98 protein-coding genes are annotated in these 115343 nt (G+C 67.6%); 40 read left to right on the forward strand and 58 right to left on the reverse strand.

The window, feature by feature from the left end; translation table 11 throughout:
• The 3 genes from NA11_RS18640 to NA11_RS18650 all read right to left on the reverse strand — a co-directional run.
• The coding region (locus tag NA11_RS18640) for a serine/threonine-protein kinase (protein WP_245745951.1) at positions 1-805 on the reverse strand (805 nt) is incomplete at its 3' end.
• A 119-nt stretch (positions 806-924) separates the two neighbouring features.
• The gene (locus tag NA11_RS18645) at positions 925-1620 is read right to left on the reverse strand and encodes a response regulator (protein ID WP_174567697.1); all 696 of its coding nucleotides are present in this window, start codon (positions 1618-1620) and stop codon (positions 925-927) included.
• Positions 1621-1723: 103 nt separating this feature from the next.
• Complete coding sequence (locus NA11_RS18650) at positions 1724-3064, reverse strand: sensor histidine kinase (RefSeq protein ID WP_069163212.1); 1341 nt, start codon at positions 3062-3064, stop codon at positions 1724-1726.
• A gap of 157 nt (positions 3065-3221) precedes the next feature.
• Here NA11_RS18650 and NA11_RS18655 point away from each other — a divergent pair, with 157 nt between their 5' ends.
• The 3 genes from NA11_RS18655 to NA11_RS18665 are packed head-to-tail and all read left to right on the forward strand — an operon-like array spanning position 3222 to position 6793.
• Positions 3222-3542, forward strand: coding sequence for a hypothetical protein (locus tag NA11_RS18655; RefSeq protein ID WP_069163213.1), 321 nt, complete (start codon positions 3222-3224; stop codon positions 3540-3542).
• A 54-nt stretch (positions 3543-3596) separates the two neighbouring features.
• Positions 3597-4304: an ABC transporter ATP-binding protein gene (locus NA11_RS18660; protein WP_069163214.1), complete on the forward strand. Its 708-nt coding sequence runs from the start codon at positions 3597-3599 to the stop codon at positions 4302-4304.
• Complete coding sequence (locus tag NA11_RS18665; protein WP_069163215.1) at positions 4301-6793, forward strand: ABC transporter permease; 2493 nt, start codon at positions 4301-4303, stop codon at positions 6791-6793. The genes NA11_RS18660 and NA11_RS18665 overlap by 4 nt, the downstream gene beginning before the upstream one ends.
• A gap of 10 nt (positions 6794-6803) precedes the next feature.
• Here the strand turns inward: NA11_RS18665 and NA11_RS18670 are convergent, their stop codons facing one another.
• Entirely contained in the window at positions 6804-8699 is a 1896-nt protein-coding gene (locus NA11_RS18670) for a serine/threonine-protein kinase (protein ID WP_069163216.1), read from the reverse strand.
• 416 nt (positions 8700-9115) lie between these two features.
• Here NA11_RS18670 and NA11_RS18675 point away from each other — a divergent pair, with 416 nt between their 5' ends.
• Positions 9116-10048: a serine hydrolase gene (locus NA11_RS18675; protein ID WP_245745953.1), complete on the forward strand. Its 933-nt coding sequence runs from the start codon at positions 9116-9118 to the stop codon at positions 10046-10048.
• Positions 10049-10060: 12 nt separating this feature from the next.
• On the opposite strand, the gene NA11_RS18680 is transcribed toward NA11_RS18675, so the two are convergent.
• Together NA11_RS18680 and NA11_RS18685 are read right to left on the reverse strand one after the other, a co-directional pair.
• Complete coding sequence (locus NA11_RS18680) at positions 10061-10726, reverse strand: response regulator (RefSeq protein WP_069163217.1); 666 nt, start codon at positions 10724-10726, stop codon at positions 10061-10063.
• A gap of 111 nt (positions 10727-10837) precedes the next feature.
• Positions 10838-12022 (reverse strand): sensor histidine kinase, encoded by a 1185-nt coding sequence (locus NA11_RS18685; protein ID WP_069163218.1) that lies wholly within the window; start codon positions 12020-12022, stop codon positions 10838-10840.
• A 167-nt stretch (positions 12023-12189) separates the two neighbouring features.
• On the opposite strand from NA11_RS18685, the gene NA11_RS18690 reads away from it, so the two are divergent.
• Genes NA11_RS18690 through NA11_RS18700 form a run of 3 tightly spaced genes read left to right on the forward strand, consistent with a single transcriptional unit; the run spans position 12190 to position 14931 of the window.
• A complete protein-coding gene (locus NA11_RS18690; protein WP_174567698.1) occupies positions 12190-12987 on the forward strand; it encodes a hypothetical protein in 798 nt (265 codons plus the stop codon).
• Positions 12984-14459: an alpha/beta-hydrolase family protein gene (locus NA11_RS18695; RefSeq protein ID WP_245745955.1), complete on the forward strand. Its 1476-nt coding sequence runs from the start codon at positions 12984-12986 to the stop codon at positions 14457-14459. The genes NA11_RS18690 and NA11_RS18695 overlap by 4 nt, the downstream gene beginning before the upstream one ends.
• A gap of 34 nt (positions 14460-14493) precedes the next feature.
• A complete protein-coding gene (locus tag NA11_RS18700) occupies positions 14494-14931 on the forward strand; it encodes an SRPBCC domain-containing protein (RefSeq protein ID WP_069163219.1) in 438 nt (145 codons plus the stop codon).
• On the opposite strand, the gene NA11_RS18705 is transcribed toward NA11_RS18700, so the two are convergent.
• On the reverse strand, positions 14904-15524 hold the full coding sequence (locus NA11_RS18705) for a TetR/AcrR family transcriptional regulator (protein ID WP_069163220.1): 621 nt from the start codon (positions 15522-15524) through the stop codon (positions 14904-14906). The two genes, NA11_RS18700 and NA11_RS18705, sit on opposite strands and share 28 nt — an antisense overlap.
• Positions 15525-15635: 111 nt before the next feature.
• Here NA11_RS18705 and NA11_RS18710 point away from each other — a divergent pair, with 111 nt between their 5' ends.
• A complete protein-coding gene (locus NA11_RS18710; protein WP_069163221.1) occupies positions 15636-16481 on the forward strand; it encodes an SDR family NAD(P)-dependent oxidoreductase in 846 nt (281 codons plus the stop codon).
• A gap of 86 nt (positions 16482-16567) precedes the next feature.
• On the opposite strand, the gene gatA is transcribed toward NA11_RS18710, so the two are convergent.
• Positions 16568-18040 (reverse strand): Asp-tRNA(Asn)/Glu-tRNA(Gln) amidotransferase subunit GatA, encoded by a 1473-nt coding sequence (gene gatA / locus NA11_RS18715; protein ID WP_069163222.1) that lies wholly within the window; start codon positions 18038-18040, stop codon positions 16568-16570.
• Complete coding sequence (gatC, locus tag NA11_RS18720) at positions 18037-18336, reverse strand: Asp-tRNA(Asn)/Glu-tRNA(Gln) amidotransferase subunit GatC (RefSeq protein WP_069163223.1); 300 nt, start codon at positions 18334-18336, stop codon at positions 18037-18039. The genes gatA and gatC overlap by 4 nt, the downstream gene beginning before the upstream one ends.
• A gap of 379 nt (positions 18337-18715) precedes the next feature.
• Between gatC and NA11_RS18725 the strand changes: the two genes are divergently transcribed.
• Positions 18716-19366 (forward strand): ACT domain-containing protein, encoded by a 651-nt coding sequence (locus tag NA11_RS18725; protein ID WP_069163224.1) that lies wholly within the window; start codon positions 18716-18718, stop codon positions 19364-19366.
• 71 nt (positions 19367-19437) lie between these two features.
• Here the strand turns inward: NA11_RS18725 and NA11_RS18730 are convergent, their stop codons facing one another.
• From NA11_RS18730 to NA11_RS18740, 3 genes are read right to left on the reverse strand one after another with little or no spacing between them, the layout of a single operon-like run.
• Complete coding sequence (locus NA11_RS18730; protein WP_084654754.1) at positions 19438-19956, reverse strand: GNAT family N-acetyltransferase; 519 nt, start codon at positions 19954-19956, stop codon at positions 19438-19440.
• A gap of 59 nt (positions 19957-20015) precedes the next feature.
• A complete protein-coding gene (locus NA11_RS18735) occupies positions 20016-20360 on the reverse strand; it encodes a hypothetical protein (RefSeq protein WP_069163226.1) in 345 nt (114 codons plus the stop codon).
• A 39-nt stretch (positions 20361-20399) separates the two neighbouring features.
• A complete protein-coding gene (locus tag NA11_RS18740; protein ID WP_245745957.1) occupies positions 20400-21626 on the reverse strand; it encodes an AAA family ATPase in 1227 nt (408 codons plus the stop codon).
• Between the two features lie 266 nt (positions 21627-21892).
• Between NA11_RS18740 and NA11_RS18745 the strand changes: the two genes are divergently transcribed.
• Complete coding sequence (locus NA11_RS18745) at positions 21893-22240, forward strand: hypothetical protein (protein WP_141717690.1); 348 nt, start codon at positions 21893-21895, stop codon at positions 22238-22240.
• Positions 22241-22255: 15 nt separating this feature from the next.
• Here the strand turns inward: NA11_RS18745 and NA11_RS18750 are convergent, their stop codons facing one another.
• From NA11_RS18750 to NA11_RS18780, 8 genes are all read right to left on the reverse strand, one after another.
• Complete coding sequence (locus NA11_RS18750; protein WP_069163229.1) at positions 22256-23290, reverse strand: S-adenosylmethionine:tRNA ribosyltransferase-isomerase; 1035 nt, start codon at positions 23288-23290, stop codon at positions 22256-22258.
• Positions 23287-23982 (reverse strand): SDR family NAD(P)-dependent oxidoreductase, encoded by a 696-nt coding sequence (locus NA11_RS18755; RefSeq protein WP_069163230.1) that lies wholly within the window; start codon positions 23980-23982, stop codon positions 23287-23289. The genes NA11_RS18750 and NA11_RS18755 overlap by 4 nt, the downstream gene beginning before the upstream one ends.
• Before the next feature lie 99 nt (positions 23983-24081).
• On the reverse strand, positions 24082-26187 hold the full coding sequence (gene ligA, locus NA11_RS18760; RefSeq protein WP_069163231.1) for an NAD-dependent DNA ligase LigA: 2106 nt from the start codon (positions 26185-26187) through the stop codon (positions 24082-24084).
• Positions 26188-26313: 126 nt separating this feature from the next.
• Positions 26314-27402 (reverse strand): methionine synthase, encoded by a 1089-nt coding sequence (locus NA11_RS18765; protein ID WP_084654756.1) that lies wholly within the window; start codon positions 27400-27402, stop codon positions 26314-26316.
• A gap of 183 nt (positions 27403-27585) precedes the next feature.
• A complete protein-coding gene (mnmA, locus tag NA11_RS18770) occupies positions 27586-28707 on the reverse strand; it encodes a tRNA 2-thiouridine(34) synthase MnmA (protein WP_069163232.1) in 1122 nt (373 codons plus the stop codon).
• The gene (locus NA11_RS18775) at positions 28707-29936 is read right to left on the reverse strand and encodes a cysteine desulfurase family protein (protein ID WP_069163233.1); all 1230 of its coding nucleotides are present in this window, start codon (positions 29934-29936) and stop codon (positions 28707-28709) included. Before NA11_RS18775 ends, mnmA begins: the two co-directional genes overlap by 1 nt.
• Positions 29937-30050: 114 nt before the next feature.
• Complete coding sequence (locus NA11_RS45690) at positions 30051-30191, reverse strand: hypothetical protein (RefSeq protein WP_167837671.1); 141 nt, start codon at positions 30189-30191, stop codon at positions 30051-30053.
• A 154-nt stretch (positions 30192-30345) separates the two neighbouring features.
• On the reverse strand, positions 30346-30624 hold the full coding sequence (locus NA11_RS18780; RefSeq protein WP_069163234.1) for a hypothetical protein: 279 nt from the start codon (positions 30622-30624) through the stop codon (positions 30346-30348).
• Between the two features lie 6 nt (positions 30625-30630).
• Here NA11_RS18780 and NA11_RS18785 point away from each other — a divergent pair, with 6 nt between their 5' ends.
• Complete coding sequence (locus NA11_RS18785; RefSeq protein WP_069163235.1) at positions 30631-31056, forward strand: hypothetical protein; 426 nt, start codon at positions 30631-30633, stop codon at positions 31054-31056.
• A 148-nt stretch (positions 31057-31204) separates the two neighbouring features.
• On the opposite strand, the gene NA11_RS18790 is transcribed toward NA11_RS18785, so the two are convergent.
• Positions 31205-31753, reverse strand: a complete 549-nt coding sequence (locus tag NA11_RS18790) for a hypothetical protein (protein ID WP_141717691.1) — start codon at positions 31751-31753, stop codon at positions 31205-31207.
• 544 nt (positions 31754-32297) lie between these two features.
• On the opposite strand from NA11_RS18790, the gene NA11_RS43970 reads away from it, so the two are divergent.
• Positions 32298-32876 carry a Pycsar system effector family protein gene (locus NA11_RS43970; protein ID WP_245745966.1) on the forward strand — a complete coding sequence of 193 codons (579 nt, stop codon included), beginning with the start codon at positions 32298-32300 and terminating at the stop codon, positions 32874-32876.
• Positions 32877-33146: 270 nt separating this feature from the next.
• Here NA11_RS43970 and NA11_RS18805 read toward each other — a convergent pair whose 3' ends face one another.
• The gene (locus NA11_RS18805) at positions 33147-33902 is read right to left on the reverse strand and encodes an ATP-grasp domain-containing protein (protein ID WP_069163239.1); all 756 of its coding nucleotides are present in this window, start codon (positions 33900-33902) and stop codon (positions 33147-33149) included.
• Positions 33903-34261: 359 nt separating this feature from the next.
• On the opposite strand from NA11_RS18805, the gene NA11_RS18810 reads away from it, so the two are divergent.
• Positions 34262-34456: a hypothetical protein gene (locus NA11_RS18810; RefSeq protein WP_069163240.1), complete on the forward strand. Its 195-nt coding sequence runs from the start codon at positions 34262-34264 to the stop codon at positions 34454-34456.
• A 143-nt stretch (positions 34457-34599) separates the two neighbouring features.
• On the opposite strand, the gene NA11_RS18815 is transcribed toward NA11_RS18810, so the two are convergent.
• Entirely contained in the window at positions 34600-36450 is a 1851-nt protein-coding gene (locus tag NA11_RS18815) for a glycoside hydrolase family 15 protein (protein ID WP_069163241.1), read from the reverse strand.
• Positions 36447-37814, reverse strand: a complete 1368-nt coding sequence (locus tag NA11_RS18820; protein ID WP_069163242.1) for a hypothetical protein — start codon at positions 37812-37814, stop codon at positions 36447-36449. The genes NA11_RS18815 and NA11_RS18820 overlap by 4 nt, the downstream gene beginning before the upstream one ends.
• A 125-nt stretch (positions 37815-37939) precedes the next feature.
• Between NA11_RS18820 and NA11_RS18825 the strand changes: the two genes are divergently transcribed.
• On the forward strand, positions 37940-38509 hold the full coding sequence (locus NA11_RS18825; RefSeq protein WP_069163307.1) for a potassium channel family protein: 570 nt from the start codon (positions 37940-37942) through the stop codon (positions 38507-38509).
• Between the two features lie 20 nt (positions 38510-38529).
• On the opposite strand, the gene NA11_RS18830 is transcribed toward NA11_RS18825, so the two are convergent.
• From NA11_RS18830 to NA11_RS18840, 3 genes are read right to left on the reverse strand one after another with little or no spacing between them, the layout of a single operon-like run.
• On the reverse strand, positions 38530-40170 hold the full coding sequence (locus NA11_RS18830; protein WP_069163243.1) for an MFS transporter: 1641 nt from the start codon (positions 40168-40170) through the stop codon (positions 38530-38532).
• Between the two features lie 13 nt (positions 40171-40183).
• A complete protein-coding gene (locus NA11_RS18835; protein WP_069163244.1) occupies positions 40184-40558 on the reverse strand; it encodes an SHOCT domain-containing protein in 375 nt (124 codons plus the stop codon).
• Positions 40559-40608: 50 nt separating this feature from the next.
• Positions 40609-42366 (reverse strand): alkyl/aryl-sulfatase, encoded by a 1758-nt coding sequence (locus NA11_RS18840; protein ID WP_069163308.1) that lies wholly within the window; start codon positions 42364-42366, stop codon positions 40609-40611.
• 210 nt (positions 42367-42576) lie between these two features.
• Between NA11_RS18840 and NA11_RS18845 the strand changes: the two genes are divergently transcribed.
• Positions 42577-42987 carry a DUF7144 family membrane protein gene (locus NA11_RS18845; protein ID WP_069163245.1) on the forward strand — a complete coding sequence of 137 codons (411 nt, stop codon included), beginning with the start codon at positions 42577-42579 and terminating at the stop codon, positions 42985-42987.
• Between the two features lie 22 nt (positions 42988-43009).
• Here the strand turns inward: NA11_RS18845 and NA11_RS18850 are convergent, their stop codons facing one another.
• Both NA11_RS18850 and NA11_RS18855 read right to left on the reverse strand, forming a co-directional pair.
• Positions 43010-45490: a winged helix-turn-helix domain-containing protein gene (locus NA11_RS18850; RefSeq protein WP_069163246.1), complete on the reverse strand. Its 2481-nt coding sequence runs from the start codon at positions 45488-45490 to the stop codon at positions 43010-43012.
• Between the two features lie 162 nt (positions 45491-45652).
• Positions 45653-46012, reverse strand: coding sequence for a hypothetical protein (locus tag NA11_RS18855; protein WP_141717693.1), 360 nt, complete (start codon positions 46010-46012; stop codon positions 45653-45655).
• Positions 46013-46263: 251 nt separating this feature from the next.
• On the opposite strand from NA11_RS18855, the gene NA11_RS47195 reads away from it, so the two are divergent.
• The gene (locus NA11_RS47195; protein ID WP_167837672.1) at positions 46264-46599 is read left to right on the forward strand and encodes a WhiB family transcriptional regulator; all 336 of its coding nucleotides are present in this window, start codon (positions 46264-46266) and stop codon (positions 46597-46599) included.
• 151 nt (positions 46600-46750) lie between these two features.
• On the forward strand, positions 46751-50134 hold the full coding sequence (locus NA11_RS18860; protein ID WP_069163248.1) for an ATP-binding protein: 3384 nt from the start codon (positions 46751-46753) through the stop codon (positions 50132-50134).
• A 31-nt stretch (positions 50135-50165) separates the two neighbouring features.
• On the opposite strand, the gene NA11_RS18865 is transcribed toward NA11_RS18860, so the two are convergent.
• On the reverse strand, positions 50166-50834 hold the full coding sequence (locus tag NA11_RS18865; protein ID WP_167837673.1) for a TetR/AcrR family transcriptional regulator: 669 nt from the start codon (positions 50832-50834) through the stop codon (positions 50166-50168).
• Between the two features lie 46 nt (positions 50835-50880).
• Here NA11_RS18865 and NA11_RS18870 point away from each other — a divergent pair, with 46 nt between their 5' ends.
• Positions 50881-52005: an acyl-CoA dehydrogenase family protein gene (locus tag NA11_RS18870; RefSeq protein ID WP_167837674.1), complete on the forward strand. Its 1125-nt coding sequence runs from the start codon at positions 50881-50883 to the stop codon at positions 52003-52005.
• A 7-nt stretch (positions 52006-52012) separates the two neighbouring features.
• Here NA11_RS18870 and NA11_RS18875 read toward each other — a convergent pair whose 3' ends face one another.
• The 5 genes from NA11_RS18875 to NA11_RS18895 all read right to left on the reverse strand — a co-directional run bounded on the left by NA11_RS18875 (position 52013) and on the right by NA11_RS18895 (position 58053).
• Positions 52013-53986 carry a cutinase family protein gene (locus NA11_RS18875; RefSeq protein WP_084654761.1) on the reverse strand — a complete coding sequence of 658 codons (1974 nt, stop codon included), beginning with the start codon at positions 53984-53986 and terminating at the stop codon, positions 52013-52015.
• Between the two features lie 450 nt (positions 53987-54436).
• On the reverse strand, positions 54437-54688 hold the full coding sequence (locus tag NA11_RS18880; protein WP_069163251.1) for a hypothetical protein: 252 nt from the start codon (positions 54686-54688) through the stop codon (positions 54437-54439).
• Positions 54651-55682 (reverse strand): lysophospholipid acyltransferase family protein, encoded by a 1032-nt coding sequence (locus NA11_RS18885; protein ID WP_069163252.1) that lies wholly within the window; start codon positions 55680-55682, stop codon positions 54651-54653. Before NA11_RS18885 ends, NA11_RS18880 begins: the two co-directional genes overlap by 38 nt.
• Positions 55683-55688: 6 nt before the next feature.
• Positions 55689-56516 carry a GNAT family N-acetyltransferase gene (locus NA11_RS18890; RefSeq protein ID WP_069163253.1) on the reverse strand — a complete coding sequence of 276 codons (828 nt, stop codon included), beginning with the start codon at positions 56514-56516 and terminating at the stop codon, positions 55689-55691.
• 244 nt (positions 56517-56760) lie between these two features.
• Positions 56761-58053 carry an NAD(P)/FAD-dependent oxidoreductase gene (locus tag NA11_RS18895; protein ID WP_069163254.1) on the reverse strand — a complete coding sequence of 431 codons (1293 nt, stop codon included), beginning with the start codon at positions 58051-58053 and terminating at the stop codon, positions 56761-56763.
• A 111-nt stretch (positions 58054-58164) separates the two neighbouring features.
• Between NA11_RS18895 and NA11_RS18900 the strand changes: the two genes are divergently transcribed.
• A complete protein-coding gene (locus NA11_RS18900) occupies positions 58165-59022 on the forward strand; it encodes a LysR family transcriptional regulator (RefSeq protein WP_069163255.1) in 858 nt (285 codons plus the stop codon).
• Between the two features lie 78 nt (positions 59023-59100).
• On the opposite strand, the gene NA11_RS18905 is transcribed toward NA11_RS18900, so the two are convergent.
• The 5 genes from NA11_RS18905 to NA11_RS18925 form a co-directional block, all read right to left on the reverse strand.
• The gene (locus tag NA11_RS18905) at positions 59101-59853 is read right to left on the reverse strand and encodes an ABC transporter permease (RefSeq protein WP_069163256.1); all 753 of its coding nucleotides are present in this window, start codon (positions 59851-59853) and stop codon (positions 59101-59103) included.
• Positions 59850-60866: an ABC transporter ATP-binding protein gene (locus NA11_RS18910; RefSeq protein WP_084654762.1), complete on the reverse strand. Its 1017-nt coding sequence runs from the start codon at positions 60864-60866 to the stop codon at positions 59850-59852. Before NA11_RS18910 ends, NA11_RS18905 begins: the two co-directional genes overlap by 4 nt.
• 67 nt (positions 60867-60933) lie before the next feature.
• Positions 60934-61554 carry a PadR family transcriptional regulator gene (locus NA11_RS18915; protein ID WP_084654763.1) on the reverse strand — a complete coding sequence of 207 codons (621 nt, stop codon included), beginning with the start codon at positions 61552-61554 and terminating at the stop codon, positions 60934-60936.
• 117 nt (positions 61555-61671) lie between these two features.
• Positions 61672-62628 carry an electron transfer flavoprotein subunit alpha/FixB family protein gene (locus NA11_RS18920; RefSeq protein WP_069163258.1) on the reverse strand — a complete coding sequence of 319 codons (957 nt, stop codon included), beginning with the start codon at positions 62626-62628 and terminating at the stop codon, positions 61672-61674.
• 36 nt (positions 62629-62664) lie between these two features.
• Entirely contained in the window at positions 62665-63450 is a 786-nt protein-coding gene (locus tag NA11_RS18925; RefSeq protein WP_069163259.1) for an electron transfer flavoprotein subunit beta/FixA family protein, read from the reverse strand.
• A 221-nt stretch (positions 63451-63671) separates the two neighbouring features.
• Here NA11_RS18925 and NA11_RS18930 point away from each other — a divergent pair, with 221 nt between their 5' ends.
• Genes NA11_RS18930 through NA11_RS18940 form a run of 3 tightly spaced genes read left to right on the forward strand, consistent with a single transcriptional unit; the run spans position 63672 to position 67347 of the window.
• The gene (locus NA11_RS18930) at positions 63672-64493 is read left to right on the forward strand and encodes a class I SAM-dependent methyltransferase (protein ID WP_439957083.1); all 822 of its coding nucleotides are present in this window, start codon (positions 63672-63674) and stop codon (positions 64491-64493) included.
• Positions 64490-66097: a 1,4-alpha-glucan branching protein domain-containing protein gene (locus tag NA11_RS18935; protein ID WP_069163260.1), complete on the forward strand. Its 1608-nt coding sequence runs from the start codon at positions 64490-64492 to the stop codon at positions 66095-66097. Before NA11_RS18930 ends, NA11_RS18935 begins: the two co-directional genes overlap by 4 nt.
• Positions 66094-67347 (forward strand): glycosyltransferase family 4 protein, encoded by a 1254-nt coding sequence (locus NA11_RS18940; RefSeq protein ID WP_069163261.1) that lies wholly within the window; start codon positions 66094-66096, stop codon positions 67345-67347. Before NA11_RS18935 ends, NA11_RS18940 begins: the two co-directional genes overlap by 4 nt.
• A 21-nt stretch (positions 67348-67368) precedes the next feature.
• Here the strand turns inward: NA11_RS18940 and NA11_RS18945 are convergent, their stop codons facing one another.
• Positions 67369-67914 (reverse strand): DUF1697 domain-containing protein, encoded by a 546-nt coding sequence (locus NA11_RS18945; protein ID WP_069163262.1) that lies wholly within the window; start codon positions 67912-67914, stop codon positions 67369-67371.
• A complete protein-coding gene (locus NA11_RS18950) occupies positions 67911-68660 on the reverse strand; it encodes an acyltransferase (RefSeq protein WP_069163263.1) in 750 nt (249 codons plus the stop codon). The genes NA11_RS18945 and NA11_RS18950 overlap by 4 nt, the downstream gene beginning before the upstream one ends.
• Before the next feature lie 285 nt (positions 68661-68945).
• Between NA11_RS18950 and NA11_RS18955 the strand changes: the two genes are divergently transcribed.
• Positions 68946-70298, forward strand: a complete 1353-nt coding sequence (locus tag NA11_RS18955; protein WP_245745962.1) for an outer membrane protein assembly factor BamB family protein — start codon at positions 68946-68948, stop codon at positions 70296-70298.
• Positions 70299-70313: 15 nt separating this feature from the next.
• Here NA11_RS18955 and NA11_RS18960 read toward each other — a convergent pair whose 3' ends face one another.
• The 10 genes from NA11_RS18960 to ctaD form a co-directional block, all read right to left on the reverse strand.
• The gene (locus NA11_RS18960) at positions 70314-71483 is read right to left on the reverse strand and encodes a class I SAM-dependent methyltransferase (RefSeq protein ID WP_069163264.1); all 1170 of its coding nucleotides are present in this window, start codon (positions 71481-71483) and stop codon (positions 70314-70316) included.
• On the reverse strand, positions 71483-72460 hold the full coding sequence (locus tag NA11_RS18965) for a class I SAM-dependent methyltransferase (RefSeq protein WP_069163265.1): 978 nt from the start codon (positions 72458-72460) through the stop codon (positions 71483-71485). The genes NA11_RS18960 and NA11_RS18965 overlap by 1 nt, the downstream gene beginning before the upstream one ends.
• Before the next feature lie 170 nt (positions 72461-72630).
• Positions 72631-73422 (reverse strand): enoyl-CoA hydratase-related protein, encoded by a 792-nt coding sequence (locus NA11_RS18970; protein ID WP_069163266.1) that lies wholly within the window; start codon positions 73420-73422, stop codon positions 72631-72633.
• 34 nt (positions 73423-73456) lie between these two features.
• A complete protein-coding gene (locus tag NA11_RS18975; protein WP_141717698.1) occupies positions 73457-74227 on the reverse strand; it encodes an NUDIX hydrolase in 771 nt (256 codons plus the stop codon).
• Between the two features lie 158 nt (positions 74228-74385).
• On the reverse strand, positions 74386-75219 hold the full coding sequence (locus NA11_RS18980; RefSeq protein ID WP_069163268.1) for an ABC transporter ATP-binding protein: 834 nt from the start codon (positions 75217-75219) through the stop codon (positions 74386-74388).
• Positions 75220-75281: 62 nt separating this feature from the next.
• A complete protein-coding gene (locus tag NA11_RS44870) occupies positions 75282-75455 on the reverse strand; it encodes a transmembrane 9 family protein (protein WP_141717694.1) in 174 nt (57 codons plus the stop codon).
• Between the two features lie 131 nt (positions 75456-75586).
• Positions 75587-76414 (reverse strand): aminoacyl-tRNA hydrolase, encoded by an 828-nt coding sequence (locus NA11_RS18985; RefSeq protein ID WP_069163269.1) that lies wholly within the window; start codon positions 76412-76414, stop codon positions 75587-75589.
• Positions 76414-76860 (reverse strand): protease inhibitor I42 family protein, encoded by a 447-nt coding sequence (locus tag NA11_RS18990; RefSeq protein ID WP_069163270.1) that lies wholly within the window; start codon positions 76858-76860, stop codon positions 76414-76416. The genes NA11_RS18985 and NA11_RS18990 overlap by 1 nt, the downstream gene beginning before the upstream one ends.
• Positions 76861-76942: 82 nt before the next feature.
• Positions 76943-78160 (reverse strand): phosphoserine phosphatase SerB, encoded by a 1218-nt coding sequence (gene serB / locus NA11_RS18995; RefSeq protein ID WP_069163271.1) that lies wholly within the window; start codon positions 78158-78160, stop codon positions 76943-76945.
• Positions 78161-78297: 137 nt separating this feature from the next.
• The gene (ctaD, locus tag NA11_RS19000) at positions 78298-80043 is read right to left on the reverse strand and encodes an aa3-type cytochrome oxidase subunit I (protein WP_069163272.1); all 1746 of its coding nucleotides are present in this window, start codon (positions 80041-80043) and stop codon (positions 78298-78300) included.
• A 301-nt stretch (positions 80044-80344) separates the two neighbouring features.
• Between ctaD and NA11_RS19005 the strand changes: the two genes are divergently transcribed.
• The 6 genes from NA11_RS19005 (at position 80345) to NA11_RS19030 (ending at position 98182) form a co-directional block, all read left to right on the forward strand.
• Entirely contained in the window at positions 80345-81439 is a 1095-nt protein-coding gene (locus NA11_RS19005) for an ABC transporter substrate-binding protein (RefSeq protein ID WP_069163273.1), read from the forward strand.
• Between the two features lie 164 nt (positions 81440-81603).
• On the forward strand, positions 81604-82062 hold the full coding sequence (locus tag NA11_RS19010) for an AMP-binding protein (RefSeq protein WP_069163274.1): 459 nt from the start codon (positions 81604-81606) through the stop codon (positions 82060-82062).
• Between the two features lie 202 nt (positions 82063-82264).
• A complete protein-coding gene (locus NA11_RS19015) occupies positions 82265-95554 on the forward strand; it encodes a non-ribosomal peptide synthetase (RefSeq protein ID WP_069163275.1) in 13290 nt (4429 codons plus the stop codon).
• A complete protein-coding gene (locus tag NA11_RS19020) occupies positions 95551-96549 on the forward strand; it encodes an ATP-binding cassette domain-containing protein (RefSeq protein WP_069163276.1) in 999 nt (332 codons plus the stop codon). The genes NA11_RS19015 and NA11_RS19020 overlap by 4 nt, the downstream gene beginning before the upstream one ends.
• A complete protein-coding gene (locus NA11_RS19025) occupies positions 96546-97364 on the forward strand; it encodes an ABC-2 transporter permease (protein ID WP_069163277.1) in 819 nt (272 codons plus the stop codon). The genes NA11_RS19020 and NA11_RS19025 overlap by 4 nt, the downstream gene beginning before the upstream one ends.
• Positions 97361-98182 carry an ABC transporter permease gene (locus tag NA11_RS19030; protein ID WP_369691139.1) on the forward strand — a complete coding sequence of 274 codons (822 nt, stop codon included), beginning with the start codon at positions 97361-97363 and terminating at the stop codon, positions 98180-98182. Before NA11_RS19025 ends, NA11_RS19030 begins: the two co-directional genes overlap by 4 nt.
• An 89-nt stretch (positions 98183-98271) precedes the next feature.
• Here the strand turns inward: NA11_RS19030 and NA11_RS19035 are convergent, their stop codons facing one another.
• Complete coding sequence (locus NA11_RS19035) at positions 98272-98670, reverse strand: DUF7144 family membrane protein (protein WP_069163279.1); 399 nt, start codon at positions 98668-98670, stop codon at positions 98272-98274.
• A gap of 407 nt (positions 98671-99077) precedes the next feature.
• On the opposite strand from NA11_RS19035, the gene nrdF reads away from it, so the two are divergent.
• Together nrdF and NA11_RS19045 are read left to right on the forward strand one after the other, a co-directional pair.
• Entirely contained in the window at positions 99078-100040 is a 963-nt protein-coding gene (gene nrdF, locus NA11_RS19040) for a class 1b ribonucleoside-diphosphate reductase subunit beta (RefSeq protein ID WP_069163280.1), read from the forward strand.
• Positions 100041-100176: 136 nt separating this feature from the next.
• Positions 100177-100791 (forward strand): GNAT family N-acetyltransferase, encoded by a 615-nt coding sequence (locus NA11_RS19045; RefSeq protein WP_174567699.1) that lies wholly within the window; start codon positions 100177-100179, stop codon positions 100789-100791.
• Positions 100792-100980: 189 nt separating this feature from the next.
• Here NA11_RS19045 and NA11_RS19050 read toward each other — a convergent pair whose 3' ends face one another.
• The gene (locus NA11_RS19050; protein WP_069163282.1) at positions 100981-101223 is read right to left on the reverse strand and encodes a hypothetical protein; all 243 of its coding nucleotides are present in this window, start codon (positions 101221-101223) and stop codon (positions 100981-100983) included.
• A 417-nt stretch (positions 101224-101640) separates the two neighbouring features.
• Between NA11_RS19050 and NA11_RS19060 the strand changes: the two genes are divergently transcribed.
• Both NA11_RS19060 and NA11_RS19065 read left to right on the forward strand, forming a co-directional pair.
• Positions 101641-102441 carry a helix-turn-helix domain-containing protein gene (locus NA11_RS19060; RefSeq protein WP_245745964.1) on the forward strand — a complete coding sequence of 267 codons (801 nt, stop codon included), beginning with the start codon at positions 101641-101643 and terminating at the stop codon, positions 102439-102441.
• The gene (locus NA11_RS19065; protein ID WP_069163285.1) at positions 102438-102620 is read left to right on the forward strand and encodes a DUF397 domain-containing protein; all 183 of its coding nucleotides are present in this window, start codon (positions 102438-102440) and stop codon (positions 102618-102620) included. Before NA11_RS19060 ends, NA11_RS19065 begins: the two co-directional genes overlap by 4 nt.
• Before the next feature lie 123 nt (positions 102621-102743).
• On the opposite strand, the gene NA11_RS19070 is transcribed toward NA11_RS19065, so the two are convergent.
• The 4 genes from NA11_RS19070 to NA11_RS19085 form a co-directional block, all read right to left on the reverse strand.
• A complete protein-coding gene (locus tag NA11_RS19070) occupies positions 102744-103364 on the reverse strand; it encodes a hypothetical protein (protein WP_069163286.1) in 621 nt (206 codons plus the stop codon).
• Between the two features lie 79 nt (positions 103365-103443).
• A complete protein-coding gene (gene mraY / locus NA11_RS19075) occupies positions 103444-104520 on the reverse strand; it encodes a phospho-N-acetylmuramoyl-pentapeptide-transferase (RefSeq protein WP_069163287.1) in 1077 nt (358 codons plus the stop codon).
• 397 nt (positions 104521-104917) lie between these two features.
• Positions 104918-106282: a magnesium transporter gene (mgtE, locus tag NA11_RS19080; RefSeq protein WP_069163288.1), complete on the reverse strand. Its 1365-nt coding sequence runs from the start codon at positions 106280-106282 to the stop codon at positions 104918-104920.
• Between the two features lie 284 nt (positions 106283-106566).
• On the reverse strand, positions 106567-107157 hold the full coding sequence (locus tag NA11_RS19085) for a DJ-1/PfpI family protein (RefSeq protein WP_069163289.1): 591 nt from the start codon (positions 107155-107157) through the stop codon (positions 106567-106569).
• 332 nt (positions 107158-107489) lie between these two features.
• Between NA11_RS19085 and NA11_RS19090 the strand changes: the two genes are divergently transcribed.
• From NA11_RS19090 to NA11_RS19120, 7 genes are all read left to right on the forward strand, one after another.
• Positions 107490-108893 carry a glycosyltransferase gene (locus tag NA11_RS19090; RefSeq protein ID WP_069163290.1) on the forward strand — a complete coding sequence of 468 codons (1404 nt, stop codon included), beginning with the start codon at positions 107490-107492 and terminating at the stop codon, positions 108891-108893.
• A 132-nt stretch (positions 108894-109025) separates the two neighbouring features.
• Positions 109026-109760: an IclR family transcriptional regulator gene (locus NA11_RS19095; RefSeq protein WP_069163291.1), complete on the forward strand. Its 735-nt coding sequence runs from the start codon at positions 109026-109028 to the stop codon at positions 109758-109760.
• A gap of 312 nt (positions 109761-110072) precedes the next feature.
• Positions 110073-111155 (forward strand): ABC transporter substrate-binding protein, encoded by a 1083-nt coding sequence (locus NA11_RS19100; protein WP_141717695.1) that lies wholly within the window; start codon positions 110073-110075, stop codon positions 111153-111155.
• Entirely contained in the window at positions 111152-112009 is an 858-nt protein-coding gene (locus NA11_RS19105; RefSeq protein ID WP_069163293.1) for an ABC transporter ATP-binding protein, read from the forward strand. The genes NA11_RS19100 and NA11_RS19105 overlap by 4 nt, the downstream gene beginning before the upstream one ends.
• Positions 112002-112862 (forward strand): ABC transporter permease, encoded by an 861-nt coding sequence (locus tag NA11_RS19110; RefSeq protein ID WP_084654764.1) that lies wholly within the window; start codon positions 112002-112004, stop codon positions 112860-112862. The genes NA11_RS19105 and NA11_RS19110 overlap by 8 nt, the downstream gene beginning before the upstream one ends.
• Before the next feature lie 25 nt (positions 112863-112887).
• Positions 112888-114228, forward strand: a complete 1341-nt coding sequence (locus NA11_RS19115; protein ID WP_069163294.1) for an LLM class flavin-dependent oxidoreductase — start codon at positions 112888-112890, stop codon at positions 114226-114228.
• Positions 114229-114369: 141 nt separating this feature from the next.
• A complete protein-coding gene (locus NA11_RS19120; RefSeq protein ID WP_069163295.1) occupies positions 114370-115317 on the forward strand; it encodes a TauD/TfdA dioxygenase family protein in 948 nt (315 codons plus the stop codon).
• The last annotated feature ends 26 nt before the right edge of the window (positions 115318-115343 follow it).

Raw genomic sequence — 115343 nt, forward strand, 5'->3', positions numbered from 1 at the left:
CCTGCGGCGCGGGCACACCGGGGATGGGCGCACCCGTCAACGCGGCGCGCGCGGCCCCTACCATTGCCGACGCGGTCGGCCAGCGATCCGCCGGATTCTTGGCCATGCCCCGCGCGATCACCGTGTCGAGCCCCGCCGGAATTCCCGCGTCCTGCATGCTCGGCCGCGGCGGCGGATCGGATAAGTGCGACCGGATCAGCACGTTCATGCTGGCCGCCGGGAAAGGCGACGCGCCCGTCAGGCACTCGTGGAGGACGCAGGCGAGCGAATAGATGTCCGCGCGCCCGGTAACGTCGCTGACGTCGAAGCGCTCCGGGGCCATGTAGATGTAGGAGCCGACGGCCGTGCCGACCATCGTGACGGCGCTGTCGCCCTCGGTGTGCGCGAGGCCGAAGTCGACGAGGTAGGCGAAGTCCGCGGCAGTCACCAAGATGTTGGCGGGCTTGATGTCACGATGCACCAGACCGCCCGCGTGTGCGGCGTCGAGCGCGCCCGCGATCTGCTCGATGATGCCCACCGCGCGGATCGGGCTCAGCGGCCCCTCCTTGCGCAGCAGGGTGCGCAGATCTACGCCGGGCACCCGCAGCATGTCGATGAACAGCACACCGTCGATGACACCCCAGTCGTGAATCGGGATGATGTGCGGCTCGGCGATCCGAGCGGCCGCTTGCGATTCGCGCCGGAACCGGACCTGGTAGACGGGATCGCCCGCGAGTTCCTGGTGCAGCAGCTTGAGCGCGACTACCCGGCCCTTGGCCGTGTCATAGGCCTCGTAGACCTCGCCCATGCCCCCCTTGCCCAGCATCGACCGCAATTCGTACGGCCCGAACCGTGTGCCGGTTCGCGGCCCAGGTGTCTCCACCCCGTCAATCCTCCACATCCCGGGCCAGGAGTGCACGCATAGATCTCGCGACCGCCTGCCCGTCAAAGAGTGGATTCTCCGGGTGTCACCACCCCGTGGTCAAACGCAAAGACGATCGCCGCGGCCCGATCCCGCAGCTCGAGCTTGCCGAATATGTGTCCGACATGGCTTTTCACGGTCACTTCCGAGATGCCGAGTTCGCGGGCGATTTCCGCGTTCACCCGGCCGCGCCCGATCAGTTCGAGCACCTCGTACTCGCGCGCGGTGAGGTCGGAAAGCCGGGCATTCGGACGTACCGGACTCGGGCGTACCGTCCGGTATGCGGTCAGCACCCGCTCGGTGACGGACGGGTCGAGCCAGGCACCGCCGGTCGCGACCATCCGCACCGCGCGAATGAGGTCCTCGGCGGGCGAGTCCTTCAGGATGAAACCGGCCGCGCCCGCCCGCAGCGCGCCGGAGAGCAGCTGATCGTCGTCGAAGGTGGTCAGCACCAGAACTGGCGGCGCACCGTCGCGGGCGCGCAGCAGGCGGGTGGCGTCGATGCCGCCGACCCGTTTCATGCGCAGGTCCATCAGCACCACGTCCGGGCGTTCCTCGGCGACCGCGGCGAGCACCTCGTCGCCGTCGGCGCATTCGGTGACGACGAAACCGTCACGCCGCCGCAGGATCCGGCGCAGGCCACCGCGGACGAGCTCCTGGTCGTCGACCACCAGCACGGTCACCGGGTCCTCGGCGCCCGCGGGCGATGCCGCTGTCACCCGATCTCCCGCGTCCCGCAGGTGCTCATCGGCGTGCTGCGCCTGATGCGCAGCTGTCTGCGCCCGGTGCGCGCATGTCTCAGCGCCGCGCGAGTGTGTCCCATCACGCCTCCTGTGCCTTGCGAGGTTCCGTCAAGCCGTGCAGCAGCCCTGGCAATATCGCGCACGAGATGCCGCCGCGGGTGGGGGCGAGCGGAATGGCGGCCCGGACCGACCAGCCGTCGTCATCCCTGCCCGCGTTCATCCGGCCGCCGAGCAGTTCGGCGCGCTGCCGCATTCCGGAGACGCCCATTCCGCTGCCCGGGTGGACCGGTAGACCGGCCGGCGCGCTGTTGTGCACCGTCAATGTCACCTCGGTGCCGTCGACGTCCACGTGGACGGACGCGGACCCGCCCGGCGCGTGCTTGACGACATTGGCGAGGGACTCCTGGCCGATTCGATACAGCGCGAGGCCGAGCGCGGGCGATATCGCGCGGAGATCGCCGGTGCTCAGGTAGCGCACCTCCAGGCCTGCGCGCGCGAAATCACCTACCAGGCCCTGAATATCCTCTACGCCCGGTTCCGGGACCAGCTTGGACGGACGCGCGTCGAGCAGCCCGACGGTGCGCCGGATATCGGCCATCGCCTGGCGGCCGAGCTGTTCGGCGTCGGTCAGCGATTCCACCGCGTCCTCGACATCGCGATCGGTCTGCAGCGCATGCCGTGCCGCGGTGAGATGCAACAGGGTGATGCTCAACGAGTGCGCGATCACGTCGTGCACCTCACGGGCGATCCGGCGGCGCTCCTCGTCGGCGGCTTGCGCGGCACGGATGTCCTGGTAGCCGCGCTCCTGGTAGAGGAAGCGGCGCTGGTATTGCAGCATCACCCCGGCCATCCACCCGAACGCGACGCCGACCAGGTAGGTCGGCAAGCCTTGGGACAGATGGTCGTTCATGTCGAAGACCACCAGTTCGATCATCATCGCGGCGGTGATCGGCACGCTGATCCGCTTGCGTGCGATGGCCGCCACCTCACCCGCCGCGGCAACAAGCACGAAGGGCGCGAGGTCGGGCGAGACGGGCTGGGCCAGGAACAACGCCTCCGCGGTCATCGCGAAGAGGCCGAGTGTCAGCGGCCGCGGCATCACGCCGAGGAACGCGTACATCGGGCCGAATGCGGTGGTCAACAGCACGGCGAGGATCGGGAGTGCGGTCGGAAAGTAGCTGTGCCGCTGGATCGCCGCCGAGACGGCGACGACGAACAGCGCCAGATCGACCGCGATGATGACCGACGGCGGATAGTCGAAGGGCAGTTCCTCGACGCGGCGCTGGAACGAGGTCACCGGCTGCCGCGCGAATTCGATGACGCGCTGCTTGGACCGGCCGAGCGACGCACCGGCCCGCCGGAACGCACCGACCACCGGCCGCTGCTCGCCTGCCGGGGTGGAGACGCCGATCACACCCATGCGGTAAGGCTAACCGCCTGGTACCGGCCCATGCATCGTTCCGGAAGCGGGCGGCTTCTCCTACCGTGGTCGGAGACAGATTCGGGTCCACGGCACGAAGACAGAAAGACCGTCTCGTCCGTAGCGTGAGGCACATCGTCAACGGAAGGCGAGGCTCATGTCCTGGAAAGATCAGCACGCCCGCACCGACATCGTGCATCTGGTGCTTGCCCGCGCCGCGGCCGACCCGGCCGATCCACGGCTGTTCGACGGCATTCCCGACCTGACCCGACTGTTCGGCGACGCCGATGGGCTGTTGCTCGCACTGCGCTATCGATGGAACATCCATCTCGATGCCAAGCTGGATCAGGCACTGTCCCAAGGACAGTCGGCGATCGAGGCCTACCTCGAGCTCGCCGCCGAACAACCGGTGCTGCGCGCCGTGCTCGATGCCCAGTATCGTCGCCGCCACCACGTGTCGGAAGTCATGGCGCGCTGACGGGCGACTAAGGATCAACAGCTGGTGATCGACGGAACAGACCGGGGGACAACGATGCCGAAGCACGCGATGCTCGAATTATCCGAAGTGACCAAGGAGTACCGGGTCGGCGGGCAGACGGTGCGCGCGCTCGACGGGATCAGCCTGCGCATCGAGCAGGGCGAATTCACCTCGATCATCGGGCCGTCCGGGTCGGGCAAGAGCACGTTGTTGCATCTGCTCGGCGCGCTGGACACGCCGAACAGCGGTTCGATCCGCTTCCAGGGCAACGAGATCGGCACCCTGGACGAGGACAGCCAATCCGAGTTCCGGCGCAAGCGGGTCGGTTTCATCTTCCAGTTCTTCAACCTGCTGCCGACTCTGTCCGCCTGGGAGAACGTCGCGATCCCGAAGTTGCTGGACGGCACCGGAATGCGCAAGGCCAAGCCGCGCGCGCTGGAACTGCTCGACCAGGTCGGGCTCAGCGACCGCGCGAACCACCGCCCCGCCGAGTTGTCCGGCGGCCAGATGCAGCGGGTCGCGGTGGCACGGGCGCTGATCATGGACCCGGCGCTGATCCTGGCCGACGAACCGACCGGCAACCTGGATTCCAAGACCGGCGCTTCGATTCTGGCCCTGCTCGGCGAGATCGCCGGCGCAGGCAATTCCGTGGTGATGGTGACCCACGACATGGGCGCGGTGGCCTACTGCGACCGGGTGATCACGTTGCGCGACGGGCGGATCGGCTCGAACGACAGCGTCGAGCGTTCGGTCAGCGCATGATCGCAACCGCATGGGATCGGTTGCGGCTGTTCAATATCGGCGATCTGCTCGTGCATCGCGCGCGCACCATGATGTCCCTGGTGGTGATGGGGGTTTCGGCGGGCCTGCTTGTCGCGGTGATGAGCATCTCCGGCTCGGTCACCGGATCGGTGGAGCGGCTCACCCAGAGTCTCGGCGGCCGGGCCGCGCTCGAGGTCACCGGCATCACCGACGCCGGGTTCGATCAGCAACTGCTGCAACGGGTTGCGACCACACCCGGTGTCGACAAGGCGGTGCCCATGTTGCGCGCCCAGCTCGGCACCGGCGACCGCAGGGCGCTGCTGATCGGCGCCGACACCAACATCGCGGCATTGGGCAGCGAGCTGGCCGGGCCGATGGCCGCACAGACGGGCAAGCTGCTCACGGTGCCCAACGGTGTGCTGGTCGGCGCCGCGATGGGCTACCGGGAGGGCGAGCAGTTCCGCCTCGGCTCCGGAACCGTCACCGTCGCAGCCGTTATCGACGGCACGTCGTCCGAGCGTCTCAACGGCGGCCACATCATCGCCGCACCCATCGGACTCGCGCAGCGGGTCACCGAACGGGTCGGGCGGCTCGACTCCATTCAGGTCGTTCCCGCACAGGGCACCTCGGTCGAGGACCTGCGCGCCGAACTGACCTCGGTCGTCGAAGGCCGTGCGGTCGTTGCCGATCCGACCCTGCGCACCGCGCAGGCAGGCGGTGCGATTCAGCTGGTGCGGTACTCCACGCTGATGGCTTCGGCTGCCGCACTGATCGTTTCGGCGTTCCTCATCTACAACGCGATGAGCATGGCGATCGCACAACGCAGGCCGATGCTGTCGTTGCTGCGGGCGATCGGCGGCAAGCGCGGTCCGATGGTGCGTGACCTGCTCGCCGAGGCCGCGCTGCTCGGCCTGTTCGGCGGCGCGGTCGGCGCCGTGATCGGCATCTTCATGGGCCGCATCGCCATCGGTCAGCTGCCCGTCGCGGTGATGTCCTCGGTCGAGGCACGCACCGAATACCTGGTGCCCTGGTACGCGATTCCGTTCGCCGTCGCCGCCTGTGTGTTCGCCAGCGTGTTCGCGGCCGGACTGGCCGCGCGCCAGGTGTATCGGGTGGAACCTATCGAGGCGCTGGCTCCGGTCGGCGTCGGCCGCACGGACCGGACCAGCCCGCTGATGCGGTGGGGTGCGGTGGTGCTCGGCCTCGGCCTCGGCGTGGTGGCGATCGTGGCCGCCGAGCTGGATCTCGGCCGGTATTCGCTGGGCGGCATCTCGTTGGCGATCCTCGCGTCGGTCGTGCTCTGCTACGCCGCGATCGGCCCGATCGTCCGGTGCACGGCGGCGATCGCCCGCGTCTTCGGCGCGCCGGGCGCGCTCGGCGCAACCACCCTCGAGCGCGCGCCGCGCCGGGTGTGGGCGACGGCGATGACGGTGATGATCGGCGTGGCCGCCACGGTCTCCATGAGCGGCGCCTCGACCAATATGGTCGATTCCGCCGCCACAACCTTCAAAGACCTTGCCAAGAACGACGTGTACATCACCCCGGCCTCGCTGGCGGAGTTCCCGACCGGCCCGCTGCTGCCCGCCGGACTCACCGAGAAGGTCGCCGCGATCCCCGGCGTCGCGTCGACGAGTGAGGCGCAGATGGCCTTCGCCACCCTCGGCGGCGGACGGGTGATGTTGCAGGGCTTCCCGCCCAACGCACGCGAGACCAGGATGGGCATGCTCGACGATGCCGCCGTCGCGCGGTTGTCCGCCGGTCAGGGCGTGGCGGTCTCGCGGGACGTGGCGCGCTCGCTCGGCGTCGACGTCGGCGCCACGCTGACCCTGCCGACCCCGACCGGCACGCACTCGGTGACCGTAGTGCAGGTGGTTCCGTACTTCTCGGCGATCGCAGGCGTGGTCATGATGGACCTCGACCTGTTGCGGCAGTGGTACGAGCGGCCCGGCGAGACGGTCCTCACCGCCAACTTCGCGCCAGGCGCGGATCGCACGGCCGTGCTGGCGGCGATCCGGCAGGTGGTGCCCGCGGAGCTGCACGTGGACACCGGGCCGAACACCGTGGTCGCGGCCGCGTCCAGCATTCGGCAAGGCTCGGCGATGAGCAACTCCATCCTCTGGATCGTGGTGCTGGTGGCCACGGTGGCGCTGTTGAACACGTTGATGCTGTCGGTGCTCGAGCGGCGCAGAGAGCTCGGCGTGCTGCGGGCCATGGGCACCAACCGCAAGTTCCTGATGCGCTCGGTGCTCGCCGAGGCGGCGGGCATCGGATTGGTCGGCGCCGCACTGGGTCTCGTGGTCGGCATCGGGGTGCAGTACCTGGCGACCGCCGCCATCGCGCACGCGCTCACCATCGACGTCCTCTACCGGCCGAGCCCGATGCTGCTGGTGTACGGCACCGCGGCGCTCGGGCTCGCGCTGCTCGGCTCGATCCCGCCTGCGCTGCGCGCGGCACGGCTGCCGATCGTGGAGGCGCTGGCCGTCGACTGAATCGCGGTGGCTACAACGGTAAGTCGGTGAACCAGGCCTTGAACTTGGCCATGGTCAGGCCGAACCCGGAGTCGGGCATGCTGTCGGTGAGCGTGACGCTGGCGTAGAGCAGGTAGTTCGCCCGCGCCGGGTCGGACTCGAAGCTCACAACGACGAACCCGTCCGGCAGGCCGCCGCCGTCCTTCTTCCAGCGGTAAGTGGTGTAGGACTTGCCGCCGTTGCTCTCGGTCGCCTTGGTGTTCGACGGCAGGTCGAGCAGCGCCGCCTTGGCGTCCTCCGGCGTCTTGAAGGCGACCGCGAGGTAGTCGGGCTGGTCGATCGGCACGCCCCAGCAGTTCCAGGCGGTCTCCCACTTGGGGAAGGCGGGCGCGTCGTCGTCGCTGGACGGCTTGCCGCCGGTCTTGGAAGTGTCGAGGAAGCAGGTCTTTCCCTCGTAGCCTGGCCCGCTGCCGATGCCGTACTTGGTGTCGACACCCTGCGGTACCAGCTTGGGGAACGACTTGGCGAGGGCGTTCGGGTCGGTGGGTGTGCCTGCCGCGGTGGACTTTCCGGTGCTCGACGGCGACGACGGCGAATCCGAGTCGCCCGCGAACGCGAGCACGACCCCGGTGACGACGAGCGCGATCACCGCGACCAGTGAGATCACCACGATGAGCGCGGTATTCGAGCGACGCGGCGGACCTGGCGGCCGCTGATAGCCGGGGCCTTGATTCGGTCCGTACCCGATCGGCGGCGGACCGGACGGCGAGAACGCTTGCCCAGCACCGGAGTTCGGTGGATACGTGACGCCGCTCTGGCCGACCGAGGCGAACTGCTGACCGCTGCTCGAGTCGACCGGCGCGCCGTATCCGGTCGGCGGGAACTGCTGCCCGGCACCGAAACTCGGCCCGTACTGCAACCCGCTTGCGCTCGGCCCGTACTGCGGCGCACCGGTACTCGGCCCCGCCGTGTTGGTCGGCCCCGAGGTGGCGAGCGGCGCCCCATACGCGAGCGGCGATCCGGGGTACCCGCCGGACCCCTGCTGCGCCTGCATCGTCGGGGCGGGCTGCGGGGTGTACTGGGGCATCGCGTGCGTCGGAGCCGTGAGCGCTTGCCGTGCGGCAGCGGCGAATTCGGCGCAGGACGGGAACCGGTGCTCCGGGCGCTTCGCCATGGCCACCGCGATGACCGCGTCCATCGCCGCGGGCAGACCTTGCCGCAGCGCCGCCGCCGAGGGAGGTGCCAGCTGCAGGTGGCCGCGGATGATCTCGGCAGGAGCAGGCGCGTCGAACGGGGCGACCCCGGTCAGCAGCCAATACAGCGCGCACGCCAGCGAATACTGGTCGGAGCGGTGGTCGAGGTGCGCGCCGGTCATCTGCTCCGGCGAGGCGTAGGCAAGGGTGGCAGTGAACATCCCGGTCTGGGTCAGATGCGTGGAATCCTCACGCAGCCTGGCGATGCCGAAGTCGGTGAGAAAGACCCGCTCGCGGTGGCCGCCGCGGGCCAGCATGATGTTGGCGGGCTTCACGTCCCGGTGCAGCACGCCCATGCCGTGCGCGTAATCCAGTGCCTCGGCGACACCCTCGATGATCTGCACCGCCCGCTCCGGCGGCAGATTGTGCGGGTTCACCGTTGCCGCGTCGACGCCGTCGACGTACTGCATGGAGATCCACAGCTGGTCGTCCTCGGTGCCGCGGTCGTACACGGCGACGATGTTCGGGTGATCGAGTTGCGCGGCGAGATCGGCCTCCCGCTCGAACCGCGCCCGAACCTCTTTGTCGGTGAACAGCTCACGATTGAGCAGCTTCAGCGCGGTTTGCCGAGGCAGCCTTGGATGTCGGGCCAGATACACCGATCCCATGCCGCCCTGCCCGAGCAGCCTTTCGATGGTGAACCCGGCGAACACCTCACCGCTGGTCAGCAACACGCCCCCTTCAGGTAACGCCGCGGCGTCCGGAGGTCACGTCCGAGCGCGTCATACAGATCCTGGAGCATAGCGAACGCGGCTGGAGGCAGGGTCCGTCCGTCTCCCCACTCGCGCCGAGTGCTGACCAAACACTGCCAGAAGCGGCCCGCCGAAGCACGTCGAGCCGGAGAATTCGCCCGGCGGCGGCACCATGAAACGATGGCCATCCGACGCGATCGCACGGCCGCTCAGGCGGGTACGCAGAGCGGTATGGCCTCCTGGCCACGCAGTTTCGAATTCTTCATGACTATCGGCGAAACTATGCGGAAGGCATCATCGTCGGGTGAACGGCTCTACGATGCCGTCATGATGGTGTTACGCCCGGTTACCGATCGGGTGGATCCGATGAGCTAATTTTGCACCGCCGAGGCACAGCGATGACACGCACTGGTGGTGGGGAGGACGCGGTGGTGATGTCCACGGGAACACGGTTCGCGCGCCGCTCGGCGTTGCGCGGCACCGCCCTGCTCGCGTTGCTCGTATCGACCTCGTGCGCACTGCTTCCCGGCAATAGGAACACCGACGACCGGCCCGCCGTCATCGTCGACACCGCCGGATCGTTCCGGCCGGGCCTTTCGGTCTCGATCCCGGATTCGCTCGCCGCGGATTTCACTCAGCTGCAACCGAATCTGGGCGGCCAGGTCGGCATGGCGATCATGCCGGTCGGCGGTGGCCGGATGACCATTTTCGGCGACTGGACCAGCGGCATCGCCTGGTCGACCATCAAGGTGCCGCTTGCTATCGCCGCGCTGCGGCACGATCAGGACGAGCGCATCGCCGAGGAGGCCGAGGCCGCGATCACCGTGTCCGACAACGATGCGGCCGAAGCACTCTGGCAGTCCCTCGGCGACGGGCTGGAGGCGGCGAAGGCGGTACAGGACGTGCTGGACGAGGCGGGCGACTCCACCACCGGCGTGGCAGGCCCACGAACCAGGTTGGACTACACCGCCTTCGGGCAGACCGAATGGACGCTGGCCAATCAGGTGCGCTTCGCGTCCCGGTTGCCGTGCCTGCCACACACTTTCCAGGTGCCCGCGCTGATGTCGGAGATCACCCCCGACCAGGCCTGGGGGCTCGGCGCTTTGGACGGCGCGGCGTTCAAGGGCGGCTGGGGGCCCGACGACGACACCGGCGCCTACACGGTCCGCCAGTTCGGCATCGTGCCGACCACCTCCGGCTTGGTCGCCGTCGCCCTTGCCGCACAGGCGGATTCGGGGACCTACGAGGACTCGACCACCATCATGGACCGGATCGCCGTGCTGCTCGGCAGGCACCTGTCCGAACTGCGCGGCGGCAGCTGCCCGGACTGACCGGCGCACCCGTCAGCCAGGCGTGACCAGACCGGACTCGTAGGCAAGGACGACCGCCTGCGCGCGGTCGCGCAGGTTCAGCTTCGAAAACACCTTGGACACATGGGTTTTCACGGTCTGCTCGGCGACGAACAGTGACTCCGCGATCTCGGTGTTGGACATGCCCTTCGCGATCAGCTCCAGCACCTCCCGCTCGCGCGGCGTGAGCGAGGCCAGCGCGGGCGTCGGCTTGGCGCGGGCGGCGGAGCGGCGCTTGGTGACATCGGCGATGAGCCGCCGGGTGACCGTCGGGGCGAGCAGCGCCTGGCCGTCGGCGACCACCCGGACCGCGCGAACGAGTTCCTCGGCGGGCGCGTCCTTGAGCAGGAACCCGCTCGCGCCGAGGCTCAGCGCCTCGTAGACGTAGTCGTCGATGTCGAAGGTGGTGAGCATCAGCACCCGCACCGGCGGGTCGAATCCGGCGGCCAGGATGGCGCGCGCCGCGTCGAGCCCGTTCATCTCCGGCATGCGCACGTCCATCAGGACCACATCCGGGCGCAACCGCTTGGCCTCGGCCACCGCGATCTTCCCGTCCGGAGCATCCCCCACCACGCTGATGTCGGGCTGGGCGGCGAGCAGGGCACCGAAACCCTGGCGCACCATCGCCTGGTCGTCGGCGATCAACACGGTTATTGCCACCGCTCTACCTTAGGCGGACCTGACACGCACCGGCGAGACGGCTCAGCTATGGGCTCGACCGAGCAGACGCGGGTCTGCGGGGCAGGTGCACGCCGGGCGACGGATAGATGTTCAGAGCACGGCGGTGTCGAGCGTGGCGCCCTGGCTCAGCGGCAGCTTGGCGTGCACCTCGAAGCCGCCGTCGGCGCTCGGGCCTGCGGTGAGTTCGCCGCCGACCGCGAGGGCGCGGGCCTGCATGCCCGCGATGCCGTGGCCGCCGTTGCCGACCGGGCGCGCGACAGTCGTCGACGGGCCGTTGCGCACGACGAGCTCGAGCACCGGCCCGACCCGCAGGTGCACCTGGATGGGCGCCTCCGGTGCGTGCCGCGAGGCATTGGACAGCGACTCCTGCGCGATCCGGTAGAGCGCGAGCCCCGGCGCGTCAGGGACGGTTTCGGGCGCGCCGTCGATCGTCCATGCGATGCGCACGCCTGCGCGCAGCGCGGCCTCGAACAGGCCCGGCACATCGGCGGCCTTGGGTTGCGGTGCGGTGTCGGGGGTTTGGCCGTCGCTGCGCAGCACGCCGAGCATGCCGCGGATCTCGTTCAGCGCCTCGCGGGCGGTGGCGCCGATCGACTCGAATTCGGCACGGGCCGCCGGGGTTACGCCCTCGACCCGATAGGGCGCGGTCTGCGCCTGCACCACCACCAGCGACATGTGATGCGCCACCACATCGTGCAGGTCGCGGGCGATGCGGGCCTTCTCCTCCAGGATCGCCCTTCGGGCCCGCTCGACCTCGTTCTCCTCTTCCTGCTTCACCAACTGCTGGCGGGAGAGCACCAACCAGCGCACGAGCAGGCCGAACAGCACCACCGCGCCGAGCGCGATCGGCCACGCCCACACCGTGCTGCTGTTCGACATCGTCGTGCCGAGCAGCAGCGAGGTCGCGACCCATGCCACGCCGATGATCGGCACGGTCGCCCGCACCGCCACCGCGAACAGCAGCACGAACAGGCTCAGGATGTGCACGACCTGGATCGGCAGATCGTTGTTGGGCTGATGCTGAATCGCCAGCGAGATGAGCATGCCGGAGCCTGCCGAGATGGCCCAGCCGAGCGCGGGGTTGACCCGGATGAGCAGCACCGGCAATGCGGCGAGCGCCGCGATGAACGGCTGCACCGCCCCCGGCACCGCGTGGGTGAGGTGCAGCGTCGGCCACGCCACCGCGAAGAAGATGAGGGCGACGAGCACGGTCAACACGTCGAACCACATTCGCCCCGTCAACCGCTTCATCCGGGCACGGCTCTGCTGCTTCATAGCTACGACCCTAGAAACCTCAGCTCACGGCCACGTCATACCCTCGGGTGATTTCGCACCCCGTACCTCGGTGCGAGACGTCTGCCCTGCTCCCCCACGGGCACGGGCGCGGAAACCGGTCTCCGGCGTGAGGTCAGCGAGCGGGCCGTCTTCCTAGCGTCTAGAACATGAGGACACCGACCACCGCAGGACCCGCGCCGACGCGGTCCGCGCAGGCCGCAGGCACCACCCGATTCCCTTCCGCCACTACCTCTTCGGCTCCCCGGCGCGCCGCGGCACTGGCCGCCGCGGCACTGACCACGCTGGCGGCCACCGCCTTCCTCGCCCCGGCGCCGCGTGCCGCGGCGGCGATCAGCGAGCCGGTCGAGAGTGCCTCGGCGCGGGTCGCGGTCGCCGAGCTGACCTCGGGTGGCCCCGGTTCGCTCGCCGCCATCCCTGACGACTTCAGCACCCGGTTCGGCTACCGGCCGAGCACGATCGGCGGGCTTGTGGCTAACCCGGACGGTGACTGCTCGTCCCCGGTGACACTGCCCGCCGAGTTCGACACCGCGTGCAAAGCGCACGACCTGGGCTATGACCTGCTGCGCTACGCCGAGCAGCGCGGCGAGCCGCTCGGACCGTGGGCGCGCCAGGCGCTGGACACGACGCTCGAACGGCACATGCACGAGGCCTGCGAGGCCAGGACCGACCCGTTCTCCCGGTCCCGGTGCAACACGATGGCCGGGATCGCGGCGACCTTCGTCGACCTCAACTCGCTGCGCCAGGACTACGGTGCGCCGGTCGCCGAGTCGCTCCTCGGGGATGCCGATTCGGCCACCAGCTGGCAGCTGCTCGGGGTGCTCGGCGCAGGCGTTGCCGGGCTCGGCGTTGCGCTCATGATGCGAAACACGAGGCGGGCGGAGCGGCCGAACGCCGCGGCCGCCTCGATGACCGATGTCACTGCCGCACTGGGGGTTCAGCGATGACGAGCACACTGTCGAGACCGGCGCACACCGCGGGTGAGGTGCTCACCTTCCCGCTGCGCAAGGCAGCCACCGAAACGCCTCAGGCCGTGATGGTTTCGCCCACAGGGCGGTTACGGCGGACGGCTGTCGCGGCGATGGCGCGACTGTCGTGGCCGCGGATCGGGACGACGCTGGCGATCGGAGCAGGCACGCTGGCCTCGTTGGCGCCCGGGCTGCTGCCGAGGACGCCTGGGACACAGGCGATCCTGACCGGGTTGCTCGTCGCGGTCGCGCTCGGGGTCGCGGGGATCGTTCGATTCGTGCTGCGGCGCTGGGACTTCGATGTCGATCGCCGGTGGGCGCGTGGTCGGCGGCCGTTGCTCGTCGTGGTGTCCGCGCTGGTGGTCGGCGCGGTCGCGCACGATACCCATTGGCAGAACGCGCTGCGCGCGGCCATGGATCGGCCCGCGATCGACCCCGCGTACTGGGTGCGGTGGGTGCTCGAAGCGGTGCTGATCGTCGCGGTGCTGGTGGGCGTCACCAAGTTCGGGGGCTGGGCGTTGCGCGCGCTGGGGTGGGTGCGTGGGGTGTCGCTGGCCGTGGTCACGGCGGCGTTCTTGGCGCTGGCCGGCGTGCCCGCGATGGTCGACTGGCGGCGGACCGCGTATGCCGTCGCCAACGCGGAGCTGGATCCCGCACTGGTTCAACCGGTCTCGGCGACCAGGTCGGGCAGCGCGACGTCGGCGGCGAGCTGGTCGTCGCTCGGCGCCGAGGGACGCAGGTTCGTCAGCGGCGACCCGGCGGGACCGATCCGGATCTACGTCGGGGTCGAATCGTCGCCGAACCTGCAATCCCGTGTCGCGCTTGCGCTTCGGGAGATGGAGCGCACCGGCGCGTTCGACCGGTCCAACCTCGTGCTGATGGTGCCCACCGGGTCGGGGTGGATCGACGGCAATGCTGTGCGCGGCTTCGACCAGCGCTTCGACGGCGACGTCGCCCTTGTCGGACTCCAGTATTCGTACGCACCGAGCTGGGTCACCTTCGTCTTCGGCCGGGATCAGGCGGTGGCCGCCGCACAGGCGCTGTTCACCGCCGTCGAGGATCGGATTCGCACGCTGACGCACAAGCCCAAGCTCTATCTCTACGGCCAGAGTCTCGGTGCGCTCGGCGGCAGCTCGGTCTTCGCCGACGACGCGGACCAGGACCGCCGCACCTGCGCCGCGCTGTGGGCCGGACCGCCCGCCGGACAGGTGCTTCGGGATGGGGCGACCGTGCTGGCGAACAGCTCCGACCCGGTCGTGCACTGGTCGCCCGCGCTGCTGTGGCGCGCCCCGGATCTGACCGGCGTCCGCACGGATGCGCCACGGCCACAATGGCTCCCGGTGGTCAGCTTCCTGCAGACCACCGCCGACCTGCTCGGCGCGCTCAACGCGCCTGCCGGCCACGGCCACCGCTACGGCATCGACCAGGGCACCGCCATGGGGACGTGCTGACGCGGCGCCATTATGCAACGTGTTCTAATTGCGCATGGCCTTTGTCATCGACGCGACCGTGGATATCGACGCACCCGCCGACGTGGTGTGGCAGGTGATCACCGATCTGCCTCGATACGGCGAGTGGAATCCCTTCGTCAGCGAATGCCGGAGCACGCTGGTGCCCGGCGAGCCGATCGACATGGTCGTCCACCTCGGGCCGAAGCCGCGCCGCCAGCGCGAATGGATGGTCTCGAACGTCGACGGGCGCGAACTCAGCTACGCGATGAAGCCGGTTCCCCTCGGCACGCTGCACAGTCTGCGGTCGCACACGCTGACGCCGCTCGACGGCGGGCGTACCCGGTACGTCTCTCACTTCGAACTCGCGGGCTGGCTGCGGCCGGTGGTGGTCGGCCTGCTCGGCAAGGCCATGCAGAAAGGCTTCGCCGGCATGACCGAAGGCATTCAGCGACAAGCGGAGTCGCGAAGGTAGGCCAGCGCGGCAGCCAAGACGGCGTCGGCGTACTCGTCGGTGAGGCCGCCGAGTCCGAGTGACCAGCGGAACTGGATCGGGCCGAGCAGGAGATCTGTCGCGAGGTCGAAGTCGAGGTCGTCACGGAGCTCGCCTGCGCGCACCCCGGCGGCCAGACGCTCGGCGATGGCCGCGCGCTGCGGCAGCAGCAGGCGCTCGCGGTAGGCAGCGTTGATCTCGGGGTCCTGCTGGATCTCGATGTACATCGCACGCAGGAACGGCTCGAAGGCGGGGTCGGTGAGGGCGGCGACCGAACCGCGCAGCAGCCCGCGGAGGTCGGCCGCGATGTCGCCGGTGTCGGGGAGCGCGAGACCGTCGGGGCCGGAATCCATTTCGAGCATCGCGTCGAACACGACAGCGCCTTTGGACGGCCACCAACGGTAGATGGTCTGTTTGCCGACACCGGCACGGGCGGCGATGGCCTCGACGCCGAGCTTTCCGTAGGGCAGCTCGCGAATGAGCTCGGCGGTGGCGGCCAGGATCGCGGCGCGGGCGCGTTCGCTGCGCCGAACCGCGCTGTGTGCCGTGCGACGGGTGGCAGGACTCTCGGGCATGTGGCGATCGTAACACCAACGAGACGAACCGTCTCGTCTTGACAGAGCCGCGGCAGCTTGGCATGGTTCTTTCCAACGAGACGGAGCGTCTCGCGACGAAAGGATCACCTCATGACCAGAACTTGGTTCATCACCGGCGCCAACCGCGGACTCGGCCGGGCCTTCACCCTGGCCGCGCTCGCCGAGGGTGACCGCGTCGTCGCGACCGCCCGCGAGCCGAAGACCATGGCCGACCTCGTCGATGATCGACTCACCGTGCTGCCGTTGGACGTTCGCGATCGGGACGGCGTCATCGCCACCGTGGACAAGGCATTCGCACTGGCAGGCACGATCGACGTGATCGTGAACAACGCGGGCTACGGATTGGTCGGCGCGCTGGAGGAACTCACCGAGGCGCAGATCAGGGACCAGATGGACACCAATTTCTATGGCGCCCTGTGGGTTTCCCAGGCGGCGACGCCGCACCTGCGCGCACAGGGCTTCGGCCACATCGTGCAGATCTCGACCGTCGGCGCGGTCGGCAGCCTGCCGCTGTTCGGCATGTACAACGCGAGCAAGTGGGCGCTGGAGGGATTCAGCGCGTCACTCGCGGATGAGTTGCGTCCCTTCGGCATTGCGGTCACGCTCGCGCAGATGGGTGGCTTCGACACCGATTGGGCGAAGTCGAGCATGAAGTTCGGCGCCGGGCTGCCCGCGTATGCGGAGCTGCGCACCGGGATCCTCGGCATGCCGGACTACCCGGACCCGAGCGCTCCCCCGCCCGCGACCGACTACGAATCCGAATGGCAGGAGGCGGCGCCGGAAGTGGGTGCGGCGGGACTCATCGCCTTGGTGAACATGCCGAATCCGCCGGTGCGCAAGGTCATCGGACCCGGCGCGCATCAGATGGTGTCGATGGCGCTGGATCAGCGACGCCAGGACTACCAGACCGACCCCGAATTCGTTTGGCCGGTCTGATCATTGGGATGCGCCGACCCGGCGTAGCCCGAAAGCGACTTCGCGCAGCCTCCCACTCGAGAGGCTGCGCGAAGTCGTAGAGATGCTCAGGCGATAGCGCCGCGGGCCGCCTCATAGGCAGCGCCGACCCGGTACAGCCGGTCGTCGGCCAGCGCGGGCGCCATGATCTGCAGGCCGACCGGCATGCCGTCGTCCTTGCTCAAGCCCGACGGCACCGACATGGCCGGATGCCCGGCCAGGTTGGTCGGCAGCGTGCACAGGTCGGACAGGTACATCGCCAGTGGGTCGTCGACCTTCTCGCCGAGCTTCCACGGGGTGAACGGGCTCGTCGGGGAGACGAGCACATCGACCTGCTCGTAGGCCTTGTCGAAGTCGCGCGCGATGAGCGTGCGGACCTTCAGCGCCTGGCCGTAGTAGGCGTCGTAGTAGCCCGCCGACAGCGCGTAGGTGCCGATCATGATGCGGCGCTTGACCTCGGGGCCGAAGCCTGCGGCCCTGGTCATCGCCATGACCTGCTCGGCGCTGTGCGTCCCGTCGTCGCCGACGCGCAGGCCGTAGCGCATCGCGTCGAAGCGCGCCAGGTTCGACGACACCTCCGAAGGCATCACCAGGTAGTAGGACGCAAGGCCATATTCGAAGTGCGGACACGACACTTCGATCACCTCGGCGCCGAGTTCCTTCAGCACCGCGACGGCGGCATCGAAGGATTCGAGCACGCCCGGCTGGTAGCTGTCGGAGTGAAGTTCCTTCACCACACCGACTTTCACGCCGCTCAGGTCGCCCTTGGCGCCTTCGCGCGCGGCAGCTACCACCGGCGGTACCGGCACATTGCGTGAGGTGGAGTCGCGCGGGTCGTAGCCAGCGATGACCTCGTGCAGCAGCGCGGTGTCCAGCACGGTGCGCCCGCACGGGCCGCCCTGATCCAGCGAGGACGCGCACGCGACCAGGCCGTAGCGCGACACCGTTCCGTAGGTCGGCTTGGTGCCGACGGTCGCGGTCACCGCGGCGGGCTGGCGGATGGAGCCGCCGGTGTCGGTGCCGATGGCCAGCGGCGCCTGGTTCGAGGCGAGCGCGGCGGCCGAGCCACCGCCGGAGCCACCCGGAATGCGGGTGGTGTCCCACGGGTTGCGCGTCGGGCCGTATGCCGAGTTCTCGGTGGACGAACCCATCGCGAACTCGTCCATGTTGGTCTTGCCGAGGATCGGGATGCCCGCCGCGCGCAGCCGTGTGGTCAGTGTCGCGTCGTACGGCGACACCCAGCCTTCGAGGATCTTCGATCCGCAGGTGGTCGGCATGTCGGTGGTGGTGAAAACGTCCTTGAGCGCCAACGGAACTCCGGCGAGCGGCGACGCGGGCGCGGCTCCGGACCCGAGTTCGGCATCCACCGCGGCGGCCGCTGCCAGCGCCTGCTCCCCCGCGACGTGCAGGAACGCGTGGTACTCGCCGTCGACCTCGGTGATCCGATCCAGGTGCGCCTTGGTGACCTCGACTGAGGACACCTCGCGCGCGTGGATCTTGTCGGCAAGATCGGCCGCAGACAGCGCAGTCAAGTCGCTCATTCGGCCTCTCCCAGAATCTGCGGGACCACGAACTTCTGCTCCTCGGCCGCGGGTGCGCCGGACAGCGCCTCGCCGGGCGTCAGGCACGGCACGACCTCGTCGGGCCTGGTCACATTGGCCGTCGGATTCGGCGACGCGGTGGCCGGGACGTCGGCGGCGGCGACCTCGGAAATGGTCCGCACGTGGCTCAGGATCGAATCCAGCTGGCCGGCGAACTGATCCAGTTCGGCATCGGACAGCGCGAGCCGGGACAGCCGGGCGAGGTGTGCGACCTCGTCACGGGAGATGGCGGGCACCGCGGGACCCCTTTCGGCTTTGGTGTCAACAGTTCACAATCGCCGCGCGCGACGGCGCGGCGCAACCAACACAGCCTAATGGAAGGCGTCGAACGGACTCCGGCCGCAGTCCGCGCACCGCGGCAGCGCAAACGGGGTAAGTTCTCTGCGGACGCGGCGCGGCACCACTCGACGGGTAGCCGGACCGCGAACCCGGTGGTCGGCACACCTTTGCGACACACCTTCGCGACTAGAGCGACACGCCGCGATGGGACGAATTTGCCGCGTGGCGTGCATCACTGGCCGTACTTCGACTCGATAACGACGGCCATGGGGTGTAAGTATTGGCTGACCCGGGTATCCGTTCAGAACCCTCGGCCGCCCTAGGAAAGGAACGCACGTGTCGTATCTGCTCCGCGTGCAACTTCCGGATCGACCGGGAAGCCTCGGTGCCCTCGCGCTCGCACTCGGCTCCGTCGGTGCCGACATCCTCTCGCTGGACGTGGTGGAGCGTGGCGCCGGCTACGCCGTCGACGATCTCGTCGTCGAGGTACCGCAGGGCGCGCTGCCCGACACCCTCATCACCGCCGCCGAATCCATCGGCGACGTCCGGGTCGACTCCATCCGCCCGTACTCCGGCGTGCTGGACACCCATCGCGAACTCGAACTCATCGACCAGGTCGCCAGCGCGCGCGACGACCGGCTGCAGGTGCTCGTCGACGGCGTGCCCCGGGTGCTGCGCGTCGGCTGGAGCACCATCATCGACATGAGTCCGCAGGGCGCCTACCGCGTCGTCGGCAGCCCGAGTGCGCCGGAGACACAAGCGGGTTCGGCGCCGTGGATGCCGCTGGAGAAGCCTGCCGTCCTCGATCCCGAAGCCGAATGGGTGCCGGAGATCTGGCGCGACATGGACACCAAACTGGCCGCAGCGCCGCTCGGCAACACCGGCAAGGTGCTTTTGCTCGGCCGTCCCGGCGGACCCGACTTCCGGCCGTCGGAGGTCGCACGCCTCGGCTACCTCGCAGGGATCGTCGCCACCGTCCTCGGTTAGCGGGCACGAGTGGCACATGGCTGCGGCGAATCGCGAGAAGACCCCTCCGTGGTGTGCCACTCGTTGGCGCGCTAAGGGTTGAGGTCGAGGCGGAGGACGGTCAGGAGTTCGCCTGCGTTCGTGTACCAGTCGCGGTCGGGGACGTGGCGGAAGCCGAGGCGGTCGTAGATGCGGCGGGCGTCGGCCATGACGGGCATGGTGGTCAGGGCGACGGCGTCGAAGCCTTCCGCCTGTGCCGTCTCGATGACGTTGCGTACCAATGCGGTTCCGACGCCGAGGCCGCGGGCGGCCTTGCCGACGGCGAGCATGCGGAATTCGAGTTCGCCGGGACGGGCGATCTCCGCGTACGGGCTGCCTGGCCTGGCGACGGTGAGCGATCCGACGATGCGGTCGGCGTGGACGGCCACCAGAATCTCCGCGGCGGCGGCCCGGTGGCCGGTGTCGGCGAGCTCGTCCACGTACGGACTGCCTTCTCGGACAAAGCCTTCCCCGACGTAGACGTCGACCGTCAGCTCGCCGATCGCCGCGTATTCGTCCGGCGTGGCAGGCCGAATGATCAGCCCCGTCTCCTTCGCATCCATACCGGGCATCGTGCCATTCGACGTAGAGCGGTCTACGTCACACGTGCCGGACGGCGCTGAATCGATCGTCAGGAACCGAGGCTCGGACGGGCGCCGGGGTGCGCGATCTGCCAGCGTTCCGGCTTGCCGGACGGGTAGACCACGGTGATGGCGTCACCGATCGACGGCCAGGCATTGACGTCCCAGGCGAAGCGGCCGTAGACGACCGTGCCCGGCTCGGTCGGGCCGGACAGGGTGCCGGTGATCGTCACGTACTGCTCGCCGAGTGCATCCGGGCGCGGACTCACCCCCGTGACATGCAGGGTGCCGGTTTCGGCTACCGCGGGCCGGAACGCGCCGCGGCCGCGCAGATAGAGCATGACCATGCCCGCCACGGCGACAACCATGATCAGCAGCATTCCGAACTCGAGCATGGCCCCATGCTATTGCCTGCGCCGGACGAACCCGCGCAGCTACACGGTGGCGAGCTCGCTGGTGCCGTGCTCGGTGCGCCGAACCTGCCAGACCACGCTGCGGGTTCGCGCCGAGCGGCCGTTCCCGCGATCGATCAGGGCGCGATTGTTGGTGGTGTAGATCAGTTGGGCGCCACGGGAATTGGTTTCCGGGTTCTGGAAGAGCTGGATCAGCCGGTCGGTCTCCTCGGCGGGCAGGTGCGCGCCGATATCGTCGACGGCGAGCACCCGGCCGGAGTCGAGCGCGTCCACCATGGTCGGCAGCAGACGCAGCAGCGAGACGGTCGCGGTGGATTCGTCGGTGATGTCGAGCGGATTGGCGATGCCGTCGTGCACCAGGCCGAGGCCGACACCGCGCCGGGCCACCATGCGCGCGTACAGCGCGTCCCTGGCGGCCTTGAGGTTCGTGAGCTCGCGCTCGAGCAGCAGCGGTGTGACGCCGTTGTCGCGCAGCAGTTGGTCCGCGTGGTCGGGCGAGGTGGCGCACAGTTCGATCTGCTTGCCGATCGCGGCGATGTCGGCGTCCAGGTCACGCAGGTAGTCGGCGTACATCGGATCGTTCTCGGCGATCAGCAGATCGGTGATGCCGAGCTCGGCGGTGCGCAGCAGCATCAGCAGGCGTGCGGCGTTCTCCGCCGAGCGAGAGACGTGCCCGCCGAGCCGGTGCGCGACGGCAGCCGGGTCCGCCGGACCGAGCTGCACCTCGAGCATCGACTCGAACCAGCGGTAGGCGGGCACCAGCGCGTCGGCGTACATCTGGCCTGCGAGGCTGAGCAGCAACGCATTCGGCCGCACCAGCGGCACCAGCGCGGCGATCCCGTAGCGCGCGGCCTCGAACATCGGGCCGATCTTGATCTGATCCCCGTTGCGCTCGAACACGATTCGCTTGCGTGAGCGCGGCTGGGTGTGCAGCCACTCGGCGGTCACGTCGGCATTGTCGAGCCGGAAGCCGTAGGTGTAGGGCACGCCCTCGGCCACGAAACCCGCCACGAATTCCGAAGGGCGGTCCGGGAATCCGAGGTGCGGTGCGCGCACCGGCCCGGCGTAGGGATCCCAGCCGGTCACCGAATGCAGTACGGCGTCACGCATCTGGCTGAGCGCGTCGATCAGGTTCGTCTTGCCCGCCGCGGCGGCGCCGTGGATCGCGGTCACCGGCACCGCAACCGGACCACTCCCCTTGGTCAACCGCAACTCCTGCCCCTCGGCCAGCGATCTGTGATTGGTCACCTGAAAACTGCGCAGCATCCCGCCATCCTGTCGTCCTCGCCGCCGCGCCGCGACGGCAGGGCTTCTCCGTCGGTCCGCCATCGCCGAGGTTTGCGATAGCTGTTGCATATAACTGCAGCTTCTGCGGCCGAGCTGGGTCGTCGGCAGCGCGCAACCAGGTTGATCGCCCAACAAAGTCGCTGGTGGCGGGTTAGCATGCTGGACGCCACGACTTGCTCGTGTGCCACTGTTCGGTAAACGCTCGAAACGGATGGGTAGTGATCGGTATGACGGTTCGTCGTCTGGTGATTCGAGGCGCCGTCGCCGGTGTCATCGCGGTGGGGTCGATCGTGGTGGTCGCGCCGTCCGCAGTCGCCGACAACCCGTGCGAAGGCGCCTCGGCGCGGGTCTTCTTCGGCAACAGCACGAACACCTGTCAGTCCGGTTCGGCGGCCTACAGCAATCCCACCATCGTCTCGAAGATCTGCTCGATGCCCACCTCCAGCGTGCACGCCGAGGTCACCCTCAAGCAGACCAAGACCAAGACCATCACCCAGACGATGGACCTGGCGAACGGTCAGTGCGGCCGGTTCCCGCTGCAAGGCCAGCTCAGCTCCACCGTCACCGTCAGCTGAGCGCGGCCGTACACCTCACCGCTGCCGCAAGAGCAGCGCGCTGTCGCCGAATTCGTGCCACAGGTAGCCGGTGTCCAGCGCAGCGGCGTAGGCCGTCTCGACGGTCGATGATCCGGCCACTGCGACGAGCAGGTCCAAGTGCGACGCACCGGGTGCGTGCCAGCCGGTGATCAAGCCGTCGACGACGCGCGCCGGGCGGTCGGGACCGAGGACGAGATCGGTCCAGCCGTTGACGGGATGCACGGCGCCCAGCTGATCGGCGGCGGTTTCCAGGGCACGGGTGACGGTGGTGCCGACGGCGATGACGCGGCCGCCCGCCGCCTTCGTGTCGTTGACCATGCGGGCGGTCGCCGCCGAGACGGTGCAGCGCTCCGGGCTCGGCGGCTCGCCCGCCTCCGGTGAGGACACGCCGGTGTGCAGGGTGATCGGCGCGACCACGACACCGGCCGCGATCAGGTCGAGCACCAGGTGTTCGGTGAACGGCCTTGCCGCGCTTGGCATTTCCGCACTGCCAGGGATGCGGCCGAAGACGGTCGAGTAGTAGGACGCGGACCATCGTTGTGGCACATAGGCGTAGGTGATCGGCGAGCCGTATGCGTCCATCAGGTCGCGCGGATCGACGGTGACCTCGGCCACCCAGAGACGGCGCGCAGCGGGCAGCCACGGTTTGCGCAGCGTGGCCCTTGCACCCTCCGGTAGCTGGACGACCGTGCCTGCCGAAAGTTCTTCGGCGGGAAAGGGCGTGCGCGCGGTGGTGCGAATCTCGACGACCCAGCCGCCATCGTCGAGCCAGGTGGCGAAATGCACGGCGACCTGGCGGCGCTCGATGCGGCCGTCGACGGCCGCGCTGCGCGTCGCCGAATTGTTCACCACCACAAGGTCGCCCGGCCGCAGGTGGGACGGGAGCTCACGGAATTGGGCGTGGGTCAGGTCCGCTCCGGCGACGAGCAGGCGCACGTCGTCGCGCGCCAGTCCCCTGGCCTCCGGTGGCGCGGTGGCATTGCGCTCGGGTGGCAGCACGAAGGAGCGCGTGTCGAGCAGTACCGTCACTGCGCCTGTCCGACCGTGAAATCCGCTGCGGCATAACGACCGTTCTTGGGTTTGTCGATGAGCAGGCGCAGCAGCGCAGGGACCACCGATTCGGGTTCGGGGCGATCGGAGATGTCCTCGCCGGGGAAGGCGGCCTGATGCATCTCGGTGCGCATGTCGCCGGGATCGAACGAGTAGATCGACACGTCCGGGTGCTCGGCGCCGAGCACGGCAGTGAGCTGGTCGAGTGCGGCCTTGGCGGAACCGTAGCCGCCCCACTGCGGATACGGTTCGATCGCGGCGTCGGAGCTGATGTTGACCACGACGCCGCCGGGCTGCAGCAGCGGCAGCGTCGATTGCAGCACCGCAAGCGGGGCAATGACATTCGTCCGGTACACCAGCTCGAGTTCGTCGAGCGGGTAGTCGAGCAGCCGCGGCAGCGGGCTCGGGCCGAGCCTGCTCGCGTTGTTCACGATCAGCGTCAGTTCGCCGGTGCCGCGGACGGACTCGGTCACCAGCGCGCGATGCGCCGGGTCGGTGATGTCACCGGGAACGGGGATGAACGCGGCGCCGAGTTCGTCCGCTACCCGGTCCAGCCGTTCGGCGCGCCTGGCCGTGCCGATCACCCACCAGCCGCGCCGGACGAGTGCACGGGTGAGTGCGAGCCCGAATCCGGCGGAGGCGCCGGTGATCAGGGCCGTGGGAAGATCCATGTCGACCTCCTGGTAGTGCTTACCAGTCGATCGTCATACCTCGAGCAAGGTTCAGGTCAAGTGCCGTTCGCCGTCGGCGCACTGACTGTCCGTCGGCGACTACTCGTCGTCCTCGTCGGCCGCCGCGGGCGCAAGCGCGTCCGGGCCCTCGGCGAGGAGCTGCCGGAACCCGTCCTCGTCGAGGATCGGCACCCCGAGTTCCTCCGCCTTGGCCGCCTTCGACCCCGGCGCGTCCCCGATCACCACGAACGCGGTCTTCTTGGACACCGAGCTGGCGGCCTTGCCGCCGCGCACCAGGATCGCCTCCTTCGCGCCGTCCCGGGTAAACCCTTGCAGCGAGCCGGTAACCACGATCGAGAGGCCTTCGAGATTGCGTTCGATGGACTCGTCGCGCTCGTCTTCCATCCGTACGCCCGCGGCACGCCACTTCTCCACCACGACCCGATGCCAGTCGACGGTGAACCACTCCGCGACCGCGGCGGCGATGGTCGGGCCGACACCCTCCGCGGCGGCCAACTCCGCCACCGAGGCGTTGTCGATGCGTTCCATGCTGTAGAACTCCGCGGCCAGCGCTCGCGCGGCGGTCGGGCCGACGTGCCGGATGGACAGGGCGACGAGCACCCGCCACAGCGGCCGGTCCTTCACCAGCGCCAAATTCTCCAGCAGCCGTTTGCCATTGGCCGAGAGGCTGCCGTTCTTGTTCACGAACAGCGTGGTGGTGAGCAGCGACGCCTCGTCGAGGTCGAACAGGTCGCCCTCGTCGACGATCGCGCCGGAGGCGAGCAGGTCGTTCGCGGCTTGCTCACCGAGCGCTTCGATGTCGAAGGCGCCGCGTCCGGCGACGTGATACACCCGCTCGCGCAACTGCGCCGGGCAGAACCGCTGATTGGGGCAGCGAATGTCGGCGTCGCCCTCCTTCTCCGGCGCCAGTTCGGTGCCGCAGACCGGGCAGTGCGTCGGCATCACGAACTCGCGCTCGTCGCCGGTGCGCGCGTCGACCACCGGGCCGAGCACCTCGGGGATCACGTCGCCCGCCTTGCGGATGGTGACGGTGTCGCCGATCAGCACGCCCTTGCGCTTGACCTCCGAGGCGTTGTGCAGCGTCGCCATCGCGACGGTGGAACCCGCGATCGACACCGGCGCCATCACCGCGAACGGGGTGACCCGGCCGGTGCGGCCGACATTCACCTCGATGTTCAGCAGTTTCGTCGTCGCCTCTTCCGGCGGGTACTTGTAGGCGATCGCCCAGCGCGGCGCGCGCGAGGTCGCGCCGAGCCTGCGCTGCAAGGCCATCTCGTCGATCTTGATGACCTGGCCGTCGATCTCGTGCTCGATGTCGTGGCGGTGCTCGCCCCAGTAGGCGACGCGCTCGACCACCGCGTCGATGCCGTGGACCCGCCTGGTGTGCGCGGAGACCGGCAGGCCCCAGGACGCCAGCGCTCGATAGGCCTCGTACTGCGACGCGGGGGTGTACCCCTCCAGCCGCCCGAACCCGTGGCAGATCATCCGCAGGTTGCGCCGCGCGGTGACCGCGGGATCCTTCTGCCGCAGTGACCCGGCGGCGGTATTGCGCGGGTTCGCGTACGGCGGTTTGCCTTCGGCGACGATCGAGGCGTTGAGCGCCTCGAAGTCCACCAGGCGCAGATAGACCTCGCCGCGCACCTCGAGCAAGGCCGGGATCGGGAACTCGTCGTTGGCGGTGAGCTCGCCGGGGATGTCGTCGATGGTGCGTGCGTTGAGCGTGACGTCCTCGCCGGCCCGGCCGTCGCCGCGCGTCGCGCCGCGCACCAGTCGCCCGTTCTCGTAGACCAGGTTCAGCGCGACACCGTCGATCTTCACCTCGCACAGGTAGTGCAGGTCCGGCCCGGTCTCCGTCTCCACCCGGCTCGCCCAGGCGCGCAGCTCGTCGAGGCTGAACACGTTGTCCAGCGACAACATCCGCTCGAGATGATCGACGGTGGTGAAGTCGGTGGCGAACCCGCCGCCGACGAGCTGGGTCGGCGAATCCGGCGTGCGCAGGTCGGGATGCGCCGCCTCCATCGCCTCCAGCCGCTTCAGCAGCGCGTCGAACTCTCCGTCGGTGATGATCGGAGCGTCGCGCACGTAGTAGCGGAACTGATGCTCGCGCACCTCATCCGCAAGCTGCTGCCACTGCACCCGCTGCGCTGCCGTCGCCGAGGCCGCCGCACTGTCACGTTCACTCACCCAACGCACATTAGCCGAGCCCACCGACATCCCACGGCAGTGTTCGCGCACGTCGCGGTACCTAATGCACCAGCGCACCGCGGCAGGCGCCGGTCAGCTGCCCGCTGGTCTCAGCGGGCACCGGCCTCACTCGAAGGTGAGCGATTCGGGGTCTTCGGCGTAGGCGCGGGCCACCTCGGCGGCCAGGGTGAGGGACTTGCGAGCCCAGGTCAGCGGGGCGCCTGCGAGGCCGCAGGCGGGACTCACCAGGACCTGAGTGGCGAGGGTGGTGCGAGGGAAGCCGAGGCGGTCGATGAGGCGGACGCCGGGTTCGGCGATGGTGCGCCAGGTCGGCGGGGTCGGCGGCGGCGTGGTCGGCACGAGCCCGAGAACCAGATGTTTGCCGGAGTCGAGGATCTCGCCGACGCTGTCGAGATCGCGGGTTGCGACCGTGGCGATGTCGAAACCGATTGCGGCGGCGGCGCTTCCGCGCAGGAAAGCAAGCGAGGGCGGCCCGGCACAGCTGTGGATCATGACCGGCGCGGATTGGGCGGTGATGACCGCGTCGAGAATGCTGCTCGCCTCGGGTTCCGGCAGCGCGCGGACGGTGTTGAGCAGGCTGACGCCGGACAGCGAGCCCGCGAGCACCGCCGTCAGGGCTGGTTCGTCCAGTTGTAGCAGCACTTGCGCGCCGAGTCGCTTGCGGATCTCGGCGACGTGACCGACGAGGCCCTCGGCCAAGGATTCCGAAAGATCGCGCAGCGCACCAGGATCGGTGAGCGCAAGGTGTCCGCTGGGAAGTTCCACCTGAGCCGCGAGCGTCAGCGGACCTGCCACCTGCAGCTTGATCGGCCGACCGGTGCCCGCCGAACCCGCTGTCTCCCAAGCCTCTTCGAGCGCATCGAGGTCGGCGCGGAACAGGTCACGCGCGCGCCGGGACACCGCACCCGGCCGCGGCGACAACCGGTAGCCGCGCGTGGTGGTGTCGAATCGCATGTCGACCAGCAACGCCGACACGCGGCCGATCATGTCGGCGCCTACGCCGCGGCCGGGTAGCTCGACCAAGTGCGGAAGTTCGGGTAGCTCACCGAGGATGGTGGTCGCGGACTCCCGCGGATCGATGCCGGGCCACGAGCCGACGCCGGTCGCGATCCCGCCGCGCAGGACGGGCGTTCCGTGCAGCTCCGGTTCGCTCCCGCGTCCCTCGACGGTGAAACCGTCGTCGAACCTTTCCATCTCGTGCACCGTTGTCCGTTCCTGTCGGTTGGTTCACTCTGCGCGGCAGGACGATTCCGTGGCGCAGGGGGCAGTTGCGGACCCGATGCATTGTGCACGCCCCCACTGCATCATCGCCGACCGGTACCGCCCGCCGGAAGAGCTGAGTCGAGCGCCGACCCGATCAGGCGCCCGCGGGCCGCCTCACCGCGTGCCGGAGCTCGCGTCGCTGCCGACCCGCGCGCCTGCGACGGTGCCGGTCCCGGAGATGGTGCCGCTGCCGATCACCTGATCGCCCAAGGCATCCTGGCGGTACAGCACGACCGCCTGGCCGCGCGCCACCCCGGTGAGCGGCTCGTGCAACCGGACGGAAAGCCCGGCGCCGACAGCCTCGGCGGTGGCCGAGGCGAGACCGCCGTGCGCGCGCACCTGCACCACGCACTCGATCGGCCCGTCCGGCGTGACGCCGGAGGTCCAGATCGCGCGCTCCGCCTCGACGGTCCACACCTGCAGGTCTTCGGCCGAGCCGACGCGAACGGTGCCGGAATCGGGATCGATCCCGGTGACGTAGCGCGGCTTGCCGTCGGCGGCAGGACCAGGCAGCCCGAGTCCCTTGCGCTGGCCGATCGTGAATCCGTGCACGCCTTCGTGTTCGGCGAGCTTGGTGCCGTCGGCATCGACAACGGCGCCGGGCCTGATGCCGATCTTCGCGCCGAGGAAGGCGCGGGTGTCGCCGGACGGAATGAAGCAGATGTCGTGGCTGTCCGGCTTGTTCGCGACCGCGAGCCCGCGCTCGGCGGCTTCCTCGCGAATCTGCGGCTTCGGCGTATCACCGACCGGGAACATGGCGCGCGACAACTGCTCTGCGTTCAACACCGCGAGCACATACGACTGGTCCTTGTCGGCGTCGACGGCACGGCGCAGCACGCCGTCCTCGAGCCGCGCGTAGTGGCCGGTGACCACGGCATCGAAGCCGAGGGCAACCGCACGGTCGGCGAGCGCGGAGAACTTGATCTTCTCGTTGCACCGCAGGCACGGGTTCGGCGTCTCGCCCGCCGCGTAGGCCGCGACGAAATCGTCGATCACGTCTTCCTTGAAGCGGTCGGCGAAATCCCAGACGTAGAACGGGATTCCGAGCACATCCGCGGCCCGTCGCGCGTCCCCCGCGTCCTCCTTCGAGCAGCAACCGCGCGACCCCGTGCGCAGGGTGCCCGGCGACGCGGACAGCGCAAGATGCACGCCGACCACCTCGTGACCAGCGTCGACAGCACGCGCCGCCGCCACAGCCGAATCGACACCACCGCTCATCGCGGCAAGTACTCGCATCACACACCTCCCTTCGCGCCGGCCAGACCCGCGGCCATGGCCCGCTCCACCACCTGGGGCAACACCATCAGCAACGCGTCGACATCGGCGCGGGTCGAGGTGTGCCCCAAGGAAAATCGCAACGATCCGCGCGCCTGCCACGGCTCGACACCCATTGCGATGAGTACATGGCTCGGCGAGGCGACGCCTGCGGTGCAGGCCGACCCCGTCGAGCATTCGATCCCCGCCGCGTCCAGCAGCATCAGCAGCGAATCGCCTTCGCAGCCGGGGAAAGTGAAGTGCGCGATGCCGGGCAGTCGCCGGTCGCCTGGCGCCCCGTTGAGCACGACCTCGGGCACGATCTCCCGGATGCCGTCGATCAACGCGTCCCGCAACGCGGTCAATTCCGCAGTGCGGACCGGCAATTCGGCCGCGGTCTGCCGCAGCGCGGCGGCAAGTCCGACCGCCGCCGCCGTATCCGAGGTGCCCGAGCGCAGGTCGCGCTCGTGCCCGCCGCCGTGCAGCAGCGGCACGCACGGCACCTGCCTGCCGAGCAGCAGCACGCCGATACCGTGCGGTCCACCGACCTTGTGCCCGGCGAAGCTGGCCGCGGACAATCCGCTCGCGGCGAAGTCGATCGGCAACTGCGCGGCGGCCTGCACCGCGTCGCTGTGCATCGGCACCCCGAATTCCCGTGCCACGGCGGCCAATTCACCGATCGGCTGAATCGTGCCGACCTCATTGTTCGCCCACATGATGGTGACGAGCGCGACGTCGTCGGGGTTCGCGGCCAGCTCAGCGCGCAGCGTGCGCGGCGAGACAACGCCCTGCGCGTCCACCGGCAGCCAGGTCACCCGCGCGCCCTCGTGCCGCTCCAGCCATTCGACGGCGTCGATCACCGCGTGGTGCTCGACCGAGCTGGCAATGATCCTGGTCCGGCGCGGCTCGGCGTCGCGGCGCGCCCAGTAGATCCCCTTGACCGCCAGGTTGTCGCTTTCGGTGCCGCCGGAGGTGAAGATGACCTCGGAGGGCCTTGCGCCCAGATCGGCGGCGATCGACTCGCGCGCCTCCTCGAGCGTCCGGCGCGCGGCGCGCCCCGACCCGTGCAGCGACGACGCGTTCCCGGTCTGCCGCAGGGCAGCCGTCATCGCCTCGACCGCGGCAGCAAACATCGGTGTGGTGGCCGCATGATCGAGGTAGACCGTCTGGGCCGCTACACCGTGGACCGGACCCGAAAAACCCGCCTTCATGACCAATAAAGGATAGCGGGACCCGGTTCCCCATTATTCCCGGCCGATCTTGACAGCCCGCCGACACGCCGAAGTGTCCGTTTTGCCCGGCCGACGGGCCGAGCAAGTAGTCGCCTATGCCGCCGCGGTCGGCCTGGTCCCGTCCATCGCTCGGTCCAACGTGAGCGCGGCATCGATGAGGGCGAGATGGCTGTCGGTGACCAGCTCCTCCGTAATCGCGGCCAGCGTGGACATCAACTTGCCCGCTGGAACCACGGGTTATCCGTGTGGCGTCGGCTGGGGGATCCAGACCTGTGGTGTGGTGTTGTGTCGCAGACAGCACCCGGATCCGTTGGACCGTGTGAGCATCCATAGCGATGGATATGGCTCACCCGTCCCCTGCCACCGTGGACAGCCCGGCCCCGCACCGTCACCCCACCTCTGCGAGAGTCGTCAACAGCCTGTCGTGCGTGGGGACCTTCTTGTCACCGACGCGTCGCGAGGGCTTGTACTGGGTCTTCGGCCGATAGGTGCATTTGCTCACATCCAGGTCTTCGATGTCCGCGCCGAGGGCTTCGCTGATGCGCAGTCCGACCCCGACCCCAAGCGCCACGAGGATGCGGGTCTCGGCAGGCATCGTGTGGAAGAAAGTCCAGAACTCCATCAAGGGCAAGTTGGTACGGACGGTGTCGGTGTTCCGTGCCAGCATCCCCGTATGTCACTGAAGTTCTTCAATGAGTTGTCCGGGACATTAGCCATCGAGCTGACGGAACCGACCGAAAGTATCGCGGCGAAGCTGGCTAATCAGCGCGCGACGGCAACCGCAACGATCAGGGAAGTCTCGTTTGCGCTGGAAGTGTTCGAGGATAAGCACTTTCGCGACTTGACCGTCGACGAGTTCGACCGCATCGTCCTGGAGTTGCCTGTGCTGACCTTGCGTGGATTCGGCGATCCCGTTGAACATCGAGCGCCCAACGGAACGTGCTTCACGGTGCGTGACCTTGCCTCAGCCATCGCCGAGACGGAAAGGAACACTCGCCAGCAATCGCAATGGTACGGCGGCGTCGACGTGCATCACATCTACTTCGAGGGCATCCTCGAGGCAGACGACGGAGTTTGGGAGATCCATTGGGGGTCGTGAACGTCCGGTACTACCGCTGGGCGCGTGTTGTTCGGCCCTCCAAATCTGTTGGTCGACAAGGCTTCTCAATGCGCGCTTATGGCCGAGTACCGGACTGGCAAGGTCAAGCCGAAGTATTCGAACGAAACGTCCTCAATCGCCTGGGAGGTCAGGCCGACGGCTGGGGGTCGATCGTCAGTGTCACGTACAGCGGTGCGTCAATCGTGTCCGTTGGCGCGCCTGGGGTGATGTCGCCGAGGTCGATCGATTCTTGCCCGGGGTTGTTGACGATGCTGACCTGACCAGCCTGCCCGTGTACTACTCCGGACAGTTCGGTCGGTTTGCCCAGCAGTGTGAGCCGTGAATCCGACAGATCGACCGTCAGTCGATCGCCACGTCCGGGCACCACCGGCCCGAACATGGCCGCCGGCCCGATGAGATTAACTGTCCGGGAGGCCCGCTCGAGTCCGTCACGATACGCAGTGAGGTCCTCGGCCGATGGTTCCTCGCATGACCGGAACCGGACCCCCAACAGAGCACCGCAAATGTTTCGCACCGTGGCGCCGACTGCATGCTCCTGTTCGAGTGCGCCGATGTCCGGGAACCGTTCGACGGCAGCCATCCTCGTGTATTCCATTGTGTCGCGCATCGGGATCCAGACCCGGCCGGAAACCTGATACAGCACCGACTCCTGGTACACGGTGACGACGTCTGCCACGATCGCCGGAACCACAGAGCCCTGATTGTGCCACGACACGCCCAGCCGGAGCGGCAGCCCACGAGGGTCCCCGTACTTCGGGTCCCACCGAGCGGAGAAGCCGGTGAATCGCAGTCGTGATCCCAGTCCACGATTGGCGGCGCGGGAAACCGCCCGCCCGCCTCGTCCGGCACCGCCGTCACACCCCCGGGAAGCAAACCGCCCTCGGCCGGGACTTCTCCACAGCAGCCGTACTCCCATGACTCGACCGAGACGTAAACCAACTCCATAGCAGCGGATTTCGCGATCATCATCGACATCGGGAGATAGACAACACGACACGACGGTCGCGGATCCCAATGCACCCCATGCCAATCGTAGAGCGCCTCCGGTCCGAGGCTTCAGCTGCCTGCTAGGCCAGGTGGGTTCGTATAGGTTCAGCCGATGGCTCGGCGCTCGCCCATGATGCTGGATCGAGATTAGGAATCTGTCGGTCCGATTGTCAGGTACTGGTCAGGAAGGGCTTATGACCGGACGGGTCGCCTATTAGACCATTGCGTTGCTGGTGCACATCGCCGACAATCGCGTCGTGGCTTCTGGGGGATCTGTAGACAGGCCTAGAGGCCTGGGTCTCGATAACGTTCACTGGCACCTTGTCAGAGAGGACGCGCAGCGAGCTTCGATATCGACGCGGGCCGGCGCGGTGCTGAGCACGAACGCGCTTGTGGTCGCCGGGACAGCGTTGGCCATCTCACTGAAAGGATCGAGACCGCTGAATCCGGCGGTGTTTGCTCCTGCCTTGTGCACTTTGCTGCTTGTCGCCGCCTCGGTGGTGTACGCGACACGGGCGTTGGTCATGCTGAGACAGACGGAGGTCGGGTTCGTCGAGCCACGTAGCGGGGCTTCGATGTTCTACAACCTGTCGGGCATAAGCCGACACTGGCCAACCTTCGAGGACTTCAGAGCAGCAGCCATGAATCAATCGCCTGAGCAGCAGCTTCGAGGAGCCCTCGATGAGCTGTGGCGCGTCTCCCATCTGCATCTCTACCGCTACCTCAAGCTCCGTAGAGCTGCATGGCTCCTTCTAGCGTCGATGGGCCTGCTGGTGGTCACGGTTGTCCTGGCTGCATCCATGGACTCGTAGTCCTGCGCCGCAACGAAGTGGTCCAGGATCGCCAGGAAAGCCAGCGGATCGTGGTCCATGTCGATGTGTTCGGCGCTCAGCGCCTCTTGCATGGACTGCAGATGCTCGCGCCGACCGCGCTCCCAGACCGCGATCTTCTCTGTCTTCTCCGACATCGAATTCCCCCAACCCATCCGCGCCCACCGCGCGACTGCCGGGTCGACTTTACGTCGGCCGCCTTTGATCGTCCGAGGTTCCGCTCTGCCTCGTTCGCTCAGCGTGATCCGCGGACTAGAACGCTGCTGAGTTGAGTAGTTCGCTCCACCGATCCATGACCAACGCCGTGTACGGCTCCGAGGGAATCTCGTACGCGCCGATTGCATAGCCGTCGTTGGCTTCGACCAACGCGGTCCGGCCGTCGGCCAGCACCCCGAAATCGATTGCGTACCCGCAAGGCGCAGTCCCAGACTTGTGGTAGACGGCCACAGCCGCTTCCACAACCTGCATGTCGAGCACGACGGATGCATCACCGTCGTATCGGTCTACGAACACGATCTGCCCGTTGTTGACATACACGCGGTACTCGGTGACCCATTTCACCACCTGCGAGCACCAAACTCGCTGGCGCCGACTGACATTACCCAGAACTGCGACGTCCCGCTCGGAATAGAAGACAGCACCGGTGAAGCCTTTACGCCGATCCGCCGGCTTGACGAATGTCGGTGGCAGAGAGCTGTTCTCGAAGCTGCGTTCAACCTCGCCCAGTGTCGCGGTCCATACCTTGCGATGCAGGAACTCCCGCAAACTCGCCGGATAGTCATCGGGTTCGGGTATCGGTATTCCGAGCTGGCGCATCACACCGTGCATCGCGTCCATATCACCAGCGATGAAGGTGTCCGGCCCCAACCGCAGTTGCCTGCGATGCACGCGCTTGATCGTGTAGTACCGCACCGGGATTCCGCGCTGGTCCAAGCCTTGCTTCAGCAATACTTCCTCGCGCCGCATCGGGCCGCTGCCAGCGTATTGGAGGAAGGCGGTCGTAATCATGATCTACACAATCACGCTGCCACCGCACCGCCGCAACCACCCTGAGCATGTTCCTCGGACTCCGTCGAGCACTCGACCATCAGCACGAGCGTGGGTTGGAACCGCTGTTGGGCAACCGATCTGGGCAGCCGGGCTTCCCACTCGAGTGGGAACCTGGCTGGCTCTTGCCTTCCGGTAGCGTGCCGGGCGCGCTGGGGATCGTTGACGTGGGCGGCAACCTATGCGGAATGTGCCTGCTGAACAAGCGGTTTCGCGATCTCGACACCAGGCGATGCTGCCGTTTGGAATTAACTCGGGTGATCAATACCATCAGTGAACGGAGCCGGGAGTCTCCGTGACAGAGCATAGGGAGATGCGTCATGTGGAACTGGAGTAAATCCGTCGCAGAACGAGCGGCGGCGGCCGCGTGGACCAGCTGGCGAAACCACGAGCCGAGGCCGACCATCCTGGACCCCGAGTACTGGCAGGAGGATGACGATCGCGACAGCGACCCGCGCGATGAGGACGGGATGTCGGCACAGATCTTCCTCGGCGGGTTCTGCCTCGTCGGCTGATTCCGGCGTGCGCCACGTCCTCCGCGTCGCGAAACCGCCCCGGTAGGCCTGCCGCACGGCCACGAGCCGGATCCGCCACACCTTCGACAACACGCGCATGCCCGATGAGGCCCGCCTGTCACAGCACCGGGGCGACGACCCGCTTATGCCGCCGTGGTCGGCCTGGTGTCCGGTCTCGTACCATCCATCGCTCGGTCCAACGTGAGCGCGGCATCGATGAGGGCGAGGTGGGTGAAGGCCTGCGGAAAGTTGCCTAGTTGTGCCCCGGTGAGAGCGATTTCCTCGGCGTAGAGCCCTACGTGGTTGGCGTAGGTGAGCATTTTCTCGAAGACCAGGCGGGCCTGGTCTACATCGCCTGCACGGGCAAGGGCGTTGACGTAGTCGAAGGTGCAGAGCGAGAAGGTGCCCTCGGCACCGCGGAGCCCGTCCGGCGCCGCCGCCGGGTCGTAGCGATAGACCAGGCTGTCGGTGACCAGTTCCTCCGTGATCGCGGTCAGCGTGGACAGCCAGCGTGGGTCACGTGGTGCGACGAACCCGACCTTCACCATGCGCAGTAGCGACGAGTCGAGCACCTCCGAGGCGTACTGCTGGACGAAGGCCTGGCGGTGCGGACTCCAGCCCCGGTCCCACAGTTGGGCGTAGATCTGATCGCGCTCGGCACGCCACTGCTCGATCGGACCGGGCAGGCTGTGCGTCGTTGCGATGCGGATGGCGCGGTCGAAGGCCACCCAGCTCATCAGTCGGCCGTAGCTGAAATCGGCTCGCCCGCCGCGGGTTTCCCAGATGCCCTCCTCTGGTTGATCCCAATTGAACGCCAGCCAGTCGAGGAGGGCGGTGACGTCCTGCCAGCCCTCGTGCCCGATGCGCAGACCACGCTGGTCGGCGCGGTAGATGGCGTCGAGCAGCTCGCCGTAGATGTCGAGTTGGAGTTGGCCGGACGCGTCGTTGCCGATCCGCACCGGACGGGAACCGCGATAGCCAGGCCAGTGGTCGAGGACTTCCTCGCGCAGTTCCGGTGAGCCGTCCACGCGGTACATGATCCGTAGCCGTCCATCGGACTCCTGATAGCGGTTACGCAGCCAGCGGGCGAAATCCGCTGCCTCCTCGGTGAATCCGAGGGCGAGCAGCGAGTGCACGGCGAACGAGGCATCCCTGATCCAGGTGTAGCGGTAGTCCCAGTTCCGCTCGCCGCCGATCTGTTCGGGCAGCCCGGCGGTCGGCGCCGCGACGATGGCACCGGTCGGCGCGTAGGTGAGGAGCTTGAGGGTTATCGCCGAGCGGTGCACGGCCTCACGCCAGCGACCCCGATAGGTCGACCGCGCGAGCCACGAGTGCCAGTAGCGCACCGTGCTGTGGAACAGTTGCGCAATTTCGTCCGGCCGGATCGTCCGTGGCGGTCCCGGTGCGGCCGACTCGAGGACGATCCCCCGGGTCTGGCCCGCCTCGAGGGTGAACGAACCGTAGACGCGTCCGTCCTCGGTGGTTTGTAGCTGGGCGAGCCTGGGGTCGTCCGGTTCCCGCACCACGTGCACGGTCATCGTGTGGTCCCCACCGTCGAAGACGACACCGTCTTCGGTCTGTCTGAGGGAATGCGGTTGGCGGCCGTAATCGAAGCCGGGCATCAGATCGAGGTCGAAGGTCAGGCGTCCGCGCACGCAGCGCACGGTCCGCACCAGTCGATGGTTGTCCGTCGGCCCACGCCCGAGGATGGGCGGCATGAAGTCGCACACCTCGCCAGTGCCGTCCTCGGTCAGGAACCGGGTGATCAGAATCGCGGTGTCGGGGAAGTACAGCTGTGTACTCCGGTAGGGGCGGACCGCAGGCTGGATTCGGCAATGCCCACCGTGTTCCTGGTCGAGCAGCGCCCCGAAGACGCTGGGCGAGTCGAAACGGGGGCAGCAGAACCAGTCGATGGTTCCGTCGGTGGCGACCAGTGCGGCCGTCTGCAGGTCGCCGATCAGTCCGTGGTCGGCGATTGCCGGTGCGTCGGTCATGCGGATTCTCCTTGTTGTCTCGAGGTTTCGGAATTCGCCGGCGGCCGGGCCACCAGCTCCACTGCCAGCAGCAGGATCCCAGCGGCCAGTGCGATGGCGACTACGACAAGACCGGTGGGAAAGTGCCAGAACACCACCATCAGCGCGGCAACGGTGACGATCGCCACGCGCAACGGCACCCGGTATCGCGCGGTGCAGGTCTCGATCTGGTTCGGCTCGCCATGGCGCGGTCTGCGCACGGCCGCGAGTGCGCTCGCGCCGCCGGAGCGCACCGAGCGGGCCGAGTTCGACGGCCCGGCAAGGTAACTCGCCACCGCGATGATCAAGGACAGAGCCAGCACCGCGCGCAGGCTCCCGCGTAGCGGCGCGTATACCGCATCGATCACCGCCGCCGCGGAGTCCGGTGCGAGGAGCTCCGCGGGTATCGCGTCGAGGTAGACGCGGCGCCCGATGATCAGCGCGACCGCCAACGCAACCATCGCCAGCGCGGCACTCGATCCGGCCAGCGCGAGCGTCCTGGTCCGGTGTTTCCGGGGAGTCAGCCACAGCGCGCAGGCCGCGGCGGCCAGCGCGACCCATGGCAGGACATTCGCCGACCGATCGAGCGTCCGAACGGCCTGCTGCGCCTTGATCAGGTCCGGGGAGCGGAAGAGGACGAAGTGCGCATCGACATCGGGCAGCCTGTCGCCGAAGGTGATTCCGCGTTCGTCGAGTTGCTGGCGCACGGTCGTCACGATGGCGCTCAGCGAGATGCTCACGGTGCCTTGGTCATCGATCGCAACACCGGGCCTGGTCCGGCCGGTGAGCACCGCGACGAGCGCCTCGTGCGCTCGACGGTTCGCGGCGACCCAGAGCTCTTCGAACTCGTCGCTGGACACCAGCCTCATGGCGGTCTGTCGAATCAGGGTTTCGCTCTGGGCGGCGACCAACGGAGGCAGGCGGCGCAATGCCTCCGTCACCAGTGGGCGATCGACACCCTGCGGCGGCAGGCTATCGGCCAGTGCCGTAACAGCTTTCGCGGTCGCTCCTTCGATATCGACCCGCGTGACGATGGCCGCGGTGATCCGGTCGGCGAGTTCGGCGTGCACCGCCGGATCCGATCCCAACGGCCGCACGGTGGCGACATAGCGGTCCGTGTCGAGGATTTCGCTTCGACAGAAGCGGGCGACAACCGACCCCGCGACGGCAATCCCCATGATCAGCAACAGGATTCCCACCGCGGTCCAGCGAAGGGTGCGCCGGACCCGGTGCGTGCGCACCCGGACGGTGGCGCGCAGCCGCTCGAGTTCTCCCCGTTCGTCCGCGGTGAGCGCACCGGAATACTGCGGGTCAGGCTGTTCCGGACTCCGGTTGTCGACGTTCATCGTCGTCCTCGATTCCGAAACAGAATGGCCGCCACCGCGACTCCGGCGTAGGGTCGATGCGGATAGTTCGTATGAGCGCTGCTCAGTTCGATCCGGCAGCCGGTCGGCCGAAAGGGATTGTTTTCATGCCCACCGGACAGAATTCGCGCATTCCGTCGACACTCGACCGTCGCCGTCGTTCCCGGCGCGAGGTAATGGTTGCCATCGCAGCGGTTTTCATATTGCTGATTGCCTATTTCCTGCTGCCGTTCACCCGAATCGGCGATATCAGGACGGCAATACTGCTGACAGTCGAAGCGGTCGCGACGTGCGCCATTTTTGTGTGGCAGATTCGCGCCGTACTGCGCGCCGACCGTCCACTGGCACGCGCATTGGCGGCGGCGGTCGCCATTTTCGGCTGCTACATAATCGGCTATGCCACGGTGTATTTCACGCTTTCCGCGGGCGATCCGGTCGGCTTCAGCGCACCGCTGACGAAGATCGACGCGCTGTACTTCTGTGTCACGGTGTTCGCGACGGTCGGCTTCGGGGACATCGTGGCCACCTCGCAGGCGGCCAGGGTGGTCGTGCTCGTCCAGATGATCGGCAATCTGATCCTGATCGGGCTGGCGCTGCGGCTGCTGACCGCCTCGGCCGACGTGCGCCGTGCCGAGCTGCGGGCCGACGAGCCAACTCGGCTCGCCGACCAGGAATGAGCCAAAGTAACTCCACGACATCATTTTTCGCCTCCTGACTGGGTGCACTCGGGGGGTGCGTCGGAACCGACGGCGCGTTTCGGGATCAGACCGGTGCCGAACAGCGCCCCAACGGCAAGCAGTGCCGCGAGGGCGAGGGCCGCCCGCAGCGCAATGAGCCGAGCGTCGGTGTTGACCGAGACAATCGCGTCCGCGGTGGCCTGCGGTACGCCTGCCGCGGCGAGCGCCTCCTGCAGTTGCGTGGTGGAGACGAACGAGGCTCCGTCCGCCAACTGTGTCGTAATCTGTTGCTGCACAGGGGCCGGCACCGCGGGGTTGTCGTCGATCCCGATGCGCGCGGCACCGATCAGCGCGGCGATCAACACCGACCCGATCAACGCGGTGCCGAACGAGGCGCCGAGATTGGTCGCCGTGTTCTGCAGCCCGCCGACCTCGGCACTGCGCACGTCCGGGACTGCGGCGACGGTGACCGCGCCGAGTTGCGAGGACAGCGCGCCGAGTCCAAGACCCAAGAACACCATCGGGATCAACACCACTTCGGCGCCTGCGCCCGGGTCGAGACCCGCGACGAGGATGGTGATTCCGACAACCATCGATATCAGCCCGAGCCGAACGACCCGGCGCGGATCAGCGCGCGGCCGGATCTTGGGGATTCCGATCGCGGCCAGCACCAGCGCGGCCGACAACGGCAGCACCCGCAGTCCGGTTTCGACCGCGGTGAGCTCCAGCGCCACCGAGAGATACAGCGGTACCGCGAAGAAGACACCCGCCTGGACGAGGAACTGCGCGAAGAACATCGCCAGCCCGCCGACGAGTTGCCGGTTCCGCAGCAACGCGATGTCGATCAATGGCTCCCGGCCGGTGCGAGCCAGCCGGGCCTCCCACCGCAGCAACCCGTAGAGCACCACCAGTCCCGAGAGCAGCAACCAGATCACCGGGGACAGGCCGAGCAATTGCGGCCCGTCCGGTCGGGGGCGGACCCAACCCCAATCGCTGGAACGCAACACGCCGTACACGACAACGCCGAGGCCGAGCACCGACAACGCCGAGCCGACCAGGTCGAGCCGGACCGCTACCGGCGCAACGTCGGCGACCCGACGCAGCACCAGCAGGATGACCAGCACGAGAACGACCTCGCCGAGAAAGACATAGCGCCATGACGCGAAAGTGGTGACCGCGCCGCCGATCATCGGTCCGACCGCCACAGCGCTCGCACCGGCCGCGGCGACGAGTCCGTACGCCGCCGCCCGACGTGCCGGCGGGACATTCGCCGCGACCAGCGCCACGATCGCAGGCATGATCAGCACTGCGCCGAGGCCCTCCAGCAGTGACCAACCGAGCAGCAGCACAACGAGATTCGGCGCGAAGGCGGTGGTCAGCGAACCAGCGCCGTAGACGACGAGACCGACCGCGAACGCGCGTTTGCGGCCGAGCATGCTGCCGACCTTGCCGCCGGTGATCATCAATGTCGCCATGACCAGCGTGTACAGCGTGATGGCCGTCTGAATGCCGGTCACCGGGGTATCGAGATCGGCGGCCACGCTCGCCATCGACACATTCATCACCGAGCTGTCCAACGTCATGAGGAATTGGCCTGCGGCGAGGACCGTGAGCACCAGGGTGGAACCGCGCTCGGTCGGGAGCCTTTCCGCGTGGTTCATCAGGCGGCCGCGGCTACGGCAGGATCGCTTCCTTGATGCGTTTGAATTCCTCGTCGGTGATCGCACCGTTGTCGAGCAGTCTTTTCGCGGTGGCGATCTGTGACGACGAGTCGATTCCTGCGACTGTTCTGATGTATTCGTTCTCGGCCTCGTAGTAGCGCAGGTTCTCGACGCCGCGCCGTTCCGCCATGGAATTCCCGCGCACGATCAGATAGATCAACGCGGTCACAAAGGGAAAAACGAGCAGGCAGATGATCCACAGTGCCTTTACCCATCCGGAGGTAGCGCGGTCACGGAACAGGTCGGACATGATGGCGAAGAGGATCATCAAGTAAGCCACGAACAAGAACGTCAAGATGGTGAACCACAGGAAATCCCAAAAAGACATATCGGTTACCCTTCTTCGGGCGCCGGACCGGCGTGCTGCAGACGATTCGGCTACGGGGTGACGATCGGAAAATCAGGGTCGGCCGCATCGGTCAGCGCAAGCAGCCGGGACCACACCGCGGTGTCACCCGAGGTCTGCACGTGGTCGAGCGAACCGGTGTCGAGCAGGACGAGCAAGCCTGGTTTGGTCAACGTCACCTCCAGATCAGCCGGCCTCGGCCTGATGGCCGGATGGTGGATGAGCGCGCCGTTGCTGAGCTCCATGTGGTAGATCTCGGCGGAATCGGTGAACACCCATCGGATGCTCAGCTCATGGGACCAGGCCCGCGGGCCATCGATGGTCGACGCGATGGTGTCGAACAGCTGCGTGATACCCAGTGCCGGTGCCACACCGGGGCGCCGGGCCGGACTGCCACGGCCAGAACGTAATTCGGCCGCGCCGCTGAGATAGCAATTGCGCCACGACGCGCATTCGGCGCCGTTGCCGAGCCGCTCGAATACCGCGGCCAAGGTGGCACGGGCCGCCGCGTTCTCCGGATCGGCGAACACCGCATGGCTACCCAGTTCCGCGGCGAACCGCAGGTCGCCGGCCGCCGCGAATTCACGCGCCTTGGCGACCATGACCTCGACGCCGCCGAGCAGTGCAACATAGCGCGCCGCCTGCGCCCGTGGCGGATGCAGCCAGAGATGCGCGGGATTGCCGTCGTACCAACCCAGATAGTGCTGAGAGATCGCTTTGACATTGTGGTTGAGCGAGCCGGACCGCCCAGCAGTATGCGGCTGCGCCGTCAGCCGCGGCGACAGGCGCAGCTCCTCCGCAATCTCGATTCCGGTGTAGCCCTGGTTGAGTCGGCGCACAGTCTGGTCGTGCAGATAGGCATACATGTCCCGGTGGTCGCGCAGAAACGCGAGCGCTTCGGCCCGGCCACTGCTCGGCCAGTGGTGTGCGGCGAAGACGACATCGATATCGTCGGCGAACAGTTCGATCGCCTCGGCGATACCGCGCGACCGCATGCGCGCGTCACGCGCAGGCCCGCCCCGCAACGGCACCAGATCGGACATGCTCTGCCCGACCTGGTCGGCCATGAATAGTGCTCGGGCACAAGGAAAGAAGACATTCATCTCGGCGGGCCATTCGGTGCCTGGCACCAGCTGGAAGATCATCCGGATGCCGTCGATCTCTTCGTCCATGCCGGTGTCGGTGATCTCCAGCGTCGGTGCGAGCAGGTGCGCAGCCGCGACGACAGGGTCGGCAGCCTCTTCGATGTCGACCTTGCCGCGCGGCCCGTGCGCCAGCGCGGCGCCCGAGCAATAGGCGCCGCGCCGCTGCACAGCGGGCGCCGTTGATACGTTGCGTGCCAACGTGTTCAGGAACCGGGTCGGCGCGATGATCGGCACGGTGCTGTCGGCGTCGACGACACCGAGCACGCCGCCGCCGTGGCTGCCATGTGAATGCGTATGGACCACGGCGACGACTGCCCGCTCACCGCGATGCCTGCGGTACAACCGCAGGGCGGCGGCAGCTGTTTCGGTGCTTGTCAACGGGTCGATCACGATCACACCCCGATCGGATTCGACGAACGTCATGTTCGACACGTCGAATCCGCGCACCTGATAGATGCCCTCGCACACCTGGTAGAGGCCGTGCCGGACGGCGCGACGGCTCAGCCGCCACAACCCGGGATGGACGGTGGCCGGACGGGCACCTGCCAGAAAGCCGAAGGATTCCATCTCCCAGACCACGGCATCGTCCGCATTCGTGATCACACAGGGTGCGAGCGTGCCGAGCAGATCATGGTAGGCAAGCATGTGCTGCTCCACTCCTGTCGATTCGGACGGTGCGCTATCGACAGTGCCGCCGCGGCCGCCCGATTTCCTCACCCGCCGCGGATGAATTCGGTCCGACCGCGGCGCAGACGCGGGCGGCCGGACAGAGTCACCCGCGACGGGCGAAGTGCGGCCGACACGCAGGGAGCAGATTCGGGGTCGTCCACCAACCCACTCAGGAAGGGACGATCCATGACACACGAGTCGGATATCGAGCACCCGCAGCACCAAGCGGCCGCAACAGGCGTATCCCTCGCGGCGGCGGTGTTACTGCTCACCGTGGGCGTAATCTCCATTCTGCAGGGCATTTCGGCGATCGCCGCCGATCAGCTCTATGTGGTCGGCTTCGAGTACATCTACCGATTCGACACCACATCGTGGGGATGGACGCACACCGTGCTCGGAGTCCTGCTTTCGATCTGCGCGATCGGCTTGATGTACGGCGCGACCTGGGCCCGAGTCTCGGCCATCATCGTCGCCGCGCTGTCGATCATCGGGAACTTCCTGTCGCTGCCCTACTATCCGGCGTGGTCGATTCTGATCATCGTGCTCGACGTCGTCGTCATCTGGGCCGTCGCTACCTGGCGGCCGGGCCGGGCGTGACCGAGTCGGCCCGGCCGCCTGGTCAGAGCAGACCGGTGCGGCGCGCCAGGATCAGGGTTTCCGCACGGGACGTGGTGCCCAGCTTTGCGTATATCCCGCGCAGATGGGTCTTGACGGTATTGATCGACACGCCAAGGCTTTCCGCGATCTGCTGAGCGGTCCGCCCGGACGGCAGCTGGTCGAGCACCGTGCGTTCGGTGGCGGTGAGGCGCGGTTGCGTGTCACCGCGCCGGACGGCGGGATGATGCCGGATCTCCTCGGCGTATCTGTTGTAGCGCCCGAAAGTCCCGCCGTTGACGTCGAGCAACTCGATGATGCCTGCGATCTCGAGGAACGGCCGCACGATGTGGTCGGGCTCGGAGACACGCAAAGCCGACTCGACCGCAGCCTTGGCCGGCAAGGGATTTGCCAGCGCGGCATGCGCCGAGGCGGTGAGTAACAGAGCGGTGAGCGTGTGCACCGGGTGCACGGAATCGGCGTCGACGAGGACCGGTTCCACCAGGCCGAGAACAGTTTTCGGATGATCGGAGTGCGCGGCAACGGTGGCGCGGGCGAGCGTGCTGCCTGCCTGTTCGCCGAGTGCCTCATCGGCCTGATCGATCAGTGGTCGCACGGTATGTGCGTCGTTGACCTCGAGCAGGGCGCGGACCACTTGAGGCAGCACCAGACCCGCGACAGCGGGTAGCGCGCGAGCATGCTGGAGCAGCCGGATCATGCTCGCGCGCAACGACTCCGCGGCGGCGTACTTGTCCTCGGCGGATCCGAATGCCCGCAGCTGCGTGACGAGTCCGGCGCATCCCGGCTGCCGGATCGGTGCGGCAGGGCCGGTGTCGTTTCGGCCGATCAGGTAGCCGATGTAGGACGAAACAGACTGTGCCACAACAGTATCAGTCGAATCACCGAGATGATGAGCGTGCGCGATCCGGACGGCCCGGTCGGCCAGGTCGCGCGCCACCGAGATACCGCCGCGAACACCGGCGGCGACCGCGAGTCGAGCGGTAGACCGGACGACCAAACGGTGATTGCCGACGCACTTCGCCAGGGCGAGGCCACGCCGAAGTTGTTGCCTACCACCGTTGAGATCCCCGCGCGCCACCATCACCGCGGCCACCTCGATCGCCACGTAGGAGTCGATATCGGCCTGTCCGGTGACCGGAAGTGGTTCGGGCAGCCGGATTTCGGTGAGCCCCGTGCCGCTGGCGATAGCAGTGGCCGCGGTGGCGGCCAGCGTCAACGGCACGATCCAGCCTCTCGGCGCGATGGTTTCGGTGTTCGGCGTGCGTTCGCACACCAGGCCCAAGTGGGTCACCGCCGTGCTGACATCGTGCCGTTCGAGCGCGTCGATCGCCCGCAGCACCCACAGATACGGGTCGTCAGCCGGGAGTCCTGCGACACGCTCCAGCTGTTGGAACAAGCGCGCACCGGCACCGTCGAGCACGACGCGCATCGCCATCTCGCGCAGGAAACGCAACAGCTCGAACGGTGTGCCCGCCAGCACGTGCGGCAGCGCCGCCATTGGCATGTTCATCGCCGCATACCAATCGGCCGTGCGGCGGTGCACCTCGAGGTAGGTGGCACCGTAGCGGGCTTCGGCGCGCAGGTGGGTGCGCAACATCGGGTGGTAGCTGAACCAAAGCTCGCCGCCGTGTGCCGCGTGGGTGAGCGGGAAATTGACGCGGAGCAATCCGTCCAGAATCTGATGGGCGTCGAGGCCGGTGAGCTGTTCGGCGAGGGCCGCGGTGAAGGTCGCCGGAACGCTGGTGTCGACGACGAATCGCCGAACCTGCTCGGACAGGGTGTCCACGAATTCGGCGAGCAGAAAGTCGGCGACCGCGCGTGGTGTGCCTGCGAGCTCGGCCAGCGCGGTCTGACGATCGCGGCGGGTACGGAGCTGACACGCCGCGATCCGCACGAGCGCAGGCCAGCCGTGCGTCAGATCCATCACGGTGCCGAGTTCGGCGTCGGTGAGCGGGCAGTTGTGTTCCTCGCACAGCTGCTTCGCGCGAGCCTTGGTGAACGCCAGATCCATTGGCCCCAAGCATGATACGAGGCCAGGTAGCTCTACGGCGTGCCAGCGCAGCGGTGGTGCGAACCGGGCCGAGATCACCGCGGTGGTCGACGACGGCAGGTGCGCGAGCACGTATTCCAGGTAGGCAAGGGCGGGCGGGTCGGTGATCAGATGCGCGTTGTCGATGACGAGCACCGCCGGATGCTGGACCAGAGAACGCGGCAGCACCACCCGCAGAGCAGCGGCGCCGGCATTTCGCCTGGTCACCGTCAGCCATCTGACCTCTGTTTCGGGTCGCGACGGGCGCAGGTGGTTGCCGAGCCAATCGGCGATCAGCACGGTTTTCCCGCTGCCTGCCGGTGCCGAGATCAGCAATGCGTGCCCTTGCGCCGTGGCCATGGCGGCATCGAGCCGGTCGTATAGTTCGGGCCGCGCGATAGGCGTGAATGCGAAAGTCGGTATCGCAGTCTTGGACAGTTTCGATCCAGTCGTCATAGGCTTCCCTAGATTCGTGCGATCGGCATGCGTTTGCCCGATCGACTCGCATAGTTTCCGGCACGACGCTTCCGGAATGCTTTCGAATGGAGCACGCTGTGTTTCCAGATCAGTTCCACGTTTCCGGCCATGGTCGAACAGCATGGCCGGAAACCACGCCGATTACTCCATGGGAAGCGGAACAAATGGACCGTAGTCCCGCACGTGGCCGTCCATCCATTCCCAGAGCGATCCGTCGTCGACGGCGACACCACGCTGTCTGCGCAGTCGCCAGCCCGCGTCGGTCTTCTGCCAGATATCACCGTCTCGATCCCGATACAGTCCGGGAAGGCGGGGTTCCTGCGTCGCTGCCGTAGCCAGCGAATCGACCTGCGACATGCAGTTCGTGCGGTATTCGGTGAGGACGGCGGCCAGCGGTCCCGATCCGAGCAGCGCCACAAGGATCGATGCACTACAGGTGGTCGCCCTCGGGTGCACAGCGGGGATCGTCGGTCCGGATGCGATGGTCGACGGTATGGACATCGGATGCGCTCCTGCGAGTCGAAGAAATATGTTCCGACGATTATCCGCCGACAAACTTCCATTTATCTTCCACATATCTTCCATTCGACTTCCGATTCAATTCGATACCTTTTCGTAATTCTCGAAGGTTGCGCAACGGGCGGGTCACGCGAATACAGTAGCGGCATTCCTGATGCTCGAATCCGGAGAATGTGTTTCGGCGTTCATCCGCCGGTGCCTGCCTGCCGGTAAATCGAATAGGAGGTGGTCGTGTGAACTGGCGACATCGGGCCGCGTGCCGGGGTGCCGCGCCGGGGGTCTTTCACCCCGCGGTGCCACCGAAAGGCGACCCGAGGCAGGCGTTGGCGTTCTGCCGTCGCTGTCCCGTTGTCACCAACTGCGCCGCGCACGCGCTACAGATAGCCCAGCAGCGTGGGATAGTCGCCGGCGTGTGGCTCGATGGCGACCGGGAAGGGGCCGCGGTATTGCGAAACATCGCGGCCGGACACGCTCATCCGCGACGTTGCGTGAAGTGCTGGCGGACCATCCACTCCGCCAGGCCCGACCGCACCTGCGCGCTGTGCGGATTTGCCGAGATCCCGGTCTGAATGAGTGGATGACGTTGTCCGCCAATAAGTTTGCTGGACATGTTCACGATCGGTCCGGTTTGTAGATTCGGATACTTAACGGTAATTTACCGGTCGTTCTTCACGCTAAATGATGGTGTTGATTTCCCGACGGTCGGAGGGACGTCGTGTTATGACGGAGCCACAGGTTCAGGTGTTCGGTCCGCTGCAGGTTTCGCTCGGCGGTCGGACCGCCCGCATCGGTGCCGGTCGGCAACGAGCGGTGCTCGGGCGATTGGTACTGGCCGGTGGACAGGTTATCGGCAGTGATCGCCTGGTCGAGGACGTCTGGGAGGGTGGCCCGCCGTCACACGCACCTGCCGTGCTGCAGGTGCAGATCCACAATTTACGGCGCGTGCTCGAACCTTCTCGAAGACCGAGAACCGCGGCGCGAATTCTGGTGTCCGAAGGCGGCGGATACGCGCTGCGATTGGCCGTCGGAAGTGTGGACGCGTGGCGGTTCGAGGCACAGATGCGACAGTTTGAACAGCGGATGCATGATCCAGTCGATCGGCCAGGGGCGCTGGAACGCTATCGTCTGCTCGACGAGGCGCTGAATTGTTGGCACGGCGCCGCATTCGAATCCTTTTCCGGCGCTTCGTGGGCGACTGCCGAGGTTTCCCGGCTGACCGATATGCGGGTCACCGCGACCGAGATGCGCGCCGAAGCGGCACTGGAACTAGGCAGGCTCGGTGAGGTCGTTGCCGTGCTACGGCAGCAGGTCGAAGAACACCCTGGGCGTGAAGAAAGTGTTCGATTGCTGGCCGCGGCACAATATCGACTCGGACAACAGGTAGAGGCGCTGGCGACCGTGCGCCGGGCCCGCGAGTTCTTGCGCTCGGACTTCGGCATCGATCCGGGACCGAGGCTGGCCGACCTCGAATCGGCGATCCTGAAACAGAACGTCGAGCCCGATCACGTCGGCGATCGCACGACCACACCGCTCGGGATATCGGCGCCACCGGCCCACCGCGACGAACCACGCCAGCGCACCCTGCCGATGAGTTCGGTCGAATCACTGGCCGAGCCGACGTTCTACCCACAGCAGCGATCCGCCCTCTACGCCACTGCGGCGGAAGCCTGTCATTCCGGGCTGAGGCTGACCTGGCTGGTCGGGGCGGCAGGCGCGGGCAAAACGACATTCACCACGTCGGTGGCCGCCAACCTCAGCGCCGACGGGTGGACCACTGCCATCGGCCGTTGTCCCGAGGTCGACGGTGCGCCGCCCGCGTGGGCGTGGACCGAGATTCTCGCCGAACTCGGCGGTGCGCCGCCCTTCACCGAGGCAGCCTCCGGCCACGTCGATCCGTTCACGATCGTGCGGGCGGTGACAGGGCGATGCCGGGAGCTCGTGGTGAGCAGCCCTGTCGTCATCGTTCTGGAGGATGCGCACCGGGCGGACGACGCGACGCTACAAGTGCTGCGGCAGTTGGCGAACTGGCTGCAGCACGAACCGGTTCTCGTCATCGTGACGGTGCGCGACCACGAGCTGTCACCCGCCCTGCGTGCGGCGGAAGCCGCGCTGGCCGATCGGATGACCGAACGGATCGAATTGGCGGGCCTCGACCTGGCGGGCACCCGCAAAGTCGCCCAGGATGCCGGTCTCGCAACGATCGACCGTGAGGCGCTACAGACTTTGCACGAACGGACCGGTGGCAACCCCTTCTTCGTTCGGGAGCTGTCGAAACGGATAGCGGCGCGGGGGGATTCACGCGGGCTGCCGGAGAATATTCGCGCGGTGCTGATCGACCGGATCGAGCAGATGCCGGAGGGCATGCTGACCGTGCTGCAGTACATCGCGGTGTGGGGCAGGGAGATCGATTTCGATACGCTGGTCGGGCTTTCCGGCGTCGCCGAGGAGACGCTTGTCGATCTCATCGACTCTGCCACCGCGGCCGGGTTGGCCGGATTCGACCATCGGGAACGGATAGCCCTCGACCAGGCGCTGGTTCAGGACACCGTGTACAACAGCATTTCGCCGCTGCGATGCGGCCGAATGCACTGGAGTGCAATGGAATTCCTGGAGGCGCGGATCGACGAGCGATCCGCCGATCTCCGGGACGCGGAGCTACTGGCACATCACGCCGCCCGCGGGGCCACCAGGACCACGGCCGCCCATGCGCTGCATCACGTTGTCGGGGTGGCCCGCAGATATGAACGAGTCGGCATCCGCACGGGTGCGGTCGGTCTATGGCGGGCCGCCGTCGAATTGCATGACCTCGCAGGGCATTCGGCGCGCACCGCAGACCAGGACGACCGGCTGGCGTTGTTCGAGACCCTCCGCGTGTTCGCGGACGCGTTGGCGTATGACGGCCAGACCGCGCATGCCCGGGTCGTTCGCAAGAGAGCCCTCGAGCTGGCCGAAGAGCTGGATGACGAATCGCTGATAGCGCGGGCGCTCACCTGCCGGATGGCGCCGACCATCCGGGTCGCACAGGATTGGTGCGCGACCGATACCCACCTGATTCATGCACTGGAAGCCACACTGGCGCGGACCGATTCGGTGGCGGAGCGGGCTTCGCTGCTCGTCACCCTCGTCATCGAGACGACGGACGTGATCCCGCTGATGCATGAGCGCGCGGAGGAAGCACTGGACCTGGCGCGCCGCACCGGCGATCCCGAGTTGATCTGCGCCGCACTGAATGCCGTCGCGCTCACGATCGATGGCCCTGCCAGCGCATCGAGTTTGCGGCCGATCGCCGACGAACTGCTCGGTGTCGCTCGTGCCGCCGGGCGATGCGACTACCAGGCGCTGGCGCACTATCTGCGTTTCCTGGCGGCCTGCCGGGACATCGATGTGCGCGCGGCGAGCAGGCATGCGGCGGACGCGATCGACTGTGCCCCTTACGCCCGCGCAAGCCCACTGCCCGATATCCTGCTGTCCTTTGCCGCAGTGGTCGAGGTGCTGCGCGGCGACCTGACCGAGGCCGAGCGCAAGTATCAGCGGTTCGTTGCCAGGATGGCCGAGGCCGATGTCGCGAACATGGACGCGATCCGGCTCGTCGGCGCGCTCACCGTGAGTTGGGCTCGCGGTGACATCTCCGGCCTGCTGGACCGGTTGACGCCGCTGTACGCCGCCGATCCCGATCGAGTCGCGCAACTGTATGTCGTCGGCCTGCTGCACGGCGGTGACGAAGCGCGGGCCAGAACGCTGTTCCATGAACACGCCCTGGTTCGACGCGACTTTCATTGGCCACTGATGTGCGCGTTCCGCGCCACCGCCGCCGTCGCACTCGGCGAGGTCCAAGCATGCCGTGAACTGTTCGAAGCCCTACTCCCCTACTCCGGCACACTGATCGGATTCGATACCGGCGCAGCCTTCTTCGGCCCTTTCGACGCACTGCTCGCCGACCTCGCCGACCGCACCGGCGACGCCGACACCGCAAAAACCCTGCGCGCTCGCGCAGACACCGTGCTGCGCCGAATCCAGGCCGTGCTCGACTCCCTCGCTCCGCGCCCCACTCCACTTCCTCGCCTCACCGGCGACGAACCTTCCCCGCAACTCGCGACTCGCTGACACTCCGAATGAGCGGACCGTTGGTGGTCGCTCATCCCGATCTCGGTTCGAGCAACTGCTCGATCAACGTGTCGGCCAGCCATGCGTCGTACATTTCCCCGGACCACCCCAGCTGCCCGACGAGCATGCTGTAGATGGTCGGGTGATTCAGGGTGTACAGCAGATCGGTGGCCGATTCCTCGGTAAGTCCTTGGCGTAGGCGGCCTTTGCGCTGTAGCGCACCGATCGTCTGCCGCTGGTTGTCGCGGAACTCACGCTGCATCGTCGTCCAGAGCGCGTCGATCTCCGCATCCGATGCGGCGGCGGCCCTGATGACTTCGATGAGCGGCGCGATCCTGGCTTTGACCTGTCGCGAATTGGCGGCTTGTAGCCGCAGGTGCTCGTGCGCGTCCGGCGTGGCGAGCATCGCGCGGAACCACTCCTGATCGACGACAGGTCGTAGATCAGGTCCGCCCTTCACTGCGCGATCCCATGCGGCGAGCAGCAATGCTCTCTTGTTTCCGTAGACCAGCTTGACCGTCGGCACCGCGACACCGGCCGCTGTCGCGATGTCGGCCAAGGTCGTTCGGACGTAGCCCTGGGAAATAAACAGGCTGTGCGCCGCCGCGGCGATCTCCGCGCGGGTTGCCGCCGCCTGCTCCGCGCGCTTCGGGGAGCGGTACGGGCGTGACCCCTTGACATCCTCGTCCACGGTCGTCACCCTACTATGATATTCACTATCTACAGGGGATAGCCAAATGGAGACGATGACATCACCGCATCTGGCCAGCACGTCTATCCGGGTCGCAGAGATCGCTCGCGCACTCGCCGACCAACCCATCGACCGAGACGAACTACCGGCCGAGGTGGTCGCGGAACTGCGCGCGACAGGGCTCTACCGGCTCTGCCTGCCCGCGGAACTCGGCGGACACTCGCTGCCGTTGCCCGAGACCGTGTCCATCATCGAGCGACTCTCCTATGCCGACGGATCGACCGGATGGTGCACCGTCGTCGCGAACGTGAGCGCATCGTTGCTGGCGGGCGTCGCGGAATCCGAGGCTCGACTGATCGCCGCCGATCCGGAAAGTCTTTTGATAGCAGGCGGTTTCCCACCGATCGGTCAGGCCGAACAGGTCGGTGACTCGTATCGGCTGAGCGGGCGGTGGCCGTTCGCGAGCGGGTGCCTGACCGCAGACTGGTTTCTCGGCGGCGTCATGGTCGCCCCGGTCGACGGTGGCGCACCGGCCCCGCGCGTGGCCTTCTTCCCGGCAAGCGAGGCAAGGATCATTCGCAACTGGGACGTAATCGGCTTGCGCGCGACCGGAAGTCACGATGTGGCCGCCGAACAGATCACCGTGCCGATGCGCCGAACAACGACCCTCTTCGGCGGACCGCGCTGGTCCAACGACCCGATCGCGGCCATCCCCTTCTTTGCGCTGAGCCCGCTGCTCGCCGCCGTGCCACTCGGGATCGCCCAGCGCGCCGTCGACGAGCTCGGCCAGCTGGCCACCACCAGAGTCCCACTCGGACAACGACAGTCGATCGCGCACGACCCGGCCTTCCAGGACCAGCTCGGCACCGTCCTCGCGCGCCTCGGCGCACTCCGCGCCTACCTACTCGACAGCGCAGACACGCTCTGGCACAGCGCGCTCACCGGCGCCGTGACACCCCCGATCCAGGCCAGCACGTCGATGGTCGCCGCCGAAGCGATCGAAACCGCGCTCGCCGCAGTGCATTTCGCCCACCGCGCGGGCGGAACCACGTCGATCCGAAACCCCAGCGTGCTGACCCGATGCCTCAACGACGTCCTCGCGGCGAGCAGGCACGCGGTCTTCCGGCCGACCGCCCGCCGAAATGCCGCACGCGCACTGCTCGGACTCCCCCTCGACTAACTCCGGGTCACTTGACGCGCCCGATCCGCAGGTTCATCCAGTCGCCGAGCCACTGGACGGCATTGCGGCCGGAGCCGTCGACGATCAGGTTTCCGTAGTTCATGTGCGCGCCGGACGCGACGAAGTTGGCGGCGCTGAGGCCGTCGCCGATGAGGTTGACCAGATTGATGGGGTTGATCGGCGCAATCTGAGTCAGTTGGCCGGTCAGGGCCTTCAGGTCGAGATCATCGGCCTTCGCGATGGTGCGCGGACCGGTGCCACGCTTGCCGAGCACCTCCGGCGCGGGCTGACGCGCTTTGCCGGTGAGCATGTCGACCGCGGCCGCGGCCAAATCCTGGCCGATCGGCAGCAGACCGGACAGCGCGGTGCCTGCGCCGATCAGGTCGGGCACCTGGCCAGGCGGCGGGACCAGCTTCTCGAGCACCGACCACGCCACATCCTGGATGCGGCCGACGATGTTCGCCAGCCGCGGGATGTCGACGGCGGACAGGATCGAGGTCACCATCGAGGTCACCGCGCTGAAACCGAGCGAGTCGGGGATCACCGACAGCACCTGCGAGATCCATTTCAGGTCAACGTTTCCCGCCAGTTGGACCAAGGGGTGCAGCTGGTTGTTCAGCTCACCGGCAATCTGATGAGCGCCCGCGGCGTCCATCGCGAGCGCCTTCTGCGGCAGCAGGGCGAGGTTGGCCAGGATCCCGGGAAAGTCCACCGTGGTGACATCGGCGGCGACGTCGAGCGCCTGGTCGACCAGCACGGTGGGCTTGAGCAGCGCCAGGATGTTCCTGGCCGATCCGAGGATGTCGGGCGAGGTCGCGGCCAACGGCGCGACCTGGTCGCTGATTTCGTGGGCCGAGCTGCGCAGCGAGCGGGCCTTCAGCGAATTCGACCGCAGTTTGCGGACCCCGTTGTTCAGCAGCTTGTCGGCCGTGTCCGCGATGGCGGTCACCGACGATGCGGCCTCGGAGAGATCGGATTGCTCGGCCAGGGTCAGCACCTCGCCCGCGTTGTTCTCGGCGGTGCCCGCAGGGGCAGCGGTCAGCCGGGCGGTGGCGGCCTGGTTGGCCGCGCCGGAATCGATCAGATCGGCGAGCGGGTTGATCGTGTTCAGCAGCGTGTGCGCGTTGGCGCGGACCCGCGTCAGATCGATGGCGGCAGGCGCGGTGAGGCTGGCGGTCAGATCGCCGACGGCCCCGGCCAGGCCTGGCAGGTCGGCCTTCGAGAAATCCGCGGTCAACGCCTCGGCCAGCGGAAAGTTGGCCTCGGGCGTCGGTAGGGCGCCGCCGCCGGTGAGCGCCTTGCTCAGGATCGAGCCCAGCGCACCGAGCAGGGGGTTGGCGCCCTTCTGGATCGAGCAGTACAGGTCCTTGGGATCACAGATCGAGGTGACCCGGCCCGCGAGCAGGCCCATGCCTTGCGGCCGTGGATCGGCGATCCCGGTGCCCGCGGTGTCGGGGCCGACGACGGATACGCCTGCGGTGCCCGCTCCCGGGTCGGCGAGCAGGCCGACGGCAAGCACCCGGTCGACGGGGATCGGGCCGCGACCGTTGCCGATGTCGGCGGCGATGTCGCCTGCGGCGTCGGCGCCCTGGCTGTAGCCGTTGATCGTGAATTTCGCGGCAGGGCAACGGGTTCCGTAATCGTGCAGCACGGTCCTCGCGTTGTTCAGCGCGGTGTTCTTGCTGTCGGCGTAGGTGAAGCCGTTGTCGAATGCGCGAGCCATGTAGGGGGTGAAGAAGATTTCGGACCTCGGCCCCTGCTCGCGCTGGATCGCCTCCGCGATCGGTGCGAGCATGCCGACCGGGCGCCGCGGATCGGCGTTCTCGTCGGTCTCCCAGGTGCCGGGGATGAACAGATTGAAGGTCCCCGCGCACGGGATCGGCTCCGCGTGCGCGATGGCGGGAGCAGCGACCTCAGACGACCCTACGGCTATACCGACGGTCACCATGGTGGTGACCACATAGCGTGCGGACGAACGCATCACTGACATCTGCACCTCACTACCGGACTCGGCCGGTTACTTATCGCCGCGCGGGCACGCGCATCACCGAGCCGTCCGACTCGAAGCAAGTGGACTGCACTGGGCCCGGTACCGAGCGAAATAGCGTGCCGCACTTCGATGTACGGAATTCCTGCCAGAGCCGACTGCATCCAGGAGTGGCGCATTCGGCTGGTCGATCAGGCACCAGGGTAAGTCAATTCGCGAATCACGAACTGGTTACGACGTCCTACTTAACTCCGTTTAAGAAGCCCTTTCTCCGCATGAATGACGAAGGGCATCGAGAGGCAATAGAAAACGTGATCGCCCGCAGGCCCGAATAGACACATTGACCAATGGACTCGGCAGCGGGTTGTGATAACTACCAAATACTCAGAGCCGCAGGAGGATTCCACACGTCGTGGCAGCTGCGCACTGCCACGACGCCGGTGCTCAGTACCGCTTCAGGATGAGATCGGTCTCGAGGACGTCGATCGCGGCCAGCCAGCCGTGGGTTCGGAGCGTGTCGATCGCCTTGTCGCGCAAGGTCGTCGCGTCGTTCTTCTTGTCGGCCTGGGTCAGCGCCGCGCCGAGGTCACCGTGGTGCCGCAGGCCGTCACTGCCACCGCTGCGAGCGCGGCGGCCAGCACGTTCCTGCGGCGCAGGCTCATTCGGCCGCCACGTCGACCCGGCGATCCCGGCCACGCAGCACCGGCCGCAGGCGACGCGGCCTACGCACCTCCGGCGCGTCCGCGGCGACGGACGGGTCTTGCACGCGGGTCTTGCCCGCCTCGATCCACAGGGTGGCATCGCGCAGGCCGTGCCTGGACAGCTCGGTGCCGCGGACGGCGGCCTCGCAGCGGCGGGCCAGTTCCCTGCGGTCGGTGCCCGGCTGTTCGACCCGTTCGAGCACGACCTCGGCGACCATGCCGCGGGACCGGAGCACCCGGCGGGCCGAGGACGCGAAGGTGTCCTCGCCGACGAAACCGGGGACGGTGCACTGCGCGCCGTGCCGGTCGAGATAGCGCAAACGCACCGGCTGGACCGGGGTTTCGGTGTCGATCGCCGCCTGGAACAGCGCGGGCCGCATGGAGCCGTAGGCGCGGCCGCACCAGGTGGTGCCCTCGGGGAACACCGCGATCCGGTCGCCCGCCGCCAGCCTGGCGCCGACCTGCGCCACCACGCCGGGCAGCGCGCGCAACTTCTCCCGCTCGATCGGGATGACCCGCATCAGCGTCGCCAGCTTGCCGAGCACCGGCCAGTCCACCATGTCCGCGCGGGCAACGAAGCCGAGCGGCTGCACCGCGGCGAGCGCGACGATGTCGGTCCAGCCGATATGCCCGACCACCACCATGACGCCGGTGCCCGCAGGCCCATAAACGACAGGAGCGGCGTTGCCCTCACCGACAACGCCGCTCTCATCTGTGGTGTCGACCCTGCGGTCGACGATGCGCAATTCCATTCCGAGACAACCCAACAACTTTCGCGCGTAGCCGCGCTGCAGCTGTTCCCGCTTGCTTTGCGGGGTAACAAGATTCATCACCGGAAAGCTGACGAGCAGTCCGGCGACGCCGAACAGCCTGCCGATCATCCTTCCGGTGCCGACCTCATCGATCGAGTCGATGCAGCCTGCCCCGCAGGGGCTCGACGGCATCCACGAGTGGGCGGTGGCCTGTGCGGGGGGTGCGTCGAAGACCATGTCCTCTCACCGTCCTCCATCGAAAGACGCTGCGGCGTCTTGTAACCGGTTGAGATAGCGGGTGTTGATGGTGTCGAGGCCGAGCAGCGCGACGAAGTCGGCGACCGCGAATTCCGGATCGTGGGCTGGCTCGCCGCAGATCTCCGCACCGAGGCGCAGGTAGCCGCGCAGCAGCGGCGGCAGCTTGGGCCGCGCCGGCGGCGTCATCTCGTCGAGGGTCTTGCCGTCGACGACCACCGGGCGGTACGGGTGCACGCGCTGTTCGGGATCCGAGGCGTGCCTGCCGAGCAGCAGGTCGCGGACGCCGCGGACGTTGACGCCGGGCTCGTCGGCCGGGCCGTCCTGCATCGGGACCGAGACGCAGCCCATCACCCAGTCGTAGCCGGTGAGCTGGATGTAGTGCAGGATGCCCGCCCACATCAGGGTCAGCACCGAACCGTTGCGGTGATCGGGCACCACGCAGGCGCGGCCCATCTCGACGATGCGCATGCCTTCCGGATCCAGTTGCGCCAGATCGAATTCGGTGGCCGTGTAGTAACCGCCTGCCGCGGCGACCTTGTCCGGCGGCAGCATGCGGTAGCAGCCGACGAAGTCCTCGGTCCGGTCGTCGCGGACGAGCAGGTGGTCACAGTGGTCATCGAAGGAATCGGCGTCGAGGCCGGTCCCGTTGTCGGGGATCTGGAAACCGGGCTCGCTCGCGAAGACGCCGTAGCGCAGTCGCTGCGCCGCCACGCGGTGCTCAGCGTCGGACGAGACGACCAGCGAGTACCGTGACCGTTCCACCCCGGTGTCCGTCGAACGCGCCGGGGCTGTCAACACGGACGTAATAGTCATAACCGTGATGAAACGAGACCGACACTGCGCCCGTGCAACCTCGAAGTGTCGCGTCGATGCCCGTTCGATGAACGAGATTGCGGTCACACCAAGCGTTTACCGGACTGTCGCGACCTGTTCGCGCCCCCGCGCCGTTAATGCATCTTTCACATGATTTAAGCCCGACTGAACGCCCGTAACATACCGGGCCGAGCAACGAGAAAGTCGCACCGCGCGCTGCGCGATGCGACTTTCGATGGATCCGCTACGCGGCGGACCGTTGCTCGACCGGCGACTGCTCGGCGGTCTTGGTGACCTCGGCGAATCCAGGACGACCCGTGCCGATGAAGGCGATCAGCCAGGACGCGACCGCGGCGAACCGGTTACGGAACCCGACGAGGTAGAACAGGTGCACCGCGAGCCACATGAACCAGGCGAGCAGGCCGCGGAAGGTGATGCGGTCGTTCAGCTTGGTGACCGCGCTGAACCGGCTGATCACCGCCATGCTGCCCTTGTCCCAGTACTTGAATGCGGTGCCGGCCTGCTTCTTTCGCCGAATGATGTCGGCGGCGTGCCTGCCTTCCTGCATGGCAACCGGCGACTGTCCCGGGTAGCCGTTCAGCGAGGTCATATCGCCGATCGCGTAGATGTCGGCGTAGCCGCCGACGGTGAGATCGGGGTTGATCAGCAGTCGGCCTGCCCGGTCGGTCGCCACGCCGGTGGCCTCGGCCAGGATCTTCGCGAACCCGCCCGCCTGCACGCCTGCCGACCACACCACGGTCTCGGCCGCGATGCCGCTCTCGACGCCGCTCTTGTCCTTGACGGTGACCTTGCCCGCTTCGATGTCGGTCACGAAGGTGCCGAGCAGCACCTCGACGCCGGTGCGGGTCAACGACTTCTTCGCATACTCCGACAGCCCGCCGCCGAACGGGGGAAGCACCTCGCCTGCCCCCTCGACGAGGGTGACCGAAACTTCTTGGTGGTAGTACCTTTTCGCCAGTTCCTTCAGCTGGCCGGCGACCTCGACACCGGTCGCGCCCGCGCCGACGACCACGAAGCTCAGCAGCCTGCGCTTGGTCTCCTCGTCCGCGCCCTTTGCCTCGGCGAAGACCCGCTGGATCTGCGCGCGCAGCAGCTTGGCGTCGTCGATGGTCTTGAGCGAGAAGGTCTTCTCCGCGAAATCGTCACGACCGAAGTAGGACTGGCTGGCGCCGGTGGCGGCGATCAGCGATCCGTAGCGGATCCGGCGCTGCTCGCCGTCGTGCTCATAGGTGACGATCGCCTTGGCGGGATCGATGGCGACCACCTTGCCGAGGCGCACGTCGGCCTCGCGGTGGCGGCGCAGAATCGAGGCGATCGGCGGCGCGATCTCCTCCGATGCCAGCACACCGGTCGCTACCTGGTACAACAACGGTTGGAACAGGTGCTCCGGCGTGCTGGAGATCAGCACGTACTCGATACCCGACTTGGCAAGTTGCTTGGCGGCGGAGAGTCCGCCGAACCCCGATCCAACGATGACGACACCCGCGGTTTCGATACCCGCATCCACGTACTGCATGACAGCCTCCTTCTCTCATTACCAACCGTCATCGGGAACGAGGATATTTCAGGAGTTAGGGCGCATAATACAGATGAGTCTTATCTCGATCCGTCATTAATGAGAGGCGCTGTGGAACTTCGGCAGCTCACCTACTTCGTCGCCGTCTGCGAGGAGCTCAGCTTCAGCGGCGCGGCCGCGAGGTGTTTCATCTCACAGTCCGCGATCAGCCATCAGATCTCCCGGCTGGAGCGCGATCTCGGCGTGCAGTTGTTCGAGCGCTCGACACGATCTGTGGTGCCCACCGACGCCACCGCACGGCTACTTCCCCTTGCGAAACAGATGTTGAGCCTCGAGTCGGCGATCCGAGCGGCGGTGCGCACCGTCGGTCCGCGCATCCGGCTCGCCGCGAACATGTCCTTCGCGACGCGCTCGCTGTCGGCGATCGCCAGCGCCCGCGCGACCCATCCCGAGGCCGAGATCGAGTTCGTGATCAAGCCGTTCCGGCAGCGCATCACCGCGGTGGCCGACGGCGACTGCGATCTCGCACTGATCCGCGGCAGCGTCGACCAGCCGGGGCTGGAAGTGGAACAGCTGTGGGTCGAGGATCTGGTGATCGCCACCTCCAGCGCGCATCCGCTGGCCAGCACCGAAACGGTGACGCTCTCGGACCTGAGCCGGTATCCGCTGCTGCTGCCGCCGGAACAGGAACAGGTGCTGCTGCACACCGTGATTCGGTCCGCGTTCGCCGAGCTGCCCACCGGGCCCACCTTCGGCCCGCCGATCCCGCCCGATCACACCGCGACCCTGGAGCTGATCAACCGGCCCGACGCATGGACGGTGCTCTACGCGCAGAGTCCGACCGAGGGACTGGTCGTCCTGCAGCTCGCCGAGGCCAAGCTGCGGATCCCGGTGTCCGCGGTGCTGCGCAGCGACGTCCGCCGCTCCGCCATCCTGACCACGTTGCTGGGCGCGCTGCACCGCACCTGAGCAGCGCGAAACTCGCTGGTGCGCAACAGGCGCACGACCCCGAGCCGACACTCAGGGTCGTGCGCCGTCCAATCACGACTACGCGTTCTCGCGAGCGAAACTGCGGGCGCCGATCACCATCAGCAGTACGGCAAGCACCGCCGTGACGCCGGAGCCGATATAGACATCGGCGACGCCGTAGTCGCCACGGAACAACGCGCGGGCGGCATCGACGGTGTACGAGAACGGGTTTGCCTTGGCGAGGTCACGCAACCAGGTCGGCCCGACGCTCATCGGCAGCAGAATTCCCGACAGCAACATGACCGGCAGCGTGACGCTGTTGAGCACCGACGCCAGCGTGCCCTCCGCCTTGGCCCACAACCCGAGCGCATACGACGCCGAAGCGAGACCGGCCGCCATCACCGCGATCAGCAGCACCGAGAGCACCAACCCCAGTGGGGCAGGCCGCAATCCGAACGCGAGCACGGCGACCCCGACCAGCACGAGTGCCTGCACGATCAAGACGGACATATCCTTGAGCACCCGCCCGAGCAGCAGCGCACCCCGATCGGCGGGCGTAACCCGTTGCCGCTCGACGACTCCCGAGCGGACCTCGACCACGATGGCGAATCCCGCGTACAGCGCACCGGTCATTCCGGTCATGATGACCAGCGCCGGGGTCAGCACCTTCCACGGATCCGTGCCCGCAGGCGCGATTCCCTTGAACAGCGGGCCGAACAGCACCAGATACAGCACCGGCTGGGACAGGCCGATCATCACCCAGGTCGGGTTGCGCAGGTTCGTGCGCAGCTGCGACCAGAAGATCAGTCCGGTCTCTCGGAGGAACCTCATGCCCGATCTCCTTCGCGCAGTGAACGTCCGGTGATGGTGAGGAAGACATCGTCGAGGCTCGGTCGCTTGACGGTCAGCGCACCGGGTGCGATGCCACGCTCGTCCAGCGCCCGCAGCAGCGGCACCACCGCGGCGTCACCGCGCTCGACGGTCAAGTGCACCACCACATTTCCCGGATGCTCCGCGCCGTCGGAGCGCAGGCCGGAACGGACCGTCAGCACGTCCTCGGCCACCGCCAGCGCGAGATCCGCTTGGCCCTCGGCGATTTCGAGGCTGACGACGTCGCCGGCGATGCGGCGTTTCAGTTCCTCGGGGGTGCCCTCGGCGACGATGCCGCCGTGATCCATCACCAGCACGCGGTCGCACAGCGCGTCGGCCTCTTCCAGATAGTGGGTGGTGAGCACGATCGTCGTCCCCCGATCCCGCAGCCTGCGAATGTGTTCCCACAGGTTGGCCCTGCTCTGCGGATCGAGCCCGGTGGTCGGCTCGTCCAGATAGATGAGCTCCGGCCCGTGCACGAGACCGAGCGCGATGTCGACGCGTCGCCGCTGGCCGCCGGAGAGCTCGGCGCACTTGCGTCCACCGAGCCCGTCCAGCTCTAGCACCGCGAGCAGCTCCTCGGCGTTGGCGATCGCCTGCGCCTTGCCGAGTCCGAAAAGTCTTGCCTGCAGCACCAATTCGTCCATGACCAGTTCGAGGTCGTTGGTGGTGTGGCCCTGTGCGACATAGCCGATACGCGCACGGACGGTCCGCGATTCGGTGCGCAGGTCCGCGCCGGAAATGGTTGCCTCGCCCGCGGTCGGCGCGATCAGCGTGCTGATCATCCGCAGCGTGGTGGTCTTGCCCGCGCCGTTCGGGCCTAGGAGACCGAGGATCTCGCCGTCGTACACGGCGAAATCGACCCCCTTGACCGCCGCTACGGGACCGGTTCTGGTTTTGAAGGTTCGGGCAAGCCCATGCACCTCGATGACCGCTGTGCGTGTGCGGCCACGAACGGTGTCGATCGTTTCCACACCGATTACGGTAGGAACAATCGACTAAATAGTCAAGCTTTACTATTCACGCTTGATCATGCACGGCTCATGCCATGCCCGGCTCCCAGGTATTCATCCGCTGGAACTGGCCGTCCCACACGTCGAGCTCGCCGGTTTCGATGCGCTCCAACGTCTTTCGTGACCAGTCCAGATCAGCCCTGGTGTGTGCGACAGCAAGGCCCATCGCATCGGCGACGTGATACGGCTCGGACTCGGCGGGATCGCCGCTACCCGCCAGGATCCGCGCGATCTCGCGCTCGGCGAAGACGAGCTCGGCCTCGAACTTGAGGATCCGACTGCGCAGCGCGGCGATGACGTCATCACGCGGCACCGCCGGAAACAACGCAACCGCAGCGAAATACGGGTACTTCGGCTGCTCGGCAGAGAACAACGCCGAACGCACCATTTCACCGAACTCCTTCTCCCCCTCGGAGGTGAGCCGATAGGTGGTGCGCTCCGGCCGAGCCCCCTCCTGCCCAACCCCTTCCACCGCGATAAGCCCGTCGCGCTGCAGCGTGTTCAGCGCGCCGTAGACCGAACCCGGCTTCACATTCGCCCAATCGTCCGCATGCCAGGACAACAACTCACGCCGAACGTCGTATCCGTGCACCGGTTGCAGCAAGCGGACGATGTAGAGCACCAGCATCCGAGTAGTGGGAACAGCCATAATCGCAGGCTATCGCACCTGCGACACCCTTTCGGATCACGTTCCCGCACAGCCCGTTCCACCCAGGAAACGCGAAAGGGCCCCGGGTAGCTACCCGGGGCCCTTCGCTGAAACAGATCAGCCCTTGTGGGCCTTGACTGCTTCGGTCAGCTGCGGGGCGACGTTGAACAGGTCGCCGACGATGCCGTAGTCCGCGATCTCGAAGATCGGGGCCTCTTCGTCCTTGTTGACCGCGACGATGGTCTTCGAGGTCTGCATGCCTGCCCGGTGCTGGATCGCGCCGGAGATGCCGAGGGCGATGTACAGCTGCGGCGAGACCGTCTTGCCGGTCTGGCCGACCTGGAACTGGCCGGGGTAGTAGCCGGAGTCGACGGCGGCACGCGAGGCGCCGACGGCGGCACCGAGCGAGTCGGCCAGCGCCTCGACGACCGCGAAGTTGTCGGCGGAACCGACACCGCGACCACCGGAGACGACGATGGTCGCCTCGGTGAGCTCCGGACGGTCACCGGCGACGACCGGCTCCCGCGAGGTCACCTTGACGACGCCGTCTTCCTGCGCCGGGACCTCGACGGTGACCTTCTCGCCCGCACCGGCCTGCGCGGACGCCTCGATGGCGCCGGGGCGGACCGAGATCACCGGCACGTCGCCGGTGGCCTTCGCATCGACGGTGAACGCGCCACCGAAGATGGAGTGCACGGCGGTGCCGTCGGACTTCACGTCGATGACGTCGATCAGCAGGCCGGAACCGATGCGGGCGGCCAGGCGACCCGACACCTCCTTGCCTTCGGCGGACGCGGCGACGATGACGGCGGCAGGGGAAACCTGCTCGGTCAGCGCGGCGAGCACGTCGACCTTCGGGGTCACCAGGAAGTTCTCCACATCGTCGGACTCGGCGATGTAGATCTTCGCGGCGCCTGCCGCGGCGAGCGCGTCGGCCAGCTTCTCGCCGGTGCCCGCGGTGCCGAGCACGACGGCGGCGGGCTCGCCCAGGTTGCGGGCGGCGGTGAGGAGCTCGGTGCTGACCTTCTTGATCGCACCGTCGGCGTGCTCAACGAGCACAAGTACTTCAGCCATTTGTGTTCTCTCCTAAGCAGTCTCGAAGGGGCGGGATCAGATGATCTTCTGACCGACGAGATACTGGGCGATCTTGGTGCCGCCGTCGCCTTCGTCCGCGATCTTCTCGCCTGCGGTACGCGGCGGCTTCGGGGTGGCGCCGGTGACGGCGGTGCCCGCGTTCGCGACACCGACGGTCGACGGGTCGACGCCGAGGTCGGCCAGCGTGAAGGTCTGCACTTCCTTCTTCTTCGCGGCCATGATGCCCTTGAAGGACGGGAAGCGCGGCTCGTTGATCTTCTCGGTGACGCTGACGATGGCCGGGAGGGTGGCCTCCAGCTTGAACACGCCGTCGTCGGTCTCGCGCTCGCCGGTGATCTTGTCGCCGTCGACCGTGAGCTTGCGCAGGTGCGTCAGCTGCGGCAGGCCGAGGTACTCGGCGATGATGGCGGGCACCGCGCCTGCGCGACCGTCGGTCGCCTCGTTGCCAGCGATGACCAGTTCCACGCCTTCGACCTGGCCGAGCGCGCTCGCCAGCACCCAGGCGGTCTGCACGGCGTCGGAGCCGTGGATCGCCGGGTCGTTGATGTGGATGGCCTTGTCGGCGCCCATGGACAGCGCCTTGCGGATGGCCTCGGTGGCCCGGTCCGGTCCGGCGGCCAGCACGGTGACCTCGCCGCCCTGTGCCTCCTTGATCAGCAGCGCTTCTTCGACGGCGCGCTCGTTGATCTCGTCGAGGACGGCGTCGGCGGCTTCGCGATCGAGGGTGTAGTCACCGTCGGTCAGCTTGCGCTCGGACCAGGTGTCGGGAACCTGCTTGATGAGTACGACGATGTTCGGCATCGGTCTTCGTCGACCTCCTGTTCTGGTTACACGTGTGGGTGGTCGCACGAGCGGGGGCCGTACGTCCGGGTGAGTAGCTCAGGGCGTGACACTACCCTACGTTAAGTTACTCGTGGGTAACTTAGCGGCTTCTCTCTCACAACGCCAGTCCCGGCGATATGGTGCGCCGGTCCGCAGGCCGGGTGCGAGTGTCTCGCAATGGGCCTACCAGTAACGTCGGAATGATGAGCGAGGCTGTGATCCCTGCCGCAGTGGACGATCCGACGGGTCGGTCCGGCGCATCCGACGCGACCGATGGCACGGTCGAGCCGCTGCCGTTGACCGGCGAGCGCACCGTCCCCGGCATCGCCGAGGAGAACTACTGGTTCCGCAGGCACGAGATCGCCTATGCCCGACTGCTCGGCCACTGCGCCGGAAAGACCGTACTGGAAGCCGGATCCGGCGAGGGCTATGGCGCCGACATGATCGCAGGCGTCGCCACCAAAGTCACCGGCGTCGACTACGACGCGGGTGCGGTCGAGCACGTGCGGGCCCGCTACCCGCGAGTGGAGATGATCCAGGGCAACCTCGCCGCGCTGCCGCTCGACGACGCCTCGGTCGACGTCGTCGTCAATTTCCAAGTGATCGAACATCTTTGGGACCAAGGCCAGTTCCTCCTGGAGTGCCTGCGGGTCTTGCGTCCCGGCGGCAAGCTGCTGATCAGCACGCCCAACCGGATCACCTTCTCCCCCGGCCGCGATACCCCGCTCAACCCGTTCCACACCCGCGAACTGAACGCGGCCGAATTGACCGAGCTGCTGGTCGAAGCCGGTTTCGAGGTCGCGGAAATGATCGGTGTCCACCACGGCCCCGGACTGCGGGCATTGGATGCCAAGCACGGCGGATCGTTCATCGACGCACAGATCGAACGCGCGTTGGCCGGTGAGCCGTGGCCCGCCGAGCTGACCGCCGACGTCGCGGCGGTCACCATCGACGACTTCGTGCTGATCGCCGACGACATCGATGCGAGCCTCGACCTGGTCGCCATCGCGGTGAAGCCTTGAGCGACAAGGCTGTTCCCGGCCAGTTCACCCTGGTTCTGCACTCCCATCTGCCCTGGCTCGCGCACCACGGCCGCTGGCCGGTCGGCGAGGAATGGCTCTACCAGTCCTGGGCGGCGTCCTACCTCCCGGTCGCCGAGGTGCTGAGAACGCTTGCCGCCGAAGGCCGTTCGCATCTGCTCAGCCTCGGCATCACGCCGGTGCTCGCGGCCCAGCTCGACGACCCGCACTCGCTGGCCGGGATGCATCACTGGCTCGGCAACTGGCAGCTGCGCGCCGACGAAGCAGCGATGAACGGCAACCTCACCCTCGGCAGGCACGAACATCGGCTGGCCGCAGCGGCTTTGGCGGACTTCGAGCAGCGCTGGCGGCACGGCGCCGCGCCGGTCTGGCGCGAACTCGTCGACGCCGACACCATCGAACTGCTCGGCGGCCCGCTCGCCCATCCGTTCCAGCCGCTGCTCGACCCGCGGCTGCGCCAGTTCCAGCTCACCGAGGGACTGGACGACGCACAGCACCGCTGGGGTCACACGCCCACCGGCATCTGGGCGCCGGAATGCGGCTACACCCCCGGCATGGAAATCGGCTATGCCGCGGCGGGTGTGAGCCATTTCATGGTCGACGGACCCGCGCTGCGCGGCGACAGCACCCTCGGGCGGCCGGTGCGCGAGTCCGATGTCGTCGCCTTCGGACGCGACCTGCACGTCAGCTATCGGGTCTGGTCGCCGAAATCCGGCTACCCCGGCCAGAGCGCCTACCGTGACTTTCATCACTACGACCACGCAACCGGTCTCAAGCCCGCGCGTGTCACCGGCAAGACCGTCGCCGGTCCGGACAAGGCGCCCTACGACCCGGAGCTGGCGGCCGCCGCGGTGCTGCGCGATGTCGACGACTTCGTCGCGACGGTGCGCGAGCGACTGATCAGCGAATCCGAGCGGATCGGCAGGCCTGCGCTGGTGGTCGCCGCGTTCGACACCGAATTGTTCGGTCACTGGTGGCACGAGGGCCCGCAATGGTTGGCCCAGGTGTTGCGGGCACTGCCCGAGGCTGGCATCACCGTCGGCACCCTGGCCGACGCACGCGAACGCGGCTACGTGGGCACACCGGTGCCGTTGGCCGACTCGTCGTGGGGGTCGGGCAAGGACTGGCGGGTCTGGGCCGGCGACCAGGTGCGCGACCTCGTCGAACTGAACGACGACATCGTGCGGCTGACCCTCGACACGATCGACAAGATGCGCGCCGCCGACGGCGGGCCCGCGCTGCGCGACCACGTCGCCGACCAGTTGCTGCGCGAGGCCATCCTCACCGTGTCCAGTGACTGGGCCTTCATGGTCAGCAAGGACTCCGCGGCGGGCTACGCTCGCGACCGGGCGCACCGGCACGCGCACGCGGTACGCGAGATCGCGGCCGCCGTCGGAGCGGGCCAAGTCGCCAAAGCACAACAGTTGGCGGCAGGATGGGGGTCAGCTGACGGACTCTTCCCCGGCGTCGACGCACGCAGGCTCGCGCGTGCCGGGTCCGGAGGAAGCTTTGCGGCGGCATCCCCGCCTGACGCCGCACCAGGATCGGACCCCGCTCTACGGTCCACCGCAGAAGGACATGCATGAAGATTTTGATGGTGTCGTGGGAGTACCCGCCGGTCGTGGTCGGCGGGCTGGGCAGGCACGTACATCACCTGGCCACCGAGCTGGCCGTGGCGGGCCACGAGGTGGTCGTGCTGGCCCGTCGCCCCTCCGGCACCGACTCCTCGACCCATCCCACCCACTCCTTCATCGCGGAGGGCGTGCTGGTGGTCGCGGTCGCGGAGGATCCGCCGGTCTTCGATTTCGGCGAGGACATGCTGGCCTGGACGCTGGCCATGGGCCACGCCATGGTGCGGGCGGGCATTGCGCTCGGCAAGCCAGGCATCGGTGACGGCTGGGTGCCGGACGTGGTGCACGCGCACGACTGGCTGGTCGCCCATCCCGGCATCGCACTGGCCGAGTACTACGACGTGCCGCTGGTGTCGACGATCCACGCCACCGAGGCGGGCAGGCACAGCGGCTGGGTCGCCGGCAAGGTCAACCGGCAGGTGCATTCGGTCGAGTGGTGGCTCGCCAACGAATCCGACGCGCTGATCACCTGCTCGGGCTCGATGCAGGACGAGGTGGAGCGGCTCTACGGGCCGGAGCGGGTGCCGATGACGGTGATCCGCAACGGAATCGACGTGGGCGCCTGGACTTTTCGGCCGCGCTCGCCGCGCACCGGCCCGCCGCGGCTGCTGTATGTCGGCAGGCTCGAATACGAAAAGGGTGTGCAGGACGCGATCGCCGCGCTGCCACGCATCCGCCGCGCCCATCCAGGCACCACGCTCACCATCGCCGGTGTCGGCACGCAGTTCGAGTGGCTGCGCGAGCGGGCCAGGGTGCATCGGGTGGCCCGCGCGGTGAACTTCGCAGGCCAGCTCGATCACGACGAACTGCTCGGCTGGCTGCACGGCGCCGACGCCATCGTGCTGCCGAGCCGCTATGAGCCCTTCGGCATCGTCGCGCTGGAGGCGGCCGCCGCGGGCACCCCGTTGATCACCTCGACCGCGGGCGGACTCGGCGAAGCGGTGATCGACGGCGTCACCGGCGCCTCCTTCGCCCCCGCCGACGTCGACGGCCTCGTCGAGGCGGCCCGTGCGACCCTCGACGATCCGGCCGCGGCCCAGGATCGCGCCTACGCCGCGCGCGAACGCCTCACCGCCGACTTCGCCTGGGACGTGGTCGCCGCCGAAACCGCTCAGGTCTATCACTCCGCCAAGCGCCGCGTGCGCAACCCGCTCGGCCGCCCCAACATCGTCGAACGCCCGCTGCCGGAGCGAGATCCCAAGTAGGACAGCCGTTTCCGGCCGAAGCTAGGCGTCCATCTTCTTGACGATGCGCTGGACGGTGAGCCAGGTGCGCGTGGTGATGTCCTTGCCGTATGTCTTGTCGAGCCAGGTCATGAAGTCGGGGGTCTTGCCGGGTTCGCTGTTGTCGATCACCGCAAGAAAAGCGCGGCACGGCTTGTCGTAGCCGACGACGCGGGTGAGCGGATCCGGTTGGTCCGGCAGCTTTTTCGGCGCTTGCGCGCCGTCCTTCAGGAACGTGGCCACGAGATACGTTCCGCGGCCGTGGGTAAGGCCGGGGAACGGGTCGCTGTCGAGCAGCGCCTGCAGATCTTCGGCGGTGCGCAGGATGGTGCCGCCCGCGATGCCGAGTTCACTGATGAGCGCCTGCTGGATCCGGTCCTCGAGCTCACCGATGTCGGTCTCGGCGCCGCGGAACACGATATTGCCGCTCGCCAGCACCGAGGCGACCTTCTCGAAACCGAGGCCTTCGAACACGCCACGCAGTTTGTCGTTGGCCATGTTCGGGTTGCTCGGGGCGATCCCGCGCAACAGAGCCGCGTAGCGCTTCATGCCGTTTTGGCCGCGCCGTTCTTCTTGCGTTCGATATCTTCCAGTGCCGCAAGGTATTGCGCGCGTTCCTCGGCGCTCGCCTCCCAGGCGTCCTTGCGGTTCTTCACGACCTTGGCAGGCGCGCCGACCGCGATGCTGTAATCCGGGATCTCGCCCTTGACGACCGCGTGCGCGCCGAGCACACAGCCGCGGCCGACGCGCGTTTCCCGCAGCACGGTCACCTTCGCGGCGATCCAGGTGTCGGGGCCGATGCGGACCGGGCTCTTGACGATGCCCTGATCCTTGATCGGCAGCGTGATGTCGTCCATCTTGTGGTCGAAATCGCAGATGTAGCACCAGTCGGCGACCAACGTGGACTCGCCGATCTCGATGTCGAGGTAGGTGTTGACGACGTTGTCCTTGCCGAACACCACCTTGTCGCCGATGCGCAGCGAACCCTCGTGGCAGCGGATGGCGTTGCCGTCACCGATGTGCACCCACCGACCGATCTCCATCCGGCCGAGCTCGGGGGTCGCGTGCACCTCGACCCGCTTGCCGAGGAAGACCATGCCGCGCAACACGATGTGCGGGTTGGCCAGCCGGAACTTGAGCAGCCGGTAGTAGCGCACCAGATACCAGGGCGTGTACGCCTTGTTCGCGAGCACCCAGCGCAGCGACGCCGCGGTCAGAAAGCGCGCCTGCTGCGGATCCCGGCGGCGCGATCCCCGCCAGCGCGAGCGCAACGGTGCGCCCCACATGCTCGTCACGAACGGATCTCCTGTCGTGGTCTAAGGCCTGTCACCCACCGAAGTGGGGATGGGAAAGAGCCTAGTACGCCGCCCGGCGCGGTCCTGCGCAGACCGGGATGGTCGCAATGCCGACGAAGATACGCCCGGCTACGGTGGCAAACCGCCCGGCACCACAACGGCAGGACTCGTCCTCCCCCGCGCACCCCTCCCGTACAGTGACTACCGCGCCGCGGGCGGCGTCTGGCAATTCCACACGCGTACACCCGAACCGGGTGGCCCTAGAGCTGGGAAACGACGACAGGAGTGCAGCAAGTGCGAAGCGGCGGCGTACTGGCCAGTTCCGTGCGGCGATCGTCCCGGACCCGGCTATTGGCGGCGCTGGTCGCGGTCGGCGCGGTGGCGTTGACCGGCTGCGGCACCGACGTCGACGACATCGCCGTCGGGCCTGGCAAGGGCTGGCCCGCCGCGCACCACGACGCCCGCAACGACGGAAGCAGCCCGATCGCCGGCGCCAAGAAGGTCGCGTTGAGCTGGTCGCGCCCGATCGGCGGACCGATCGCGCAGCCGGTGACCATCGGTCCGGACGGGCAGATGTTCCTCACCACGAACCTGCCAGGCTGCACGATCTTCTCCTTCCAGATGGCCACCGGGCGTAAGCGCTTCTGCAACGAGCTCGGACCGGGCGCTATCAGCGCCGCGTCGTCGGTCGACGGCGCCACCAATGTGTATGTCGGCGACGATCGCGGCAACGTCGGCGGCGTGAACGCCTTCAACTACCTCGGGCAGCCGCGCTGGCGCACCAGCGTGGCAGGCACGCCGGTCTCGGTGCAGTTCACCGGCGACGGAAACCTGTTGTCGGTCACCCAAACCGGTCAGGTGGACGTGTTGTCCCGGCAGACCGGCGAGCGCGTCGTCCCCTCGATGCAGCTGCTCGGCCAGCCCGATCCGCTCGATCACCCGAACCTCACCTGGCCTGCCGCCGGGCAAGGCCTTGCCGAATGCCTTTCCGGCGAACCGCAGTGCCCGGTCGCGAACATCTCGGCGGTCGACGCGGCCAGTGGGCGCTTTTTCGTCACGGTATGGAAGCCGGGCGATCCCGTCGCCACGCTGGTCGCACTTCGCTACGCGGACAAGAAGATCCAGCAGGACTGGAGCGCCGCGATGCTGTCCGGCGGCAGTGCGACGAGCCCGTCGCTGTCCGCTGACGGCAAGACGGTGTATGTCGGCGACAACAGCAAGCGCCTGATCGCGGTCGACACCGCCGACGGCCGGACCAAATGGGTGCGGCCCTTGGAATGGGCTCCGCGCGGCGGCATTTCGGTCTCGACCGACGGGCTGATCATTCCGTCCGGCGACGACGGCTACCTGCTCGCGCTGCGCGACACCGGCGACACCGTGGAAACCGTCTGGGAGCGTAAGGATCTCGACCTGCGCGGGACCCCGGTGCAGACCGCGGGCGGCACCGGGTACACCACCGCCGCGATCGGCGAAGGATTGAACCTGATCACCTTCGACATCAAGACCGGCGCCACCATCGACTCCGATGTGCTGCCCGGCGCGCGCGGCAGCACCACCGGCACCTCGATCGGCGCGAAGGGCGAAGTCGTGGTCGCGACGCGCATCGGCGAGCTGTTCGTCTTCAAGCCCGAACGCTGACCTCACCGTCCGAGCTCAGTGCACCTGCGCGGTGCAGAGGAATGCCGTCGGCGTTCGCCCTATCCGGGTGATCACCAGCGTGAAGGGCTGGGTGCCTTGAGGTTTGAGCGTGCGCCGGAGTTTGTCCGGGTCCACGTCGACGCCGCGGACCAGGATTTCCAGTGGACCGCAGTCACGCAGGCGCAGCGCCGCGCGCAGTGTCTTCTCGCGGTAATCCAGCCGCTCGACGATGCGGAAGCCGCGGGTGCCCGGCGGCACCGCGTCACCGGTGAGGTAGGCGATGCGTGGGTCCAGTTGCCAGAGACCGTGTTTCGCGGCGTAGTGACGAACAAGGCCGGAGCGGACCACCGCTCCGTCGGGGTCGACGATCCAGGTGCCAGGCGCCCGCTCGGGGATGTCATCGGGGTCGGCATCGGTGAGCGTGAACGATGTTCCGGCCGAAGACAATACGGTGGCTCGTCGACTGATCGCCGAGTCGGTCAGCCCCGCCGACCACAGGCACGCCTCGCGCACCGCGCCGTCGAGCGAGACCACCTCGACCTCGCCGGACCAGTCGAGCCGGTCGAAATCCATACCGGGAGCACACTTCACCACGAGATCGCGGCCCGCATAGGCGGACAGCAGATCGGGCAGCGGCGGTTGCAGCTTCGCCGGATCGTGCGTGCGCCTGCCGTCGGCCCTGCGCGCCGGATCGGCGACGACGACCGTGTCCCTGCTCACCGGAACCAGGGCATCCGCCTTGGCCAGCAACACATTTCGGCTACCGTCGAGGTTGTGCGCGGCCATCGAGAGCCGCACGTCATCCAGGTCGCTGCCGAGTACTGCGGGACACACCCGCGCCAGCTCGACGAGCTCCGCGCCGATCGAGCACGTCACGTCGTGCACCGCCCGCCCGGCCAACCGGGCGGCGCGGCCACGAGCCACCGCTGTCGGTGTCGCCTGCTGGAGGGCGTCATCGGTGAACAGCCACTCCCCCGCCCCGGCGAGCTTGGCCGCGGCCTTGCGCCGCAGCCGGACGGTCTCGACGAGGCACGCCGCCGCGGCACCGTTGTCGCGACGCACCCGCTCCAGATCGCGCAGGTGCGTCGCCTGGGTCAGCTCCAGCCGGTCCACCTCGGCCAGTGCGGCAAGGCCCGCCGCACTGCCGAGAAAGGTGACATCCGCGCGACCGAAGCCGTATCCCACTACTTGGCGGAACTGCCCGGCTTCACGCCGGTGATCATCGCGTTGTAGAAGAACTGACGCGGCACGACCCGGCGCATCACGTTCTCGTCCAACCAGCTCAGCCGCAGCCACGCCCGGTACATGGTCATCCGGTAAGCCATGGTCAGCTTCTCGTCCGGCACGGCCGCCTCGAAGGTGCGCACCGGCCAGCCCCACAGCGCGGCCGCGAACTCTTCGGTGGTCGCCTTGACCTCGACGGCGCCTGCCGACCGTGCCATGCCCTCGAGATCGCTCGGATCGAACGTGTGCAGGTCGACGACCGCCTCGAGCGCCGCGGCCCGCGAGGACTCGTCCAGCTCCTGCTGCGGGCGCCGCCAGCCGGCGAGCTGGGGCAGCTTGGTGACGGTGGTGGTGGCCTTCCAGGTGATCCGGCCGAGCCAGCGCGCGTAGAAGTTGCCCGCGGTGGTCGGCTCGCCCGCGAAGACGAAGCGGCCGCCCGGCTTGAGCACGCGCAGGCATTCCTTCAGCGCCAGCTCGACGTCAGGGATGTGGTGCAGCACCGCGTGCCCGACCACGAGGTCGAAGGTGTCGTCCTCGTACGGGATGGTCTCGGCGTCGGCGACCCGGCCGTCGACGTCCAGGCCGAGGTGCTCGGCGTTGCGCAGCGCGACCTTCACCATGCCAGGCGACAGGTCGGTGACCGAGCCGGTCTTGGCGACGCCGCCCTGCATCAGGTTCAGCAGGAAGAAGCCGGTGCCGCAACCCAATTCGAGGGCGCGACCGTACGGTAGCGGTGCCGGGCCGACGGCCGCGTCGAAACGACCGCGGGCGTACTCGATGCAACGCTCGTCATAGGAAATCGACCACTTGTCGTCGTAGGTCTCCGCTTCCCAGTCGTGGTAGAGCACCTGGGCAAGCTTCGTATCCTTGCGCGCTGCTTCGACCTCGGCCTCGGTGGCGTGCGGGTTCGGCGCGGGGTCGTCAGGGCGTACCGTCATAGCGGCTAAGCCTACCCAAACGTGGGGACCCGGCCCGCTGTCGGCCCAGGCATTGCGATCACTCCTGGACCAGCGTCCGTATTGGAACCTGTTCCGACCAGGTGATCTTGACGAACCCACAGCTCAGGCCGCCTCGGCCGAGATCAGAACGAGATCTTTCGGCCGCCGGATCAGCGGCCGACGAAGGCTGCCGAGCCCGGGCCGTCGGCCAGGTAGGAATGGAGACCGAACACACGGTCTTCGCTGGTGAACAGATCAGACCATTCGGTCTGTGCACGGTCCAAGCCGTGCGGGCCCGCCTCGAAAACGGCCTTCGCGGCGGCCAGCGCTCGCGCAGGGCCGTCGGTGAAGCGCTGCGCCCACGCAAGCGCCGCGGTGTAGACGTCGTCGGGCGGGACGACCTCGTCGACCAGTCCGAGCGCACGTGCCTCGTCGGGCTCGACGAACCGGCCGGTATAGACGAGGTCCTTGGCCGGGCCGGGACCGATCAGCAGCGAAAGCCGACGGATGCCTGCGAGCGGAATCAGACCTGCCTTGATCTGCGGCAGGCCGAGCTTCACGTTGTCGCCGATGATGCGCCGATCCGCGCCGAGCGCGAGCTCGAGGCCGCCGCCGAGGCAATAGCCACTGATCGCCGCGACCGTCGGCTGCGGCAGCCTGGCCAGGCAGCCGAGGTGACGTTGCAGATCGCCCGCCATCGCCCTCGCCTGCTCCGCGCCGAGTTCGGCCAGCTCGGCCAGGTCGTCGCCCGCGGAGAACACCCGCTCGTCGCCGTAGAGCACGACCGCCGCCACCGTCGGATCCTCGGCGATCGAGTCAGCCGCCTCCGCCAGCTCCCGCACCAGCTGTGCGTTCAGCAGATTCATCGGCGGGCGGGCGATCCGGAGGACGGCAACGCGGCGCGCGGCAGCGGAAGGATCGGCCTGCGGCGTCGGCAGCTCCAGGGTCACGAATTCGGCCATGGGACGCCACGCTACCGGGTAACCGCCCGCGGACTCACTTGCGGACAGATCCCCTGAGCTTGCTCTGATCCGGCAGATCCGCGAAGTAGCGCACGTTGCCCGGGAAGGTCAGCAGCTGCTGCCCGTCGACACCCGTGACCACCGGCATGATCGGTTCGATGACCGCCTCGGCGGCGAGAATCTCTGCGGTGGAAGCGAATTCACCCAACGCGTACAGCTGCGACCAGGTCGGCGGCAGCAGGATGTCGGTGCCTGCCCGCCACCGATCCAACGCCTCGGCCGAGGTACGCCAGTGCACCTCGGCGGCCTCGGAGGTCGCGCCGTCGGCGAGCTGCCCCTCGGGCAGCACCGCGACGAAGAACCTGGTGTCGTAGCGCCGCGGCTCCAGCTCCGGCGTGATCCAATTCGCCCACGGCCGAAGCAGATCCGCGCGCAACACCAGGTTCTCGGCGGCGAGGAACGCGGCGAGAGACAGCTCACGACGTTCCAGCTTGCCGCGCGCCTCGTGGTACTCGGCGGTGTCGGAGACCACCGAGTCGGCGGTCGGACCGGCAAGCAGCACACCGCATTCCTCGAAGGTCTCACGCACGGCCGCACAGACCAGCGCCTTGGCCCGCGGTTCAGTGGTAGCGAAACGCTCTGCCCACCAAGCAGGTTCGGGACCTGCCCAGGCGATGTCGGCGGTGCCGTCGGACGGATCGACGCCGCCGCCGGGGAACACGGTCATTCCTGCGGCGAACGCCATCGCGCCAACCCGGCGCTGCAGAAAGATCTCCGGCCCCGCGGCGCTGTCGCGCACCAGCATCACGGTCGATGCGTCCTTGACCGCCGAAGGCTGAGAGCCCGCCTGCACTTTTGTCTCACTCACCCCAGCACCATAACCCGCGCTCGGTGAACCTCGTCACCGCGTGTGCTCGGTCAGCGAGATCGCCGAACCCAGGCACCCGGCGGCATCGTGCTAGCTCAGCGGGTGCGGTGCTTTCCCGCGCGACGTGCTCGGCGGGCGAAATAGCGGCCGTCGACTTGGTCGAGGGCGATCTGCTGGCGGAAGGCGTCGCTGAGGTTTTCGGAGGTGACCACGTCGGTGAGCAACCCCTGGGCGATGACCTCGCCCTCGTTGAGGAGCATGCCGTGGGTGAAGCCGGGCGGGATCTCTTCGACGTGGTGGGTGACCAGCACGATGGCCGGAGCATCCGGATCGGCGGCCAGATCGCCGAGGCGCTCCACCAGTTCCTCGCGGCCACCGAGGTCGAGGCCCGCGGCAGGCTCGTCGAGCAGCAGGAGTTCAGGATCGGTCATCAGGGCGCGAGCGATGAGGACACGCTTGCGCTCGCCCTCGGACAGGGTGCCGTAGGTGCGATCCGAAAGATGTTCGGCACCTAGGCTTTCCAGCATGTCGATGGCGCGGTCGGTATCGACGTCGTCGTAACGTTCCCGCCAGCGGCCGAGCACCGCATAGCCTGCCGACACGACCAGGTCGCTGACCTTTTCGTCCTTGGGCACCCGGCCCGCCACCGCGGCGGACGACAAACCGATCCGCGGCCGGAGTTCGCTGACGTCGACCTTGCCGAGAATCTCGCCGAGCAGATGGGCGATGCCCGAGGTCGGATGCATCTCGGCGGCGGCCATGCGAAGCAGGGAGGTCTTGCCCGCGCCGTTGGGCCCGAGGACAACCCAGCGTTCGTCGAGCTCCACCTGCCAGGTGACGGGACCGACGAGCGTGTGGCCCGAGCGACGGACGGTGACGTCGGTGAAATCGATGAGCAGATCGGGATCCGGTTGCGGCACGCGGTCCATCTTGGACCACCCGCACGACCGGCCGCCAACGCGGGCAGGGTGCGGGGCGCGTGTCGAGTGGGTCAGTGCCTGCGGCCCGGCGCGAACAAGTCGCGTAGGCGCTGGTCGGCGCGTCCGTCGGACTCGAGGCGTTGATCATCGCCCGCGCCCGACTTGCGCATCACCCGGGCCACCAAGAGGGCCAACGGAACCGACAAAAATACCCACAGGGCGAGAATCACCAGCAGCGTGGTCATAGCTGGTCTTTCCCTTCGGTCGAGCAAGGCCTCGTTGCCTTGGCCACGAGCCTCCGCGTGGAGGCCTACTTTGAGTCTTACCCCAATCCGGGCCGCGCAACGCCGCAACCCCGCAAGCTTTTACGACAGGGTTACCAGGATGTGGCCTGCACGGCGATCACGGTCATCGAACCAGGCGCCACTTCGGTGAACCCGGCGTCGCGTACGGCGACAGCCGTGCCGCGGGCCACCGCGTCGGTCAACGCCCGCCACTGGCGCGCGTCGGCTTCCCGCACCGAGCAGCAGAATCGGCGCTCCGCCCAGTACAACGCCTGCTCCATCGGCAACGCACCCGCCAACAACATGCTGGCGTGGCCGACCTGCGCGGCCGCCTTGCCGAGGGTCATCTCGAGTCCCGAATTCACCCAGAGCACCGGCAGATCCGGATCGGCGGGGCCGGGCTCGTCGGGTTCGAGGTCGGTGCCGCCGATCTGCAACCGCCGGATCCTCGGGTCGATGGCGCCGACCGGTCCGGGGACAAGGGCACGCGCCTGCGCGCCGTCCACCTCCACCGTGACGCCGTCCACCTCGTTCGCGGCGAGCCACTGGCCGCCGCGGGCACGCCGGGTCACCTTGCGGATGCGCGAGCGCTTCCAGGCCAGGTAGCGCGCCGACCACTCGCCGTCGGGGCCGACTCGCTCGCCCAAGCACAGCGCGACCGATGCGGTGGCCGCCGCGGCGAGCAGGGCGCTGCGCGGCGGCGGGTCCACCTTGGGCAGGTGCAGCACGATCTGCATGGCCTGCACCATGGCCGGATCGTCGGGGTCGCCCGCACCGCCGTAGCCGGTCGCCAACTCCGCGTGCCTGACCCGGAATCCGGCGATATCGAATTCCGCCGACTCCGTACCTTCTTCGCTCGACTGCACCGCACTCCCCCGGGCATCCCGGACTCCGGCACCACATTCCGGGATGCTCGACATCACTCCACCTTGATCGTCAACGAAAACGTCTGCGCGGGTTCCACACCCTGCTCCCACGGCCGCAGATAGTTCATCACCAGCTTGGTCGCGCCGGGCGCGCCGCCGACGAAGGTCCACACCGACGTCCCGCCCGATCCCGGCATGACCGGCTTCGTGGGATCGGCCTTGTACTCCGGTTCACCTTGCGTCCGAACGAGAGTGGCATCCACCTCGGCGATCTGCCACGAGTACCCGGTGGACGGGTTCGCAGGCAACGTCACCACCAGCGACTGCCCGGTCTCGAGGCGCCGTTCCTTACCGTTGTCCGCCTCGGTGACCGTGACCGCGGCAGGCGCAGGGCCGGTCGTCGGCACAGCAGATGAGCTCGAACCCGACCCGGACGCATCGTCCTTGCCACATCCGACAACCGTCAATCCGAGCAGCAACACCAGCAGAGATTTCCGCACCGTACCCTCCGATCACGCCGACGATCATGGTCGGCGTCAGCCTACCGACGGCACGGTCTGGACTCGGCCATCGACACCGGGGTCAACTCAGCGGGACGCGGCGCACCAACCCGTCGTTCGCGTCGGCGGCCTCGATCTCGTGCCTGGTGACGCCGAGGATGTACAGCACCGCGTCGAGGTAGGGGTGCGACAGTGCCGCGTCGGCGATCTCGCGCAGCGCGGGCTTGGCATTGAACGCCACTCCGAGTCCGGCGGCATTGAGCATGTCGATGTCGTTGGCGCCGTCGCCGACCGCGACGGTCTGCTCCATCGGCACGCCCGCCTCGGCGGCGAACTTGCGCAGCGCGGTCGCCTTCGCGGCCCGGTCGACGATGTCGCCGACGACCCGCCCTGTCAGCTTGCCTCCCTTGATCTCCAAGGTGTTGGCCTGCATGAAGTCAAGCTCCAGTTCGTGCGCCAGCGGCTCGATCACCTGACGGAAACCACCGGAGACCACACCGCACTGGAACCCGAGCCTGCGCAGCGTGCGGATCGTGGTCCTGGCTCCGGGGGTCAGCTCGATCCGATCGGCCACCTCCTCGATCACCGACTCGTCCAACCCGGCGAGCGTCGCCACCCGCTGGCGCAGCGATTCGGCGAAATCGATCTCGCCGCGCATGGCGGACTCGGTGACCTTGCGGACCTCGTCCTCCACACCGGCGTGCGCCGCGAGCATCTCGATCACCTCACCCTGGATGAGCGTGGAGTCGACGTCGAACACGATGAGCCGCTTGGCCCTTCGCGCCAGCCCGGCCCGCTCGACCGCGACGTCGACCTGTTCGGCCACCGCCACCTCGGCCAGCGCCGTGCGCAGCCGCGAGTCGGTGTCCGCGCCGGTGTCGGTCGCGGTGACCAGCAGCTCCATCCCGGTGACCGGGTAGTCGGCGATGCCGCGGATGCTGTCGATGTTGGCGCCGAGCGCGGCCAGCTGCCGCGACACCGAGCTGAACGCGTGCGCGGTGACCGGGGAACCGAGGATCACCACCGCATGGGTGGACATCGGCTGCCTGCCGATCGCCGCGTCGACCTCGACATCGACATGCATGCCGACGGTGTTCATCGCCTCTTCGAGCTCTTCCTGCAGCGACTCCGCATCGCCTGGGCAGGTGACGAGCACGCCGAGGGTCAGCCTGCCGCGGATGACGACCTGTTCGACGTCGAGCAGGCTCACGTGGTGCCGCGACATCGCCGCGAGGAGCACGGACGTCACACCGGGACGGTCGGGTCCGGTGACGGTGACGAGAACTGTGGTGTCGGCCAACTGATGTGCTCCAGGTTAGAGGTGTTCCGTCGCAGGCCTGGACTTCATTGTCGCTTCGCTACGGGTGTACTTCGCCGCACAAACGAGTGTGCACCCGCTGTGGACCAGCAGGTGCACACTCATCGGTCGTCGTAAATCTACTTTGTCGCGGTCGCGCCCTCGGTGACCTCGTGGCTGTAGTGCTTGCCCGAGCCCCAGCCGACGTGCGCTTCGGCGCGCATCCGCTCGACCATGTGCGGGTAGTGCAGTTCGAACGCGGGGCGCTCGGACCGGATCCGCGGCAGCTCGTAGAAGTTGTGCCGCGGCGGCGGGCAGGTGGTCGCCCATTCCAGCGAATTGCCGTAGCCCCACGGATCATCCACCGTGACGACCTCGCCGTAGCGGAAGCTCTTGAAGACGTTCCACACGAACGGCAGCATCGAGGCGCCGAGGATGAACGCGCCGATGGTAGAGATGGTGTTCAGCGTGGTGAAGCCGTCGCTCGGCAGGTAGTCGGCGTAGCGGCGGGGCATGCCCTCGGCGCCAACCCAGTGCTGCACCAGGAAGGTGGTGTGGAAGCCGACGAAGGTCGCCCAGAAGTGCCACTTGCCGAGGCGCTCGTCCATCATCCGCCCGGTGATCTTCGGGAACCAGAAGTAGATGCCCGCGAAGGTGGCGAACACGATGGTGCCGAAGAGCACGTAGTGGAAGTGCGCGACAACGAAATACGAGTCGGTCACGTGGAAGTCCAGCGGCGGGCTGGCCAGGATGACACCGGACAGACCACCGAAGAGGAAGGTCACCAGGAAGCCGATCGACCACAGCATCGGCGTCTCGAACGTCAGCTGACCGCGCCACATGGTGCCGATCCAGTTGAAGAACTTCACACCGGTCGGGACCGCGATGAGGAAGGTCATGAACGAGAAGTACGGCAGCAGCACGGCGCCGGTGGCGTACATGTGGTGTGCCCACACCGCAATGGACAGCGCGGCGATGCCGAGGGTGGCGTAGACCAGCGTGGTGTAGCCGAAGATCGGCTTGCGCGAGAACACCGGGAAGATCTCGGACACGATGCCGAAGAACGGCAGCGCGATGATGTACACCTCGGGGTGGCCGAAGAACCAGAACAGGTGCTGGTAGAGCAGGACGCCGCCGGTGGCCGGGTCGTAGATGTGGCCGCCGAGGTGCCGGTCGTAGGCGAGGCCGAACAGCGCCGCGGTGAGCAGCGGGAAGGCAAGCAGGACAAGCACGCTGGTGACGGCGATGTTCCAGGTGAAGATCGGCATCCGGAACATGGTCATGCCCGGTGCACGCAGGCAGACGACCGTGGTGAGCATGTTGACGCCACCGAGGATGGTGCCGAGGCCGGAGACGGCGAGGCCGAGGATCCACAGGTCGGCGCCGACGCCGGGCGAGTGCAGGATGTCGGTGAGCGGGGTGTAGGCGGTCCAGCCGAAGTCGGCGGCGCCACCGGGGGTGATGAAGCCCGCGGTCGCCATCGAGCCGCCGAACAGGTACAGCCAGTAGCTGAACGCGTTCAGGCGCGGGAAGGCGACGTCAGGTGCGCCGATCTGCAGCGGGAGCACGATGTTGGCGAAGCCGAACACGATCGCGGTCGCGTAGAACAGCAGCATGATGGTGCCGTGCATGGTGAACAGCTGGTTGAACTGTTCCGGCGAAAGGAACTGCAGGCCGGGCCGCGCCAGCTCGGCACGCATCAGCAGCGCCATCAGACCACCGACGAGGAAGAAGCTCATCGCGGTCACCAGGTACATGGTGCCGAGGACCTTGGGGTCGGTGGTCGTGACCATCTTGTAGAGATAAGAACCCTTCGGCCCGGTCCGCGCCGGATACGGCCGAGTCGCTTCCAACTGAGGGACTGGCTGGGGCTCTACGGCAGTCACTGATCCTCCTGAAGGTGCCTTTAGGTCGCTCCGCAGGCTCCGCTGCTTGCATCCGTCCCCGTGTCGGAACAGACGACAGTTCGCTTGCGCTTCTGGAATCGTAAACCGTGCTGCCGCAGCAACCCGCACGGGTCCTACTCTGTGTCGTATTTCGTTGGTCGGGCCTGATCCTATGCCGTCGATGCGGGTGCGCCGACCGCGCGGGCGACTGGTGCCCGTTTCAGCATCGGCGGTGACGAGGACTGAGCGACTCGGCGGGCACGTCCCTGTGTTGCCCGCCCGCGCATGTACCCTCACCCGCATGCCGCTGAGCGCCTTCGTTCGCACCCGGAACCGCACAGCCTCCCCTCGATCCGGCCCCGCCCGCGTGGCGCGCCGGGTCGGCATGGTCGCGGCGTTATGCGGCGCCGTCGTCGCGGCGGGCTGCAGTACTCCGGCCGACGACTCCGGCTCGATCGTGCGGACCACCACGAACATCGCGGGTGCAGGCGTGGTCGGACTCGAGCGCGACACCGCCAAAGCCTGCCCGCTGCCCAGTGCACCCGATGCGGGCAGCGGCAGCACGCGCACCGTCACCCATGCGTCGGGCGTGTCGGAGGTACCGGCGGATCCGCAGCGCATCGTCGTGCTCACCACCTCCGCATTGGACGCGACCTGCGCGGTCGGCCTGTGGGAACGCGTGGTCGGCGCGGTCACCCTCGACGGCTCCCGGCCGCAACCCGCCTACCTCGGCACCGGCGTGCTGAAGATCCCCGGCGTCGGCTCGGCCGCCCAGCCGGACCCGGCCAAGATCGCCGAACTGCGCCCCGATCTCATCCTCGGCGACATCCCCACCGCCACCGCGAGTTTCGAGGCGCTCCGGGCGATCGCGCCCACCGTCCTGGTCGGCGCAGGCAACAGCTGGCAAGCCGAATTCACCGCTCTCGCAGCGGGTCTCGGCCGCCGCGAGGCCGCGGGCGCCGTGCTGGACGCCTACCACACCGAGGCGGCCGACGCGGGGATGGCGATGGCGGCGAAACAGACGCAGGCCTCGCTCATCCGCTTCACCGCGGACACCGACCAGGTTCAGGGCAGCGACAGTTTCGCGGGCCAAATCCTCGGCGACATGGGTGTGCAGCGCCCGCAGGCGCAGCGGGGCACCTCGTTCAACGTCACGCCGGACGACTTCGCCACCAAGGTCGAAGGCGACCTGATCTACGTGCTGCTTGCCGGAGACGAGGGCAAGAAGCACGGCGCGGCGGTGATGCGCACCGATCAGTGGAAGGACCTCGGCGCCGCGGGCGACAAACGGGTCTTCGCCGTCGACGACACGGTCTGGCACGGCAACGGCCTCACCGCTGCCCGCGCCTTGCTGACCGATCTGACCGGCACGCTCAACGGATTCGTCACGGACTGAATCTCATACCGGACCGAATCTCATACCGGGGTGCCACCCGAGGTGGAGATTTCCCCACCCTCGGAGGTAGCTCGACCAGCGCTTGGGTTGCTGTCGAAGTCTCGTCCAGTCGAGCAGATTAGAGGTACGCAAGAAACCTCTACACGAGACTCGAGGACGACACCATGGACACCAAGACCGCTTCGCTCGCCGACAACCTCCGCATGCTGCCGCTCGCGCAGGCCGTGGCCGAGGTCGATCCGAACGCGGTCGTCGTCTCCACCGCCGACTGTGTCCTCACCTACGCCGAACTCGACCGCTGGTCCAACCGGCTTGCCCGGCTGTTGCTGCAGATCGGCGCCAACCTCGACACCAGGGTCGCGCTCGCGATCTCCGATGACATCGAGTCGGTGGTCGCCGAACGCGCCATCGTCAAGGTCGGCGGCACCCCGGTACCGGTCGCGACCGACGGCATGTTCGCGCTCGGCACCACGCTCGGCGTGACGACCAAGGCGCGCCGCGCCGACCTCACCGACCAGATCGACTGGCTGGTGCTGGACGATCGCTCGACCCTGCAGCGCTACCTCGCCGGCTCCGACGCACCGCTGAGCAACGACGAGTACCTGCTGCCGAAATCCGCGTGAACCTCGAGGCGCGCCCGAACGTATGACGTTCGGGCGCGCCTATCGGCATGTCCGAGCACGCATGTCGGCAAACCCCGTCGGCGCACACGTCATCGGTTCAGAATGAAATCTGTCGCGAGCTGTGCGGCAGGTGCTACCACTATCGCGCTGGCCAGCGGCGTCATTTCCGCGTGCCGCGGGCGGTAAGAATGTAGGACTCTTCATGCAACAGCCTTCCCCCTCGCCGATCGAGACCGGTGCCGGTCTGCCCGAGGGCGCCTTCGCGCTGTCGGCGGCCCAACGCGGGATCTGGTTCGCCCAGCACATCGCGGGCGACACCCCGATATCCATCGCACAGTACGTCGAGTTGAGCGGCCCGGTCGACCTCGATCTGCTGGCACAGGCGGCACGCCAGGCGGGGCGCGAGTTCGGCACGGGATATCTGCGGTTGCTGGAAATCGACGGTCATCCGTATCAGTTCGTGGACACCACGCTGGACGACAGCCTGAACACGGTGGACTTTCGCGGCGAGCGCGATCCGGAGGCCGCCGCGCACGCGTGGATGCGCGCGGAGTACGAAGCGCCGCTGGAGCTCACCAGGGATCGGCTGGTGCGGGTGACGATGCTGCGGATCGCCGAGGACCGTTGGTTCTGGTACTCCCGCATCCACCACATCGTGCTGGACGGCATGGGCGCGCTGACCGTGGTGCAGCGCACCGGCGAGATCTATAACGCCGTTATCGAGGGCAAGGAGCCGCCTGCCGCCAAGGCCGAGGATCTGCGCAAGATCGTCGAGGCCGATCTGGCGTACCGCAATTCCGATCGCTTCGGCGCCGATCGCGAGCACTGGATGGCGCACCTGGACGGGATGGCCGATCCGGTGAGCCTGGCCGGGCGCAGCGCCGATGTCGACGCGCACCCGAGCCGGGTCGCCGGCGCCCTCCCGCAGGAGACCGCGGTGCTGCTCGATGCCGTCGCGAAGGCGGCGTCGTCGGGTGTCGCGCCGACCGTGGTCGCGGCCTTCGGCGCGTATCTCGCCGCGATGACGGGTGCGCCTGAAGTGATTCTGAGCCTTCCGGTTTCGGCGCGCACCACGGCGATTCTGCGGCGTTCCGGCGGGATGATCGCCAATGTCGTTCCGCTGCGGCTGCGATTGACGCCGAGCACGACCGTCGGCGACGTGATCCACGCCGCGCAGGGCGAACTGACCGGCGCGCTGCGGCGGCAGCGCTACCGGCAGGAGGACATCGTCCGCGATCTGGGCTGGGCGATGGACGAGGCGGCGTCGTTCGGGCCGTCGGTGAACCTGATGATGGTGGACACCAGGATTCAACTCGGCGCGGTGACCGGGCGACTGCACGTGCTCACCTCGGGGTTGATCGACGACTTGTTCGTCAATCTGTACCCGGGGGTGGGTGGCGAGAGCACCCACATCGACTTCCAGGCCAACGGAAACCTGTACAGCGACGCGGAATTGGCGGCGCACCATCGGCGATTCCTGTTGTTCCTGCACGAATTCCTCGCCGCGGGACCGCAAGCGGCGCTGTCGACGGTGCCGGTGGTGTCCGCGGACGAGCAGGCGCTCCTGGTGCCCGCGCGTGGGCCCGCCGGTGTCGCCGCGCAGACGTTGCCCGACATCCTCACGGCCGGTGCGGCACTCGCGCCCGACGCGGTCGCGATCAAGGCCGAGTCGGTGTCGCTGACCTATCGACAGGTCGACGCGTACACCAACCAGCTGGCCAGGGTGCTGCTGGCGGCGGGCGCCGGACCGGAACGCACGGTGGCGATCTCGATCCCCCGATCCGCCGAGTCGGTGCTCGCGATGATCGCGGTGGCCAAGACCGGTGCGGCGTTCGTGCCGATCGATCCCACCTATCCGGCCGACCGGATCGAGCACATGATCGGCGACAGCGGTGTCGTCGCCGGTGTGACCGTCGCGGCGGCGCGAAAGTCGTTGCCGGACCGGGTGGAGTGGTTGATCCTCGACGACAACGCGACCGAGCGGCGGGTCGGCGCACGGAAGACGGCGGCCATCACCGCCGCCGAGCGGCCCACCGCGCTGCACCTGGATCAGGTCGCGTACATCATCTACACCTCGGGATCGACCGGCCTGCCCAAGGGCGTGGCCGTCGCGCATCGCGGCCTCGCGAACCTGGCGACCGGCTCCGGCGCCGGCTTCGGGGTGCACGCCGATTCCGTAGTGGCACATGCGGTCTCGCCCAGCTTCGACATCTCGGTCGAGGAGATCCTGGTAACTCTCGCCGCAGGCGCGACGCTCGCGGTGGTACCGCCCTCGGCGTATGCGGGCGAGGAGATGGCGCAGGTGCTGCGCGCGCATCGCGTCACTCATCTCAATGTGACGCCGACGGTGGTCGGTTCGCTGGATCCGGCCACGCTGCCCGACCTGCGCACGGTGATCGTCGGCGGCGACGCCTGCCCGCCCGAACTGGTGGCGAAGTGGTCGGGCCGCACGCTGCTGAACGGCTACGGCCCCACCGAAACCACGGTGACCACGACGTTGAGTGCGGCGCTCGTCCCCGGCGCGCCGGTCACCATCGGCAGCCTGGTGCGCGGCGTCACCGCGGTGGTGCTCGATCCGTGGTTGCGTCCGGTCCCGCCGGGCACGGTCGGCGAGCTGTATCTCGCGGGCCCCGGGCTCGCGCGCGGGTACCACCAGCGCAACGGGCTCACGGCGGGCCGTTTCGTCGCCAACCCCTACCAGGCCGGTGCGCGGATGTACCGCACCGGCGACCTGGTGCGGTGGAGCACGCACCACGATCGGCTCGAGCTGGAATACCAGGGGCGCAGCGACTTCCAGGTGAAGGTGCGCGGGTTTCGCATCGAGCTCGGCGAGATCGACGCGGCGCTGCAGCGCCAGCCCGAGGTCGACTTCGCGATCACCCTCGGCGCCGAGACCGGTTCCGGCGCCACCGCATTGGTCTCCTACGTGCTGCCGAAGCCGGGCGCAGAAGCCCACCCGGAAGCGTTGAAAGCGGCGGCAGGCGAGACACTTCCGGCCTACATGGTGCCCGCCGTGGTGATGATCCTGGACAGCATCCCGCTCACGCCGCTCGGCAAGGTCGACCGCAAGGCACTGCCCGCACCGGATTTCGGCGCACGCACCATCGTCAGCCGTGCACCGTCCACGCCGAAGGAAGCGGCGCTGGCCGCCCTGTTCGCCGAGGTGCTCGGGCTGGAGACGGTCGGCGTCGACGAGAGCTTCTTCGCGCTCGGCGGCGACAGCATCGTTTCCATCCAGCTGGTGTCGCGGGCGAAGGCCGCGGGCATCGGGCTAAGCGCACGAGATGTGTTCGAGCGCAAGACCGTTGCCGCGTTGGCCGCCGTCGCCACCGAGGTGCGCGCCCAGGTCGTGCACGAGCTGCCCGGCGGCGGCGTCGGCGGGGTCGAGCTGACCCCGATCGTGCACGCCATGCTGGCACAGGGCCCGACCTGGCAAAGGTACAGCCAGGCGGTGCTGATCGGGTTGCCCGCGGACATGACGCGGTCGCAGCTGGTCGCGGCCGTGCAGGCGCTGATCGATCAGCACGATCTGCTGCGGTCGACGCTGCGCCGCACCGAGGACGGCTGGACGTGGGAGGTGGCCGAGCGCGGCTCGGTCGATGCCGACGGCTTGGTCGAAGTCCGTACCGCAGGCGCCGATGTCGATGTAAGCACCGAACAGGCTTTGCAGCACGCCGCCGATCTGCTCGATCCCGCGGCGGGCGTCGTCGCGCGGTTCGTGCTGATCGAGCGCGCGGCCGCCGACCCGGTCTGCTGGCTCGTCCTGCACCACCTGGTGACCGACGGCGTGACCTGGCGCATCCTGCTGCCCGATCTGGCCACCGCGGCGTTCGGCGGCACGCTCGCTCCGGTGGGGACCTCGTTCCGGCGCTGGGCGCACGGGCAGGCCGCGCAGGCCGGCGAGCGCACCGCCGAACTGGCGCTCTGGCAACGCATCCTGGCAACACCGGACCCGGCGCTCGGTGCGGGTCCGCTCGATCCCGCGCTCGATGTCGTGGCGACCATGGCGCAGCGGGAGACTCGGATCGCCACCGAGCTGGCGCACACCGTGCTCACCGCGGCACCCGATCGATTCCATTGCAGCGCAGACGATGTGCTGCTCGCTGCGCTCGCCATGGCGGTGAGCCGGTGGCGGGGCCGGACGGCGACGTTGGCCCACCCGTCGCCCGACCACCACCCCTCACGGAGTCGCTTCGCGACGCTGTTCACCCTGGAAGGGCACGGGCGCATGGACGCGATCGTGCCCGGCGCCGACGTCGCGCGCACGGCAGGCTGGTTCACCAGCGTCTATCCGGTGGCCGTCGACCTGACCGGGATCGACCTGGCCGAGGCGTTCGCAGGCGGCGCCGCGGCGGGCGCCGCGATCAAGACCGCGAAGGAACAGCTCAGGGCGGTGCCCGACAAGGGCGTCGGCTTCGGCATGCTGCGCTACCTGGACGCGAGCACCGGCGCGGCACTCGCGGGCGGGCCGACCCCGCAGCTCAGCTTCAACTACCTGGGCCGGGCGACGACCGGCGCGGACACCGGACCATGGCTGCCGCAACGCTTCGCGTCCACGCAAGACGATCGGGCGCCGCTGGCCGCCGTCGTCGACATCAACGCCGTGCTGACCGATGCCGGGCTCGAGGTCACCTGGGCCTACGCCACCCGGCTGCTCGACGCGGCCGATGTCGATCGGCTCGCCGAGCTCTGGCACGAGGCGCTGCGGGCGCTGGCCGCGCACGCCGAGACCGCGGGCGCGGGCGGGCGAACGCCGTCCGACTTCGCACTCGTTCCGGTGACACAGCCGCAGATCGAGACCTGGGAGCGCGGTTATCCGAATCTCGCTGACGTATGGCCGCTCTCGCCGTTGCAGTACGGGCTGTTGTTCCACGCGCTGTACGACTCCGACACCGCCGACGGTTATACGGTGCAGTCACTGCTCACCCTGGCGGGCACCGTCGACGCGAGCCGGTTGCGTACCGCCGCAGCGGCATTGGTTTCGCGGCACGAGAACCTCCGGGTCGCCTTCGTGGAGACCGACGACGGCCCGCGCCAGCTCGTGCTCGCCGACGCCGAGATCCACTGGCAGGACATCGATCTGACCAGCATCCAGGATCCCGAGGAGCGCCGGCGTGAGCTGGACCGGGTGATCGCGCTCGACGCGCGAACGCGGTTCGACCTCACCCGCCCGCCGCTGATCCGCTTCACCCTGGTCAGGACCGAGGCCGACGCGTATCGGTTCCTGCTCACCAATCACCATCTGGTGCTCGACGGTTGGTCGACGCCGCTGCTGGTGCGCGAGCTGCTGACGCTGTACGTCACCTCGGGCGACGCGTCCGCGCTGCCGCCCGCGCATTCCTACCGCGAGTTCCTGTCCTGGCTGGCCGAGCAGAACGACGCCGAATCCCTTGCCGCATGGACGGAATCGCTGGCAGGCATCGACACCCCGACCCGCGCGGTGCCGAGCCTGGCAGGCATCGAGTCGACCGAAACCGGCATGCTGTCGACCGAGCTGTCCGCCGACGCCGTCGCCCGCTTGGAGGCCGCGGCACGCGAATCCGGCGCCACCGTCAACACGCTGGTGCAGGCGGCATGGGCCATGCTGCTCGCGATGCTCACCGGCCGGACCGATGTGGTGTTCGGCGGCACCGTCTCCGGCAGGCCGCCTGAGCTCGCAGGCGTCGAAGAAATGGTCGGCCTGTTCATCAACACCCTGCCGGTGCGGGTGCGGCTCGACCCGGCCGAGAAGGTAGTCGACCTGCTCGCCCGCGTGCAGGCCGAACAGGCGCGGCTGCTCGATCATCAGCATGTCGGTCTCGCCGCCATCCACCAGGCGGTCGGACTCGCCGAACTCTTCGACACCCTCACCGTTTTCGAGTCCTATCCGATCGACCGCGAGGCGCTCTCGCAGGCGCTCGACATCGCGGGCATGCGGGTGATCGATGTCGAAGGCACCGACGCGACGCCGTATCCGTTGAACCTCATGGTCATTCCGTTGCGCGGCAGCAACGGCAACGACACCCTCCGGATCAGCCTGAAATTCATGGCCGATCAGCTCGATCCCGCTGCGGCACAGCCGCTGCTCGACCGCTTCGTGCGGCTGCTGACCCAGCTCGCCGACAACCCGCGCGCGCTGGTCTCTCAGCTGCAGTACTGCGACGACGCCGAACGCGCCACGCTGCTGCCGGTGCACGGCGCGGCGTCGCTGCCGCTGCGCACGCTGCCCGAGATCCTTGCTGCGGGTGCACAACTCGGCGGTGAAGGGATCGCGGTCAGCGCGGGCGACCTCACCATGAGCTACCGCGAACTCGACGCGTGGTCCAATCGCTTCGCCAGGGTGCTGCTGAAACGGGGTGTCGGGCGCGAGGTGTTCGTGGTGCTCGCGCTCACCCGGTCGCTGGAATCGGTGGTGGCGGTGTGGGCGCTGGCCAAGTCCGGCGCGGCCTTCGCGCCGCTCGACCCGAACTATCCGGTCGAGCGCATCGAGCACATGCTCACCGACTCCAAGGCGCCGATCGGCGTGACGGTCACCGCGTTCGGCGAGACGCTGCCAGGCACCATCGACTGGCTGCTGCTCGACGACCTCAACACCATCCGCCGGGTCATGACGGTCTCCGACGCGCCCATCACCGACGCGGAACGCGGTGGGCCGATCGACATCGACCAGACGGCGTATCTGATCTACACCTCCGGCTCGACCGGCAAGCCGAAGGCGGTGCTGCTCAGCCATCGCGGCGTCGCCAATCTCGTTTCCACGCAACGGGAAACGCTCGACCTGGACGAGACGTCGAGTGCGCTGCAGGTGGCCTCGCCGAGCTTCGACGCCTCGGTGTTCGAGCTGCTGACCGCGCACGGCGCGGGCGGCAGGCTGGTGGTCTCGCCGCCGGATGTGTACGGCGGCACCGAGTTGGAGCGACTGCTGCGCGCCGAGCGGGTGACCCACGCGGTGATCACCCCGTCCGCGCTGGCCACCATGGAGCCCACCGACCTCGACGATCTGCGGGTGCTCTCGGTGGCCGGTGAGGCCGCCACCCCGGAGCTGATCGAACGCTGGGCGCCGGGGCGGCGGATGGTGAACCTCTACGGGCCGACCGAGTTCAGCATCTGGGCGACCGGTCCGGCCGAACTCGTTGCCGGCGAGCCGATCACGATCGGCGGCCCGGTGCGTGGCGCGGCGACCATGGTGCTCGACACCTGGCTGCGGCCGGTACCCGTCGGCGTCGCAGGCGAGCTGTATCTGGCCGGGCCGGCGCTGGCGCGTGGCTATTTCAATCGGTTCGAGATGACGGCGAGCCGGTTCGTCGCCGATCCGTACGGCGTCCCCGGCGAGCGGATGTACCGGACTGGCGACATGGTGCGCTGGGTGCACGGCCGCGCGGACGAGCTCGAGCTGGAGTACCTGGGCCGCAGCGACTTCCAGGTGAAGATCCGTGGGCTGCGCATCGAACTCGGCGAGATCGATGCGGTGCTGTCGCGCGACGACGAGGTCGAGTACGCGGTGACGATCGGCCGCGCCGGGCCTGCGGGCGCGACCGTGCTGGTGTCGTATGTGCTGCCACCGGAAGGGGTTCGGCTCGATACCGAACGGCTGCGGGTGCGGGTGGCCGCCGAGCTGCCCGGGTACATGGTGCCGAGCTACCTGGTGGTGCTCGACACGATTCCGCTCACCCCGGTCGGCAAGCTGGACCGCAAAGCACTTCCGGTGCCGGACTTCTCGGAGACGCACCGGCCGTACCTGGCGCCGCGGACACCGGTGGAGCAGGCGGTCGCCGCGGTGTTCAGCGACGTGCTCGGGCAGGGGCGGGTCAGCGTCGATGCGTCGTTCTTCGAGCTCGGCGGCAATTCGCTGAGCGCGACCAAGGTTGTCGCCAGGGTCAATTCGACGCTCGGCGCGACCATCGCGTTGCGTGACCTGTTCGACGCGCCAACCATCGCGCAGCTGTCAGCCCGAGTGGTCCCCTCCGTCGATATAGTGCCTGGCAGCTTCGCCCCGGCGCCGCGGATCCGGCCGGACCGCATTCCGCTCTCCCCCGCGCAGCAGCGCATGTGGGTGCTCAACCGGCTCGATCCCGGCTCGCCCGCGTACAACATCGCGGTGGCGTTGCGGCTCACCGGCGATCTGGATGTCGAGGCCATGCGCGCGGCGCTGGCCGACGTGGTCGCCAGGCACGAGAGTTTGCGCACCATCTACCCCGCCGACGCCGACGGGCCCCGACAGGTCATCGTCGCCACCGAGATGGCCGCGCCCGCACTGACGGTCGTGCCGACCGAGGACGGCGCGACACTGCGGGAGCAGCTCAACCTGTTGACCGGCAAGGGCTTCGACATCAGCAAGGAGCCGCCGCTGCGGGTCGGGTTGTTCCGGCCGGCGGCGGTCGATGCGCCCGCCGTGCACGTCGTCGTGCTCGTGGTGCACCACATCAGCGCCGACGGCGCGTCGATGGCGCCGTTGGCCACCGATCTGGTTGCCGCGTATTCGGAGCGCGCGGCAGGCGCGGACACCACCCGGGTTCCACTGCCGGTCCAGTACGCCGACTTCGCGCTGTGGCATCGGGAGCTGCTCGGCGCCGAGTCCGACCCGGATTCACTGGCGGCCAAGCAGATTCGGTACTGGACCGACACGCTCGCCGGTGCACCCGACGTCCTGGAGCTGCCCGCGGACCGGCCGCGACCCGCCGTGCAGTCGATGCGCAGCGCCGACGTCGAGTTCGCCATCGACGCCGAACTGCACCGTGCCATGGTGGAATTCGCGGCGGCCAGGCAGGTCAGCCTGTTCATGGTCGTGCACGCGACGCTCGCCGTGCTGCTGGCCCGCCTCGGCGGCACCGACGACGTGGTCGTCGGCACGCCGGTGGCCGGGCGTGGCCATGCGGCGCTGGACGACCTCGTCGGCATGTTCGTCAATACGCTCGCCTTGCGCACACAGGTCGATCCCGGTGCCAGCTTCGCCGACTTCCTCACCGCGGTCCGCTCGGCCGATCTCGACGCGTTCGCGGCCACCGACGTGTCCTTCGAACGACTCGTGCAGGCGTTGAATCCGGCCAGGTCCACGGCGCATCATCCGCTGTTCCAGGTGTCGCTGTCGCTGCAGAACTTCGTCGAGCCGGTGCTCGAGCTGCCCGGCTTGCGGATCGAGGTGGAGGACTTCGACCGGCGCGCTTCGCAATTCGACCTGACGTTCGACCTGCGGGAGCGCTTCGACGAGACGGGCCCCGCCGGGCTGGCCTGCGTATTGACCTACGCGACCGACCTGTTCGACGAGGCGACGGTGACGTCGTACGCCACCCGCTGGCGCCGCGTGCTCGCGACCGTGCTCGCCGCGCCCGACGTGCGGCTGGCCGACATCGACATCCTCGACGAGCGCGAGCGCGCGGCGCTGATCCCGGTGCACGGCCTCGACAGTGTCGGAACGACAACGCTGCCCGCGCTGCTCGCCGCGACCGTCGCCCGGTATCCGGATCGGCCTGCTCTGGTCGCCGCGGGCGACACCACGACCTATCGGGAACTCGACGCGCACGCCAATCGCCTGGCACGGCTGCTGCTCGGCGCAGGCGCGGGCCCGGAAACCGTGGTCGCCCTCGGCCTGCCGCGTTCGCCGGATCTGCTCACCGGTATGTGGGCGGCGGCGAAGATCGGCGCGGCCTTCCTTCCGGTCGACCCGAAGCACCCGATCGAGCGGATCGATCACATGCTGACCGACTCCTCGGCCCGCGTCGGTCTCACCATGAGCGCCTACCGCCCGATGCTGCCGGACAGCACCCGGTGGCTAGTGCTCGACGACCCGCATTTCGTCCTGCACTGGTCTACCGCGAGCGCACGCCCGCTGCGGGAACGCGAGTTGCCCAGGCCGATTCGGCTGGACAACCCGGCCTGGCTCATCTACACCTCCGGCTCCACCGGCACGCCGAAGGGCGTCGCCGTCTCCCACCGCGGCATCGCCGATTTCGTTGCCGCGCAGGGTGATCTGCTCGATCTGGGCGAGGAGTCCCGGGTATTGCACGTTGCCTCACCGAGTTTCGACGCGTCGATACTCGAGGCGCTGATGGCGTTCGGGTGGGGCGGCGCGTCGGTCGTGTCGCCGCCGGAGGTGTTCGGCGGCAGCGCGCTCGCCGAGCTGATCGACGCGGAGCAGGTCACCCACGTGATGATCACCCCGTCCGCGCTCGCCACGATCGATCCGGCCGAGGTCTCGGGTGTGCAGGTGCTCGCCGTCGGCGGCGAGGCGGTCGGCGCCGAGCTCATCGACCGGTGGTGCGCACCGCGGCGTGGTCGGCGCGGCATGCGGATGGTGAATCTGTACGGCCCCACCGAGTTCACTGTCGTGGCAACAGGTTCCGCGCTGAGCCCGGGCACGCCGGTCACTCTCGGTCCGCCCATTCGCGGTGCGGCCGCCCTGGTGCTCGACGGCAGGCTGCAGCCGGTTCCGGTCGGCGTCGCCGGTGAGCTCTTCCTCGCCGGGCACGCGCTGGCGCGTGGCTACCATGCCAGGCCGGGTCTCACCGCGGGCCGCTTCGTCGCGAATCCCTATGGCGCGCCGGGCGAACGGATGTATCGCACGGGTGACCTCGTGCGCTGGACATACGGTTCCGGTGCGGCAAGCCGGGCCGGTGCGGAACCCGGGCTGGTGCTGGAATACCTCGGCCGCACCGATTTCCAGGTCAAGGTGCGCGGTCAGCGGATCGAGCTCGGCGAGATCGACGCGGTCCTCGGCAAGTTGGACGGCGTCGATTTCGCGCTGACGCTCGGTGTCACCGGACCGGCGGGCTCGACCGCATTGGTGGCCTATCTGGTGCGCAAGCCGAGCGTCGAACTCGACCTGGCACAGGTGCGCGAGGCCGCCGCCGAGACCTTGCCCGGCTATATGGTCCCGTCCGCCTTTGTCGTCCTGGACGAGATCCCGCTCACCGCGGTGGGCAAGCTCGACCGAAAAGCATTGCCTGCACCGGATTTCAGCGCCGAGGAGACCGAGTACCGGGCGCCGCGGACGGCGACGGAGGAGGCGTTGGCGCAGATCATCGCCGAGCTGCTCGGCCTGGACAAGGTCGGCATCGATGCCTCGTTCTTCGACCTCGGCGGCGACAGCATTCTCGCGATCCAGCTGGTGTCGCGGGCAAAGCAGCGCGGCATCGACTGCACACCGCTGCAGGTGTTCGAGCACCGCACCGTTGCCGCGCTGGCCGCGGCGGTCGCCGGTCCGGTGGAGGCGCTGGCCGAGCTGCCGGGCGGCGGCATCGGTGCACTGCCGCTCACGCCGATGATGCGGTCGCTGATCGACGTGGGTGGCGGCCGCAGGCACCCGGCCCGGACCGCAGTGCTCGAGCTGCCGATCGGGATCGAACACGACCAGGTGATCGCCACCGTCGCGGCGGCGGTCGACCGGCACGACATGCTGCGGGCGCGGCTGTCCCGCCACGATGCGCTGGACTGGCGACTGCAGGTGGGCGAGCCCGGCTCGGTCGACGTCGGCGCGCTGGTGCACCGGATCGAGTTCGATGCCGCGGCCGACCCGGTCGATCTGCGCGAATACGTGACAGCCGAACTGGATTCGGCGACGCACCGGCTCGATCCCGCGAACGGCGTTGTGCTGCGGTGCCTCTGGCTCGACCCGATCGGCGATGCAGGACGCCGGACCAGGGCAGGCCTGCTCGTGGTGCTGGCGCACCCGCTGCTGGTCGACGATGCCTCCTGGCGCATTCTGCTGCCGGACCTGCTGGCCGCCTGGGCCCAGGTCTCGGTCGGGAACACCCCGGTGCTCGCGGAGACCGGCACGTCGATGCGCCGGTGGGCACACGCGCTCACCGACGAAGCACGCACGGCGCAGCGAGTTCTCGAACTCGGCTATTGGCAGGGCGTTCTCGCCCACGCGGATCCGCCCCTCGGTGTCAGGGCGCTCGACCCGGTCATCGACAAGGCGCGCAGGCTGCGCACCGTCCGCTGTGAGGTGTCCGAAGACGTGACCGCGGCAGTCCTCACCGAACTGCCTACTCGGTTCGCAGGCGCGGCCGACGACATCCTGCTCACCGCGCTCACGCTCGCGCTGCTGCGGTGGCGCGCACAGCGATCCGGCGATCGGCGTCCCGACGTGTTGCTCCGGCTCGAAGGCCACGGCCGACCGGAGCAGGCGATCCCCGGTGCCGCGCTGGCGCGCACCATCGGCCCGTTCGCGACCAACTATCCGCTGCGGCTCGAGCTGGACCGGATCGACAGCGACGAGGCGTTCCACGGCGGTCCGGCGATGGGCGCGGCGATCCGCGCGGTGAAGCGGCAACGACGGGCGGTGCCCGACAACGGGATCGGGTTCGGCCTGCTGCGCTACCTCAATCCGGACACGGCCGCACAGCTGGGCGCACCTGGTGTGCTGCCGGGACAGATCAGCTTCCGCCACCGCGGCGGGACCACCGCAGGCGATGTTCCCGCCGGGCTCGACGGCCTGGGATGGACGCCGACCGACCTGTTCGGCAACCTGTCGGCCGCAGGCGATCCCGAGCTCCCGGTGCAGTCGGTGCTCGAGGTGACCACGACCGTGGTCGGCGGTCGGCTGCGTGCGGACTTCACCTTCCCGCAGACGCTGCTGCACCGCGCCGACATCGCCGGGCTGGCGGGTCTGTGGCTCGACGTGCTCGGTGCGGCAGCCGAATTCGCGCATTCACCGGCCGCGCAGCTCGCGGCGGCCGAGGAGGCGGCGGAGATCGCCGCCGACCGTCAAGCATTCGCGCCGGAAGCCACCCTCGGGCTGGACGTGGTGTTGCCGATCCGGCACGGCGGCACCGAGCCCGCGCTGTTCTGCATCCACCCGTCCTCCGGAATCTCCTGGAGTTACCTGGGATTCGCGCAGGTGCTGCGGCAGGGGCGGCCGATCTTCGCCATGCAGGCACCCGATCTCAGCGGTCGGGAACCGTCCCTGCGCTCCATCGAAGAGTTCGCTGAGCGGTACGTCCGCGAGATTCGCCTGCTCCAGCCCTCCGGCCCGTACCACCTGCTCGGCTGGTCGTTCGGCGGGCTGATCGCGCACGCGATCGCGGCCAGACTGCAGGCGGACGGCCAGCGGGTCGGCCTTGTCGCCCTGCTGGATTCCGATACCGCCGATGTCGACAGCGCCGACGTCGAGCACCTCACCGCGGGGGCTTTCGTCAACAGCTTCGGCGCGATCTTCGGGATCCACGATGTGCCCGCCGACGCCACCGCGAGCCAGGCGGCCGACCTCATCCGCGACCGGCTCGGCGGTGTGCCGATCGTCGACGCGGACATGATCGAGCGACTGACCGAGTCCTACAACGCGGCGGCGCGCTCCCGAGTGGGCTACCAGCGCCCCGTATTCGACGGTGACCTGCTGTATTTCAGCGCAACCGTGGACAGCTCCGACATCGTCGGCCCGGACGGCTGGCGGCCGTACGCGACCGGCGCGGTCATCAACCACGACATCGAGGTCACGCACAACGAGCTGACCGCACCGCACGTGCTGCCGACCATCGCGCGGATAGTCGACGAACATCTGGAAGGACAACAATGAATGCCGATCAGGGAGTTGTGGTCGAAGGAATCGAGAAGTCGTTCGGCGCCGTAAAGGCGCTGCGCGGAGTCGATTTCACGGCCGCGCCGGGCGAAATCCTCGGCATCCTCGGCCCGAACGGCGCAGGCAAGACCACCATGGTGAACATCTTGTCGACGCTCATCGCGCCCGACCACGGCCGGGCGCTGGTCGCCGGGCACGACGTCGTCGCCGATCCGGCGGCGGTGCGCCGATCCATCATGCTGACCGGGCAGTACGCCGCGCTCGACGACATGCTCAGCGGCTACGAGAATCTCGTGATGTTCGGCAGGCTGATGGGTCTGCGCAAGCGCGCCGCTCGTGCCCGCGCGGACGAACTGCTCACCGAATTCGACCTCGTCGCCGCGGCGGGCCGCCGGGTCGGCACCTATTCGGGCGGCATGCGGCGGCGCATCGACATCGCGTGCGGTCTCGTCGTGCGCCCGGACGTGGTGTTCCTCGACGAACCGACCACCGGGCTCGATCCGCGCAGCAGGCAAGGGGTGTGGGATCTGGTGCGCAGCTTCAAAAAAGCGGGCATCACCACCCTGCTCACCACGCAGTATCTGGAAGAGGCCGACGCGCTGAGCGACCGGATCATCGTCATCGACCACGGCGTGGTGATCGCGCAGGGCACCGCGGATGAACTGAAATCCAGAACCGGCGGCAGCTACTGCGAGGTGGTGCCGCTGGATCTGAAGGACCTGACCGTCATCGCCAGCGCACTGGGTTCGCTACTGCCGGAAGACAATCGCGCCGCGCTCACGCCGGACTCGGATCGCATCACCATCCCAGCGCCGGACGGTGCGAAGACACTCGCGGAGGCGCTGCGCCGCCTGGACGGAGCACACGTGGAGCTGGTCGACATCGCGTTGCGCAGGCCGTCGCTGGACGACGTGTTCCTGCAGCTCACCGGACATCTCGCCTCCGCGGACGGCGCGGACTCGAAAGCTGCTGATGTGGAGGCGGTTTCATGACGACAGGCACCTGGCTGGCCGATGTCGGCGCCACGCCTGCCCGCGCACGACAGTGGTGGGTGCTCACCACCAGGCTGATCGTGCCCTCGGTCAAGACCGGTGAGGTACTCACCTCGCTGCTCGCGCCCGCGACCTTCACCGCGGGCTTCTACATTCCGCTGAAGACGGTGATGACGTTCGCGGGCACCGGCTTCAGCAGTTACGCGCAGTTCATGATGCCCCTCGTCGTACTCCAGGCCGCCGCGTTCACCGCCATTTCGGCCGCGTTCCGCTCGGCAACCGACTCGGTGGCCGGACTCAATCGGCGGTTCGGGTCGATGCCGATCGGCAGTTTCGTCCCCGTCGCGGCGCGGATGTCCGGCAACATCTTCCGGTTGGCGTTGTCGCTGTGCTCGGCGATCATCTGCGGCTACGTCATCGGGTTCCGGTTCTATCTCGATACCGCGCACATCGTCGCCTTCCTACTGCTGTCGATGCTCATCGGCACCGCATTGACGCTCGGCGCCGATGTGATCGGCACGCTGTCGCGGAGCCCGGAGGCGACCACGCAGGCACTGGTGCTGCCGCCCTTGATCTTCGGCATGCTGTCGACCGGACTGGCTCCGGCACACCAATTTCCGGCCTGGGTACAGCCGTTCGTGCGCAATCAGCCGGTATCGCAGTTCGTGATCGGCTTGCGCGCACTGGCGGGCGACACACTGGGCAACGCGGGCCAGGTGACGTGGTCGCTGCTCGGTCCGTCGCTGGCATGGATCGCCGCGATCCTCATCGTGTGCATTCCGCTGACCATCCGGTTGAATTCGGGGAGGGCATGATGACACTGCTTGCCGATCGCGGGGACGTCACCCGCGTCGAATCCGAGGTCTCCTACGCAGCGCTGGTGCGGCACACGGCGATTCAGACGCAACGCCTGTTGCTGCGCTGGGTGCGCAATCCGATCACCGTGCTGGAAGCGTTGATCATTCCGTGTCTGCTGCTGATCATGCTGGAAACGGTGGTCGGCGGCCAGATCCGGCGGTTCACCGGCGAGAGCGCACTCTACGGTTCGGTGCCGATGGTCACCATCACCGGTGCGGTCTCCGGCGCCGTCGGCTGCGGCGTGCTGCTCGGCCGGGAACGGGAGGCGGGCCTGCTCGCCCGCTTCTGGGTGCTGCCCGTGCACCGGGCGTCCGGCCTCACCTCGCGCATCGTCGCCGAAGGCTGCCGCATCTTCGCAGGCACGCTGGCCATCCTTCTCGTCGGCTATCTGCTCGGATTCCGGTTCCATCAGGGCGTGCCCGCGACACTCCTATTCTTGGCTATCCCGGTGCTTTTCGGCCTCGCCTTCGCGACCATCGTCACCGCGTTCGCCGTGTTCAACGCCAAAGCCGCTCTGGTGGAAGGGATCACCATCCTGACGTCGCTGATGATGTTCTTCAGCACCGGTTTCGTCCCGCTGGCCGCCTACCCCACCTGGATCCAGCCGGTGGTCCGCAACCAACCCATGTCGGTGGCTGTCGACGCCATGAAGGCCCTGGCGCTGGAGGGTCCGCTGGCTCGTCCGCTCACCCTCACGTTCGTGTGGTCGATCAGCGCGATCGTGCTCTTCGCCATCCCCGCAACCATCGGCTACCGCCGGGCCAGCAGGCGTTAGCCGCTGGTTGTACCGACGCCGACGCCCCACCACAGCGTGGTGGGGCGTCGGCTATTCGTTCGATGGATGAAACTCGGTGACCCGCAGTGCTATTCGGCGGCGAGCTGGCGGGCAAGGGCCCAGATCACCAGGACATCGATGGCGATGATGACCAGGGACCAGAACGGGTAGATCGGGGCGAACAGGAAGTTGTCCAGAATGCTGAGCACCGCCATCACAATGCCTGCGAGGTAGCCCCAGGTCTTGCCCGTGACAATGCCGAAGCCCGCGACCAGGATGAGCACCGCGATGACGACGTGGATCCACCCCCAGGTCGACACGTCGATGAGGAACACCTGGTCTTCGGAGACGACGAAGATATCGCGTCCGGCGATCGCAGCGATGGCCGTCAGCAGGTGCAGCAAACCGGTGAGCAGGATCAGGACGCCGGCGAAGATCGTCATGTCGCTGATCACCGGGCCGGTCTTGGTGGGGCCGGGACTGGTCATAACACACACTCCTTCCGAAACGCGTGCACACCTATTCGGCTCAACGTATCCCCGCGGCACGGGAAATCGGCGCAGGTCGGCGGGTGGGTCGGGCGGGCGGGTCGCGACGCGGCAAACCTGTCGCAGCTGGCGGGTGCGTCGATACACCGAGGACGCAGGAGATCCAGCAGACCGCAGGCAAACGATCGGCGGCGCGCCAGCACCGATGTGGTCGATCGCGGCCGCGTGCAGCACAATAGGGTCCGCACGCGATGACCCCGGCATTGTTCGCCTCGGTGACGTACATCGCTGCGACACAAGGTCTTGTGCTACGCGGACTTGTCACCCCCAAGGAGTAGTGTCCAAGGGAGCAAATCCGGGATAGCTCTGTGGCTGCTCAACGGGCTCGGGAAAGGTGTGGAGGCAGGATGAAACTGATCGATCGGGTATCGGCCATCAACTGGAATCGGGTGCCCGACGAGAAGGATGCCGAGGTCTGGGACCGGCTCACCGGCAACTTCTGGCTGCCCGAGAAGGTTCCGGTGTCCAACGACATCCCCTCGTGGGGCACGTTGACCGCCGACGAAAAGCAGCTGACCATGCGGGTCTTCACCGGCCTCACGCTGCTGGACACCATTCAGGGCACGGTCGGCGCGGTCAGCCTCATCCCGGACGCGCTCACCCCGCACGAGGAGGCGGTGTACACCAACATCGCGTTCATGGAGTCGGTGCACGCGAAGAGCTACAGCTCGATCTTCTCCACGCTGTGCTCGACCCGCGAGATCGACGACGCGTTCCGCTGGTCGGAGGAGAACCGCAACCTGCAGCGCAAAGCCGAGATCGTGCTCGAGTACTACAACGGCGACGATCCGCTCAAGCGCAAGGTCGCCTCGACGCTGCTGGAGAGCTTCCTCTTCTACTCGGGCTTCTACCTGCCGATGTACTGGTCCTCGCGGGCCAAGCTCACCAACACCGCCGACCTGATCAGGCTGATCATCCGCGACGAGGCCGTGCACGGCTACTACATCGGCTACAAGTACCAGAAGGGTCTGGAACTGGTCAGCCAGGCCGAGCGCGACGAGCTGAAGAACTACACCTTCGAGCTGCTGTTCGAGCTGTACGACAACGAGGTCGACTACACCCAGGACCTCTACGACGAGGTCGGCCTCACCGAGGACGTCAAGAAGTTCCTGCGCTACAATGCGAACAAGGCGCTGATGAACCTCGGCTACGAGGGACTGTTCCCGAAGGACGAAACCGAGGTGAACCCGGCGATCCTCTCGGCGCTCTCGCCGAACGCCGACGAGAACCACGACTTCTTCTCCGGTTCCGGCTCCAGTTACGTGATCGGCAAGGCCGTCAACACCGAAGACGAAGACTGGGAGTTCTGAGTCACTTCCGAATGCGGGCCTGCTGCGGATTCGTGGCAGGCCCGCTTCGGGTCACGGATCCTGTTGTCGGCCGACAGGTTCGGTAGGCGGACCAGATGCGTGCCCCGCGTAGGCCAACGGCCGCACCATGGTCACCATGGCGGACTTCGACATTCGGCCGATGCGACCCGACGACATGGCCGCGGCCTGCGACGTGCTCGCCTTCGCCTTCGCCGACAACCCGAACGCCCTCGCCGTGGTCGGCGGCGATCCGGCGAAGGCAGCCCGAATGATGCGCTCCGGCGCCAGGATCGGCAAACTCGGCCGCGCGTTCGCCGAGGTGCTGGTCGCCGAGTACGACGGTGCGGTAGTCGGCGTACTCAACGCCGCCCCGTGGCCACACTGTCAAATGGGCACCCGCGAGCGACTCCGGATCGCACCACGCATGATCGGCCTCCTTCGCACCGCGCTGCCACGGGCCGCCACCGGTATGCGGATCATGGCCGAACACGATCCGCACGAACCACATTGGCACCTCGGCCCGATCGGCGTCCACCCGATCCATCAGGGCAAAGGTATCGGCCGCCAGCTGCTGGCCGTCTTCCTGCAGCAGGTCGACGACCAGCAGCTCCCCGCACACCTGGAAACCGACGTCGACCGAAACGTGCTCCTGTACCAGAGCTTCGGCTTCGACGTAGTCGGCACCGCCATGATCCACGGCGTCGACAACCGTTTCATGTGGCGCAAAGCGCAGGCACCGCACCCATTCTGAGCCACACCAGCGGCACCCGATCGTGCCCCAGCGTGCGCACCGGACGTCCTCACCCAACTTCCTTCACCGGCCGCACCGACGCCGGAATCGCTTGCGCGTCCATCGATTACCGACTCAGCAGCGAAGCTGCCCTGGCCCGCACACGGTGAGGACGTCGTCGCCGCCGCGGTCGCGCGTACCGGCAGCCGATCACGGCTCCAGGTAGAGGCGTTCGTTGGGCAGGCGCGGGAGGGTTTCGGCGCCGTCGAAGCACAGGTCGACTGCGTCGAAGTAGGGGGTGTGGCGCCATTCCTCGATGAACGCGAGGGCGGCGGTCAGGCAGGCGGCGAAATCGAAACGGGCGCCGTGCAGGAACACGCTGAGGCGGACGTCCCAGTCGGTCGGAATCGGGGAATCTGTGCGGCCGATAATGATCTGGTCGGATTCAGGCATGAGTGTTTCCTCCGGCTCGGCGTGAACGGAATCTGCGTGGAACGTTCCAATTCGGAAAGTGCGTATTGGAACCGGATTCCGAATTTCTGTTGTCTCCGGCGGTTTTTCGTTCAATTCTGTACACCTCTGGCCTTCCAGCTGGTTTGATGCAGTCGAGATCCGATGCGGGTCCGCATTGGGATCGACTATCCGGAATACCTCCACTGCACCATCAGCGACGGCACTGCGGAGGCATTCTGGAGTGAGATCGACCAGCTTTTCGGCAAGGTTCCACAATCGCGGTCCACCTGGGTTCCAGAACGGAACCCACTCATTAGCAACCCTCCGGAGATGCCACGATGACGAATGGTTCGACCCTTCCCGCGCCGCTTGTTGGGCAGGGAGCTCCGCAAAGCCCGTGAAAAGGCAAATGTGAGCGTGGAATACGCACGCGCGGAACTCAGCGTCAGCAAACAGACGTTCTGGCGTATGGAGAACGGTCTTGCCATCAAAATCAACCCGCTGTTCGTCAAGCGGCTGTGCGAGATCTACGGGGTACCTGATGGAACAACCCAAGTCCTCCTCTCCCTTACCGAGGAGATGAAAGCAAAGGGATGGTGGCATACATTCGATGGGGCGATCCCGCCGACTTTCGGTCTTTTCGTCGGCATGGAAGACGCCGCGCACCGGGTTGTTTCGTATCAGACAACGTTCATGCCCGGGTTGCTGCAAACCGACGACTACCGCCGGGCAATGTTCTGGGCCGAGTTCCCCAACACGCCTTCCGATGAGGTCGAAACCACGGTGGCGATCGCCGCCAAGCGACGGACCCGGCTCGTCGGCGATGTACACACGCTGACATTGGATTCGTTCATCGATGAGTCCGCGCTGCGCCGCCCGACCGGCAGCGCTGCCGTCATGGTCGACCAGCTGAGGCATATCGCCGAATTCAGTCGACTACCGAATGTTTCGGTCCGCGTACTGCCGACCTCCGCAGGTATGTACAAGGGGCTATTGGTTGGCTCGTTCGTACTGCTCGAGTTTCCGCCGCACCCGACGGCCTATCTGACCGAACCGCCGATCGTATACATCGAAGGCCATGCCGGTGACTTGTATCTGGAACAACACGAGGAGGTGGCTACGTATCGCGGAGTGTGCACGGATCTCGAACGGCTGGCTCTGGATGATGCCGAGAGCCACAAGCTAATCCTTCGAATAACAGAGGAGTTCAACACATGAGCATCGACCTTTCCAACGCACGCTGGTTCAAGAGCACCCGGTGCACAGCCAAGAGAGAGTGTGTCCAGGTAGCACATCTCGCCGAAGGCATGGTCGGCGTCCGCGACTCCAAGAACCCCACCGGCCCAGCTCTAGTCTTCACCCCGGCCGAATGGGACGCCTTCCTGTCTAGCCTGTAAATCTCGACAACCCGGCGAGTCCCCAACTCGCCCAGCCAATCTCGATCCCGCGAGTGGTACACGGTGGTGACCGTCAACGGCGTGTCCGCACAGCCATGTACCACTCGCGGTTAGGGGATCGAGTCAGGGATGGCGCAGAATCTGCAAGATCTCCGTGACACCTGATGCCACCGTCTCCAATCGGCCGTCAATGCCCTCGATCCGAGTGTCCATACCCTCGAGTCGGGCATCCACACCTCCGAGTCGGGCATCCACACCCTCGAGCCGAGCATCCACACCCTCGAGCCGAGCATCCACACCCTCGAGCCGAGCATCCACACCCTCGAGCCGAGAATCCACCGACTCGAGCCTGGTCTCGACCGAGTTCAGCCGAGACTCCACTGCATCCTGACGTGATCCCAGGCTTCTGATGTCGACACTCATCGTGTCCTGACTCGCCGCCAGGTTCCCGATGTCCACACTCATCGCATCCTGACCCGCCGCCAAGTTTCCGATGTCGACACTCATCGCATCCTGACGTGCCGCCAGGTTCCCGATGTCCACGCCCATCGAAATCAACCGCGACGCCACCGAACGCCCATCCAGATCACCGATACTGGCGCGGATCTCGTCCAGGCTGACTTGCACGGCGTCGAACTGCTCGTCCATTCGAGTCACTGTGACAGTATCGCGCGTTATTTGCTCATCGCGCCAGCGTTCTAGCTCGTGCACGCGTTCTTCCAAAGTCTTCCCGTTGCCGCTCATGGGTCGAGCCCTCCCCTCATCAGCTACCGCATCGAAAATTTGTTCAGAGAGTAGCGGCTGGTACCGACAGGTTTTGAGGTCAACCGATGGCGGCCAGGTACTCGCCGTAGAAGAGCATGAGTCCGATGGCGGCGGCAATGCCTGCCAGCAGCCAAAAGCGAATGATGACAGTGGTTTCGGCCCATTTGCTGAGTTCGAAATGGTGGTGGAAGGGGGCCAGTTTGAACAGCCGGGTTCCGGTGGTGCGGAAGACGACGATCTGGAGGAGGACGGAGAGGATCTCGGCGAAGAACAGGGCGCCGACGACGGCCATGAGCAGTTCGGTGCGGGTGGTGACGGACAGCCCAGCGAGCAGTCCGCCGAGGGCGAGGGATCCGGTGTCGCCCATGAAGATTTTGGCGGGGGCCGCGTTCCACCAGAGGAACCCGATACACGCTCCGGTGCCTGCCGCGCAGACGAGGGCAAGGTCGAGCGGGTCGCGCACGTTGTAGCAGCCTGCGACCGGGGTCGTCACGCAGGCGTTGGTGTACTGCCAGAACGTGATGATCACGTAGGCACCGAGCGCGAAGCTCATGGAACCCGCGGCCAAGCCGTCCAAACCGTCGGTGATATTGACCGCGTTGGACCAGGACACCACGAGGAAGACGACGAGGATCAGGAAGACGGTCGTACTGAAGGTCACCGTCGCGATATCGCGGACGTCGGACATGTGCCTGCTGCCAGGGGTGAGCCCGGAACTGCCGGGAAAGCGCAGGGCGAGCACACCGAAGATCACCGCGGCGACGAGCTGGCCGATGTATTTGCCGGTCGCGGTCAATCCGAGGTTGCGCTGCATGCGGATCTTGATGAAGTCGTCGAGGAAGCCGACCACGCCGAGCGCGGTGGCCAAGCCGAGCACCAGCAGCCCGGAGGCGGTCGCGCCCTGCCCCTCGTGCCGCATGCCGAGCAGATGCGCGCCGAGGTAGCCGGCCCACATGCCGATGAGGATCGCGATGCCACCCATCGTCGGTGTCCCGCGCTTCGACTGATGGCTGGCCGGCCCCTCGGCCCTGATCTCCTGACCCAGCTTGCGCCGGGTGAACAGCTTGATCAACAACGGCGTCAACGTGATCGAGACCGCGAGCGCGATCATCGCCGAGTACAAGATCTGCCTCATGTGCCCCTCGAGTAGCCGTCATCGGGTGTGACAGTGATTGAACCATCAACGAGCGGACGCTTTTTCGGTGCCCGACGGCTCGACGACGGCAGCAGCCGTCGAGACCTGCCGCCGACACCACTGCACCCTCGTCCTCGCAAATGGCTTCGACGTTAGCAAGACGAACAGGTTTCCGCTGGTCACCGCCTGCGAACGTCTGGCAAGGAGCGAACGGGAAACGTGGATTCGGTGAACAGCATGCAAGATTCGCGCATCCGGCGGCCGTCCGTATGGATGTCTTTCGTGTCCGCACGCCACTCGAGTGCGGAAACCTTCGTGAGCTTCGTCTCTATACGAAACAGGACGGGGGTAGCCGGCACAGCACGATGCCATGCACCAGCCAGCTGCCGTACCGCACTCAGATGCCGAGCACCACTTTGGCGGTGGTGAAGTAGATGATCAGCCCGGTCGCGTCCACCAGGGTGGTGACCATGGGCGCCGACACGACCGCCGGATCGATCCGCAGCTTCTTGGCGAGCAGCGGCATGGTGCCGCCGATCGTCGCGGCCCACCCGCAGATCAGCACGAGCGTGACGCCGACAACCAGGGCGACCCGCAGGTCGACGAACAGCCCGCCGATCACCAATCCCGCTGCGGCAAGCATGGATCCGAGCACGAGACCGACCCGGCACTCCCGCCAGATCACCTTGAACAGATCGGAGGCCCGCACCTCGCCTACGGCGAGCGCGCGCACACAAGCGGTGGCCGCCTGGGCGCCCGCGTTGCCACCCGCGCCGATCAGCAGCGGGATGAACAGCGCGAGATGCGCGGCCTGCTGCAGCGTGCCCTCGAACAGGTCGGTGACGCTCACCGTGAGCGTCGCGGCGAACAGCAGCAGCAACAACCACAGCGCGCGATACCTGGCCAGCTGGAACACGCTCGCGGCCATGTAGTGGCCCTCCCACGGTGCGGACCCGGCCTGCCTGGCCACGTCCTCGCTGTCGGCGGCCTCGATCACCTCGACGGCGTCGTCGATGGTGAGCAGGCCGACCAGCCGGTCTTCGCTGTCGACGACCGGCAGGTTGATGTCGTTGGTCTCGCGCATCAGCCTGGCCGCCTTCTCCGCGGCGTCGGTGGCGCGCGCGAAAGCCGGTTCGGTGACGACTAATTCGTCGATCATCGTGTCCGGCGTGCTCAGCACGAGCTCGCGCAGTTCGACGATGCCGATGAGCCGCCTGCCCGCGTCGACCACGGGCAGCGTGTACACGGTTTCGGCGGTGGCGCCCTTGGCCCGCACCATGGTCAGCGCCTGCTCGACGGTGAGGTTGCGCGGCAGCGCGATCACCTCGGGCGTCATGTACTGCCCCGCCGAACCCTCGGGGTAGCCGAGCAGCGTGGCGGTCATCCGCCGCTCGCGCGGGCTCAGCCCGGCGAGCACCTTCTTGGCGACCTTCGCAGGCGCCTCACGCAGCATGCGGGCCCGGTCGTCGGGCGCCATGTCCTCGACCAGGTCGTGGAAGCTCTGGTCGCGCAGTCCCTGCAGGATCTGCTGCTGATCGACCGGTTCCAGCTCTTCGAAGACGGCGAGCGCCAGGTCCTTGTCGAGCAGCCGGAACGCCATGCCCGCCTGGACGGCGTCCATCCTGGCGAGCTGGTCGGCAATGGCGTGTGGCGGGTGGTTGTCGAGCCAGGCGAGTGCCGCGTCGACACGGTGGCTCTCGGCGATGTCCTGTAGCGATTCGGACAGCGTCGGACGTACTTCGATGACATCGGTCTGCGACATGGGGGGTCCTCAGCAGAGTTGCGTGAGTGAACAAGAACGCGAAAGTTCACACCGCGGGCGCCGGCCCCTGCCTACTCAGGAATGCGAAGGGGCGACGCCGCGCGGCCTTCGACTGGGAGGTTCGTTGCGCATGACAACCCCACCTCCTCCTCGTCACTGCCGTGGACCTAGGACATCCACGCCATCACTGAAAACCTGGTTTGGACGCGAAAGCATCCCTGAGCAGGATACAGCCAAACGGACAAGTTGTTCACCACGAACGAGCTATGCGGTGCCGCCGACGATCAGACCGGCGGCTCCGGGTCGTACTGGATCAGGCGGCGCACCTCGGCGGCGCGCTCGGCACTCGCCAGCCTGCGCACGAGATGCAAGGCCATGTCGATGCCCGCGGACACTCCAGAGGAGGTGATGACGTCGCCGTCGTCGACGTAGCGATCCTCGGTGCGGATCTCGATGGTGGGGTCGAGGTCGGCCAGCCGGTCGAGCGACTTCCAGTGCGTGGTCGCCGGCCGTCCGGCCAGCAGTCCCGCGGCCGCGAGGACCAGCGAACCGGTGCACACGCTGGTGATCAGCGGGGTGACCGCGCGTTGCGCGCGGGTCCATTCGAGCATCGGCTCGTCGTTCACCATGGGTCTGGTGCCCATGCCGCCGGGGAAGATCAGCACGTCGCGCCGCGGCGCGGTGTCGAAGGAGTACGTCGCTTCGATCCGCATCCCTTTCGCGCAGGTGACCAGGCCGCCGTCCAGAGAGAAGGTGAACACCGTGTAGCCGTCGTCGGGGAAATGTTGGGTCCAGAAAGCGAGCACCTCCCACGGACCGACCGCGTCGAGCTCCTCGACGCCGGGGAACAGCAGCAGACCGATGGTGCGCGTCATGCTTCTCCTCTCACCGCGACGAACCGCAGGTCAGCCGTCAGGCGGTAGCGGTAGGTCACATTCGATCAACATTCTCGCCAGGTAAGGCAACCACCCGCCCCAGGGACAAGCCAGTTATTTGCCAGAGACACGCACAACAGTTTCCCAATTTTTCATACCTCAAGTTCGCTTCTTGAGCATCCGACAAACTGGTCACCGATCCCTGACCCCAGAAAAGCCCTTGCATCGCTGCTAATACCGCACCGAAGCACGTGCCTACGCCCGTTCCATCGCGCGAGAAAGTATCGACAGTCCGGGAGACACGCCCATTAGCCAAGAGTTAGCCTGTCTCCATGACCAAAATACTGGCATTCACCTCACCGGCCAAAGGACACCTGTATCCGGTCGCGCCGGTACTGGCAGAGCTGGTATCCCGTGGCCACGACGTCACTGTGCTGACGATGCCGGACAGCGAAGAGGCACTGCAGCAATTCGGCATCGCGGTGCGCGCGCTGCCACCGGCGCTGGCGAACGACACCCTCCACGATTGGGCGACCACCTCGCGGATCGGCGCACTGCGCGCGACCGTGCGCGCCCTCGTCGCGCGCATCCCCGACGAGATCCAGGCACTGCGGGCCGCGATCATCGCCGAACGACCCGACGCACTCCTGATCGACGTCACCGCGACCGGCGCACAGATCCTGGCCGCCGCGAGTGGCCTGCCATGGGCTGCCTGGTCACCGATCCTGCTGCCGATCCCCTCACGCGACGTGCCACCCTTCGGACCAGGACTGCGGCCGATGGCGGGACGACTCGGCCGCGCCCGCGACGGCATCGTGCGGTGGTACCTGAACCGCCGCTGGAACGAAACGCTGCCGCAGCTCAACCACATGCGCGAGTACTACGGGCTGGAGCCGCTGGCGAACCTCGTCGACTACCTCAGACAAGCGCCACTGATGCTCAACTTCACCGCACCACCCTTCGACGACGTGCGCACCGACTGGCCCGCATCGGTCCAGCAGATCGGGCCGGGGCTCTGGGCGCCGGACGCCGAGCCGCCCGCCTGGCTCGACGAGATCGACCGGCCGCTGGCACTGGTCACCTGCTCGACCGAATTCCAGGACGACGGCAGGCTCGCCCAGATCGCGATGGACGCGCTGGCCGACAGCAGCCTCTACACGGTCGTCACCACGGGCGCGCTCGACCCGGCGAGCTTCACGGTCCCGCCGAATGCGCGAGTCGAGCAGTTCATCCCGCACCACCTGCTGCTCGATCGCACCACCGTGGTGATCTCGCACGGCAACATGGGCGTCACCCAAAAGGCTTTGGCCGCAGGCGTTCCGGTGTGCGCCGTGCCGTTCGGCCGGGATCAGTCCGAGGTAGCGCGCCGGGTGGTCAGCAACGCGGCAGGCAGCTGGCTGCCCGCGAAACGGCTGACCGTCGCCAACCTCCGCGTCGCCATCGATGCGGCGGCGCGCTGCCGAGACGGCGCGGCCACGGTCGCCGCCGGATTCGCCGCCGCGGGCGGCACACTGCGTGGCGCGAGCTTGCTCGAGCAGCACTTCGCCGGACACCACCACACACCGAGGGTCGAGGCCCCGGTCATCCACACCTCGCACCCCTATCCCATGAATGAAGCAGCACCGCTGATCACCCCCGAAGAGACGAACCCCATGGTCGAGGGCACCGACGGGGCCGCGCCGAACGACGAATCCCACGATCCCGCACCGGGTTCGGATTTCGAACGCGGACGCTGAGCGATACCGGCAGGCCCACCTTCCGTCGCGGACGTACCGCCGCCCATTAGACGCATCCGGCGTCGAAGGGTTGTGCACCGGTCGACCGCGCGCGACGGTGGATGGCCGGATCGAAACAGCGAGGAGGGGCACATGGCCGCCGCCGATCAGCCACGTTCAGGGTCGCAGGCCGTGGAGCGCGCCATCCACCTGCTGAACTGCTTCGAAGGCGACGACCCCGAGCTGTCGATCAGCGAATTGGCGCACCTGGCAGGCATTCCGGTGAGCACCGCGCATCGGCTGGCCCAGGCCCTGGTGCGTGGCAGGCTGCTCGAACAGGATCAGGCCACCGACCGGTACCGGGTCGGCCACGGCCTGGCGACGCTGGCCGCACCCGCGCTGACCAGGCTCGGGATCGATGCGGCTGCACCACACCTGTACGCACTCGCGGCGGGCATCCGGATCACCACGAGCCTCAGCGTCGTCGACGCCAAGGAGGCGGTGACGATGCTGCAGGCCCGGCCGCCGGTGCATTTCTGCGCCCATCAGCTGCCGCGCCTGCGCCAACCACTGCGATCGAGCGCATCGGGGCGCGCCCTGCTGGCGCATCTGCCCGCAGCACCGCATCTGGCCACCGAGCTGGATCTGGTGCGGCGCAAAGGTTTTGCGGTCGAGGAGTTCGACGGGGTCGACGACCCGGTGCGGTCCATCGCGGTGCCGGTGTTCGGGGCGGACAAGCAGGTGTGGGGTGCGCTGAGCGTCCAGGCGCGCTCGGCTCGACTGAACGACGAGCTGGTGCGCGAGATCCTGCCCGCGATGCGGCAGATCGCCGTGCGCATCGGCGGCGTCGTGCAGAACAGTTCGGCGCCGGGCATATTCACGGCGTAATTAAATTCACCGCGGTTTTCACAATGTGGAATGAGCGTTGTCTGTCGCAGCGCGCGGCAACACGATAGAGGTCAACCGGGTGCCGACGGCACCGCACCCAGCTTCACGGAAGTCTCGAAGAGTTGATACCTACCGCGCTGATCCGCCGCAGGGCGATCGACCTCATGCGCGTGCCGCACGGGATCTGTCGCCGCTGACGCGCAGTTCCAGCGCACTGCGCCGCGCCGCGGCGACCACGTCGCCTTCCGCTCAATTCTTTTGCCGCCGTGCATGTTCCACTGTCGCGCGCGGTCTTCTCGAAGGACATCAACCATGCCCTCCTCCGCACCTCCGTTGCGCGCCGTTCGCGCGCTCGCCGCCGCCATCGCCCTGGTCACCAGCGTTTCCGTTCTCACAGGCTGCGGCACGTCCGAGCCGGGCAGCACCGCAGACGGCAAGACCGTTTTCCGGTATCAAGGCGCCACCGGCCAGGTCTCCCCCTTCGAATTGGCCGACGATCTCGGCTATTTCTCCAAGATCGCACTGCGCTGGGTGGGTGACACCACCAGCGGCCCGGCCAATATTCAAGCGGCGGCGACCAATCAGGTCGAATTCGGCAGCGCGTTCAACGGCGCGGTGGTGAAACTGATCGCGGGTGGGGCGAAGGTCACCTCGGTGCTCAGTTCCTATGGTTCGGACGACCAGTCGTTCACCGGGTACTTCGTCCGCGACGACGCGGGCATCAATTCGCCGCGCGATCTCATCGGCAAGAAGGTCGGCATCAACACCCTCGGCGCACACCACGAGTTCGTCACCCGAGAGTGGCTGCACCAGCAGGGTCTCAGCGAAAAGGAGATCAAGCAGGTCGAGCTGACCGTGGTGCCGCCGGCGAACACCGAGGACGCGCTGCGCAAGGGACAGATCGACGTCGGCGCCCTCGGCAGCGTGTTCCGCGAAACGGCCGTCGAACGCGGCGGCATCCGCCCGCTCTACACCGACAAGGCCCTGTTCGGCACGTTCGACTACGGCACCTATGTGTTCCGCAACGACTACCTCGCCAAAAACCAGGAAGCCGTCAAGGATTTCGTGCAGGGCACCGCGCGGGCGACGCGCTGGCTGCAGGTCACCCCGCGCGACGAGGCGGTGGCCAGGCTCACCTCGATCATCGAGAAGCGCGGCCGCAACGAGAACACCGGCCTGCTGAAGTACTGGCGCAGCTCCGGCATTCCGGTGCCGGGCGCGGTGATCGCCGAGAAGGAACTGCAGATCTGGATCGACTGGCTGGTGCGCAACGGCGAGCTGAAGGACGGCCAGTTGAAGGCCACCGACCTGTTCACCAACAAGGACAATCCGTACGCGAACGGCACGTACACACCGACGAGTGGACCGGCAGGCGAAGTGGTGGCCGCGAAATGACCGCCACCGCAAAGCTTTCGCTGACCCACGTGCGCAAGCAGTTCGCGATCCGCGGTTCGGCCGAGAATTTCACCGCCATCGACGACATCTCACTCGACCTGCGCGACGGCGAGTTCCTTGTCCTGGTCGGACCGAGCGGCTCCGGCAAGTCGACACTGCTCGACCTGCTCGGCGGCCTGACCACGCCGACCTCCGGTGAGATCCTGCTGGACGGCAAGCCTGTCACCGGTCCAGGCCTCGACCGCGGCATCGTCTTCCAGCAGTACGCACTGCTGCCGTGGCGCACCGCCCGGAGCAACATCGAATTCGGCTTGGAGGCAAAGGGATTGCGCCGCAAGGCGCGACGGGAACTCGCCGAGCACTATCTGGAGTTGGTCGGCCTGACCGGTTTCGGCGATCGCTATCCGCACGAACTGTCCGGCGGCATGAAGCAGCGCGTCGCCATCGCCCGCAGCCTTGCCTTCGACCCCGAGGTGCTGCTGATGGACGAGCCGTTCGCCGCGCTCGACGCACAGACCCGGGAATCCTTGCAGGACGAGCTGTTACGCATCTGGCGAGCCACCGGCAAGACGGTGCTGTTCATCACGCACGGCATCGACGAGGCCGTGTACCTCGGCCAGCGGGTCGCGGTGCTGACCTCGCGACCGGGCCGGATCAAGGCGGTCGTCGACGTGACGATCGACCGGGAGGCAGGGGGTGACACTCGTTCGTCGGAACAGTTCAGGGACTACCGCCACGAGATCTGGTCGCTGCTGCAGAGCGAGGTACAGCGTGCCGCGACGCTGGAACGAGAGTCGCTGTCCGACACCACGACCCATGCCGACACCGCGACGGAAAGGCTGACCCATGTCTAGTGCGGTGAGTGTGGTCCTGCCCCGACGAGCGACGGCGGCACGGACAACAGGCGGGAACGCCCTCGGATCGCGGGCGGCCCGGCTGATCGGTCGCGTCGCATGGCGGACGTTCAAGCCGACCGTCGTGATCGCGTTGTTCCTGCTGCTGTGGCAGCTCGCGCCGACGTTCGGCCTGGTGGATGAGGTCTTCCTGCCGCCGTTCTCAGTGGTCGCGCAGGCGTTCGTCGACCTGGCCGCGAGCGGTGAGCTGTGGACCCACGTGTCGGCCAGCCTGAGCCGGTCGCTGGCCGGGTACGCGATCGCACTGCTCGTCGCCATCCCGGTGGGTGTGTCGATCGCCTGGTACAAGCCGGTGGCCGACTTCCTCAACCCGATCCTCGAGTTGTTCCGCAACACCGCCGCGCTGGCCTTGCTGCCGGTCTTCATCCTGATTCTCGGCATCGGCGAAACCTCGAAGGTCGCCCTCGTCCTGTACGCGAGTTTCTTTCCGATACTGCTGAACACGATCACCGGCGTCCGCACCGTCGACCCGCTGCTCATCAAATCGGCTGTGTCCCTGGGCCTCTCGCCGGTGCGGCTGTTCCAGAAGGTGATCATGCCCGCCGCGCTGCCGTCGATCTTCACCGGCCTGCGGATGGCGGCGGCAGGCTCGATCCTCGTCCTGCTCGCCGCCGAGATGTTCGGGGCACGAGCGGGACTCGGCTACCTGATCACCGCGGCACAGCAGAACTTCCAGATCCCGAACATGTACGCGGGCATCCTCGCCATCTCACTGCTCGGTCTCACCTTCAATGGCCTGCTGGTCACCCTCGAACGCCGGTTCTCGCGCTGGCGCACCGAACCGAACGCCTGACCCCGCGACCCAAGGAAGCACACCCATGTCTGGTAAACAGTTCCACCTCAACGCCTTTCTGCTCGGTGTCGGGCACCACGAAGCCGCGTGGCGGCACCCGCGCACCGAGGCGCATCGGGTCCTGGATGTCCGGCACTTCCAGGAGCTCGGCCGGATCGCCGAGCGCGGCAAGCTCGACTCGGTGTTCTTCGCCGACGGACTCGCCGTCGGCCCGCGCATCAAGCGCAACACCCTCGCCGTGTTCGAGCCGATCACGCTGCTGGCCGCGATCGCCGCCGCCACCAGCCGGGTCGGGCTGATCGCCACCGCGTCGACCACCTACCACGAGCCGTTCAACCTGGCCCGCGTCTTCGCCTCGCTCGACCACCTCAGCGGTGGCCGGGCAGGCTGGAACATCGTCACGTCGGCGGGCGAGGACGAGGCGCTCAACTTCGGCTACGACCGCGTGCCCGAACATGCGCGCCGCTACGAGCGGGCCCAGGAGTTCGTCGAAGTGGCCACCAAACTCTGGGACAGCTGGGCGGCCGACGCGATCGTCCTCGACGCCGAGGCAGGCGTCTTCGCCGACCCGGACAAGGTGCACACCATCGACTTCGACGGGCCACGCTTCCAAGTCCGCGGTCCGTTGAACACGCCGCGCCCGCCGCAAGGCAGGCCGCTGCTGGTGCAGGCCGGATCATCGGAGAGCGGAAAGGAATTCGCCGCGCAGCACGCCGAGGCCGTGTTCACCGCGCAGCGGACACTGGCCGAAGGCCAAGCGTTCTACCGGGATCTGAAGTCGCGATTGCCGAAGTACGGCCGCACCGCCGACGAACTCAAGGTGCTGCCGGGTCTGGTGCCGTTCATCGCCGACACCACGGAAGCGGCGCTCGCACTCGAGCAGGAGTTCACCGATCTGATCTCCCCGGACTACGCCCTGCGGCAACTGTCCACCCTGCTCGGTGTCGACCTCACCGAGCACGCACTCGACGCGCCGCTGCCGCCGCTGCCGTCCGAGCACGAGATCGAAACGCACAAGAGCAGATTCACGCTGATCAAGGAGTTGGCGACGAACGAGAACCTGACCGTCCGGCAGCTGATCGGCAAGCTCGGCGGCGGCCGAGGACACCGGACCTTCGCAGGCACGCCGACCCAGGTCGCCGACGAACTGCAGAGCTGGTTCGAAAACGGCGCCGCCGACGGGTTCAACATCATGCCGCCGTACCTGCCGGGCGGACTCGAGGACTTCGTCGACCAGGTGGTGCCGATCCTGCAGGAGCGCGGGCTCTTTCGCACCGACTACACCGCGGACACGCTGCGCGGGCACTATGGGCTCGACCCGGTCGAGAGCCAGTTCGCGCCGGTGCGGGCCGAGGCAAGCGCATGACTGTCGATCGCCGCGGTCCCGAATTGCCGTGCCGCCGTTGACGAAACGGCGCGAGGTCGACTTCATGCGGGTGTGCCGCAGTGCCTGTTGTCTCGGCGATCGAACCCAGCAGCCCATCCCCCTTCTCTGAACGAGGTCCCCATGACCACGGTGCACGAACCATCCACCACGATCGCCGCCACGGACGCGGTGCGGATCACCCCGGTCGCCGGCTACATCGGCGCCGACGTCGCCGGCGTCGATCTGCGCGCGGAGCTGACCGACCGCGAGGTCGAGCAGATCACCGCCGCGCTGCACAAGTACAAGGTGCTGTTCTTCCGCGATCAGCACATCGGTCATGCCGAACAGATCGCGTTCTCGCGGCGCTTCGGCGCGGTCACCCCGTCCCACCCCTACGACGACGACGCGCCGACGGACTTCCCGGAGATCCTCGCCGTCGACAGTCGGCTGTACGAGAAGCGGTTCGGCGTCAAGAAGTTCAGCTACACCAACTTCTGGCACACCGATGTCTCGCCGCTGATCAACCCGCCCGCCGCCTCGATCCTGCGCGCCGAGATCGCGCCGGAACAGGGCGGGGACACCGGCTGGACGAACCTCGTCGCCGCCTACGAGAACCTGCCTGCCGCCCTGCGCGAGTTCGTCGACGGGTTGCGCGCCGAACATCGGTTCGGCGGCAGCAGGCCCGTCTGGAACGCGGACAGCGACTACGCCAAGAAGGTGGCCGCCGCGCCGTTGGTGACCGAACATCCGGTGGTCCGGGTGCACCCCGTGACCGGCGAACGCGCGCTGTTCGTCAACCCCGGCTTCACCACCCGCATCGTCGGGCTGAGCCCCGGCCAGAGCGACGCGGTGCTGAAGCTGCTGTTCGACGAGGTGGCGAACCCGGCCTACACGGTCCGGTTCCGCTGGGCGAAGGGCAGCATCGCGTTCTGGGACAACCGGGCGACCGCGCATCTCGCGCCGAGCGATCTGGATCATCTCGACGTGACCCGGGTGCTGTACCGCACGACGCTCGAGGGCGATATCCCGGTCGGCGTCGACGGCACGCCGTCGACGTCCGTCTCCGGGGCGCAGTTCACGGGAGCGTAGTCGGCAGGCCTGGCCGGCCGCTGCGC

This window comes from Nocardia altamirensis NBRC 108246 (genome assembly GCF_001612685.1).
Taxonomy (GTDB): Bacteria; Actinomycetota; Actinomycetes; order Mycobacteriales; family Mycobacteriaceae; genus Nocardia; species Nocardia altamirensis.

Bases quoted from the DNA above. Each gene is read 5' to 3' on its own strand.
- NA11_RS18650 (WP_069163212.1), bottom strand. From the start codon at position 3,064: ATGGGTGTGATCGGCGTCTCCACCCCGGCAGGCGAGCAGCGGCCGGTG.
- NA11_RS18655 (WP_069163213.1), top strand. From the start codon at position 3,222: ATGTCCTGGAAAGATCAGCACGCCCGCACCGACATCGTGCATCTGGTG.
- NA11_RS18660 (WP_069163214.1), top strand. From the start codon at position 3,597: ATGCCGAAGCACGCGATGCTCGAATTATCCGAAGTGACCAAGGAGTAC.
- NA11_RS18665 (WP_069163215.1), top strand. From the start codon at position 4,301: ATGATCGCAACCGCATGGGATCGGTTGCGGCTGTTCAATATCGGCGAT.
- NA11_RS18675 (WP_245745953.1), top strand. From the start codon at position 9,116: ATGACACGCACTGGTGGTGGGGAGGACGCGGTGGTGATGTCCACGGGA.
- NA11_RS18685 (WP_069163218.1), bottom strand. From the start codon at position 12,022: ATGAAGCAGCAGAGCCGTGCCCGGATGAAGCGGTTGACGGGGCGAATG.
- NA11_RS18690 (WP_174567698.1), top strand. From the start codon at position 12,190: ATGAGGACACCGACCACCGCAGGACCCGCGCCGACGCGGTCCGCGCAG.
- NA11_RS18695 (WP_245745955.1), top strand. From the start codon at position 12,984: ATGACGAGCACACTGTCGAGACCGGCGCACACCGCGGGTGAGGTGCTC.
- NA11_RS18700 (WP_069163219.1), top strand. From the start codon at position 14,494: ATGGCCTTTGTCATCGACGCGACCGTGGATATCGACGCACCCGCCGAC.
- NA11_RS18705 (WP_069163220.1), bottom strand. From the start codon at position 15,524: ATGCCCGAGAGTCCTGCCACCCGTCGCACGGCACACAGCGCGGTTCGG.
- NA11_RS18710 (WP_069163221.1), top strand. From the start codon at position 15,636: ATGACCAGAACTTGGTTCATCACCGGCGCCAACCGCGGACTCGGCCGG.
- gatA (WP_069163222.1), bottom strand. From the start codon at position 18,040: ATGAGCGACTTGACTGCGCTGTCTGCGGCCGATCTTGCCGACAAGATC.
- NA11_RS18730 (WP_084654754.1), bottom strand. From the start codon at position 19,956: ATGCCCGGTATGGATGCGAAGGAGACGGGGCTGATCATTCGGCCTGCC.
- NA11_RS18735 (WP_069163226.1), bottom strand. From the start codon at position 20,360: ATGCTCGAGTTCGGAATGCTGCTGATCATGGTTGTCGCCGTGGCGGGC.
- NA11_RS18745 (WP_141717690.1), top strand. From the start codon at position 21,893: ATGACGGTTCGTCGTCTGGTGATTCGAGGCGCCGTCGCCGGTGTCATC.
- NA11_RS18755 (WP_069163230.1), bottom strand. From the start codon at position 23,982: ATGGATCTTCCCACGGCCCTGATCACCGGCGCCTCCGCCGGATTCGGG.
- NA11_RS18765 (WP_084654756.1), bottom strand. From the start codon at position 27,402: ATGGAAAGGTTCGACGACGGTTTCACCGTCGAGGGACGCGGGAGCGAA.
- mnmA (WP_069163232.1), bottom strand. From the start codon at position 28,707: ATGCGAGTACTTGCCGCGATGAGCGGTGGTGTCGATTCGGCTGTGGCG.
- NA11_RS18775 (WP_069163233.1), bottom strand. From the start codon at position 29,936: ATGAAGGCGGGTTTTTCGGGTCCGGTCCACGGTGTAGCGGCCCAGACG.
- NA11_RS18780 (WP_069163234.1), bottom strand. From the start codon at position 30,624: ATGCTGGCACGGAACACCGACACCGTCCGTACCAACTTGCCCTTGATG.
- NA11_RS18785 (WP_069163235.1), top strand. From the start codon at position 30,631: ATGTCACTGAAGTTCTTCAATGAGTTGTCCGGGACATTAGCCATCGAG.
- NA11_RS18805 (WP_069163239.1), bottom strand. From the start codon at position 33,902: ATGATTACGACCGCCTTCCTCCAATACGCTGGCAGCGGCCCGATGCGG.
- NA11_RS18810 (WP_069163240.1), top strand. From the start codon at position 34,262: ATGTGGAACTGGAGTAAATCCGTCGCAGAACGAGCGGCGGCGGCCGCG.
- NA11_RS18815 (WP_069163241.1), bottom strand. From the start codon at position 36,450: ATGACCGACGCACCGGCAATCGCCGACCACGGACTGATCGGCGACCTG.
- NA11_RS18820 (WP_069163242.1), bottom strand. From the start codon at position 37,814: ATGAACGTCGACAACCGGAGTCCGGAACAGCCTGACCCGCAGTATTCC.
- NA11_RS18825 (WP_069163307.1), top strand. From the start codon at position 37,940: ATGCCCACCGGACAGAATTCGCGCATTCCGTCGACACTCGACCGTCGC.
- NA11_RS18830 (WP_069163243.1), bottom strand. From the start codon at position 40,170: ATGAACCACGCGGAAAGGCTCCCGACCGAGCGCGGTTCCACCCTGGTG.
- NA11_RS18835 (WP_069163244.1), bottom strand. From the start codon at position 40,558: ATGTCTTTTTGGGATTTCCTGTGGTTCACCATCTTGACGTTCTTGTTC.
- NA11_RS18840 (WP_069163308.1), bottom strand. From the start codon at position 42,366: ATGCTTGCCTACCATGATCTGCTCGGCACGCTCGCACCCTGTGTGATC.
- NA11_RS18845 (WP_069163245.1), top strand. From the start codon at position 42,577: ATGACACACGAGTCGGATATCGAGCACCCGCAGCACCAAGCGGCCGCA.
- NA11_RS18850 (WP_069163246.1), bottom strand. From the start codon at position 45,490: ATGACGACTGGATCGAAACTGTCCAAGACTGCGATACCGACTTTCGCA.
- NA11_RS18855 (WP_141717693.1), bottom strand. From the start codon at position 46,012: ATGTCCATACCGTCGACCATCGCATCCGGACCGACGATCCCCGCTGTG.
- NA11_RS18860 (WP_069163248.1), top strand. From the start codon at position 46,751: ATGACGGAGCCACAGGTTCAGGTGTTCGGTCCGCTGCAGGTTTCGCTC.
- NA11_RS18870 (WP_167837674.1), top strand. From the start codon at position 50,881: ATGACATCACCGCATCTGGCCAGCACGTCTATCCGGGTCGCAGAGATC.
- NA11_RS18875 (WP_084654761.1), bottom strand. From the start codon at position 53,986: ATGCGTTCGTCCGCACGCTATGTGGTCACCACCATGGTGACCGTCGGT.
- NA11_RS18885 (WP_069163252.1), bottom strand. From the start codon at position 55,682: ATGGTCTTCGACGCACCCCCCGCACAGGCCACCGCCCACTCGTGGATG.
- NA11_RS18890 (WP_069163253.1), bottom strand. From the start codon at position 56,516: ATGACTATTACGTCCGTGTTGACAGCCCCGGCGCGTTCGACGGACACC.
- NA11_RS18895 (WP_069163254.1), bottom strand. From the start codon at position 58,053: ATGCAGTACGTGGATGCGGGTATCGAAACCGCGGGTGTCGTCATCGTT.
- NA11_RS18905 (WP_069163256.1), bottom strand. From the start codon at position 59,853: ATGAGGTTCCTCCGAGAGACCGGACTGATCTTCTGGTCGCAGCTGCGC.
- NA11_RS18915 (WP_084654763.1), bottom strand. From the start codon at position 61,554: ATGGCTGTTCCCACTACTCGGATGCTGGTGCTCTACATCGTCCGCTTG.
- NA11_RS18920 (WP_069163258.1), bottom strand. From the start codon at position 62,628: ATGGCTGAAGTACTTGTGCTCGTTGAGCACGCCGACGGTGCGATCAAG.
- NA11_RS18925 (WP_069163259.1), bottom strand. From the start codon at position 63,450: ATGCCGAACATCGTCGTACTCATCAAGCAGGTTCCCGACACCTGGTCC.
- NA11_RS18930 (WP_439957083.1), top strand. From the start codon at position 63,672: ATGATGAGCGAGGCTGTGATCCCTGCCGCAGTGGACGATCCGACGGGT.
- NA11_RS18940 (WP_069163261.1), top strand. From the start codon at position 66,094: ATGAAGATTTTGATGGTGTCGTGGGAGTACCCGCCGGTCGTGGTCGGC.
- NA11_RS18945 (WP_069163262.1), bottom strand. From the start codon at position 67,914: ATGAAGCGCTACGCGGCTCTGTTGCGCGGGATCGCCCCGAGCAACCCG.
- NA11_RS18965 (WP_069163265.1), bottom strand. From the start codon at position 72,460: ATGACGGTACGCCCTGACGACCCCGCGCCGAACCCGCACGCCACCGAG.
- NA11_RS18970 (WP_069163266.1), bottom strand. From the start codon at position 73,422: ATGGCCGAATTCGTGACCCTGGAGCTGCCGACGCCGCAGGCCGATCCT.
- NA11_RS18975 (WP_141717698.1), bottom strand. From the start codon at position 74,227: ATGCTGGTGCGCGACAGCGCCGCGGGGCCGGAGATCTTTCTGCAGCGC.
- NA11_RS18980 (WP_069163268.1), bottom strand. From the start codon at position 75,219: ATGGACCGCGTGCCGCAACCGGATCCCGATCTGCTCATCGATTTCACC.
- NA11_RS44870 (WP_141717694.1), bottom strand. From the start codon at position 75,455: ATGACCACGCTGCTGGTGATTCTCGCCCTGTGGGTATTTTTGTCGGTT.
- NA11_RS18985 (WP_069163269.1), bottom strand. From the start codon at position 76,414: ATGTCGAGCATCCCGGAATGTGGTGCCGGAGTCCGGGATGCCCGGGGG.
- NA11_RS19005 (WP_069163273.1), top strand. From the start codon at position 80,345: ATGCCGCTGAGCGCCTTCGTTCGCACCCGGAACCGCACAGCCTCCCCT.
- NA11_RS19010 (WP_069163274.1), top strand. From the start codon at position 81,604: ATGGACACCAAGACCGCTTCGCTCGCCGACAACCTCCGCATGCTGCCG.
- NA11_RS19015 (WP_069163275.1), top strand. From the start codon at position 82,265: ATGCAACAGCCTTCCCCCTCGCCGATCGAGACCGGTGCCGGTCTGCCC.
- NA11_RS19020 (WP_069163276.1), top strand. From the start codon at position 95,551: ATGAATGCCGATCAGGGAGTTGTGGTCGAAGGAATCGAGAAGTCGTTC.
- NA11_RS19025 (WP_069163277.1), top strand. From the start codon at position 96,546: ATGACGACAGGCACCTGGCTGGCCGATGTCGGCGCCACGCCTGCCCGC.
- NA11_RS19030 (WP_369691139.1), top strand. From the start codon at position 97,361: ATGATGACACTGCTTGCCGATCGCGGGGACGTCACCCGCGTCGAATCC.
- NA11_RS19035 (WP_069163279.1), bottom strand. From the start codon at position 98,670: ATGACCAGTCCCGGCCCCACCAAGACCGGCCCGGTGATCAGCGACATG.
- nrdF (WP_069163280.1), top strand. From the start codon at position 99,078: ATGAAACTGATCGATCGGGTATCGGCCATCAACTGGAATCGGGTGCCC.
- NA11_RS19045 (WP_174567699.1), top strand. From the start codon at position 100,177: ATGGCGGACTTCGACATTCGGCCGATGCGACCCGACGACATGGCCGCG.
- NA11_RS19050 (WP_069163282.1), bottom strand. From the start codon at position 101,223: ATGCCTGAATCCGACCAGATCATTATCGGCCGCACAGATTCCCCGATT.
- NA11_RS19065 (WP_069163285.1), top strand. From the start codon at position 102,438: ATGAGCATCGACCTTTCCAACGCACGCTGGTTCAAGAGCACCCGGTGC.
- NA11_RS19070 (WP_069163286.1), bottom strand. From the start codon at position 103,364: ATGAGCGGCAACGGGAAGACTTTGGAAGAACGCGTGCACGAGCTAGAA.
- mraY (WP_069163287.1), bottom strand. From the start codon at position 104,520: ATGAGGCAGATCTTGTACTCGGCGATGATCGCGCTCGCGGTCTCGATC.
- mgtE (WP_069163288.1), bottom strand. From the start codon at position 106,282: ATGTCGCAGACCGATGTCATCGAAGTACGTCCGACGCTGTCCGAATCG.
- NA11_RS19085 (WP_069163289.1), bottom strand. From the start codon at position 107,157: ATGACGCGCACCATCGGTCTGCTGCTGTTCCCCGGCGTCGAGGAGCTC.
- NA11_RS19090 (WP_069163290.1), top strand. From the start codon at position 107,490: ATGACCAAAATACTGGCATTCACCTCACCGGCCAAAGGACACCTGTAT.
- NA11_RS19095 (WP_069163291.1), top strand. From the start codon at position 109,026: ATGGCCGCCGCCGATCAGCCACGTTCAGGGTCGCAGGCCGTGGAGCGC.
- NA11_RS19100 (WP_141717695.1), top strand. From the start codon at position 110,073: ATGCCCTCCTCCGCACCTCCGTTGCGCGCCGTTCGCGCGCTCGCCGCC.
- NA11_RS19105 (WP_069163293.1), top strand. From the start codon at position 111,152: ATGACCGCCACCGCAAAGCTTTCGCTGACCCACGTGCGCAAGCAGTTC.
- NA11_RS19110 (WP_084654764.1), top strand. From the start codon at position 112,002: ATGTCTAGTGCGGTGAGTGTGGTCCTGCCCCGACGAGCGACGGCGGCA.
- NA11_RS19115 (WP_069163294.1), top strand. From the start codon at position 112,888: ATGTCTGGTAAACAGTTCCACCTCAACGCCTTTCTGCTCGGTGTCGGG.
- NA11_RS19120 (WP_069163295.1), top strand. From the start codon at position 114,370: ATGACCACGGTGCACGAACCATCCACCACGATCGCCGCCACGGACGCG.